Consider the following 115,343-nt stretch of genomic DNA (forward strand, 5'->3'; position numbering starts at 1 on the left):
CAGCCTCTTTTCGAAATCCAGGACGCGGAAAACATTGAAATTAACGGCTGTGACCGGGTCTACGTGCAATACGGGGATGGGCGACGCGAACCCGGCCCTGCTGTAGCTGACGACGATGCTGAGCTCGTTGAGGCGATTCGGTTCCTCGGCGAGTCTGCCAACCCGCCTCGGCCCTTTGATGACGCTCACCCCACTATGACGGTGGCGCTGGGATCCCAATATCGCCTCCACGCTATCGGGTTTGGATTGTCCTACCGGCCGTCAGTCGTCATTCGCCACCACACTCTGACGAGGGTGACGATTGACGACCTCGTCAGTACTGGAATGATGCCCCACCAGGTTGGGGTCCTGCTGCGCGCGGCTGTGCTGGCGCGCAGATCTATCGTTATCGCCGGAGATCAGGGGGCAGGCAAGACGACCTTGCTGCGATCTTTGGTCGACGCCATCCCTGCTACCGAGCGTTTTGGAACTCTTGAAACTGATTACGAACTGCTCACCCACCTCAATCCTGATCGCGACAATATGGTCGCTCTGCAAGCCACCGTGGGGCTGGGCGAGAAGGTGGACGGTCACTCTCTGGGCGAGTTCACAGTCGCCGACCTGATCCCGGAGGCGCTGCGCCAGAACCTCTCGCGCTTGGTGGTCGGTGAGGTTCGCGGCGTCGAAGCAGCTGCCATGTTCGAGGCTATGCAGGCTGGTGCTGGAACAATGAGCACGACGCACTCCCATTCGGCCACCTCGACCATGGACCGGTTGGCTGGCCGGGTCGCCATGGGCGGGGTTATGACGATCGAGGAGGCCTATCGGCAAATTGCGCACAACATAACGTTCCTCGTGCACGTCACCCTGGTCGACGACACGTGGCGCGGAGGCACTCGAACCCGTCACATCACTGAGATCCGTCAACTTACCGGGGCGCTAGAAAATGGACGGCCAGTCACACACCTCACATATGCCGCGCCGTCGCCCACTAGTCCAGGTGTCTTCCACCCGGATCCCGCCCTTGTCGCCGAGCTGTCTCGTTACGATCCGGAGGTGACGAGGTGGGTATGAACACGGCAATCGTCGCGCTGCTTGGCAGCCTCCTCGTCGGGGGAGTGATCATGGTGGGCGTGGGCGTCGCCCCGATTCACCAGTTATCCACAACGCCATCCACAAGCATGTGGACAACAGTGGACAAGTGGTTCTCCCGGCTACCCCGCCGCAGCCGCGTTCATGGTCTCACTGGTCTGGGAATCGGCGTCGCCGGCTATCTGGTCACGGGGTGGGCCGTATTGCTGGTGATCGTGCCGGTACTGGCCCTCGTCGTCCCCGCGTTGCTGGCTGATCCACCCCGTCGCGACCTTGACGCTATGCGTGCCATGGAGCGGTGGGTCCGTGTGGTTAGCGGGTCGGCATCGACGGGTAAATCCGTTATTGACGCTATCCGGGCGACCCGCCGTCAAGCCCCCGAAATTCTTGTGGAACCACTGACTCGGGTGGTAGCTCGGCTCGATGCTCGGTGGGATACCCGATCTGCGTTACAAGGCCTTGCCGACGATCTCAACAGTGCCGACGCTGACCAGGTCATTGCTGCGATCATGATGGCTGCTGAGCGGGGAGGGACGGGGGCCACCAGCACCCTTGACGCTCTCGCGTCGTCCCTCCAGGAACGCATCCGGGCAGCCCGAGAGATACGAGTCGAGCGTGCTAAACCGCGGGTCGTTGTGCGTCAGGTCAGCATCATTATTGGTGTCGTGTTGGCCGGTGCCCTCATTCTTGGCCGAGAGTACTTGGCTCCCTATCGCACCGGTGTCGGCCAGATGCTGTTGTGCTGCTATGCCGGGCTGTACCTCATCGGTTTGATTGCCCTATACCGGCGTAGCAAGCCACGACGCCGCGCCCGAATCCTTCTTCGACGTGAAGAGGAGGCCGATTATGGCTGAGTCCACCGTCGTCCTCGCCGTCATCTGTGGGGCTTTGCTGGCATGCGCACCGGTCTTGGTCATATCTGGGCGACGCAATGCTCCGTTGAGGCTATCCGACGCTTTGGCGAGACTGTCAGATCATGGCCGTCACGACAACATCGTCGATGACACACCGGAGGGCGGGCGGCTCGAGCGGTGGGGAACGCGCGCCGCAATTCGGTGGCCGCAGGTGGTGAGTAAGCGGTCTCGTCGCACCTTGGTTTTGCAGGGGAGAACGCCTGGAGATCTGGTAGCCGAGAAAGCCATCATGGCTCTGGGGGGAATGCTCGTCCCAGTCGTGGCACGGGCTGTGGCTGCAATCTGTGGGGACACCCTTCCGGTGACTCCGATCGGCCTGGCGATTGTGCTAGCCGTTGTCGGATGGTTCATTCCCGACACTCGGATTAGATCACGGTCCAAAGCAGTGCGCCAGGACGCCGCCGAAGTTGTCTTGGTCTATATCGACCTCGTCACGCTCGCCCGGCTGGCGAATCAGTCAGCTCCGCGGGCCCTCGTCGAGGCCGCGCAGATGAGCGATCATCCTGTCTTGGCGCGTATCCGTACTGCGCTGGAGCGCTCCAGGCTGGAGCAGCAATCCCCATGGGCCGGTCTGGACAGGTTGTCAGAGGATTTGGATCTGCCCGAACTTGCTGAACTTGTTGAAGTATTACGACTCGATGACCAAGGAGCATCCCTTGCTGGAGCGCTGCGTGCTCGGGTCAATGAAATGAGGGATGCTCACCTGAACCAGGAGAAAACCGAGGCCCAGACAATTTCAGAATCACTCACTATCTGGATGGTAATTCCTGTTCTGGTATTGGGCCTTGTGCTAATTACTCCGCCGCTGTTGATCATGGCTGGGGTTGCCTCATGACCACGTCACGCATCATCAACATCAGAAACAGGGCACATGACGTCGCCGGAAAAGCCGGTGCACATGACCAAGGAGGTTGCCATGAAATACGTCAATGCTGTTGCGTCGGTTGTTCTGCCGATAATGGCAGGGATCTCGCCACTCATCGACGACAAACACGACGAACGAGGTCTCAGCCAGTCAACCGAAAACGCCATCTTATTAGTGGGCGCGGTTTCGATTGCAACGGTGGTTGTCACCGTGATCAAAGGATATGTGTCCTCAAACCTGCCAAAGTGACTCCAAGCCAAAGGGGGGATAGGAAACACCGAGAACGCGGAATCTCCGAATCTCTCCAGTGGTCGCTGGTGTGGCCCGTTGTCTTGCTAGTTGTTGTCGCGGTCGTCGAGACCGCGATCATCCTTCAAGCGCGGGCTACTGTCACTGAAGCGGCTCGGGCTGCGGTTCGAGTGCAAGCCCTTCGGGGATCGCACAGTGGTGAGGCCGAAGCTGCTGCGCGTGATGTCGCCCGAGCGTCGAAGGTGACTGACGTCGCCGTCACCGTGAAGACGACAGATTCCCTTGTCAGAGTCGATGTTGAAGGACGCGTCGCGACTCTCTTCGGCACCGCTGTCGCGGTGAAGGGGCATGCCGTCGCCATTGAGGAGGGGACGTGAAAGGTCCTTTTTATACGAAAGCGCTTTATCCTCGCCACTGTCTTAAGCCAGTGTGGTACCGCGAGCTGCGTCAAAGCCGACGCCATGGGCGTCACCGAGGATCAGTTGCGGTTGAAGCCGCGCTCATCTTGCCGGCTCTTCTCATGATTGCTGCCGTGGCTACGGGCGGTTGGCGGATGTCTGAAGTCAAGGCTGACGCTCAGTCGTCTGCTCAGGTCGCCGCTCGAGCCGCTTCAGTGGCCTCTTCAGTTGGAGAGGGCATTGCGGTTGGGCAGCGTGTCGGGTTGGCTGAGCTGTCTGGCACCCGATGCAGCAAACCCGCGATCACGGTAGACGCCTCAGATCTTGCCCGCCCTGTTGGGTCGTCTGGCATGACGTCAGCGCAAGTGAGGTGCACCGTCAGATTGTCTGACCTTCTCATTCCGGGGATGCCGGGAGTCGTCCACGTCGAGTCAATGGCTCATTCCACACTCGACAGTCATCGGGAGCGATACTCATGAAGATCTCGACTATCCGCGCCCGCATACGCGGTGTCTTGGCCATGGTGGCCCTCGCTGCTTTGGTGTTGGGCTCCCCAGCAGCCCTTGTGGCATGGGGACACTTTGATGCCACCACTGTATTGCGCCCAGCAGCATGGCTGACCCCTGACGACGGTTCGATCTTTCTTACTGCCGTGACCGTGATCGGGTGGGTGGCCTGGACGGTCTTTTGCGTCTGTGTGGTCGCTGAAGTCGTCGGAATGATCACTAGTCAGCGTCACCATGTGAAGCTTCCTGGTTTGGGAGCGATCCAGGGAATTGCGGCGGGACTGCTGGTGGCGAGTCTGACGGTTCTGTCACCGTTGACGCGATCGGCTGTCCCGCCCGCTCCGGTGCCGGTTGTGGCCGCAGCGGTCGCCGCCCCGCAGCCTGTCCCTGAGGTTGAGGAAGGTAGCGAGAACGATACGGAGCGTGATCGGGGCGTCGCGACGGTCACAGTCGAGCCCAATGACGATCTATGGACTCTTGCCGAAACCTGGTATGGGGATGGCACCTCCTGGCGACGCATCGCGGCCGCCAACCCTGATGTCGATGTTGATCATCTCGTCGCGGGCCAGAAGCTTGCACTTCCGGGAGTCGTCATGACCGTGCCTTCCGGGCACACGGGTGCCGGTCGACCGATCAGCGCCGAAGAACTCAACGGCATCGGTGCCCAACCGGAAAAGGCCAGAACTCGGACCGTCACCGTCAAACCAGGAGACACCCTCAGCGGGATTGCCCAGAGCCAGTTAGGGGATGCGTCATGCTGGCCCGTCATCTGGCATCTCAACGAGCAGACCATCTCTGACCCTGATCACATCGAGCCAGGCTGGAAACTAGTATTGCCGGATACCTCAGTCGCGGAGACTGCGGTACCGATCCCGGCCACTAACGAGCGAGCCGAGACCCCTGCGGTGACGTTGCCCCCTGAGAACGCCGAGCTGCTGCCTAAGGCGGGTGACGAACCTACGGTCACCGCTACGGACACGGCAGCGGAACCGCAATCACGTGCGGACGAGGTGGTAACCCGGGCTGACGTTGGGCAAGACCCAGCCGAGATACTTCGGACGGCGCTAGCTGGCCTGAGCTTGTTCTTAGCCGGAGGGGTCGCCGGTACCGTCACAGCTCGACGCCAACAGCAACTCTTTACCCGACCACTCGGACGACGCATACCAGAAGTGTCGGGAGATCCACGACGGGCCAGGCGCGTCCTTGACGCCGCCGCAGATCAGATCGACGCGGCCGGCTCCCCGGACGTCGCCGCCTATGACGAAGTCATGACGCCGACTACCGTCGTTTTGGGGACACGTGGCCTCCAGACGCCGGTCCTGGTTGACCTGGCCGACGTCGACGGGGTGCTCACGGTCAATGGCGCACCAGATCTCGCTACGGCGATGGTCGCTTCAATCAGCTTGTCCCTCGTTGCGGCACCGTGGAGCGGAGGTATCGACATTGTTGCTGTGGGGGAAGAGCTCGCGTGGCTGGCGCGCACCGGCAGTGACGACGTGCAGCTCGCTGATGAGGACGAGGTCGTTGAAGGATTGATCGGTCTTCCGGACAGCGCCACCCGGTCACCAATTACCAGGGTTGTTCTTTCGTGCCGACCACTCGATCTTCCCAGCCCAGTATCCCTTGCCGCAGCGGGCATCGTCGTCGTCATGGCAGGGTCAGGAGGCCGTGAGATCACCATCGCTGACTGCGATGATGCGCAGTTCGACGGTCAGCCGTTTACCCCGCAGATCGTCACCGCGCCTATGCGTCGTGCTGTGGTGGATTTACTTGAGACCACTGCTCGGTGTGATACGGAAGCTGCCCCCTGGTGGCAGCCGCGGCGAGGCGGCGTAGAGGGATCTGATCCTCCGCCAGCGATGACCTGCGCTGCGCTGCCACCCAGTGATGCCCATGTGACCGTCGAGGAGGAAACCGTGCTGACGTCATCTATGACCAGTGATGTTGCCCAGCTACCCGTCGCTGGCGGACACGTGCCGTCACCTGTCTTGCGGCTTCTCGGCCCGGTTGATCTGCTGGGGGCTCGGGGAAATCCGCCGACAAAGGCACGACGTCAATGCCTGGAGTATTGCGCTTGGCTGCTATGCCATCCCGGAGCTCGCTCGGTACAGATGGCCGACGCGCTCATGGTTGCTGAGCCGACCCGGCGCTCAAATGTCTCCCGTCTGCGCCGTTGGTTAGGCACTGACGATGCCGGTCATGCCTACCTGCCAGAGGGTTACGACGGCTCACTGCGCTTGGCAGATGCGGTGACGAGCGACTGGGAACGGCTCGAGTTGTTGGTTTCTGGAGGAATATCGGCGGCTCCACTTGCTAACTTAGTGAGCGCCCTCGACCTCGTTCGTGGAGCTCCGTTAGCTGACGCCGCTCCCGGTCAATGGCATTGGGCTGAGGAATGGCGGATCGACATGATCCAGATGGTTCGTGATATCGGGGTGGAGGTGGCCCGACGTGCCATGGAGACCAGAGATATTGAGTTAGCATCCCGGGCCCTGGCTAGGGCTACTGTCGCATGCCCTGAGGATGAGGTGCTGCTGGTGGCTCGCATCAAACTGGCTGATAAGCTCGGCGACCGCGGTGAGGTGGAGAGATTGGTTTACGTGCTGTCTCGTCAGGCGCGACGCCTTGGCGTCGACTTGTCGGAAGAAACTATCACTGTTTTGCAAGAAGTGATGGAAGGTCACGCGCGGGCCCGAGTGGTCTGAGAGCCTCGACGATTAGGTCGGTGACCTCACCGCGTGAGGTATCACTCCTCGCGGGTGCCAGCGGGCAATCCACCGAGGGCGCTGCCCTTGTCGAAGACATCGTCACCGTGGGCACGAGTTGTTAACGCGAAAACCAGGGCCACCACGAGGTACGCCATGGCCAGACCAACGATGTGCGGGCCAGACAAGCCCTGGATCGGCAACACCAACGCTGCCAGTGCTGAACCCGCTACGAACATCGCGTTGTACACCATGTCGTAAGCGATAAACACCCGGCCCTTGTAACCGTCAGAGATGTGAGCCTGGCAAATAGTGTCGACACCGGCCTTCAGAGACTGGGCGAAAAGCCCAATAAGGAAGCCAGCTGCGAGCAAACCCCACCGGTTCGGAATGGCTCCCGGGAAGGCCTGGATGATCGCGGTTGCAAGAAGGAGGGCTATCAGAGCACGGCGCATTCCTAGCCGATGCACCAGCATGGGCATGAATCCCGCTGAGAGCACGAACCCAGCCCCCATAGCTACTGCCCAGACCGTCATGTCTGCCATGGCCCCGTTGATGTCGGATTGCACGTGGAATCGGTTACGGTAACCCAGGATCATCGCCACCGAATACACCCCGAACAGCACTCGTTGAGCGCCGATCAGTGTGAGGGAATGACCCACCAACGGCACCTTACCCAGGTAGTGGAAACCATCCACGACATCTGCGGCTACCGCCCTCATCGTCTGAGAGCGATCCACTAATGGTGGGCCAAGCTCGCGGCGTGAAAACTGTAATCCCAATCCGACTGACACCGCGAACAGGGCAGCAGATATGCAGAAGATGATCGTATCGGCGTGATGTACCGGCATGTGGTGGCCTGCGATCATACGTACCGCTGCAGCAACGACCGCACCGATCATGAGCCCTAGTGGGCCGATCGTTGGCATGATCGACGAGGCCGTCAGGTAGTCGCGTTTGTCGATGGTGTATTCCAGCCCAGCCACCAAGGCGGTCAGAAGGAATCGGTTGAGACTCATTGCAATGAGCAAGCCGGTAAGCAAAGCTAGGTGAGAAGGTTTATCCCGCGCACCATTCCAGACCAAGATCCCTAGTCCGATCGCAATTAGGCAACGCAAACCGTCGGTGTAAACAAGAATGCGCTGACGCGACCAGCGGTCGAGAACGACGGAGACAAAGGGGCCGATGATGCTAAAAGGCAGCAAGGTGATCGCCAACACCATGGCTATCGACCACGCGTCAGGTTGCTGCTCGGGGGACAGAAGAACGTACGAAGCCATCCCGACCTGCAGGGTGCCGTCAGCTGCTTGGGTGGCTACACGAACCCCAAGAATCTTGCGAAAGTCGCGGCGTCGCCACAGGTGGCGCAGGTTCTGCCAGAACACGTGGTCTCCTTCGGGCCGGCCTGTAACGATCCTATGGGGTGAACGGGAAAGATCCACCTCACCAGCGAGTACGGTCACATCCGCCGTTGCGCCAGTACACGGTCGACGACGCCCGGAGACAGCGTCCAGAATCTGGTATTAAGTGCAGCCTTCAGTGGCCGCTAATCGCTCTTATCGTCAGATTGACGATAAGAGCGAGGCCTGCACCGTGTTGCAATAGGTATACGGTTGACTAAGTGTTCATGATGACGGCGCTTCCCCCGATCTCGTGGTGTAGTAACCTATTGCCATGGTCCAATTGGGTTGAATGCTTATTTTTCAAGGTCGTGACTGCACCAGATTTATACTAAAACTATATGCCCAATCTTGGGTGGCCCTTGTAGGCGTGTAACCGATTTTTGATCTGGCTATTCAGTTAACAATGGGTCACATATGCGCAGGTGCCGGCAAGTGGCGTAGTCATTTCCGTCGTTAACTGCTAAAATGGCCGTTTTTCTAATGGTTACACTGATAGGGGCGAGGGCGTAAATACGCGAGCCTCAAATACGCCTCGAAGTAGTAGCACCTAATGGTGGTCAGTGCCATATTACTCAGTTTCGTTCAGAACAGGACTTGATGAATTTGATTGTTTTCCTCTTTTCTTTATAAAAGCGCTCGCAATAAAAAGAATTACAGTCGCTAGGGTAATACCGAAAATGATCATCCATCTTCCGCCGATATGACCGAGATACCCGAGGTAAAGGCCAATGATTCCGTAATCTGAATCCGCAAACGTAGCATTCTGTGTTCCTATATCTCCAAGCACGCCCAAGAGCAGTAAGGGGAATACGGTAATGAGAATACCATTTGCGAATGCTCCTAATACCGCACCTCTGCGCCCGCCTTGCGCGTTTCCGATAACTCCGGCTGCCCCTCCAGTCATAAAGTGCGCAACTATACCAGGAATTATAATTACCACCCCAGATACGCCCATGATTATCATCCCGATAATACCTGCTACGAGAGAGGAAATGAATCCGATCATTACAGCATTGGGTGCGAAGGTAAATGTGATCGGAACATCTAAAGCTGGCTTCGCATCGGGGACGAGACGTTCGGAAATTCCTTGGAAGGCCGGTACAATTTCTGCGAGGATGATTCTTACACCGGCGAGTATTATTACGACTCCTGCGGAAAACTGACCCGCAGACATTAGTGCCCAGATGATATAGTTTTGACCATTTGATATCGTTGACGATACGTAGTGCGGTCCTGCAATTAGGGCGACGATTAGGTAGATAATTCCCATTGAGAGCATCACTACGACGGTCGAATCACGAACAAATGATAACGACTTAGGGACTTTTAGGTTCTCTGTAGAGTTCTTTGGGTCACCATGAACCTTACTTGCTACAAAACCTGATAGTGCTATACCGAATCCTCCTGTGTGGCCAATCGCAACACTATCGGACCCCGTAACACTCCTCATATATGGTTGAACAACTGCTGGGGATATTGTAGTGATGAGTGCTTCGGCTAGCGATCCCCATATAACCGCTTCCCAACTAGAGAGGCCAGCGACGATGAGAATTACCGCAATCATGGCGGACTCGTAAAGCGCGACATGGCCAGATAAATAAATGTACTTGAATTGGGTAATTCGTGCGAATATAACATTCAGGATCATGCCGAAGAAGAAAATGAGAGCCGAGACGGTTCCATATTTCATGAGCACAGGCCCAACGATGGCCTCGTTGTTTGGTATTACTCCTTGTACGTGGAAGACGCCAGCAAACATGCTGCCAAACGGATCTAGCGACGCGACAATAACAGCGGCGCCTGCAGATAGAACTAGAAATCCAACGAACGTCTTGATTGTTCCGCGCATGATCTCGGATGCACTTTTCTTCTGAAGGGAAAGGCCGAGCAATGCGATGAGGGCGACCAGAATTGATGGCTGCCTGAAGACCTGAACTAAAACGTCGAGAAATTGGGTCATGACTGTGTATCCTGCCTGGATTGGTCCCCGTACTGAGTCAGGAGGTATGTGGTACTCCGAGTTGATCGCAGGCGTCTTTCACGCGCTCCGTTAGCTCATCTTGATCGATAATAGAATTAAGAATTTGAACGTTTTGAAAATTGCTCACTGAGTTTTTGAGATCCCTACCCACGAAAAACATGTCAGCGTCTGCGGGAGACGCGGAACCGAGATCAGTGTGGTCGACATCAATGCCCTCAACGCCAATGCTTCGAAGCGCCTTTTCTATGTTCATCTGGACCATGAATGAGGATCCCAACCCCGAACTGCACATCGCCATGAATTTCATTAGTAATCCTTACCTTGATAGAAGTTATGATATGATAGAACGTATATTATTAAGGGATTCAAAATCTCGCGAGTAATTCAGAAATCTCGGATATCGATTTCGCCTGAATGAGATTCTCCCGCGCAGTCTGGTCTCCTAGAAATAGTGAGAGGTTACGCATGAGGCTTAAATGACTGGTAGAGTCTGATGCGGCAAGTATGAAGACCAACCTCATCGGATGGTCGGCGTTATCGTTCAAGAATACAGTGGAGGAAAGAGAGGCAAGTGACAAGGCGGTCTGCAATGCGCCGTTCTCCGGCCGAGCGTGTGCCAAAGTAATCCCATACCCGAGGTCCATGTATGTTCCGCCAGGATTACTGATAGCAGTCTTTATGGCATCGATATATTCTAATTTGATGAGCTGCTTGGTTAAGAGGGGTTGAGCCGCAGCTTCGATCGCGTCTTGCCATCTACTTGCATTTGAAAAAACAATGTTTTCATTTGGAAGATATTCTGCGAGCATCATTGGCTCTCCTTATATTCCTATACTACTCGGATGACGCCGAGAAACCTATGCGAGCTGACCTGCTTGCAAATATAGTTTCGCTATACATTCTAGGTGTGTGGAGTGTGTCGTATGAGGTTGAGATTGTGAAAAGTCGGAGGTCGTCATCATTAATGCATAGAATCTTTCGGTCATGCACGCGCGGGCGAATGAGTGAAACTTGAACGCTGTCTTCCACCAGCTGAAACTCCGACATGGAATTTAGATATGAGTAGAGAGATGTTTCACTGAAATCATGTCGTAGAAAGCTGCTTGGATCGTTGATCCGTAGCCATGCGCGATTGATATGGTCGATAGTGCCGTCGATACTGCGGAGCCTGTCAAGACGGGTGACTTTGGTTCCAGGGGCGAGAGCCAAGGCAACAGCTACGGCTGTAGGGGATGCGACCACTGATCGAACGAGGATTTTTGAACTGACGTGGTGTCCCTCAGATGTTCGCTGGGCATAGAAGCCTGAAAGATCGAATCTATCGACGGCTCTTGGTGATGATTTCGGGCCGGTTACGAAGGTGCCACGGCCTTGCTCTCGTCGAAGGACGCCCTGTCGTGCGAGTTCGTCTAAAGCTCGACGGATGGTGATGCGTGACACGTTGTACCGGACGCATAACTGAGGCTCAGGGGGAAGTGCAGTCTCGGGCTCTGCTGACGCATAGTCGCGTTCGAGTGCGTCGCGGACAGCCACCCACTTCGGGCGCGTGGGCGGCAGCTCTGTCGATGATGAAGTGAGCACCGTTGGATCACTCCTTAAACGTTATAACCAAAGTCCTATACATTATATTGTTTCTATGTGAAGCACTGTCAAGAGCATGTAAGTGAACTCCGCTTGAGTGATGTGCTGTTGCTCGTCCTACGGCGCTTGGCCAAGCCCATGGTCGCCGCGAGTTCTCAAAAAGTTATGTCAGGCGAGCTTGGGGTAACGCATCTGTGCGAGGCGAGACTTACGATGGGCCGAAAGTATGCAAAGGCGCAGCCAACGCGCCATGATTGGAACTATGACAATGAAGTCTGATCTTGAAATCGCCCGGGAAGCTCACCTTGACCCCATCGAGAAGGTCGCAAACCGGGCCGGCATCAGTGCGAAGTACCTGGAGCCGTATGGGCGTGACGTTGCGAAGGTGGACCTTGACGTCATCAACGACAACAAGGATCATCCTCGCGGCAAATACGTCGTCGTCACGGCCATCACCCCGACGCCCCTTGGCGAGGGCAAGACGACCACCGCTGTTGGTCTCGCCCAAGGCCTGGAGAAGATCGGCAAGCGCAGTGTTCTTGCTCTACGGCAGCCGTCAATGGGTCCGACCTTCGGAATCAAAGGTGGTGCTGCCGGCGCCGGGTACTCCCAAGTACTGCCGATGGAGAGACTGAACCTGCATCTGACGGGCGATTTCCACGCCATTGGGGCGGCCCACAACCTGCTTGCTGCCATGATCGACAACCATCTGCATCACGGCAACGAGCTCGATATCGAGCCCCATTCAATTTCGTGGCGTCGTGTCGTCGATATTAACGACCGTGCTCTGCGCAATATCATCGTCGGTCTTGGGTCGAGGGTCGACGGTGTGCCCCGCGAGACCGGATTCGATATAACAGCGGCCAGCGAGGTCGGCGTCATCCTCGCCTTAGCTACCTCCTTGGCTGACCTGCGTGCTCGCTTAGGACGCATCGTCATCGGCTATAACCGTTCCAAGCAGCCAGTTACCGCAGAAGACCTGCACGCTGCTGGATCAATGGCCGTCATTTTGAAGGACGCCATCAAACCGAACTTGTTGCAAACTACTGAGAATAGCCCGGTTCTCGTCCATGCCGGCCCCTTCGGTAATATCGCCACCGGTAATTCCTCGGTTATTGCAGACCAGGTCGGTATCAATTGCGGCGACTACCTTCTTACAGAGGCCGGATTTGGTGCCGATATGGGAGCCGAGCGATTCTTTAATATCAAGTGCCGCGTCAGCGGAATGCGGCCCGACGCCGCCGTCCTCGTCGTCACTGTACGCGCCCTCAAGACCCACGCAGGTCGTTACAAGGTCGTGCCGGGAAAGCCACTGCCTCCGGCAATGCTAGAGGACAATCCTGACGACGTGCTTGCGGGTGCTGCCAACTTGCGTAAGCACATCGAAATTGTGCGCGAATTCGGGGTATCGCCGGTCGTGGCTCTCAACGTCTTTCCGACAGATCATCCAGACGAAATTGACGCGGTCCGCAAGGTTGCTGAAGTTGCCGGAGCCCATTTTGCATCTTCGACCCACGTCGTCGATGGCGGCACCGGCGCAGTCGACTTGGCTCGCGCGGTCGTCGCGGCGTGCGACCAGAAGACCGATTTCCGCTATACCTACGACCTCGAGGATTCCCTGGTCGACAAACTCACTAAGGTTGCTACCACCGTGTACGGGGCTGACGGAGTCGACATCGCCCCGGCAGCGGCGAAAGAGCTAGCCCACTTCGAGGACCTCGGCTATGGCTCATTCCCGGTTGTCATCGCGAAAACGCACCTGTCGCTGTCCCATGATCCATCTCTCAAGGGTGCCCCGACCGGATGGCGGTTACCGGTGCGCGAGGTGAGAGCCGCCGTCGGTGCTGGGTACATCTACGCGATTTGCGGAGATATGCGCACCATGCCGGGGCTGGGCCGTCATCCAGCCGCTGAAAAGATAGACATCGACGATAGCGGCGAGACTATCGGGCTGTTCTGATCGATTGCGATGATCGGGGCCGCGAATACTACTTCGCGGCCCCGATGCTGTGCTGACTATATTGCCCGTCGTGGGACAGCCGCCAGCGCATGACGCTCGCGCTCGAACAGGGCGAGAGGACTCAGCGTCCCTCGGCGGGTGGTGGAGTGGGGTGTTTCAGCACGCAACCGACGGGGCGTCCGGTCACAAGGCGGCCGTCACGGACGAATCCCTCTTCGCGACCGGTAAGTTCTGCTATGAGGAGACGGCGCCCCTCGTGGAGCTCATCCGCACGGGTGGAATCGCCCGACAGATCGTGGAGCTGGTGGGGATCCGCTGCGAGGTCAAAGAGCTGCTCGTCGCCTGATCCAGACATCCAGATGTACTGGTAATCGCCCCACCAGATCCACTGCAGTGACTGGTCGTGCAAGTAATGCTCGCCATGAAGGTGGGTGCGCCATGGCGGGGTCTCATCGCGCAATAGTGGCAGGATTGATCGGCCCTCAACACTGTCTGGGATGCCTACCCCGGCGCAGTCCAGCAGGGTGGGCATGACGTCGCGCAACTCGACGAGCTCATCGACCCGGCTCCCTGGGGCGATACCTGGGCCGGCAAGCAGGAACGGGATATGGGTCGATCCCTGGTAGGGGTAACCCTTTCGCCACAGGTGGTGGTCTCCCATCATGTCGCCGTGGTCGGACGTGAAGGCGATATAGGTATTGTCGGCTACCCCGAACTCACCAAGGACCTGACGCAATCGGCTGATTTGGGTGTCGATGTGGGTCATGTTGCCGTAGTAACCGGCCATCGCCCGAGCGATGTCGCGGCGACGATATTGGGCGACGAGACTCGTCGGATCGGCGTCGTTGCGCCAGTCGCTGAATGCTTCTGACCAATCTCCGACCGATGGCGCGCGCAGGTGAGCACCGTTATAGCGGTCGAAGGCCCACTGCGGCGGATCATAAGGGGAGTGGGGGCGGTGGAAGGACAGGTAGAGGAAGAACGGGACGGTTGGGTCGCGGCGGTAAAGCCACCGGGTTGCCTGGTTGACGACCCAGTTCGTCGGGTGCAGGCGCTCAGCCTTGTCCCAGGGCCGCGCGACCATGGAATTGCACTCGATTCCGTCATCAATGTAATCCTCGTCGCTGGCCGTTCCGGTCTGGTCGCGCAACCACACAAGGTAGTCGTCGTAGCACGCCGGATCGCGATGGCGCTGTCGCGAGTAGTGCAAGTACCCATCGTGAAGTTCAACCTCGTCGAATCCAATGCGATTGCGCTCCGGCCAGTAGTGCATCTTTCCGATGGCACGGGTCTGGTAGCCGGCTTGCGACAAGGCTGACGGCAGGGTGTCCTCGACATCGAAGGCGACTCCGTCCTGGTAGCCGACCCGACGGTGGGTGCCGGCTGAAAGTCCCGTCATGAGGGACATCCGTGCCGGGACACATGTCGGTGTGGCCGAGTAGGCCCGCTCCACCACAGCTCCCTGATTCGCTAATTGATCCAGGTATGGCGTCTCGACGTCAGGGTGGCCTAGCCCAGAGAGGCAGTCACCTCTCCACTGGTCAGTACAAATGAGGACAATGTTGGGGCGGTTAGTTATTGGTTGTCTGTGTTGGTCGTTCATGATGTGCTGTGCATATTCTCACTTGATTCCAGTCATGGTGATGCCCGTCACGATATAGCGCTGGGTCGCCACGAAGAGGGCGCACACTGGGACGAACAGCATGAGGGACCCCATGGCTGTCAGATTCCACAGCGTGAAGCTCTCGCGGTTGAAGGACGACAATCCAATGGTGATGGTTCGCATAGCCTCGGACTGGGTGGCGATGAGGGGCCAGAGGAACTCATTCATCTGGAAGACGAATGTGAACAGTCCCAATACCGTCAGGGCCGGCTTGTTTTGAGGCAGGACGATCGAGCGGTAGATGCGCAGTTCTCTTGCGCCGTCGACACGCGCGGCCTCAATGAGGGAGTCGGGGATTCCTGCCATCGACTGACGCATCAGGAATATCGAGAATGCGCTCATCAAGAATGGAGTGACGAGTCCTTGGTAGGTATCTAGCCATCCAATCTGACTGAACTTGACGTATAGCGGAATCATTCGAACAAAGAACGGGATCATCATCGTCGAGAGGATAAGGACGAAGACGGCGTTCTTGCCAGGGAACTCAAACTTCGCGAAGGCATACCCAACCACCGGCGCAAAGATCAAGTGCGACAGCGTGATAAGGCCTGCGACGAGGACAGAGTTGAGGAAGAACCTACCGAAAGGAGCAGCCTCAAAGAGGCGGGTGATGTTGACCCATTGCCACGACGATGGGATGAGAACTGCTTTTCCCCCCGTTGCTTCTGCGTCTGACTGGAAAGCCAAACTCACCATGTACACGAGTGGGGCTATCGCAATGAGCGCTGCAATCCATACGAGTACGAGTGAGACAACCCTTGCTCCGGGAAAGAGCTGTTCGGATCGATGCTTGGCTTGAGTAGATGTGGTGCTCACAGGATCGCCTCCTTCTTTCGTCCCACCCGCAGCTGAATCATCGAGAGAGCGACGATCACAACGAGCAGCAGAAAGGACATCGCAGACGCGTATCCCAGGTTTCCGCTGGTGAAGGTCTCACGGTAGACCTGATATACGTAAAGGGATGTCTCATTTCCGGGGCCACCGTTAGTGACGATATATGGCAGTCCGAATTGTTGAAGTGAACCAATCATTCCGACGAGAACAACGAACAGTGTCGTCGGTGCGAGCATGGGGAGTGTGATTTTCCAGAACTGTTTAGAAACCGAGGCCCCATCAATTCTGGCAGCCTCATATAGCTGAGGATCAATAGACTGAAGGCCTGCCAGGAAAAGTAGCATCACGTAGCCGGATTCTTGCCACACGGTGATGCCGACGAGAGTGGCCAGCGGCGCGGTCGTCAGCCAGTTTTGTTGCGGTAGCCCGAGACCGCTGAGGATGGCATTGAGGATGCCAGTGTTTGAGTCGAGGATGTTCCTCCACATTAAGCCAATGATGGCGACTGATGTCATGTACGGCGTCAGAATTGCTGTCCTTGCGATAGTGCGACCCTTGAAATTCTGGTTGAGCACAAGAGCCAGGAGGAGGCCAATTGCCGAGGATAAGATAAGGCAGGAGAACGCGTAGATGACAGTTATCCCAAATGAGTGCCACACTTCAGAATCGTGAATGATATTAACGTAGTTCTTTCCTCCTACCGGAGTTAGTTTGGTGAAACCCGTCGTGAAAGAAAGCCTGAATTCATCAATGATGGGCAGGAAGAAGAACAATGCGAAATATATGAGAGCAGGCGCTATGAACAGGTACGCCGTCCGATAACGGCGCCAAGAGAGCTTGCGCCCATGTGGCTCCGACGATGTCCTTGTCATTACATTCACCTGCTGAGGAGCTCTCCCACCGTCTTGTTGTAGGTGGCAACTTCCGAACGGGGATCTTTGTTCGACAGGACGACGTTTTCGTACATAACCTTTCCAGCATCGGCGATCTTGGCCATGTTCTGGTTCGGCCAGTAAGCCCGGTCGGGAGCAATAGCGAGGTCTCGGGCGGTTGCGACGACACGCATGTTCGGATCGTTCTGGACAACGTCGGACTTGGCCCACGACTTGCGGGAACACGGCATTCCGACTTCCTTGGTCACCTGCGCCTGAACGTCGGCGTCGGTGAGAAGCTTGATGAGTTCCCAGCACAGATCGGCGTTCTGACTCTTAGTGGGGATCATGAGGCCGGAGCCGGCGATGGTGGTTTTCTGCTCCTTATGCTTGAGGGGAGCCCCGATGGTGAGCGGGAAATTCTTGTCCTCAGTGCGAACAGCCGAGATGTCCCAAGGACCCGTGATAATGAGGCCGCACCTCTTGGATGTGAGGAGCTTTCGAGGGCCGGAGTACTCGCTGGATGCGACCGGGGCCGGGGAGACCTTGTGCTTGTAGATGAGATCGCGCTGGAAAGCAAGGGCTTCGACGGCGGCGTTCACTGGCTGCATCGGTGCCGACGTATCGGTTGTGTACTTGACCGCGTTCTGCACGAGCCACGGCGTGCCGTAAGAATTGTCATTGTTGAGGGCACATCCGTGCTCGACACCGGATGCCTGGATGCGCTTGGCGGCCTCGAGGAACTCTTCCCAGGTCGTAGGCATGGACACTTTGGCCTTAGCCAGTATTTCCGAGTTGGCGAAGACGAGCCCGCCCATGGTCAGATGCATCGGGATGGCGTAGGTCTTTCCGTCGGCCTGGCGTACATCGAGGCCAGCCGGGACGAAGTCATCCAGGAATCCCTTGTCCTTCTTGATGTAGTCGTCGAGGGCCATGATGTTGCCGTCGTTACCGAATCGAGTAGCCCAGAATCCGCCAGGCTCCTCCGTGATGTCCGGAGTGGTGCCGGAGAGGAAATCAGCAGTGAGTTTTTGCTGCAGATCAGGCCACTGGAAGGTCTGGATGGTGACCTTGACCTTGTGATCCTTCTCGAACTTGGAAATGACTCGCTTGTACGGGGCGAAGTCATGACCCGCAGACAGGTAGAACAAGATTTCCTTACCGGTCCGCTCACCCGTGTGCGAGGAGGACTCGTCAGATGAGCCGACTCCCGACGAAGGCGAACAGCCGGTCAAGCCGCCGATGACGGCGGTCGATCCGAGCGCAACTGCTCCGGTGAGGAGGGATCGGCGGGATAGGGGAGTGTGCATCATTGCAATCTCTCTTTCTTAGGGGTGGTGGTTTCCTAGCTCGAAGTGCTCCCTCGAGAAAACAGCTTCCAGGGAACAGGAATCTGGCCGGCGTCAGCCGTCGCGTCGATGCGGTGCCAGAAATGACGCATGATGTCGTCGATTTGGGAGATGTCGAGACCGAGCGAACTCAAGGAGGGATCCATCTCCAACGACTCGGCCGAGTTTCCGGTGCCGATAACGGCGATGTCGTTGGGGACGTCGATACTGAGGGATCGAGCCGCCAGCATGAGGCCGATGGCGGTGCGATCTGAGGCGCAGTAGACGGCGTCGGGAAGAGGATTCGTGGTCTGAAGTGCCTGAACTGCTGCCCGGAAGGCGTCCCCAATGAAGGGGCTGGCCGTGAAGAGGAGCTGTGGCGTGAGCGAATGACGTGTCTGGCAGTCTCGGTAGATCTGCCAGCGGGGATCGAGCCAGCACCCTTCGCGCGTCGGGAGTTGTCCGGCGAAGGCTACGGAGGTCCGGCCAGCCTGGGCGAGGGTGGCCATGGCATGTGACACCCCTTCGCGTTCGTCAATGACAACGTGGTCGTAGCCCGTGCCGCCGGGTTCACCGCCGACGAGGAGGGTTGGGACCAATGCCTCAGGTTGGGTCGTGATGACCTGGGCGACGCCGGGGCGTGAGATAGCAATAATTGCGGCATCACATGCGCCCGCCCGGATGAATTTATTGATGGGGCTGATGTCGCCGTCGACGATAGCGATGCTGACGAGCTGATAATCGTGTTCGGACAGCCTGCGTGAGGCGCGGAGTTGGAAACGCTCAACGAACCGATCCAGCGGGGCGTCGTGGAATAGTGCCACGGTGCGGGTTTTCCCCAGTCGCAATGACCTCGCAGCGCGGTTTCGCACATATCCAAGGTCACGGGCGGCGTTACGTACCCGTTCTTGGGTTTCTGGGGTGAATCTTTCAGAGCGGTGATTGTCAGACAGTACGTATGAGGCCGTCGACACCGAGACTCCTGCTCGGGCAGCTACGTCAACGAGTCCGACGTGCCGTGTCATGTGCGTTCTCCTGCTCAGGCGCAACTTTGTGTCTGAGGTTCAGCGTAGAGACGCCGTAACACGATAGTCAATCGTTTGAATCAAACGTTTGAATAAAAGTGAGAAAATAGACAATGGGAGAGGTGTGCGGGTCTCCCAGCGTGCAACGTTCGCATCGACGATCTACCCCATGGGTGATGGCCATGCCGTACCCTCGACCCGTGACCAATAAACGCGCCGAGGATGCTCGACTCCGCATCGAGCTTGAGGAAGGGGCCCGGCGGAGAGAGGCCGCCCAGGCTCAGCGGCTCATTGACGACTTCCTTGTCGCCGCCCGGGCCAAGGGCATGACGCCCGGGCCGTTGCGCGCCCAGCTTATGGACGGCCATGAGGCGCGCACAGACAGACGGGGCTGGTATCTCAACGCCAAACATTCCCTCGCCATCGGGGAGAACGGCGAATATTACCAGCTCATCGTTCCGGGTGGATTTATGGAACGCATGCGTGGGGTCACGTTGCAGCCCTCCCCGCCTCCGATGCACATCGGTCGTGGCGGGCGTGACGGAGAGACCGGCGATCTCAAAGAATTCTTGGACTGGTTATTGGCCGATTGAGCTGTCGTGGTGGACGAGAGGCTGCCTTCCCTGCGACGGCCTCTCACGTGTGGTCATCCCTCGACAACCGATGGGGTCCGTCGGTGTGAGACCGCCCGTCGACGTCGTCGAGAGGTGAGGTAATCTCGCCCGAACCATGCCGCCATCACGACAGCGCTGGCGAGGAATCCCCAGGGAATCACATGCATGCCCAGGATGGTGTGGTCACGCACCGTAACGATGGTGCCATGTGGCTGATTCGGTGCGGCCTGGATAACCAGATCGACCTTCTGGCCCACGTGATACTTCTTCGCGTCCCGGTAGGGGTTCGATGTGGTTTTTGCTGACACTCCGTTATAGCTGTACGAAATGAGTGCAACGTTGCCGCCCTCGGCGTGCGTAAGGTATCTGGTAGCACCGGTGCTCACCGGGTGGTGGTAATAGACAGCCTCAACAGTTCCTTGGATGACGTGGCCGTCTCGGATGAATGTGTCGCTGCGGTCAGCCAGCGCGAGGTACAGGCACCCCACGGTTGCCAGATAGATCACCCCGAGCAGAGCCATGACACGCTTGAACTTCGCCACAGCGAACAGCATACGTCGCACGCAGTACAGGCCCAGTCACGACGCGGCGAGTAACTCGTCGCGACGCTGCCGCATTGCCCGACTCGCCCGAGAGCATCGAGCTCGCACCGCAGTAGGACTAGTGTGATGGCGCTGCGCGGCGGTGGCGCAATCCAATGCGTCTACCCAGACACTGCGTAATACGGGGGCGCTTGCCGCGGTAATGATTCCGAGCCCTTCTGCGGCACTAACGAGGTCCGATGCTAGCCGTCCCGGTTCGTGAGCTTCCGGCGCGCTGATGTCGATAGATTCCGTGAGTATCTCCGGGCTGCTGCGTTGGCGTCGAGACGAGATGGCATGCAGACAGTCCAGGGCCACATTCGTGCATACCTTCGTGGTACGGGTCAACGGAAAGGTGACGATGACCAGCCACGCCTCGCCAATGTAGTCGTCCAAACAGGCCTGATTGTCACGGCAGCAGATCATCACCAGGCTGGGAAAAATTGCCTGAAGTAGCGCCATTCCGGCGAATTCAGACGTCGGACCACCGCGAGCCGCGATGAGTGCCTGAAGTGCTGCGGCATCGTCGCGTCGCAGCCGTGCCGGAAGGTCCTCTGGGAGGCATCCGTGGCAGATCGCCTCGGCGTGCCATGCGGCACGTGGATGGGCGCACAACTCTTGCCATAAGAGCTGGAGATGGTGAGGTGTGGTGGAGGTCATTGGCAGCATCTTTCGGGTAAGCGATGCTCTAAGCCCATCGAAGCAATGTTGCCTGCGGTGTTGCCCACGGTGGTCTACGTGTTGCCGTATGCGGCGTCGGTGTTGTCCTTGCCATGTGTGGTGTTGTCTGGCCTGACTAAAAACCGGTCGTGTCCTGTAGGACACGACCGGTTTACAGCTAGCTGCATTCTCTCACTCGTCTGCGAGTGCCTCCGTCGGAACTGCCTTAGCAGCCCGCCTGCCCGGCAACACCGAGGCCAAGCATGCGGCCACCAGGCAGATCGCGATGAGACCGAGGGTCCACGGCCAATCAATCGAGAAGTGTACGGGGACGGTTTCTGAGGCGACCCGGAACACCGACCGGATGCCCAGCCAGGCGAAGTAGAACCCAGCAACCATCCCGACGATGACACCGACCATTCCGACTTGAATCGACTCGTACAGCAGCATTAACCTCAGCCCGCGTCGCTGCATGCCCATCGCTCGCAGTAGCGCAGACTCTCGACGCCGCTCCAACACTGACAGACTCAACGTATTGGCCACCCCGATGAGGGCGATAAGCACCGCCACACCCAGCAGCGCCGTCATGACCACCAGCAGGGCCTTGAGAATCAACTCGACGATGCCGCCGATGAGAGCGCCTCCACCGATGGACAAATGTTGCGAATCGAGGTTTGGAATAGACATCATGACCGTCAGAGCCGGGGCGAGATTGCTGCGGTCATCCAGGTGGACCCAGATAGATTGGTCACTCACGGAAGGGACGATCCTGCTCAGGTCCTCCTGACTGACCACGACGTCGATTCCATCGAGCCCGTGAGCCTCCTTGACAGTGAGAGTCACTTTGCCCTTGGAAGAGGTGAAGGTCATGGTCTTCGGCATGGGGTTTAAGGAGGAGGGCACAAGGGCAACCCCTGGCTTCATTTCCTTGGCGATCGAGGGTGCTACTTTGGCGATTTCATCAGGATTTCCGGAGAGCACATGGGCTGAAGAGAACTCATCACTGCTCACGAAGCCACCCTTGAGGACGACGGAGTCCTTGACGTTCGACAGATCACGCACAGTCTTGATAGCTGACGGGTCGAGCGTGCTCGCGGCCACATCGCCGGTATTCGGGTCGATAATGGCGGCGTTCGTGAAGGTGAGGTCAATGGGGAAGTGCTCGTTGATCTGATCCATGACCGTCGTACGCGTCGTCGAGATGCCTACCTGCAAGGTCACGGACAAGCCGATAGCCAACATGAGGGCAACCGCAGTGAGAGAAGTACGAGTCGGGTTGCGGTTGGCATTCGAGGTTGACAACCGAGCGGTCGGTCCAAGAGGCCGCAACAGGAAACCTATGCCACGGATCACCCATGGCACGTAGAGCGGGGTTGCGATGAGCAGCGTCAACGACAGACAGATTGCTGACAGAACCGCCATCACGATGATCGACGTGCCGGTCCCGGTAATGGCCTGCACAGATAGCGCGATTCCGGCGACCGCAAGCAGGGAACACACGACGATCCTGGCGGTACCGATGCGGCGCTTCTGTTCTACTGTCGGTACCGGGCGCAGTGCTTCCAAGGGGGCCACTCGAGTTGCCCGCAGTGCTGGCAGGAAGGACGCCAGCACAGTGATGATGACGCCGATGAGGAACTCGACGATGATGTCACGCCATGGCCATGCCAACCCGAAGGCTAAGGCTCCGGTGTATGCCGCTCCTGCGACGGTGAGCAGGATGCCGAGGATAACCCCCAGCGTCGATCCGATGACGCCGAGCACGATCGCTTCAGCGAGAACGCGTCGTCGTACCTGGCCGCTCGATGCTCCGATGGCCCTCATGAGGCCGATTTGACGGCGTCGTTGCGCCAACAAGATGAGGAACGTCGTTGTGATGATGATCGCTCCCACCAGCAGGGCGACGGCACCAAAGATCATGAGCATGTACTTGGTGACGTCGAAGTCCGTGGTGAGACGATTGATGGTGTTCTTCTGGAACGAGCTAGCCGTCGAGATTGTGGCGTCGCCGTTGCCCTTATTGAACTGCGGCGCGTCCTTGACCTGGGGCATCGACTTTTCGAGGTTGGTAACGAGCTGTTCCGGTTTGGTGCCCGCCGTGGCCTTCACGACCCAGGTGGTGGGGGTTTGGGTGGGAAGCTGGCCAACGTAAGCCGGAGCGGTTTGCAAAGCTGTGGGGTCGTCGGTGATGCCTACGACCTTGAGGTTCTTGCCGCTGAATTCGACGGTATCGCCGATGGTGGCGTGGAGTCGCTCAGCTGCGTCCTGAGACAACGCAACCTCGTCGGCCTTCGACGGCCAGGCTCCGTCCTTGACTGTCGACCAGCGGAAAGGCTCTGCCGGAACCTGGTGGAGGTCGATCATCGCTGAATTGTGATCGTGGGAAACCGGCATGGAGGTCGACAGCACAGGATCAACGGCCTCGACCCCATCAGTTTTCTTGATCGTCTGGGTGACGTCATCGGGATCGACGCTGGCTGATCCGGTATCCACAACAACGTCGGCCTTCGAGGTGGCAATGGCCTGCTCTTTGCCGAGCGCCACACCTTGTGTACGTACGAACATCGAGATGCCGACAAGGAATCCGACCGACACTGCAATCGCAATAAGGGTTGCCACCATCCTGCCTGGATGGTGGCGCAACTCTCTGAGAGCCTCAGTGAACATCAGTCCTCCAACCTGGCCATCGCCTCATTCACCGATTCTGCGGTGGGGGAGTCGATGTCGTCGACAATGCGACCATCCAGCAGCATGAGGGCGCGGTCGGCATAGGAGGCGGCTTTCGCGTCGTGAGTGACCATGATGATCGTCTGTCCCAGATCGTCGACGCAGTGGCGCAAATAACCCAGCAGATTTGCGCCTGACTTTGAGTCCAGTGCGCCGGTCGGCTCGTCAGCAAAGACGACGTGAGGCTTAGTGATCATGGCCCGAGCGCAAGCGACACGCTGCTGCTGGCCACCCGACAGCTCAGAGGGGTGGTGCTTGAGGCGGTCCCCGATACCCAAGCCGGTAATCAACTGATTCCACAGCTCCTTGTCAGGCTTGCGTCCGGCCAAATCCAGAGGCAAAAGGATGTTCTCCTCGGCAGTGAGCATCGGCAGCAGATTGAACGACTGGAAAATGAATCCGACGTTGTCGCGGCGCAGGGTAGTCAGCTGGGCGTCAGGAAGATTCGAAACCTCCCTGCCGGCCAGGAATACCCGCCCCGAGGTTATGCGGTCCAGACCAGCCAGGCAGTGCATGAGGGTCGACTTACCAGACCCCGACGGACCCATAATCGCGGTGAAGGTGCCGCGAGTAAATCGAACGTCGATGGAGTCCAAGGCCGTGACGCGGGTTTCCCCTTCCCCAAAGATTTTGGTGAGCTGCATGCCGGCTGCGGCGTCGGTCTCTACGGGAGTGCTGAGGAGACCGGGAGCGAGGCCGCCAGGTCGAGTCGAGGCGGCGGCTCCGGCACTCGCGGACTGGTCGGGTTGCCCTTGGACAGGTGTGACTCCGGTCGGTTGGGCCGGGCCAGTACTATGGGAGGGCTGTGGGCTTGGGGCCTGGGGCCGTCCCCATGGCTGACCTAATTGCTGATCATCGGCGGGCGACGAGTCACGCATCCAGCTCGATGAAGTGCCACGTCGCGGCGGCTCAAAAGGCTCCTGCTCACTCGGCGCCGCGTGGCTCGGAACATGCTGAGGTTTGTCGTAGGGTCGGTCGTGGTCGCTCATGATGCCTTTCATGGTTCCCGAAGGGGTTTCGACGAAGAGCCGATACCCTCACGCCTTAGGTGACGCGAAAAATCACGATAGATAATGATAATGCCCAATATTGAGCACGATCTAAGTATCTCAAATCAAGCCAACCTCATGGGCAAATAGTACGAGGCCAACTCGGTCTCGGCACTCTAATTTCGATAGTAGTCGACCGATGTGCGTTTTTACAGTGCCCTCGGCCATGTAGAGGGTCTGCGCTATTTCTGCGTTCGTCGCACCTTTAGCAATCTCGACCAGAACTTCCCTTTCCCGATCCGTTAAGACCGACAGCCTCTTGTCTGCTGCCTTGGGGTCGTTGGGCAGAGTGGGAACGACGTGGTCGAGTAAGCGGCGAGTCGCTGACGGGGCGACGACCGCGTCACCGTCAGCCACGCTGCGGATGGCACTCAACAGTTCAGCTGGGCGAGCATCTTTGAGGAGAAATCCTGAGGCACCGGCCTTGAGGGCGGCGTACACATACTCGTCGAGGTCAAAGGTGGTAAGAATCAACACCTTAGTGTCGAGCGGGGACGCTGTGATACGTCGAGTAGCCTCGACGCCGTCCATCTGCGGCATCCGGATGTCCATCAAGGCGACGTCGACAGGCATTCGACGCAGCACGTCAAGGGCCTCGACGCCGTTTGACGCTTCCGCGACGACCTCCATGTCATCCTCGGACTCGATGAGCATACGAAACCCCGAACGGACTAGGGACTGGTCGTCAACAAGGATGACGCGAATCGGGTCGGGCATGGCACCTCCAGTTGCTGATCAGTTGGAGTGTACCGACCTCGTGCCGTGCAGGAATGAGTCAATCTCTGGATTCGCTGGGTCGTAATCGTCGCCACACCAGGTTTCAGCGAATCGCTCCAGACGTTGATCGGTTGGGCGAAGAAGGAACAACAGCGTCACGCCGTGGGCAATCATGCCGAGGAAAGCGGATGCCCGTGGCAGAGGTAGCACGAATGCGAGAACGTACAGGATGAGCGCAGGCCAGGTCATCGCACTGAACGCTACGAACGTCCTGCTGGTGACGGCAGACTTCATCTCGCGGGCGTCAACCTTGCCGGTTCGTTTGTTGGGAAACGGACGCAAAATCAGGCCAAGAATCACTGCCACAAGCCACGATGCAACAGGGATACCTAATGACTTAGCCAGTGGCACCGAGGAGTCCTTGAGGATCACCCACGCGCACACTCCAATCAATCCGAGCGCCACAGCATCGGTCAGGACTATGAGATCTATTGACCTCAAGCTGCTACGAGTTAACACGCTGCAGATGGTATTTCATGAACAGGTCACATGAGGCCGTCATTCTTGCTGTCGTGCAGCGACGCTCGGCGTCAGCAACGATCGATGGTCAACTGCTGGCGTGGTTGGGCTGTGGATGCAACTTAGCTCTTGACCGCTCCCTCCGAGATACCGGCGATGAGTTGCTTGGCGCCAATGGCAAACACCAGCAGCAGCGGGACGACGGCAATGAGCGAGGAAGCCATAAGCATTCCGTAGTCGGTGCCGTGTGCCGTCTTGAGCTGGCTCAATGCCACTTGCAGAGTCAGTTTGCTGGGATCATTGAGGACGATAAGGGGCCACATGAAATCGTTCCATGAGCCGATAAAGGTGAATATCCCAAGGAATGCCAAGGCAGGACGGATGATGGGCACGCATACGTGCGCGTACTGCCGCCAGAATCCGCAGCCGTCGAGGGTAGCTGCCTCCATGAGTTCCTTCGGGATGGCATTGGTGGCGTACTGGCGCAGCCAAAACACCCCGAATGAACTGGCTAGTGAGGGAACGATGACGGCCTTGAGATCGCCCACCCATCCAATCTTGCTCATGAGAACGAACTGGGGGATCGTCGCTAACTGGGTGGGTAGCAGGAAGGTCGCCAAGACGACAGCGAAGAGCACTTTCCTGCCAGGAAACTCGAACTTGGCGAAGGCGAAGGCTGCCAGCGAGGAGATCAATAGCACGAGCACCGAGACCGTTATCGCCACTAGGGCCGTATTAGCCATGGCCGCCCAGATATTGACCTTATCGGTGATGGTGTGGACGTTTTGGCCCAGACGGTCGCCAGGTGTGAGTACTGGCGGATACTTGTAGATTACGGAGGAAGGTCGGCTGGCCAGTACGAACATCCAGTAGAACGGGAACAGGGAGACGAGCCCGCCCAAGACGAGGAAGACGTGCCGGAAGAACGTTCCAACATGCAGACGCCGTCTCATCGTGTCCCCTTGCGATCGCGGGTAACGAGCCAGTTAATGATCGAAAAGAACAGCACGACGACGAACACTCCCCAGGCGATTGTCGCGCCATAGCCGTATCGGTTCTCTTGGAAGGCCACCGAGTAGAAATAGAGCACCATCGTTAGACCGGAGTTGTTCACCCCGCCCGCAGAGGCTGCCCCGGTGGATTCTGAGCTGGTGAGTACCTGGGCCTCGGTGAAGCTCTGCAGTGAACCGATCGTCGACATGAGGGTGATGAACAAGACGATGGCTCGAAGCTGGGGCAGAGTGACGTGAAAGAACGTGCGCCACCCGTTTGCCCCGTCGATGGCGGCTGCTTCGTACTGAGTCTTGTCGATAGCTTGCAGCCCGGCGAGGATGAGCAGAGCGTTATACCCGACGAATGACCATACCGTCAGCGATGAGATCGCGATCTTGATACCCCACTCGCTTTGTAACCAGGCGATGTTCGACTGGCCAAGCAGGTTGCGGATAGCGTTCGCAAGCCCAAACTGGCTAGAGAAGATTGAACTGAACAGAATGCCCATAGCCACCATCGACGTAATGTTTGGAACGAGGTAGATGACCCGGTATGTCGTGGAGAACCGCATCGTCTTATTCAGCATGAGGGCGACGATCGTGGCGATGATGAGCGTCGGTATCGTGCCCATGGCCCACAGAATGAGCGTGTTGCCCAGCGATTTGTAAAACAGGTGGTCGCTGATCAAATACCTGAAATTCTCCAGACCGACGACGTGAGCCTCGCCCAACCCCGACCAGTCGGTGAACGCGAGTAGCAAGGTGAAGATCATCGGTACAGCCGCAAAGATGAGAAAAAAGAAAAAATACGGACTCAAAGCGGCATATATCGGCAGGGCTTTGCGCATTCGCCGGCCCACAGAAGAGCGACGCAACTCATCCGTGGGCGCGGCGTCAATGATGGTGTTCGCAGAATTCATCTCGGCACAGAATTCATTCGGAAAGCTGTATCACTTGACGGTGAGATGCAATTGTCTGGCGATCCTTTTGGCCTCAGCGACGGCGTCCTTCCAAGCGGCCTCCGGGTTCTTGCCTGAGGACTCGACCTGCTCCAACTGGGCCGTGAACGGGGCGGACACAGCATCGGAGCGTGAATCTTCGTAGATCGGACGCACCGACTCAGCAGCTTTTCCGAAGACCTTCGCGGCATGCTGGCCGCCGAGAAACTCCACTGGCCCGGATACTTTCGGATCATCGTAGGCTTTAGGAGAGACGGGAAAGTTGCCGTTGTGGACGTACTCACGCACTTGAGACTCCACGCTGAGCAGTTCGCGGATCGCCGCGAAAGAAGCTTTCGGATCGGGTGCGCCCGCAGGGATAGATAGGAAGGATCCGCCCTGGTTGATGGCTGGCCCAGGGTGGGCACAGACGCGCCACGTGCCTTTCGTTTGAGGAGCGTCAACCATGAGGTCGGCTAAGTGCCAGGAGGCACCGAAATCAGCGGGAAGGCGTCCCTCATTGACGGCGGCGGCCGCATCGGAGGTGTTGGATTTGATCGCGGCGACGATGCCGGCCTTGAACGCCTTGACAGCGGTATCCCAGGCTTTGCGAATGTGGTCTTGGTCGCCGATGAAGGTTTTCTTCTCGTCAATGAATCCGTGGCCCGATTGTGGCCAGACTGTGCCAAACAGGCCTGCCGAGTTACGCACTAGATAGGTCTTATCTTTGGCGGCTAGGAGTTTGGTGCCAAATTCGATGAAGGCGTCCCAGGTGGTGATCTGGGCGGCGACCTTGTCAGGTTCGGCGGGCAGTTTGGCCTGCTCAAAGATGTCGGCTCGGTAGAACAGGGCCGTCGGGCCAATGTCGGAGGGAATGCCGAGCTGTTTGCCGTCGTTAGTCGAGGCTTGGGCCCACTTCCAGTCCAGGAAGCTGGACTTGATGTCTTTGGCGCCCAGAGTGTTGAGGTCGACAAAGTATTGGGCGTGGTCACGGAAGAAGGCGATGTCCTCACCCTTGACGCCGGTCAGGTCAGGCAGTCCGGAACCGGCGGTGAAGGTTGTCGTGAGCTTTTGTTTGAAGTCGCCGCCGATGATGTCTTGACGCACACTGTAAGACGAGTGCGCTTTGGAGACGGCAGCCAGCGTCTGCTTGTCGAATCCTTCCGGCCAGATCCATAGGACGAGCTTCTTAGCGTCACCGGCACCCTTGTCGGATGTGGGCTCGGTGGAGGTGGAGCATCCGGTTAATGCCGACATTCCTAACATGCCCAGTCCAGTAAGGCTGCCAGTGAGCAGATGACGACGCGACAGATTCATGAGGTCTCTCCTTGGGTTGAACGGGAATCGCCACTGACAAAATCGCTCAGTAATGTTCATTTTGGAGGTGGGCTTCGAACCGTCCCTCGATGGTATGAGCGCCTTCTAAGGGGAGTTTGGGGCTCGTTGACCCGCCAGAGGTTCAGGGTGTCACGACTGTGTGCAACTGAGGTTAACTATCGGTGATCTCCAGGAAACAACCTTGCCAATGCTTGATTCGAATATGGCTGAGCTGACTGGGAGGAGTCGGCTCGTGAGATCACTGTAGCGTCCGGCGAGTGAGAAAATGATGCAAAGTGATTGAAATGACGAAAATCTGTCGTCCTGTCACCCGGGATCGCTACCATGGTCATATGCTCAAGGCCGCTCGTCACGACGCGATCGTCGAACTGCTGCGGGATCGACCTGCCATGCGAACCGTCGACATCGCTCAGAGTCTGAATGTGAGCTTGGCCACGGCCCGGCGTGACTGCATCGCTTTGGAAAACAAAGGCGTCATCGAGCGTTCTTGGGGAGGTATCCAGCTCGTCACGAGCGTGGACGATCATTTCAGTGACGTGATGAATCACCAGACTCGCGCCAAGGCGGCGATCGCCCGCAAGGCCGCCGAGCTTGTCCACGACGGCGACACCATCATCATGGACATCGGCACCACCGTCCACCACTTATCCGGGCTGCTCACTGAGCGTTCCATCACCGTCCTCACTGCGTCCCTGCCCGTCTTTGAAGCTTTCAAGAGCGCCCCGGACGTCACCGTCGTTGTGCTGGGAGGAGTGTGGTCGCAGCGATACCAATGCTTTGACGGTCAGTTCGTCGCCGATGCGCTGACTCACCATCAAGCCGACCTCGCTTTCCTAGGCTGCTCCGGGGTGAGCGCCAACGGACGGGTGCGTGACACGAGCCGCTCCCAGGCTCAGATCAAGCAGGCGATTATCGCTGCAGCGAGTCGAAGCTACCTGCTTGTCGACTCGGAGAAATTCCCAGGTGTCGGGGCACATTCCCCGTTCACTATCGAGGACGTCAGCGGGGTCATTACCACTGGGCCACTGCCGCCGGACTTCGACGCACACTGCGAATCAACAGGCATGGAGGTCATCACGGTATGAAACTCACCATCCTTGGTGGCGGGGGATTCCGCGTTCCACTGGTATTCAAGGCCCTCGCTCGCGACGCCTCACCCCAACGAGTGACTGAGCTGCGGCTTTACGACACTGACTCACTGCGATTAGGCGTCATCGAAACAGTGCTATCCCAGCTGGCCCCCAACCTGCCTCACGCGCCGTCGGTGGTGGCGACCACTGATCTGCCTACTGCCCTGAGAGGAACCGACTTCATCTTTTCAGCCATCCGCGTCGCCGGAACGCGGGGACGAGCCCTAGACGAGTCGATGTGTCTGGCGCGTGGCGTCATTGGCCAGGAGACTGTCGGGGCTGGCGGTATTTCATATGCCCTGCGTGGCATACCGGTGGTGCTCGACCTCGCTGAGAAAATCACGCAATACGCCCCCAATGCCAACGTCATTAATTTTACTAATCCAGCCGGGGTGATGACCGAGGTCATGCAGCACCGTCTCGGAGACCAGGTGGTTGGCATCTGTGACTCCCCCGTCGGCTTGGCTCGTCGCATCCTCACTACGTTGCAGAATGCCGGGTTGGCACCGGCCGATGTAGGGTCACTGTTCGATGCCAACGGACGCGTCCATATCGGCTACAGCGGGCTCAATCACCTGGGCTGGCTTACCAGTTTGAACGTCGACGGCACCGACGTCTTACCGCGTCTGATGGAGCGCCCCGACCTTATAGCGAGTTTTGAGGAAGGTCGGCTCTTTGGCCCTGATTTGGTACAAGCCTTAGGCGCTGTACCTAACGAGTACTTGCACTATTACTACTACTGTCGCGATGACCTCGCCGTCGATCGGAATGCCGAGGCCCCGCGCGGGGCATTTCTGGAGGCCCAGCAGCGGCGCTTCTACACGAAGGCCCAACACACCGACGACGTCGCCGGACTATGGGAGGCCACTCGCCTGGAGCGCGAAGAGACCTACATGGCCACCAATCGCGAGGTCTCCGGGGAGTTCAAGCGCGACGAGGCCGATCTGGAAACCGGCGGATACGACAAGGTCGCCCTCGCGATCATGCACGCCATCGCCAATGACATGCCCGCCGAGCTCATCCTCAATGTGGCGAACCACGGTGCCCTGCCCGACTTACCTGACGATGCTGTCGTGGAAATTCCCTGTCGAGTGGACGGTGCCGGGATCCATCGGCTTCCTGCACCGGCGCTACCGGATCATGCTCGCGGGCTCGTCGTCAACGCCAAATACGTCGAGCAGCGCACCATCGATGCCGCCGTCAACCACAGCCGCACCGCAGCATTGCTGGCCCTTAGTCACCACCCGCTAGTTGACTCCGTCTACGTTGCCGAGCAGCTCCTCAATGACTTTGCCAATGCCTTCGACGGCCTGGACTATCTTGTGGACGACCATGCATGATCACACCGAGCTCACCCAGGATCGCATCGGTCACCTTAAAGAGCGTCTCGAGCGAGAAATCACCACAACGATCTGCTCATTGGACGTGACGGCCTGGCAGGCTCCCGGCGAACCCGTGAGCTTCGAGGAAGCCGTCGCCGCTAGCTACCATCCGTTTCCGCCCGGAACCTGGTGGGGTGCTCCGTGGAGCACCTGGTGGCTCCACGTCACTGGCACCCTCCCCGCTGCCCACGCTGGTGACGAGGTCGACCTCTCGATGGACCTCGGATTCGTCGGTGACTGGGCCGGAAACCAGTCCGAAGCGATGGTCTACACCCGCTCAGGGCGCCCCCTCAAAGCTCTCAACCCACGCAACCACCAGGTCGCACTCAACCACGGGGCGCTGGCTCAACGATTCGCTGAAGAGGGTGAGCCGCTCGTTGGGGCTGGTGGGCGCGTCGACCTGTGGGTGGAAGCCGCAGGTAACCCCGACATGACCCTGCATCTGGCAGGCCCCACTGAGCTGGGGGATCGTCGCACTGCGGGCGATGAACCGCTGTGGCAATTTAGGGGAGCGGAACTCTCGGTGCGTCGCAACGAAGTATGGAACCTATGGCTCGACATTGACGTCCTCGACGGCCTCATGCGCCAGCTTCCGGCTGACTCCACCCACCGTGCCCGGTTACTCCACGGTTTGGAACAGGCTGCTGATGAGGTCGATCGCCACGGCATCCTCGCCGGCGCAGAGCACGCCCGGCAGATCCTTGCTGGGTACCTTAGCTCGGGGGCGAACTCATCGGCTCAACAGATGACGGCCATCGGACACGCACACATCGACTCGGCATGGCTATGGCCGTTGCGTGAGACCCGTCGCAAGGTAGTGCGTACCTTCTCCAACGTCGTGTCACTGGCTGACGAGTATCCCGACTTTCACTTCGCGTGCAGCAGCGCTCAGCATTACGCCTGGCTTCAGGAGTCCGCGCCAGAAATCTTCGAGCGTGTTAAGGGCGCTATTGAGCGTGGCCAGTGGCACCCGGTGGGTGGCATGTGGGTGGAGTCTGACACCAATCTGCCCTCGGGGGAATCACTGGTGCGTCAATTCACGAGCGGTCTGCGCTGGATGCGTGAACAGCTCGGGGTGCGCCCGGATTGCCTGTGGCTACCGGATTCCTTTGGCTATACCGGTGCGCTGCCTCAGATCGCCCGGTTGGCGGGTATGAATTGGTTCTTCACCCAAAAACTCAGCTGGAACAAGGCCAACACCTTGCCCCACCACACATTCTGGTGGGAAGGCATCGACGGGACTCGACTGTGGACGCACTTCCCGCCGGTGGATTGTTACGACTCCATCGTCAGTGCCCCTGAGGTCAAGAAGGCTGAGGCGAACTTCAAAGAGAAAGGCATAGCGCGACGTTCGATCTTGCCATTCGGGTATGGCGATGGTGGTGGAGGACCCACCGCTGAGCAGGTGGAACGCGTCCACCGATTCGCCAACGTCGAGGATGCGCCTCAGGTTCAGTTGGGCTCACCTGACGACTACTTCGCTCAGGCTCGCGATGACTACCCTCAAGCACCGGTATGGCGCGGCGAGATGTATTTGGAGTTCCACCGTGGCGTCTACACATCTGTCCACGCTCTGAAAGACGGCAACCGGCGCGCTGAGGAGGCTCTCAGCGCCGCCGAATGGCTAGCCGTTGAGGCAGCTCGTGTCGGTTATCCCTACCCCCACGAGCAGTTGGAACAGCTTTGGCGACGCACGCTGTTGCTGCAGTTCCACGACATCTTGCCCGGTTCCTCGATCGCGTGGGTGAATCAGGAAGCCATCGCCGAGTTCACCGCTATTCGCGCTGAGGTGGACCAGCTGATGGATGAAGCTTGGCAGGCACTGTTACACGCGGGCGGAGACCGGGTCGCCGGGGTAAGCCTGATGAATCCATCCTGCGGTGACCGTCGCGAAGTTATCACCGTCAAGGGTCGGCCCACACTTGTACAGGTGCCAGCTATGGCGTCGCAGCCGCTCATTGATGCCGTGGTTGATCCCGAACATCCGGTGCGGGTAGACCGGGAGCCCGATTCGATTCGAATGACCAACGGATTAGTTGAGGTGCGCATCGACAGGCATGACGGGCTGGTGACCTCGGTCATTGACCTGGTGGCTGGCCGCGAGCTCTTGTTGCCCGGGCAACGCGCCAACCGACTCGTCCTGCACCCTGACTATCCCGACTGTTTTGACGCGTGGGAATTGCAGCACCAGTACCGGCACAGTGCCGTTGCGGTGGATGACCTCACCGGGTTAGACGTCGTCGAGGACCCGCTACGGAGCACGGTGCGTGTTGAACGTAGAGAGGCCGGTGTCATTCAGGCCATCACTCTTGACGCCGACAGCCGGGCGGTTGAGTTCAGCCTTGACGTCGATTGGGCTGAGCAGGCCCGAGTGCTCAAAGTCGACTTTCCCCTCGACGTGGCCGCTGACACCAACGTCGATGAGATCCAGTTCGGTCATATTAAGCGACCCATCGGTGCCAACACGTCATGGGATGACGCCCACTTTGAAAGCTGTGGACAGCAGTGGATGTTGCTGGGCGAACCCGGGTACGCCGTCGCGTTAGTCAACCAGTCCAGTTATGGCCATGACGTGAGTCCAGCGGGAGGAGATGAGCACACACCTACCGCAGGCGTGATGGCTCGGCTTACCCTGCTGCGTTCTCCACAGAGCCCAGATTCGCACTCTGACCGAGGCACTCACCACCTTGTCTATAGCCTGCTCACTGATGCCGGGGTTGCGTCGGCGCATGTCGAGGCGGCACGGCTTAACCAGCCCCTCCGCATGCGCGAGGGCGTGCTGAGCCTAGCTAGTCTCGTCCGGATCGAACCGGTGCGGGGCTTCGCTGTCATTGACTCCGTCAAACAAGCCTTCGATGAGTCTGGTGATCTGGTGATACGGATGCACGAGGCGGATGGTGCCCGCAGCCGAGTGCGCCTGCTACTAGACCGGGGCGGTTACCTCAGCGAGGTGGACTTGCTCGAGGAACGAGTGGGTGATCCGACCCAACAGCTTCCGACGGTCGCCGTGAGCAGGGTGGATCTCGCTCTGCGTCCTTTCCAAATCTTGACGTTGAGAGTGAGCCAACAATGAAACTGCTCTTGGTGTGCATCGACGGGATGCGCCTTGATGTGGCATTACCCGAGGCCCTGCGTGACAACCCTGGATTCGCCTACCCCGATCACCCTGCCGACCCGCGATTCGTGCGTGGGGTGGGTGAGGGCGAGCCGGTTCCCAAGCACCCCGCCCCAGCCCTGGACCACACCCTGCCCGTCGACCAGGCACCCAGCGGGCTGGCCCCCACCCTCGCTCGTCTGGTGAGAGGTGATGACCGCTCTCAGGGCACGATCATCCCTATGTGGATGACTCCACCCACCGATTCCGCCCCCGGCTGGACGACGATCCTCACCGGCGCCACCCATGAGCAATGCAATGTGTGGTGGAACGAGTTCGTCGGCCATGACCTGGCCCGTCACCCCGACATACTGTCCCAAGTTTTCTTCGCCAACCCGTTGGCGCGCACCATCGCAGCAGCCACCTGGGACGCCTTTGTCAGCCCTTACGGGCCCGGCCCGATCATTCACCAGCGGGTCGACCAGCAACGTACCGGCCAGCACCAGCTTTTCGGCCCCGACCTGTCGGGGGGCATCGACCGGGCCGACGAGCAGGTGTCGTCCTGGGCCGCCTGGCACCTGTTGCACGAGGGCCCGGACGCTGCCGTTGTCTACTTCGAGGGGGTGGACCACGCTGGGCACAGTTACGGAGCGAACTCTGAGCAGTATCGGAACGCTGTGCGTCACGTCGATGAGCTCACCCGCCACCTCGTCAAGGCCGTCGCAGAGCGTCACGAGCAGCTCGCAGAGCAATGGCTCGTCGCCGTCACCACCGATCACGGCCACAAACCTGAGGGAGGTCACGGCGAGGATGAGGTCGAGGTGCGTCGCAGTTTCCTAGCCGCTCACCACATCGGTGGGGCGTTGCCCGATCCATTGCTTCGTACCGATCCCATTCGCAGCCACGACGTGACGCCGCTACTGCTCAAGGCAATCGGAGTCCATCCTGGCTTTATGGACGCTAGCGACGTCGGCGTCCTGCGCGATGTGAAGCCGGTTGGCCCGAGTAGAGAAATGGATTTTGAATGGTGACGACGCACTTACCCGAGAAGGTGGACGGTGTCCTCTTTGACATGGACGGCACCCTGCTCGACACCCTGTCTGGGTGGCGTGCAGCGTCTGAGCAGCTGTGGGGCGGCAGCCTGACTGATGCTGTCGCTGCCGACGTTGACGGGGGCACCGTTGATGATGTCGTTGAGCTATATCTGCGCGACCACCCCCAAGCAGATCCCCAGGTCACCACTGAGCGCCTCGTCGACCTGCTGGACGCCAACCTGGCTGACAATACGAAGCCGATGCCTGGGGCAGACCGTCTGGTAAGGAGGTTAGCCGCTCACGTCCCTATCGCAGTGGTGTCCAATTCCCTGACGCGCCTGGTGCGTGACGGGCTAGCCTCGCAAGGCTGGCTCGACCTCTTCGACACCGTTCTAGGGGTGGACGACGTCCCCGCCGGAAAACCAGCCCCCGACCCCTACCTCGCAGCAGCAAGGCGCATGGGCGTTGACCCGGCCAGATGTGTCGTCATCGAAGACTCTGCTTTCGGGCTGCGTGCCGGATGGGCCGCCGGGGCGTGGGTTCTCGCACTCGGTGATCGGCTCAAGGGCCAGGGTGACATGTGGGTTCCTGACTTGGAAGACCAACGTGTCACCTCATGGGAGCCCTACCGATGACGGCGTGCGAATTGACGCCCGCCCTACAGCGGCGCCTCGACGAGGTTGGTGCTCGGATCGGTTGGGGCGTCAGCGAACATATTGATGAGGCTGTCGGTCGGCAGGCCGCGAGCCGATTTGTGGCCTGGATGACGGACACGTGGACTCGCACTATGACCCGCGACCGCCACGGCGTCTTCGTCGTCACTGGCGATATTCCAGCTATGTGGTTGCGCGATTCCTCAGCTCAGTTGTGGCCCTTCCTGGCACTGTGCGACCTCCCCGCTGTGTCCCGTCAGATCCGTGACGTCGTTGCCCGACAGTGGCACTGTATTGGCATCGACCCCTACGCCAATGCCTTTAACTGTGGCCCAACCGGAGCACATTTCGACCCTGACGATGTCGACCTGCTCGATGAGTTGTGGGAGCGTAAGTGCGAGGTCGATTCGCTGGCCTTTCCCGTCGATCTCGCATGGCGGTTGTGGCAGGTCACGGCACGACCAGACCACCTCAACAGTGCGGTGCACGAGGGGTGTCGGCGCATCGTCGACGTCTGGAGTGTGGAACAAGACCACGCCGCCCGCTCGACCTATCGTCATGTGCGCCCTAGCGAACCCGCCGACACCCTTGGCGTCGACGGCTCCGGAGAGCCAGTAGGGTACACCGGAATGACGTGGAGCGGATTCCGGCCCTCAGACGATGCGTGCCGCTACGGATACAACATCCCGGCACAGTTCATGGCCATGCGTGCGTTGCGCCAGATTGGCGAATTCTGTCGCGTTTGGGACGACGACAACCTTGCTGAACACGCCTCAAAGCTGGCCAATGACATCGACGTCGGGGTGAGGCACTTCGGCATTATTGCGGACCATCTTGCCTACGAAGTCGACGGGCTCGGATCAGTATTGGAGATGGACGACGCGAACATGCCATCGCTGCTGTCGCTGCCTCTTACGAGTGACCTTGCCCGTGACGATCCGCTCTACCAGGCCACCCGCAGCTGGGTACTTAGCGAGGCCAATCCGTACCTATTCGCTGGCCCGACGGCGCGAGGCATTGGCAGCCCGCACAGTCCCGACGGCTACATTTGGCACATCGGTGTGGCAGTACAGGGGCTCACCGGGGACGACGTTGAGGCGCGCGACTGTCTGCAGACGATCCTCACCACCGATGGCGGCACTGGCTGGACGCACGAGAGTTTTGATCCACATGACCCTACTCGGTTCACACGCGGGTGGTTCAGCTGGTCGAACTCGATGGCGTGCCTGCTCATGATGAAGGTGGCCGGTATCGACGTCATCACCTGTGCCAGTTGACGCCCATTGCGGTGAGCCGACGAGTCTGGGCCTCCAACTCTGATTGCGGCCGAGCTGGATTGCCGGTCCACAACTGTTCGGCGATGGATGTGCCGCGCGGGAAGGCGGCGTCTTCGACCTGGGCGGGGGTGCGCAGATATTCAGTCCACAGTTGGAATTGCCCACCTAACAGGTGGGGTGAATCTACTGCGGCAAGCACATCGTGCAGCCCGGCGACGTCGTCCATGGTCATGGGGGCGGCTATCGTCACTGGCGCCTGTGGCCCTGCTTCGATGCCGTAATCCAGGTATGTATGCCGGGCAGGTGCGGCGATGACGTCGTGGCCTGCGGCGACAGCGCGGGAAATGTCGTCGGCGTCTCGCCACACCATGACCGTCACTTCCTTAGGAGCACCGGCCTCTAGCACCTCGTCCCAGGCGATGACCTGATGGCCCGCTGCGACCACGTGATTGCAGATGTGCCGCTCGAACCACGCTTGGGCTTGGTGCGGCGTTGTGATCCCCAGGTCGGCAAGCCGGGCGCGGGTTTGCTCGTGACTGAACCACTCTTTGCCGGGGCATTCGTCGCCACCGATGTGGATTGGTGAGTCCGGGAAAATATCCATCACAGCGTCTAAAGCGTCGCGGCAGAAAGCCAACGAATCGTCGGTGAGGTTGATGTGATGCTCCGACACCCCAAAAGCAGTGCGTGGGTGATCTACTGGTATTCCGCAGCCCAGCGCGGGATAGGCGGCGACGACCGATTCAGTGTGGCCCGGTAGGTCAATTTCTGGCACGACCGTGATACCTAGTATACCTGCCCGTTTATTGATGGCGCTCAGCTGCTCGACTGTGTAAGCGCCTCCATGAGGTACATGATCGTGCTCGGCGACGTCGTCACAATCGTTGTCGTCGGGTGGTGGCTGGTGCCCTCGTACCGTTCCCGGGCGCCAGGCCCCTACGGTGGTTAGCCGTGGCCACCCCGGTACCGGCAGGCGCCAGCCTTGGTCGTCGGTGAGGTGCAAGTGCAGCCGGTTGAGTTTGTGCATGGCCAGCACATCTAGGAAGCGCGTCATGAACGAGGCAGGCATAAAATGCCGCGAGACGTCCAGATGGGCTCCTCGCCACCTGTAATGCGGCGCGTCAACGATGACGCCCTTCGGAAGGTGCAGATGTTCTCGAATCAGCGGGCCGGGCCCATGGACCCACGGGGTCAGTAGCTGCAACAAAGTCTGCACCGCCCATCGTGCGCCGTTTGAATCGCCGGCGGTGATGCGGATCTGCGCGTCGATTTCGATGCGGTACCCCTCTGGCTCTATCGCGGGATCCACTGTGACGATGAGAGAAGTGGTGTCGGCGTGTGACGGTACGCGCACGACGTCAAGTGCCGGAGCCAGTCGTTCGGTGAGCACAGTAACGGCATCGGTGGCCTCGTCGGGACCAGCCCAGGTGAGCACCGCTGGCAGGGGGAATCGTCCCTCACTGAACCGTACGTGGCGGGGCTGGGGACACAAGCCTCGGATCAGGGCATCGTTGGTGGGCATCTCTGCTCCTTGTGGCATCGCCTGCCAATGGGGTTTCCCATAGATTACCTAGCATCAGAGTTTATGCTGGGGACGACCAATTGCGCACAGGAGCTACGCCCATGCCCGTCAACCGTCATCCTCGGCTGCTCGCCGTTGGCATTACGTATCGTGACCTCGTCATTTCTGGAATCGAGGAATTACCTGCGTTAGGAGAGGAGCGCTACGGCACTGACGTTGTCGCCACGTGGGGTGGGATTGCCAACACGGCTCGGATTGCGGCGAGCCTGGGAGCACGGGTGCAGTTGCTGACAGGTCTCGGTGAGGACCCCAACTCGCAGGCGTGTCGTCGTGAATTGACTGACTGGGGTATTGATCTAGCCCCGACCCCAATCCACCCTGGCTGGGCGCTTCCCGTGACGATGAGCCAGGCCTGTGGCACCGAGCGGGCTATGACGACTGTGGAAACTCCGCTACCAACCCCGTTCCCCGCCCCGAACCTTGACGGCATCGACGCCATCGTCAGCCATATCTCGGTTCCCGCTGAGGCGTGGCTGCACGACGCCGCCCATGCCGGAATCCCGGTGATTGTGGACCATGGATTCGAGGAAGGATGCGAATCTGGGCTGCTTGACGCGGTGTCGGGGTGTACCTGCTACACGCCTAACGCTGCTGAGGCGATGCGACTTACAGGTAGCGACGATCCGGTGCGGGCAGCCCGAACCCTCGCCGAGCATGTGCCGGTCGTCATCGTCACATGTGGCGGCGACGGGATCATCGGTGTGGATTCCCGCACTAGTGAGGAGGTTCATGTCCCGGCGGTGGCGATAGAACCGGTCAACACCACAGGTGCCGGAGACGCCACGTTGGCCGGCCTGGCCTGGACCTGGCAGTGGCAGGTGCCGTTGGCTCGAAAGCTCGATATTGCAGCACTGGTGGGAGCCGTCGTCACCTCGCGAGCGCGCGGAACCGCAGATCCACTCACCCCCGAGGACCTGCTCGCCTGGGTACCGCGGGATCCAGAACGGCTCGGGTGCCTCACTGAAGTATTGAGCTGAGTGGTGACAACGCCGAGCTCACCTCTGGCGGGAATCAGCCTGCACCGGCAATTTCGCTATGACGCGGAACCCGCCCTCTTTGCGCGGCCCCGCAGACAGTCGTCCACCCATCGACGTCACACGCTCCCGCATCCCCTGTAGGCCGTGCCCGCGCCCGTCGCCTTGGACGGCATCCCCATAGCCGTCGTCGACAATCTCCACATGGATCGCGGTAGGTGAATAGGCCAAAGTGACGGTGGCGTGGGCACCGCGGCCAGCATGCTTGAGCACGTTGGTTAGGGCTTCTTGAACAACCCGGTACACAACAAGACCGAGGGCCTGGGAGACCACGGGCTCCTCTCCGACGACCCTCAGCTCAACCTTCACACCGGACTTTTCCACCAGGTCGGGAATCTCGGCCAAACCGGGGGAAGGAGAGAACTCGGCATCGGTGTCCTGGCGCAACACTCCGACGATTCGCCTCATCTCGAGGAGCGCCTCGCGTCCGGTCTCGGCAATAGTATCGAGCACCTCGGGTGCTTTCTCGGGCTTCTTTGTTGCCAGCGCTTTGCCGCCTTCAGCCTGCACGATCATGACCGATAGCGAGTGAGCGACGATGTCGTGGAGTTCTCGGGCGATCTCGTTGCGGGTACGCTCCTCGGCTACCCTGGCCTGCTGCTCACGTTCGGCGAGAATCGCCCGGTAGCGCTGTGCCTTGACGATGCGCTGCTGAGAGTCGATCAGGGCGGATTCTCGCAGCCGTCTACCTACCGCATATGGTGTGAGGACGAGGCCCGCGCACACTGTCATGGCCAGCACCAGTAGTACCCACGGCGTTCCCGACGAAGGATCGTAACCGGCGGCAATGGTGGGACTCCACCTCATCGGCCCGATGACCGACCCCACGGCTCCTACCCACAGCACCCAGCGGGACTGGTGACCGTCGACCCATCGCGCCACTGAATAGGAGGCGATTGGAACGACGAAAATACTCAATACAGGGAAGGGCACGAAGAAGAACTGGATGGCAGCACCGATGGCGACCAAACCCATCATGAGGAGCGGGTACTCGCGACGCATTGGCAACGAGGCCACCATGACCATCGACGAAAAGAGGGCAGCGACGTATTCCGGGCACGGCCACTCCACCAGGCTGACGAGATAGGGGACGATCGTCGCTACGCCCATGACGAGGGTCAGGGTGACGTCTCCCCACCATGCCCGTTCAGTATCGGTTGGGCGGCCATCGTCGAGCTTAGGGTCCAGCACCTCTTCCATGCCGGGGATGTTGATTTGAGGGATGTTATTGCGGTTCGGATTGAACCGATTAAGACGGGCGCGCACCCCAGCCCCGCGGGATCCGTTGGGACGGTTCTCCGTGGACGAGTTTTGCGATCCGGTGTCCTCCATGACCGCCAGTGTAGAAAGGGAAACCAACCGTGGAGTATCGGTTGCATCTGACAGAACCTGCCATGTCGGCTGGCAACGCGCACCGTTGGTGACCAATTCACCACACAGAGCCCCGGCCCGCCGTCAATGGCGGCGGGCCGCACCTAAACTTGACTGCGACGAGTTCGACGCTACGGAAGGTTCCTATGAAGATTCTCATCACCGGCGGGGCCGGTTACATCGGATCGACGGTTGGCTCAGCATGCGAGGAGGCCGGCCACGAGGTCGTTGTGCTCGACGACCTATCTGCGGGACGCCGTGAATTTGTTCGTGACCGCGCGTTCTATCAGGGCGACGTTGCTGATCAGGACCTTCTCGACCGCGTCTTCACCGAGAACCAGATCGACGCTGTCGTCCATTGCGCAGCCAAGATCATCGTTCCCGAATCGGTTGATGAGCCGCTGGCCTATTACGACAATAACGTCGGCAAGACTGTCGCCCTACTCAAGGGGATGGAGCGCAACGGTGTGCACCGCATCTTGTTTTCTTCCTCGGCGTCGATCTACGCCACCGATGAGGAGTTCAAGGTCACTGAGGAATCTGCCCTGGACCCCGGTTCCCCCTATGCCACGACGAAGTTCATGGTGGAACTCATCCTGCGTGACGCTGCCCACGCCAGCGACCTTAAGGCGATCAGCCTGCGCTACTTCAACCCGATCGGCTCGGATCCGAAACTGCGTACCGGGCAGCAGATTGAGCACCCCACCCACGTGCTCGGAAAGATGATCGACGCCTGGATGGACGATTCCACCTTCACCGTCACTGGCGTGGACTGGCCGACTCGCGATGGTTCAGGTATTCGCGACTACATCCACGTCTGGGATCTGGCTCGCGCTCACGTCGCCGCTCTGGAACGTCTCGACGAGGTTACGGCCGACGACCCATATCAGGTATTCAATATCGGTACTGGAAACGGAGTTACCGTCAAGGAGCTCGTTGAGGCTTTCGAAGAGGGCACTGGGAAATCCCTCAATGTCGTGTACGGTCCGCCGCGCCCTGGCGATGTTGCAGGCGCCTACACAGTGTCGCATCGAGCTAAGGAGTTGCTTGGCTGGAGTGCAGAGTTGACCCAGGCAGATGGGATTCGCGACGCCATCGCATGGTTGCCTGAGCGCAAGGAGATTCTGGGTTACTGATCTGCCGAACCCTCGACCTGTCACCGGCCTCGCTCTCGTGCGGGGCCGGTCGTGTTATTCCCGGCCAGCGCCCTGGGAACATGTGACGGCGCGGGGCGGATGAAGGCCAGCACCATCGTTGTCAGCTGGTCGGTCATGCGGTCGATGTCGGCTTTCCGTCCCGACGCCATGGCCGCCAGTACCCGGGAGTCGAAGACTGCACGGGTGACCTCGGTGAGGTCGGTGACGCTGATTGTCGTCGTGACGTCGTGGTCACGCAGGGCCTGTTCGACCATCGTGTGCAAGGCCGGGGCAATGGCCGCCTCAACGTGCTGGTAGGCCTCCCGTAGCCGTGGATTTCGTGTTGCCTCAAGGGTGATCTCCAAAATTGCCACAACCGTCGTCGGATCGGAGCCGACTGTTGACGAGAACAGGGCGATGATGTCGTGGATGCGATCGCGAAGCGCCTCCTGGCCGTTATTAGGGAAATCCAGTGAGGAGCTAAGGGCGGTGAGGTTCTTTTCGGCGTAGCGGCTCAGCACTGCCAGACATAGCTCGTCCCTGGAGTTGAAGTTGGAGTAGAAGGCTCCGCGGGTAAAACCAGCTTCCTCGCAGATCTCCTCGACGGTGGACCCCGGTACTCCCTTGCGGGCGAAGACGGCGATGGCGGCGTCGGCCAGTCGCGCCTGGGTGGCTGCTCTGCGCGCGGAGACTGTGGGCATAACGCTCCTGGGGGCCTCGACCATTCATTGCGACGATGTATCGAATACGATGATGCATCGAATACAATACTGCATTGAATACATACTTGTATCGAGTGGTCTGCGGACACGTTCATTGCGAGGTGATGATGTCCTCCTTCCTTCACGATCTTGGGGCCTGGTGCTTCCGCCGTGCAAAAACCGTCGTCGCCGCGTGGTTGGGCCTGCTGGTTTTGCTCGGGCTGGCCATGGTCGTCCTGCACAGCGACTATGACGATTCCTTCACCATTCCGGGTGCTCCCTCTCAGGTGGCTTACGACAAACTCCAGGTGACCTTCCCGCAAGCCTCCGCGCTGAGCGCCAACGTCGTCGTCACAGTGCCTGATGGCACCGACATTTCCTCGAAACCGCTGCGCTCCCGGATCGAGAAGGGGGTTGAGGAGCTTAAGGGTCTCAAAGACGTGACCGGGGCGACGTCACCATGGAGCAGATATGTCACCGGGATGGTCAACAAAGACCGCACCGCAGCCGTCATCCAGGTGGAATTGGGCCAGGTGAGCGCGGTGACGTTTCCCGATTCCGGGCGTGACGACCTACAACGGGTAGGTCACGACATTCAGGCCGACTTGCCGCCGGGATCGCACGTCTATGTCGGTGGCCAGGCCTTCGAGGCCATGCTGCCGTCCCTATCAGTCACCGAGGTGATCGGCGTCGGGGTGGCCCTCGTCGTCCTCGCGATCACGCTGGGATCTCTGGTGGCAGCCGGGATGCCGATCATGACGGCTGTCCTCGGAGTGGGGATCACCTACTCGATCATGGCGATCCTCACCCGGTTCACGACGGTCAACTCCGTCACCCCGATGCTCGCCGTCATGTTGGGACTGGCCGTCGGGATCGACTACGCCCTGTTCATCCTCTCCCGACACCGCGATCAGTTGCGTGACGGCTTCGACGTGCAGGAATCGGCTGCCCGAGCCGTCGCGACTTCGGGTTCGGCGGTGATCTTCGCAGGGACGACGGTCCTCGTCGCCCTCATCGGTCTAGCCATCGCCAATATCCCTTTCCTCACCGTCATGGGCATATTCGCCGCCATTGGTGTAGCCCTAGCCGTCGTCATCGCCCTGACGATGCTGCCGGCGTTCATGGGGCTCATGGGGGAGAGATTGCGTCCGTGGAAATCTCGTCGAGAAGGGGGGTCGATGCCAGCTGTGGTGGCAGCAGGCCCGGCTAGCAACGAGAATGCCACAGCTGGTCCGGACGCGTCGTCGACCAGCGCCACGGCGGCTGGCAAGGAGGGACGAGGTGGGATCTTCGGGTGGTGGGTGCGCACTATCACTCGCCTTCCACTGGTGGCCATTCTCGTCGTCGTGGTGGGGTTGGGGGCCTTGGCTGTTCCGATGAAGGACCTCCACCTCGGCCTGCCCACCGCCGCAGAACTGCCTGCCGACAACACCGCCCGCCAGACCTACGACGTGCTGGAGAAGAAGTTTGGACCAGGATTCAACGGTCCGGTCATCGTCACCGCTGACATCGTCACGTCCACCGACCCGATGAAGATCGTCAATGGGCTCAAGGCGGATATTGAGAAGCTCCCCGGCGTCGACAAGGTCGCCCTGGCTGTTCCGAATCAGAACGCCGACACAGCCATGGTGCAGGTATTGCCCGCTACCGGTCCCACCGACGAGGCGACCAATGACCTAGTCCGCGAATTGCGCGACCACAAAGCTGAATGGCACAACAAATACGGGGTCGACACTGCCGTTACCGGGTTAACGGCTATCAAACTCGACGTCTCCGACCGCCTGGGAGGTGCCCTGATGCCCTTCGGGATTTTCACCGTCGGACTGTGCCTGCTGCTGTTGACAGTGGTGTTTAGGTCGATCGCGGTGCCTATCACGGCGACGATCGGCTACCTGCTGTCGGTTCTGGCCGCGTTCGGCGCTGCGCAGCTCGTCTTCAACCGGGGAATTGGCCTATTCGTGGTCAACCTTGACCGTCCGGTTCCCATCATCTCCTTCATGCCGATCGTCGTCATGGGCATCCTTTTCGGCCTAGCGATGGACTACGAGGTTTTCCTGGTGTCACGAATGCGTGAAGAATACGTTCACAGCGGTGATGCCAAGGGCTCGGTCATCAGGGGATTCATCGGTTCGGGCAAGGTTGTCACGGCAGCCGCCGTCATCATGTTCTCGGTGTTCGCCTTCTTCATCCCGGAAGGTATGAACGCCATCAAGGAAATTGCCCTGGCCCTGGCCATCGGCATCGTCGCTGACGCCTTCCTGGTAAGAATGACCCTCGTCCCGGCCGCCATGGCTCTGCTCGGCGACAACGCCTGGTGGCTGCCGACGTGGCTGGACCGCCACCTACCTCGCTTCGACATTGAGGGGGAAAGGATTGCTCACGAGGAGAAATTCGCCGAGTGGCCCACCCCTGATCACACCGAGGCCCTGCACGCTGAGGGGATCGGTGTCGATGGTCTCTTCGCTGACCTTGACCTGCACGCCGAACCCCATGAGGTGCAGGCCATCGTGGGGTCACGGCGTCGCGTCACAGCCGTCCTGCTGGCGGTTGGAGGACGACTCGCCCTCGACCACGGTTTGATGAGGTCGGGCGGACAACTCCTTCCTGAGCGTGCCTCAGCCGTGCGTCGGGTGGCGTGGTTCATCGACGCCGCCGACGCGAACCTGGCCGAGGAATTGCAGGCCGCCACCGCAGCGCTCAGCCATCCGCCCCGACGCCGTCCCCGTCTGTTCCTCATCGACCATGCCGACCAAATCGTTGAGCAATCTCACCGCGACCAGTTGGAATCCCTCATTCGCGACATGAACCGTGCCGGTGAATCTGCCGTGATCCTGGGAGCCCAGCGAGCCGGTCGTATTGACTGGCTGAGGCCACAGGCCGTCCATCACCTCGATGAGCATGACCTCAAACACAAACCCGAGCCGTCCCTCGGAGGTACCCGATGATGACCGAACGTTCCCACTCCACGATTAAGCTGCGGTGGACGGCGGTGGTCGCCTTGATCCTCATGCCGCTGTTGGTGGTGGCGGGCCTGGTCGGCACCACCTGGCGGACCACCGACCGGCTGGGGCAGGTGAAGGCCGCCGTCGTCAACGAGGACAAGGCCGTCAAAGTTCGTGGACAACTCGTTCCCATGGGGCGTCAGCTCACGGCGGAACTGGTCAATTCCGGGTCCCACATGACCGACGGCCACACCGTCGACTGGACTCTGACCGATGCCGATGGGGCCGCCGAGGGGCTGCGCGACGGCACATACTCGGTGGTTGTCACCATCCCGACGTCCTTCTCGGCCGACGCCACCTCCTACTCCGCCAATGATGCCGCTAAGGCCAGCCCTGCCGTCATCGACGTCACCACCTCTCAGACCTCTCCAGTCTCCGACACGGCCGTTGCCGCCCTCACCGCCCAAGTGGCGCGGCGCTCCCTCAACACCACCCTGACCTCGGGGTATCTCGAGAACGTCTACATCGGCTTCAACCAATTCGCCCAGCAGATGAAAAAGATGGCCGACGCAGCCGCCAAGCTCGATGACGGGGCGACGAAACTTGCCGACGGCACGAAGACGTCAGCCGCCGGAGCGGCAACCCTGGCCGCCGGTATGACGAGGCTGGATGACGGAGCCCGCCAGCTGCAGGCCAACGGCGGCAAGCTCACCGACGGCGTCTCTCAGCTTTCGGGCGGCCTTCACACGCTGTCCGACAAAGGACAACAGCTCAGCGACGGTGCGAACGGTCTGGCTAGCGGGGTGGCGACCTACACCGATGGCACCGGCAAGGTCGTCGACGGTATCGGTCAGCTATCTGCTGGGCTGACAACGATGGACCAGAAGGTCAGCGCGGCCACCGCCAAGATCGACGCCTCCCAGCTCAACCAGCTCACTGACGGGGCGAGCCAGCTAGCGGACGGCATCGACCAGTTCACCGGTGGCCTGGTCGGGTATCGCGCCGAGATCCGTCAGTACGCCTCCGGAGAGAAGACTGCCAGCCTCAACAAGGAGGCGTTGTCCAAGGGCGAAGCGGACTTCCTGGCGCGCTGCCAGCGCAGGCACACGGCACAGGATTGCCAGACCCTGCTGCCCCTCGTCCGCGACGCCATGACCGACGGATACGCCCTCGGTGTGAGGGCTGGATCGGCGGTGGCCGTCAAGGCGATGGCCATCAAGGATCCCAACTCGGGTATGAGTATCGACGACGGCATCGACCAGCTGTCTGACGGCTCCTCGCAACTGTCCCAAGGGGTTGACAAGTTCACCGACCAGATGCGTACCGGACTGCCCACGATGGTCGGCCAGATTGCCCAGTTGCGCGATGGCATCCACCAGAGCGCTGTCGGTGCTCAGACCCTGGCCACCAAGTCCCAGCAACTCAAGGACGGCGGGGCCAAACTCTCGGCGGGGGCTGCGACGTTTGCCAACGGTGTCGACGCCTACACCGGCGGGGTCTCCAAGGCCGCCGCCTCGACCCCGATGCTTGAGCAGGGGGTCAGTCAGTACGTCGGCGGCGTGAACCAACTCGCTGACGGGGTGGCGAAGGCTTCTGCGGGGGCCGGCACTTTTGCGTCCGGGATGGCGAAACTCAACGACGGGGCCCAGAAACTCGCCGACGGCACTGGCACGTTCTCACACGAGCTTTCGGCGGGGGCCACAAAGGTGCCGACCTACTCCCAGGATGATCGCACCAAGCTGGCCGACGTCGTCGCCACTCCCGTCAACGGGGATGGCCCTGCCATTGCGACCTCGGTGGCCGCCGTGGCGGTCTTGCTCATCCTTGGTGCCTGGATCGCTGCACTAGCGACCTGGCTGGTGGTTCGCACGGTGCCCTCGCGGGTGCTGAGGTCTGCGCGCTCGACCCTAGGGTTGGTGGTCCAGACGATGTCAGTTGGCGCGATTGTGACCATCGCGGTGAGCATTGGCCTGGCTGTCGTCGGCTCAGTGGCGTTGGGACTCTCGCTGCCCCGATCAATCGCGCTGGGAGGATTGCTGCTCCTCGTCGGGGCGATGTTTGGCCTGGTCAACCATACCCTGGCCGCGTGGCTGCATGGTGCCGGACGCCTCATCAGCGTCGTCATGGCGACGGCGAGTGTTGCTGCCGGGTTGGCGAGTACCGTCCCCGCCCCGGTGCACTGGGTCGACGCGATCTCTCCGCTGCGGCCTTCCTTGCAGGCGGTGCAGGCTGTGGTGGCTGGGAACACTCCCAGTTTCGGATCATTGCTGGCGGTCGTGATATGGGCGGTGGCGGCCCTCATCGCCAGTCTGCTCGCAGTGGGGCGACGGCGTCAGATCAGTGCCAAGGAACTCCTGGCCACCAGTGCAGCTTAGGCGTGCTGCAGCGGCCTAGAGTGGCACCATGAATAAACCCCTCCTTGCGAGTCTTACCGTCCTGGCCAGCGTCATTGCGGTGACCAGTCTGATCCGCTCGGTTCGCAGGGATTGGATCGACGAAGTATGGCGATTCGGCATGGAGGGGATCGACGAGGGTCCCGACGACGAGCAGTCCGGTGGCGACCAGGCCCGTCACCATCGCGAACCTCATCGGTGAGATGACAGTGATCCGTCGCACTTTGTCTTGGGCGGACTCCTCGTCACGCGTCGTACTGGAGGTCGAAGTGCAGGGTCCTTCGGCAGTGGGAGGGCGTTCCCCTCCCCGTGAACATCGAACCCCCGCAACGCGTCGATACCCCGTCGTAGGGTTGATTCATGACGACCAACGACCGTTCGCTGCCTTCCGATCTTCCAACCCAATTACTCATTGACGGGGAATGGGTGGACGCCGAGGCGTCCCGCACTTTCGACGTCATTGATCCCTCCACCGAGAAACCCCTCATCGCTATCGCTGACGCCTCTGTTGACCAAGGCACCGATGCTCTCGACGCAGCCGTCCGTGCCCAACAGTCATGGGCTGACACCGCCCCACGGGAGCGTGCCGAGATTCTGCGCACGACGTTTGATCTTGTCACCGAGCGCAAGGACGACTTCGCTCGCCTTATGACCCTCGAGATGGGTAAACCGCTTGTCGAGTCCTACGGCGAGGTCACTTACGGTGCTGAATTCCTACGCTGGTTCTCCGAGGAGGCGGTGCGCATCCGTGGTGACTACGGTCTGCTGCCGGAAGGCAAGATTCGTCAGCTCATCACGAAGCGCCCCGTCGGTCCGTGCCTATTCATCACGCCATGGAATTTTCCGCTCGCAATGGCTACTCGCAAGATCGCACCGGCCTTGGCTGCTGGATGCACCGTCGTGATCCGTCCAGCCTCGGCCACCCCGTTAACCACGTTGCTGCTCGCCAAGGTGTTCCTCGATTCTGGTTTGCCAGCTGGGGTTGTCAACGTCATCACAGGTCGCGACCATGCCGTCACTGATGCTGTTCTGGAAGATCCGCGGCTGCGCAAACTGTCCTTCACTGGATCCACCACGGTTGGTGCGAACCTGCTGGCTAAAGCTGCCAGACATGTGTTGCGCACGTCGATGGAGCTCGGCGGCAACGCTCCTTTTATCGTTTTCGACGATGCCGACCTGGATCAAGCCGTTGCCGGAGCCAGGGGTGCCAAGATGCGCAATATGGGCGAAGCTTGCATCGCTGCGAACCGCTTTATTGTCCACGAGTCGGTAGCTGAGGAGTTCATCGACAAAATGGTGACGATGATGTCAAGTCTGGTTGTCGGGGACGGCTTGGATGACAAGTCCGAGGTCGGGCCCATGATCACCGACCACGATCGCGACAAGGTTGACGGTCTGGTGCGTTCGGCGATTGAGGCCGGGGCAACTGTGCGCTGTGGTGGTGAGATTCCCGAGGGCAAGGGCTGGTTCTATCCACCGACGGTGCTCGCTGATGTCCCCGCCGACGCTGAGATCATGCAGACTGAGATTTTTGGACCGGTTGCCCCGATCACAACCTTCCGCACCGAAGAAGAAGCGCTGGCCCTCGCCAACTCGGTTCCGGTCGGACTGGCTGGATACGTGTTTACTCGGGACACAGCACGCATTCTGCGGATGGGACAAAAGTTAGAAACCGGCATGATCGGCGCGAATCTTGGAGTGTTCTCTAACGCGGCTGCCCCATTCGGGGGAGTCAAGGAATCCGGGTTGGGTCGTGAGGGCTCTTACCAGGGTATCGAGGAGTTCCTAGAGACGATATACGTCGCTCTCCCAGCTTGACAGCGCCACAATCAGCCCGGCGTGCCACATACGCGCAGTCTTACTGAGCTTTATGTGTCCCCATGAGCGGGCACGCTCAGCGGTCGAGCCGGAATCGAGGGCCGGTGGCGGTAGCGTCAGGCACGTGGTCTCTTCCCGCCTTCGATGTATCGCCGCCGTCGTGTTGACGGGGGTAGCGTCGGGCCTCATCGGTGGTGTCACGAGCCTGCTGTCCCACCTTATTGAGACCTGTGCCTTCGGTACGCCTTTCTCCTCATCGACGACGGGTGTCGGGAAGGTCGTCATGTGGCGACGCTTCGCCGCGCCGATCGTGGGCGCCGTCATTGCGGGTTTAACGTGGTGGCGGCTACGGCCACGCCCATCCGGGTCGATTACGTCGGTGCGAGAAGCTGTCGATTCTGGGACGCGGCTACGCCCAGCGCAGACCATCGTTGACGCCCTTGCCCAGCTCGTCGTCGTCGGGTCGGGAAGTTCACTAGGCCGAGAAGCGGCACCCCGTCAGATGGCCGCGCTGGCCGCTCAAGGGCTGTCCGACAGTTTTCGAATTGACACTGCCACCCGGCGGGCTTTGCTGGCCAGTGCTGCCGGCGCCGGTTTGGCTTCGGTTTATAACGTGCCTATCGCTGGAGCGTTGTACGCCCTAGAGCTGACTGTGCGCCCTAACCTTCGCACCAAACGTGGCTGGGGACAGGTGGGAGTTGCTGTCGTCATCTCGGTGCTGTCAACAGTGACGGCCTGGCTGTTTAACCACAACCGGCCCATATACCGCTCACCGGTCGCCACAGTGACGGCGACCGGCCTGTGCTGGGTGCTTGTTGTCGTCGCGGCGTCGACTCTGGTGGGAGCCGGGATGGGAGTGCTGTTTGGCGAAATGAAGCGGCGAGTTCCAGTCACCTCCCGGCTGTGGTGGACAGTCCCGGTGGGATCGCTCGGGGTGACCGTCGTCGCTTTAGCCGTACCTGAGGTGGTCGGAAATGGCCAAGTCATCGTCAACCTGGTGCTTGCACACCCTGTGGCCCCGTCCTGTTTGGCGATCTTGCTCGTTGGCAAGATCGGTGCCACGACGATCGCTCTACGATCCGGTGCCGCCGGCGGTTTGCTCACCCCTTCCCTGTCCGCAGGCGCTCTCGTCGGTGCGTTGATAGCGGCGGCGGCGGGGATCGACGCACCCTCGCAGGTCGCAATGATGGTGATCGTCGGAGCCGGCTGTGTGCTGTCTGTGACGCAGCGTGCTCCGCTATTTGCGGCCGTCTTCGCGCTAGAACTGACTCAGGCTGGAGTCGTGGGAGTCCCCGTCGTTCTTGCAGCAGTTGTGCTCGGCTGGGCAGGTTTCGTTATGGTTAGTCGACGCGGACGTGGCACCCATGGGCGGATTGGTCGAGCTCCCGGGAATGCGTCTGATTCGCGGTAGTCTGAGCGCGATGTACCAGTGTGGCACCCCCTATAGTCAAGGAAGGCACATGACTCAGGACCTGGCTTCAGCAATCGCATTCCAGGTGCGATCGACCTCGGGACGTTCCGTCACTGCGTCGACCCCTATGGAGGTGTGGCAGGGATTGTCGGCCGCCGTTGTGGGCCACGTCGCAGATGACTGGCAAGCCACTGACGCTGCTTACAAGGCTGGTCGTCAGGAGCACTACTTCTCTGCTGAGTTTTTGATGGGACGAGCTCTGCTCAATAACTTGTCAAACCTCGGTCTCATTGACCAGACCCGCGAAGCGCTCGCGACCTTCGGCATAGATCTATCCCAGGTGCTTGAGCAGGAGCCCGACGCCGCGTTGGGTAACGGCGGCCTCGGCCGTCTGGCCGCATGTTTCCTTGACTCCTGCGCAACTCTGGAGCTACCTGTCACCGGCTACGGAATCCTTTACCGTTACGGCTTATTTAAGCAGCTCTTCGATAACGGCTTTCAGACTGAACATCCCGATCCGTGGATGGAAGAGGGCTATCCCTTCGTCATTCGCCGCGAGGAACAGCAGCGCATTGTTCGCTACGCCGATATGTGGGTACGTGCTATTCCCCACGACATGCCAATCACTGGTTATGGGACCCGCAATGTCGGAACCTTGCGGCTGTGGAAAGCCGAGCCGATGGAACAATTTGATTATCAGGCTTTCAACTCCCAGCATTTCACCGACGCCATTGTTGAGCGCGAGCGGACCTCCGATATCTCGCGCGTCCTCTACCCCAACGACACCACCTTCGAAGGCAAGGTATTGCGGGTGCGTCAGCAGTATTTCTTCTGCTCGGCCTCCCTGCAGGAAATCGTCGATAACTACATTGCGCACCGCGGCGAGGACCTCACTGACTTCGCCACATATAACTCGATTCAGCTCAACGACACCCACCCCGTACTGTCCATCCCCGAACTCATGCGCATTCTCCTTGACGAGCACGGTATGGGTTGGGATGCGGCATGGGATGTTGTCACCCACACGTTCGCATACACCAATCACACCGTGTTGGCCGAGGCTCTCGAAAAGTGGGAGATGCAGATTTTCGATCGCCTGTTCCCACGTATTTCCGAGATCGTCCGTGAAATTGATCGCCGTTTCCGCGAAGACATGAATAATCGCGGCCTGGATGGCCAGACCATCGAGTACATGGCCCCGGTCAGTGGCAACCAGGTTCGGATGGCGTGGATCGCTTGCTACGCCTCATACTCCATTAACGGCGTCGCCGCCTTGCATACCGAGATTATTAAGCGCGAGACCCTCAAAGAATGGCACGCAATCTGGCCGGAGCGGTTCAACAACAAGACCAACGGTGTCACTCCACGCCGCTGGCTTAACCAGTGCAATCCGCGTCTGGCTGCCCTGCTGACTGAGGTCACTGGGTCGGACGCGTGGGTTAAAGATCTCTCGGTGCTCGCTGACTACACGGATGCTGTCGATGACTCGGTTTACGACCGCATCAATGAGATTAAGCACGCCAACAAAGTTGACTTCGCGTCCTGGGTAGCAGAACGTGAGGGTGTCGAAATTGACCCGGACGCCATCTTTGACGTCCAAATTAAGCGACTACACGAGTACAAGCGTCAATTGCTTAACGCCTTCTACGTCCTTGATCTCTACTTCCGTATCAAAGACGAACCGACCCTCGACGTTCCCAAACGAGTTTTTGTCTTCGGCGCTAAAGCTGCCCCCGGCTACATTCGCGCTAAGGCGATCATTAAGTTCATCAACGAGGTGGCGCGTCTCGTCAATAGTGACGAGGATGTCAATAGTCGGATCAAGGTCGTTTTTGTTCACAATTACAACGTCTCTCCGGCTGAACACATCATCCCGGCTGCTGATGTTTCCGAGCAGATTTCGATGGCGGGTAAAGAGGCCTCGGGTACCTCGAATATGAAGTTCATGATGAACGGTGCGCTCACGTTGGGCACCTTGGATGGGGCCAATGTTGAAATACTTGACGCCGTCGGAGACGAGAACGCCTACATCTTTGGTGCCACTGAAGAACAGCTGCCCTCGCTCAAACGGGACTACGACCCGCGTTGGCATTACGAGAACGTGCCAGGTCTCAAACGGGTTATTGATGCGCTAACCGACGGCACTCTCGACGACAACGGTTCTGGCTGGTTCCACGATCTGCGTCAGAGCCTCATGGAACCGGGCTGGGAGGGCCCCGACGTCTACTACGTGCTGGGCGACTTCGAGTCCTACCGAGACGTCAAAGACAAGATGGCCGCCGATCACGCCGACTCCCGCGGCTGGGCGCGCAAGGCCTGGGTGAACATCACCAAGTCTGGACGGTTCTCCTCGGATCGCACCATCCGTGACTACGCCGAGCAGGTGTGGAAGCTGGATCCGGTCAAGGTTAAGTAGGGGTCGGGGCTAAGCGAGCGTGCTGCACGTGCGACTGGCTACGGATCATTGCGCATGCCCTCGATTAGCCCCACAGAGCTTTGGCTGCCACCGCGAGGAGTACCGACCACAGTGCTGACGCCATCGTTGTGATGATGAACTGTTCTATGGCTGCGCTCGATTCCTGGTGGGCCTTCGTCGCATCCGATCCCGGAGTGGGTTGCGATTTCAGTTCGGCATAGCGGGCAAGGGTCTTGACACCAAGGATGACGGCGACCCCTGACGGGTAGCAGGCCAGGATGGCTGATTCCCAGCCGCTCCAGATATCCGATCCGTACCACCGCGCAGCAGGCCAGTGTCTCCGCCGGTGCGGACTCCGGCGGCGTGGAAGACCAGGCAGACAACATATTTGCCGCCCCACACTGCGGCGAGAACCAAGAGAGCGACAGCGATTCTCATTGCGCGTCTTGGGCGAGGTCGACGGCGAGCTGCCGGGTTTCAACGAGGTACTCCCAGCGAGCGCGGGTGAGTCGTTGGCTCACAGCAGAGGTGCTGATTCCGAGGGAGCGCGCTGTCTCATCGCTGCTCATAGACAGATCGTAGGACATGGCAACGTCTCGGGCTGCGGGGCGCATGCCTCGGGCTAAGTCGACGACAACCTGGGATACCTGGCTGAAACGTCGCATCTTATTGGTGTTGTTGGGACAAACGTGGATCGCTGCACGGCGTCGTCGGCACTCCTCGATTGCTTCTCGGGCCAGTATGTAGGCGGGCCCTCGTGCTGCGCGCGTTGAATCGGGTAACGGAGTATTGACGTTGCCGCGAGAGACGCCGATACGCCATTGTCCAGAGCCGACCGTCCACATGGCGTGGATGAGGCTGGCGGGATCGGTGGTGAGGGCCTGAATTTCGTCGCCGGAGGTTCGTTCTGGAGGAAGAGCCCATTCAGGAGTGCCGACACTGTGACCCGTGGGGCTCACGAGTAGTGCGGGAGAGGTCAGGGCATGAAGGAGATGGGGCACCTCGTCGTCATGACGACGACTGTCGATTTGGTCGGCAAGAATGACCCAGACGAGCATGGAGCCGCTCCTTTCCCGTGCTGTTTTCGTCTGCCGCCGTTGATTTAGGGAATAACCTAAATAATGCGTCTGTAAAGGGTAGAGCCTTATGTGGCTGCCTTGGGGCGGGGGTGTGGTAATTCGGTGAGAAGGCCAGCCCGTTGCCATCTCAAGAGGTTCGTGCAGCGTTTTCTCGCACGATTGCCACGGCTGGGCTGCCTGACGTTGTGACGTGCTGGGCCGCGATGATGGTTGGCGCAATCTCGATGGCCGCCGCCTGCCTAGCGGTGGCTACCTCACTCAACCCTGGGCCAGCCCCGCCACCGTGGCAAACGTGTTCGATATGCCGGCAGCTGCTTGCCACTATGGCACCTGGCTCGAAGGTGCGCACGATTGCCACGGCGGCCCGCAGTGATCTCGGCGCGATTCATGGAAGGATGGGTACCACCCGACATAGATTCAGGAGTCGTCATGTCTAAGAAAAAGAAGGTCGGCATTCTCACCGCAGGCGGTGACTGCCCTGGCCTCAACGCCGCGATCCGTGGGTTTGGCAAGGCCGCAATCCGTCAACACGGTATGGAGCTCGTCGGCATTCAAGACGGCTTCCTCGGATTAGCGGAAAACCGCACCATCACGTTGGGTCCGCGGGCTCTCTCGGGCATCTTGACCGTCGGCGGGACCATCCTGGGAACCAGCCGTGACAAGGTCAATCACATGATGATCGACGGCGAGGAACGGGATATGGTCCCCACCATCGTCGAGAATTACGAGAAACTGGGACTCGACGCTCTGGTGACTTTAGGCGGCGGTGGCACGTCCAAGAACGCATACAAGCTCGCCAAAGCCGGACTCAACGTCTTGCATCTGCCCAAGACGATTGACAATGACATCGTCGGAACCGACGACTCCTTCGGGTTCTCGACGGCGCTAGAGATCGCCACACAGGCCATTGACCGGCTGCACTCTACCGCCCACTCTCACCACCGCATCATCCTCGCCGAGATTATGGGTCACCGTGCTGGATGGCTAGCTCTCGGGTCGGGTATCGCTGGCGGCGCCGACGTCATCTTGCTACCCGAGGTGCCCTACAAACTGGACTCCATCGTCCAAGCGGTGGAAAACCGGCAAAAGCAGGGGTTGAATTTCTCCGTCATTGCGGTGGCTGAGGGGGCTCGCGACGAGGCTGATTCAGCCGCGATGGCAGGTGCTCAGGCCCTTGTTGATGCTTCCAAGACCCCTGAGACGAAGGCGGCCGCCAAGAAAGCCAAGAAGGACCTTGAGCATTCCATGCGTGATAACACCCTCAAACTAGCGACTCAGCTTGAGGAGGCTACCGGGTTAGAGTCGCGGGTGTCGATCCTCGGCTATGTGCAGCGCGGCGGTATCCCGTGTGCCCACGACCGTCTGCTCGCCACCCGGTTGGGAACTATGGGGGCCAGGCTTGTTGACGACGGTGAGTTCGATATCATGGTCGCTGCAAAGGGCGGGGACGCCACGACGGTGCCGTTGAAAGAGGTCGCTGGCAAGGTTAAATACGTGCCTGCTGATCACCCATGGGTGAAGGCGGCACGTCAGGTCGGGACTGGCCTAGGCGACTGAGGGTTCCCGTCAAGGCGATACGTGTACCACGCACCGGACTCCGGGTTTGGCGTCAATCGTCGCGGCCTGCCCCGTCACACCCTCGATGACCCCGCGGTGCAAGGAGCACACCACCTGGGGCTGATCGCGAGCGAGGTCGAGGAAGGGGCAGTGGTGCAGCATGATGCCATCCTCCTGTCGGACCGGGGAAAAGCCCATGTCATCGAGTACTGCGACAAGGTCGCCGGGCTGATGCTGGCCCCAGCGCTGTCCAATGCGCATCGCCGTGGCCGTCGGGTGGTCGCTGGCGGTCAGCGCCTCAACGAGCATCGCAGATAGTAACCGATAGGCTCGTGGCCCTTCGTCGCTGACAAGGGTAAAGATCGTGCGCGGGCGGCCTCGGGTGGCCCGGTGCTGACGTGTCATCTCCACGCGTCCCTGCTCGACCAGGCGATCGAGATGGAATCGCGCTGTGGAGGGGTGGATCCCCAGATCGGCGGCTATCTCGGTGCTCGTCGCGGAACCGCCACGTCGGCGCAGGGCATTGGCGACCTCGTCGATACGCTTTTGCGACCCCGGATCGACCAGATTCGCGGTGTCATCGTGTCGTGTGTTCATGCCGTCACCTCAATGAATCCCTTAGCACCGCGCTCCATCTCCACGAAGGAGTGGTTAACAAAGGTGTAGCGTCCCGGCTCCTCAAAGACCATTTCGACGAAACCTCCCTGGGCGCTGGCTAAATCGAGGGCTTGGGAACCGCCGCCTTCTGGATTGCCACGCTTGAGGATATAGGTGCCCTCCTTAAAAACAGTGTCGAATTGGGTTCCGACGACGTGGAAGGAGCACCCCCGACTCGGGCCAGCTGCGAGCACCCAGATGCGCACCCGTTCGCCGACCTTGGCCTTGAGAGGCTCGAAGACGTACTGGTTAGCATGGCCATTAAACATCGTCAGATCAGGGGTTTCGTTAGCAATTTTGGCGGTATCGACTTCTGCGCCGTTGTACTCGCTGAGGTAGGTCTCCGACTGCACTAGGTAGAACTGTCGGTCAGCGCTGGGCAGATCATGCGGGGGCACGATGACGGCCCCAAACATTCCCGCCGCAATATGGGCCGACATCGGAGCGGTGGAGCAGTGGTAGAGCCAGATTCCGGCGCGATGCAGGGTGAAGTTGTAGTCCAGTTCTTGCCCTGGTGCGATGGTGCGCATCACCTCGTCAGGGGAGACTGTGCCAGCGTGGAAGTCCAGGGAATGAGCCATCGTTGACTTGTTAACGAGGTGCACGCGCATCTGGTCGCCAATCCGGGCGTGGATGACTGGGGCCATGTAGCGGCCGTTGTAGGTCATGGCGTTGATAGTGGTCTGCGGGGCGACCTCCTGCACAGCGTCCTCGGCGGTCAGCGTCATCGTGTGGGCCCGCCCGGCCAGAAGTGGGGGAAGCACGGCGTCGCGCGGTGTGAATTCCCCACCGGGGGCTTTGGTGAGGTCTATCTTGCGACGAGGACTCGCGGTCTCGGTGTGGCGATCCGGGTCGCTGGTGGCCGGCAAGCCATTGACCCTGACGTCAAGCACCATTCCCATCGATTTGTGCCCGACGATGGTGCACCATCCCTCAGTTGGACGGGTAACGACCCCGACATTGACGGTGGCGTGGGCTCCGGGGGCAAGGCGCGGCGAGTGAGCCCCGTTGGCGAATTGGAGGTCGTGTACCTGGTTTGGGTCTTTGTTGGTGATCCCGACGACGAGCCGGTCACCGGCCGGGACGGTAATCGTGTTGGGGTGGTATTTCATTCCCTCAGCCGTAATGGCGACCCTCGTGGTGTGACCAGTAGGCGCGACATTTCCGGCGGTTGGTGAACCATCGGTTGGAGCGGACGCGTCGAGTCGATGGCCGACCGCAGCTGCGGTGAGTGCCGTGGCTAAACCAGCGAAGGCCCCGACGAAGGAGCGGCGATCTGGTGGTGTGGTGGCGGCAGGTTCGACGGCATTCTCGGTGGTCCCGGCCACAGCGGACCGATCCGGAGGTTGCGTGGTTTTCTCGCCGGAATCGGGGGCTTCTGCCTTCATGGGAGGAGCTTGCCGAATTGCCATGCCCTTTTCCTTCAGCATGGGAATGCCGGTGCGCACCATCGCGGCGGTAGCTGGCAGGAAAGTTGCCAATCCGACGATGGCCATCGCCATGCCGATTCGGCGGGTCCACATGCCTACCGCGAGCACCCACAACAGCAGGCCGGCGTTGGTGATCGTGGCGCGCAGTGCCCCGTAGGCGTGCATCTTGGCGTTGGTGGCTCGGACGATCTTCGGCCCACCGCCCATCACCATCGGCATGAGGTAACTCATCGCTCCGATGAGGAGTTGGAGCAAGAACCCGACGATGACAGGCACAGACAGGGTGAAGATGTCGTCGGCGAGCAGACGGGTGCCGGTGGTAGCCAGCTTCCAGACCAGCCAGACGAGCCACACCAGCATCCAGCACATCGCCGCCGCCATTGTGAATCCGGGGAAGTCGCGTGGCGGCTTACGGGCAGCGCAGGCCACAAGGTCGCCCAGCACGATGCAGACGCCGGCGATGTGGGTTGTCACGCCCAGGGCAGCCAGCCACCACAGTCCGCACAACGCACCGATGCTCGTCACCACCACCGCAATGAGCATGACGCCCAGAGCCACCCTGCCGTGGCGATCCTGGGAGGGCTGCATCTTGGTGCGAAGCACGGTCGGCCACAACGTGATGAGGGTGCCGACAACGGTCAGACCGACGAAGCCGAGCAGGTTGAGGGCTTGGTGGGTTACCAGGAGGCGGGTCCGCCAAGGTTCGGTGGGGGAGAAGGTCATAATCGCCCCGAGAGTCGCTCCCAGTGGCAACAGACTGGCGGCCGCGCAATAAAACCACACCGTCGACGTGAACCGTCCCGGCAAGGCGTGGCGAACTTGGTGCGCGAGGGCAAAGGCGTACCATGTCAATGTCGATCCGACGACGGCGGCACCAACGACGCTCACCCACGGCCACGTCGCCACCATGCCGACACAGGCGACGACGATGCCGACTGTGAGTAGCCTGATGCGCAGCACCTGACGACGACGGTCGGCGTCAGTGAGGTTGTTGTGCAGGATTGCCTCGGTGAAATACTGGCCCCACACCATGATTGACGTCGTCGCGACGCCCAATGTGACCATATGTATTAGCAGCCATCGCGACTGTGGGATCCATGGGCTCACTATCGCCACAATGAGCAGGGCCGCTAACCATCCCGACACCGGACGCGACGCTTTACGGTGCCAACTACGCCTATTCGTGTCGGGCGTGTGACTGGCGCGCATGATTTCAGGCATGGCTGCCTCCTGGGCGGGAGTGTGGTGAGGGCGTGCCGGCCCCGACCATGAGCCAGGCCCGGCGCGACCTGGCGGAGGAAAAGGACACGGCGAATCCTTTTTGACTATTGGATCCTTAAAATACTATGCCTGCTGACGCCATCCCCGTACATCGCGGGTGGATCTCACACCACCTTGACCGGATGGTCGGGATGCTTATCCAACCAGCCCTTAACGAACGAGCACTCTGGGTGCACCGCTAGATCCTGGGATGCGATGTCGTCAAGAGCGAAGCGTGTCAATGCGCTGCCGACCCCTTTTCCAGCGAAAGCGTCGAACACTTCGGTATGAGGCATGACGATGACGCTGTCCTCACGTCGAAATTCAGTGAACCCGGCGAGTTCACCATCAATATGAGCCTCGTAGCGTGATTGGTCGCTGTTTTTCGTGACGGTCGTCATGACTCCATTGTTACCAATGATGGTGCGCGCCGTCGCCGTGGCGATCTGGTTTGGAATGGGAGCTGATGCCATCAACGGTGGTAGCTGGGGCACCGATCGACACATTCGCCACACGCGGATCGGGATACCGTAAGGCGATTCAGCTCAATCCCCTTGGGCATGACCCAACATGGCGGCAGGGTAGAGGTGTACCCGAAGAACGGAGTCGTCATGTCCATTGATCCCAGCAAACCGTCAACGAACGCTAATGGGTCACCAGCCCCCAGCGACGACTACTCACTGACCGTCGGCGCTGACGGCCCGGTGGTGCTCCACGACGCGCATCTCGTCGATACCTTGGCCCACTTCAACCGGGAGAACATCCCTGAGCGCAAGCCCCATGCCAAGGGGTCGGGGGCTTTTGGTCACCTCGAGATCACTGCCGATGTCTCGGAATACACCAAGGCGGCCTTCCTACAAGAGGGCCAAGAAACCCCGATGCTGGCCCGATTTTCCACAGTCGCTGGCGAGCTTGGCAGTCCCGACACCTGGCGTGACGTGCGTGGGTTCTCGCTGAAGTTCTACACCGACGAGGGCAACTTTGACATGGTCGGCAACAACACCCCGGTGTTCTTTATGCGCGACCCGATGAAGTTCCCGCACTTCATTCGTTCCCAGAAGCGGCTGCCAAGTTCTGGCCTGCGCAGTCCAAACATGATGTACGACTATTGGTCGCTGTCGCCCGAATCGGCTCACCAAGTCGCCTATCTCATGGGGCCGCGCGGCATTCCGCTCAGCTACCGCACGATGAACGGCTACTCGTCGCACACCTACTCGTGGATCAACGCCGACGGCCAGATCACGTGGGTGAAGTACCACTTCATCAGTGACCAGGGAGTCCACAACATGACCGCAGACCAGGCCAAGGACATCGTCGGTGATCACCCTGACATCCACCGCGAGGATCTCTTCAACCACATTGCCGACGGCGATTATCCGTCGTGGACTGTCAAGGTGCAGATCATGCCCTACGACGAGGCCAAGGATTACAGGTTCAACCCATTCGACATCACCAAGGTGTGGTCGCACAAGGACTACCCACTGCACACCATCGGCAAGTTCACCTTGGACCGCAATCCGGAAAACTTCTTCGCTCAGATCGAGCAAGCCGCCTTCTCGCCGTCCAACACCGTTGAGGGCACCGGGCTATCGCCAGACCGCATGTTGCTGGGCCGCGTTTTTGCCTACAATGACGCCGCCCGTCACCGCCTTGGAGCAAATTACGAACAGCTTCCCGTGAACCGTCCGGTGATGCCGACTAATCAGTACGCGTTTGACGGCCAGATGACGTTCGAGCACTCCGGATCGGCACCCACCTATGCCCCAAACTCGTACGGTCGCGCTTTCGCCACCGGCTATCGGGAGGGGACAGAGGCAACCTGGCAGGCCGACGGCGAGTTGATCCGCGCTGCCCAGACCCGGCACGCTGACGACGACGATTTCGGTCAGGCCCACACACTGGTGCATGACGTGTTCTCGCAACAGGAGCGTGACGAACTCGTTGACACCCTGGTGGACCTACTCACCAACTTCGACATGGAGGAGCCGGTCATCGGCAACACGCTGGCGTACTGGCGCAGCATTGATGCCGATGTGGCCGATGCTCTTGAGGCCAAGGCACGCTGATCCCATCCTGACGATGAACCCTGTGTTCCCGCAGTGTGATCCCCTGGAGAGCTGAGGTTGTCGGGGGGATCACACCGTCAGGGATCAGCTCAGTGCTGGTCCGACCACACCTGCCACAGTTTGGCGAAGGGGCCGTCTGCGTTACGCAGCTGCTCGGGAGTCCCGACCTCCACGATCCGGCCGTCTTCCATCATGGCAACCTCGTCAGCCATCGCCACCTGGGAGAGACGGTGAGCTACCACTAGCGCGGTGCGGCCTTTGACCACCTCGGTGGCGGCCTGGTCGAGTACCGCCGCTTTTGAACTGCCCGCCTCGGCGGTGGCCTCGTCCAAGATGATGATCGACGGATCAGCCAGCAGGGCCCGGGCCAGCGCCACCTGCTGGGCCTGGGCTGGGGATAGTTGAGTTCCCAATCGTCCCACCATGGTGTCAAGACGGTTGGGCAAGGTGTCGACCCACTCTGCCCCGACGTGGGCCAGCGCCTCCTGTACTGCTGCACGAACCTGATCCGCGGTGTCTGCAGATGCCGGCAGACCTAGGGCGACATCGTCAAGAAGGCTGCCCGAAAAGGTGTGGATTTCCTGGCTGATGAGCACGGTTCGGGCGCCGTTAGGTGACATGACGATCTCACCGGACCGAGGCTCCAGTAGCCCGGCGACTAGTGCTGCCAGGGTGGACTTGCCGGCGCCAGACTCCCCGACGAGAACCATCGTGTGTCCGGCCGGAATCTCTAGGCTCACCTCGTGAAGCACATCCGGGCCGTCCTGGTAACCGAAACGTAGCCCGTCGATGCGGACCGAGGCTGGACGGGTGTGCTCAGTGGCGGCGGGTTCCTCGTGGCGGTCCTGGATGACTCCAACGATTCGTTGCAGACACACCCAGGCGGCCTGCAAGGTGTTGAGGAACATCAGCAGGAACCGCACCGGAGAGAACAGTCTCAGCAGCACGAGGATGGCTGTTGCCGCTGCACCGACGCTCAGCCGGTCGGTGGTGACGAGGAAGTATCCAGTCCACGCCACGCCGATGGTGGCTACGGCCTCCCCAGCCAGCAACCTGACGATCAGGGTGTTACCGAGGAATCGTCCCCGTAAATTCCAGCGGATCGCCTGCCAAGATCCGCTCGCCACTGTTCGGGTGCGCAGGTTCTCCAGTCCGAAGGCGCGCACGACGTCGAGGCCGTGAATAGTGGAGAGGATGTGTTGGGACTGGGTCGTCGAGGCGCGTCTTTCAGCCTGGTAGACCGGCGGAGCGGTGCGCAGAAAATCCTTGATCGCTAGGCCGTAGAGCGCTGAGGCGATGAGCAACGGTACGGAGAAGAGCGGGTGCAGGCTGGCTATCGCGCCGATCGACACGATCACCATGATCATGGTGTTGACAAGGCGTGGAAGAGCTCCGTTGGCCGCGTCACGGACTGCCGTGACGTCGTCGGAGGCGCGCGAGACAAGGTCAGCCGTACCAGCTCGCTCTACCCGCTGTTGATCCAGCCCCAGACCGGATTCGATCATCGATTCTCGCAGTCGGGTGACGATGGTTGTGAAAAAGGACGGCGTCAGGGCCTGAGCGGCACCGTTGCAGATCCCCGACCCAATCACCGCGACCGCCATGACAATGGCCGGGGTGAGCAGCGACGCGGGTGGACGATGGGCCCGGGCGGCATCGACGATCCATCCAGTCGCCATCGGCACCGCCAGATCGAGCAAAGATGCCACAATGATGACGCTTACCGCCGCGACGAAGTATCCGCGCACGCCACGTGCCGCCCGGTGGACCTCCTGACGAACGTGGGCGGGCGTAGCCAGTGGCAGCCAGCGGGGAGTGCTCATGACAGCATCCCCCGGTAATCCTCCCGGGCCAGCAACTCACGATGGGGGGCGCGGGCAACCTCGTGACCGTTCTCGTCGATCATGACGACCTCGTCCATCCGATCCAGAAGGGCCGGAGAGGTGGTGGCTATGACGGTGGTGCGGCCAGCTCGTAACTCCTGCAACCGTTTCGCGATGGTGGCGCTGGTGACGGCGTCGATGCTGGTGGTGGGGTCAACGAGCACGAGGCCGTCGGGGGAATGCAGCAAGGCTCGGGCCAGGGCCAGACGCTGACGCTGGCCTCCAGAGACATGACGACCCCCCTCCCCGACCTCGGTCTCCAGGCCACGCGGGAGCACCTTGATGACGGTGTCTAGGGCGGCGGCGTTCACAACGGCGTTGAGTTTGGCCACCGTTGTTTGGCGATCCAGCACGATATTGGCCCGAGCGGTATCGTCAAAAAGCTCTGGGGAGCGGGGAGCCACCAGCACGAGACGACGCCGCTGGGCAGGATTGAGACGGCTCGCCGGCACACCGTTGAGCATGGTTTCAGGGCTGTGGTCGATGGCCTCTGCAAGGGAGTCACACACGGGCTGGGGGGCGACGATACCGAGATGGATTCCGGCGGGGATGTCGAGTTCGAGGCCTAGGTCCGCCATCGGGACGCGGAGTTCTACCGGGCCGTCGCCGGGAGTTGTGCGGGCTCCATCGTCGGGATGGACCGGCCAGGCGGACGGACAGTTCCTTAGCTCGCAGAACCTGTCCCCGGAGGCGGTGGCGCTGGCAAGTATCGTTGCGGTGTCGACGCCGAGGGCGCGAAGCGGTGGGCCTAGGGTTTGGGCCAGACCTACCACGGTGACAAGGTCTCCGACGCTGATGTGTCCGGCCAAGGTCAGCCACCCTGCCAGCACTGTCAGCGCCGTGATGAACACTCCGACCGAAGCGTTAATGGCCCCGGTATAGATTCCCCTAACCCTTCTAGTCCGCAGAGTAGCGGCCAGCCCCTCTCGGCTGGCGACACGGAATCGGGTGGTAGCTCGACGCTGTGCCGTCAACCCCTGTATGACTCGCAGACCGCTGGCGAGATCGGCGGCTGATCCGGCCACTTCAGCCTCCGTGCGGCGCTCCCGGCGAGTGCTGCGCTTGACCGGGCTGACCCCCTTGACCGACGCCAGGATGAGCAGCGGGACGATGCATACCGTCGTCAGCACCAACCAACCGTTGATGAGGGCCATCGCGATGAGAGAACCGAGCAGGGTCACGATATTGCCGGGGATCGAGGTCAGGGCGATGAAGGCTCGCGACACTGCTCGAACGTCGGTGACGACGACAGCGAGGAGGTCACCGGCAAGCCGAGGTTTTCCGCCGATTCCCTCCGGGGCGGTGACCCGGTCGAGGGCCTGAACCCGTAGGTCGTGCTCGGCCAGCCCTGCCCCCACATTGGTTTGCATTCGCACTGTCTGGGCTAGCGCGCGGACTATGTAGGCCAGCGCCACCAGGGCCAGCCAGCCTGCGAGGGCGGCGGCATGTGCGGCCACCACTCCATCGTCAATGGCACGACCGAGGGCCATCGGAACCCCAATGTTGACCAGGCTGACGAAGGCCGATGCGATCGACCCAGGTAGCAGCCACCTTTTACCATCGTGGGCCGTTCGACGCACCACGCTTCGCCCGTCATGGGCCTCGCTGACGTCGATGAGGGGCGCGTCAATAGGTGGCGGGGTCTGGTTGGGGATGCGTGGCAGCCAGCTCAGTCGAGGGTGCCAGTGACGGCGCGGAATGCCGGTCATGCTGACCCTGGACCTCCGATTGATTCGAGGGGGCGTCGCCTCATGCGGGAGGGATCCGAGGAATCACCGACGAAGGACATTGGTGCCTCGCCGCGCACCGTCGTTGCTGCAGCAATGAGTCCGCCGTAGTAGTTGTAGAAATCAGTGCAGCTGAGCATGTCGTACTCACGGGTGTCTTCATTCTTGACGGTGACGTCCATCCGCGACAGGGCAGCAGTGAACCTCTCCGTCTCGACCTCCCCGAACACTCCCTCCCCGTAGGCGTGGGATGATGCCGCGATATAGGCCTGGCCCAGGTCGGCCTTGTCTTGCCATGCCGAGGGCAGCGATGAGGGCTGAGATCTTTCGGGGCGACGTCTTCGGAATACTCACGCGATTCTTCCTACGGTCATGCCGCAGGACTCGCTGTAACACCTTATGGGCTCGGCAGACTCCTACGGCGAGAGTCATCAACTGCCACTCCGCAGGGAGTCGACCGGACTGAGCCGTGAGGCATCACCGTTGCGCGACAGTGTCGGATTTGCACCGACTTCGCTCACTGAGGAGTGCCCCGGATCGAGCCCGATTCGAGGCAAACGCAGATTAGCACCCCGATGTGGATGTCAAACGCGCAGGGGCGGTGCACGGGGTTGGCCAGGGCGGAGACGTCTGTGGCGTCACCGCCTGGCAGTAGTGCTCAGGTGCCGAGAGGATCTCGCCGCGAGCCGACCGACGACCTCCCACGGTCGTTCTGGGGCTACCAGACCGCGCAGCTCCTCGACGTCACCCTCGTCACAGGCGAGCACGAGGCAGGTTGACGGTCCACCAGAGTGATTCAGGTCGACTCCTGTGGTGTGGAAGGTGGCCTGTAAGCCTGCGGTGGAGGCTAACTGTCTGGCCTCCCATGCCACCCCGTGAGATCCGACCGGGATGCAGTCGTGTACTTTGCCCGAGGTCATCAGCGCCCGAACTTCTGCGACGTCGACAATTTCGCGTCGACCAGGGGTGACGTCGTCGTCGGGGGCCGAGATTGGCGCGCCGACACATACCATGGCGTCGCCGTCGAGGGCCGTCGGCAGGTTGTCGGGCATGACGCCGATGATCGTCACTCCGATGCCAGTTTGGGTGGTAGCGACGTTGTCTTCTGTGGAGCCTGTCACCGCATCTGGGCCGATCCCGGCGGCGACCGCACAGCGCCGGAACTCGTCGATCATGGGCTGGGCCGATGCGCTGTCTTGACACAGTGTGTCGACCAGGATGAGCGGAGGTGCGCCGGCGCACAGTAACTCCAGTAGCGGCACCCGCGCCCCCAAATGCGCGCACCACACCGGGTCGGCTGGGTAGGAGTCGTTGGGGCGCGGCCCAATACCGCCGATCGTGTCGCAGGCGATGACCAGACGGGAGGCTGGGATGTCGGCTAGTAGGAGGTCGCGCAGCCGGGTGACGGACACGTGCGCATGGCTTGGGGATTGGACATGGTTCGGGGCGGTCACGGTGTCATTCAACCGCGACCGCCCCGAAACCGCATCGTCAGGACGTCACGGCAGGATGTCTTCAAAGTAGGTGTTCTTCAACAGCTTCGACAACAGCCAACCGCCTGGCAAATGCCCGTCGTTGAGTGTCTTCGCCGAGGCTAGCAGCGCGCGAATGTCGTACTGTGCTGGCCAGATCGGTGGAATATCGCGGTCGAGGTCGAGCAGTCCGTAGACGGCCATCATTGCGGTACGCGCTGATCCCTCAGTGGTGAAGATGCAGTCGTCTGGGGTCTCGACGAACTGGCCTAGGCAGCCGAGGTTGACGCAACCGTCCGGTATTACCTCTGGGCGATCTCCCTTGCCGCGCGGCATGAAGAAAGCTGTCACCCATGGCATCGTCGCTATGCGCACCTTGGTGTGGGCCTTGATTTCCTCGAACTGGTCAAGCAGATCGAAGTGGTAGCAGTACTCCTTAAGCAGCTCCTCGCCGGTGCACTCCAGCATCGACTTCTTGATGAGGTCGCCCTTCTTGAGCGGGTACAAACCGTAGGCCCACGCGACTCCCCAGTCTTTCGGCTGGCCATGGAACTGCGGCTGACGGTTCATCGTCAAGGAGATGCACCACGACGAGTCCTCGACGGTGATAATGCCGCCGGTGACGGTGCGCCCGGACAGCGGATCGTTACCGGTCAGCTCCTTGATCTTCTTGAGGAACGGGTGATCCGCCCCGATGAAGTTGAAGCTAATCGACTGCCACACCGTCTTGTCGGCGTCGCTGCAGAAGACGTCAGGACGTCCGAAGACCGGGGACCGACGCACCAGGTTGCGCCACAACTCCCAACCGGCCTGCATGTCCTTGTGGTAGGGGGCCGGGGTGTCCATGTCGCCGTATCCGGTGCACTCGGTGAGCGAGCCGTTCGTGACGAGAACGATGTCCTTAGCGGTCATGTCGATGCGATGCTCGCTGCCCTCCTTGTCGCGCCACAGGATGCCGCGGGCGATCTTGCGATGAGCGGTGATTTCGAGGTCGACGTCGTAGACAAGGGTGTCGTACCGGAAATTGACCCCCTGCTCGGTGAGCCACTTGACCAGCGGGACGACGAACGAGTCGTATTGGTTGTAGCGGCTGAACCGTAGGCAGGATAGGTCGGAGAACCCTGGCAGCAGGTGCAAGAAGCGGTGCATGTACCGCTTGAACTCCGTCAAAGATTGCCACTGCTCGAAGGCGAACATTGTCTTCCACAGTGTGTAGAAGGTGGAATTCAGGAAATCATCGTCGAACCAGTCTTCGATGGACTTGTAGTAGGTGTCGGATTCCTTAGCCAGTAGCAGTTTGATGACGGCGAGCTGGCCCTTCTTGTTGATGCCCATCTTATAGGTTGAACGCTTCTGGCCGCGGTTGTTAATAATGCGGCAATGGTTGACGTTCGGATCGTTCTCATTGAGGATCCGGAACTCATCCATGACGCTGTAGGGCTCGGGCATCTCGAGAGCTGGGATGTCCTTCATAACGTCCCAGAAGCATTCGAAATGCTGCTCCATCTCACGGCCGCCACGGGCAATGAATCCCTTTTCGGTGTCGCCAGATCCGTCGAAAGCGCCGCCCGGCTCGGAAAGTTCCTCAAGGATCGTGACGTTTTCTGCGGGCATCTTGGCGTCACGGATGAGGAAGACAGCTGCGGTAAGGGCGCCAATACCGGAACCGACGAGATACGCCTTTCGCTCGGCAATGTCGTCCGGGGGAATGGGGTGATTCTCGGTATAGCGGCCAAGGTCGTTCTGGACGAATGGGTTACCGTCCGGGCTAACTGGGTAGCTGCGCTGATAGATGTGCTGGAAGTTCGTCATGACGTGCTCCTCATACGACTCCGCCAGAAGTTCTTCGGTGAACCTCGACCATGCCCACGATAGTGCTGCGGTAGTGCAACGGAGGCTTGTCAACGACTTTTTAGGATTCTTAGGGCGTCCTGTGAGTTCTCAACAACGGAGCACGAGTCCGTGTCGGCGTGAGGTGCCATACTGAGCCATGGACACGGGGTGCGCCTCGATAGCGCTGAGATCACACCCGTGGAACCTGATCTAGTTCGTACTGGCGAAGGGATGTCCGAGGTGACTACTGCTGAAGCGCTTGCCGGCCGGGGCTCGATTCCCCGCGTACTGTCGATTGCGGGAACGGACCCGTCTGGAGGTGCTGGTACCGCAGCCGACACGAAGTCGATTACGGCAGCAGGTGGATATGCGATGACCGTCGTGACCTCCCTGGTGGCCCAGAACACTCAGGGAGTCCGCGCCATTCATACCCCGCCGACCGACTTCCTCGCCCAGCAACTGACCGCTGTCAGCGATGATGTGACGATCGACGCCATCAAAACCGGGATGCTTGGCACCGTTGAGATTGTTGAAGCAGTCGCAGCCTTCCTTGATGAGCACCGGCCTCCGGTGGTTGTCGTTGACCCGGTGATGGTCGCCACGAGCGGGGACCGCCTTCTGACCCCCGATGCCGAAGCCGCCATGCGCGAGTTTTGTCGACGCGCGACCGTCATCACCCCGAATATTCCCGAACTCGCGGTGCTGTGCCAAAGCGATCCGGCAACGAGTCCAGAGCAGGCCGTGGAGCAAGCTCGCCGCTGGGCAGCTGACACGGGAGTGGCCGTCGTCGTCAAGACGGGGCACTTGGATTCGCGACGGGTTGACAATGTCTGGGTGGCCCCGGACTCGACGATGCATATTGCCCCGTCGGTTCGGGTGGAGACGACAAACACGCACGGTACTGGCTGCTCACTGTCTGCGGCCCTGGCGACCCGGTTAGGTGCTGGGGACGCCCCGGGGGATGCCCTGACGTGGGTCACCGACTGGTTGCACGAAGCGATTCAGTACGGATCGGCGTTGCAAGTCGGTACCGGGCACGGCCCGGTAGATCACTCCCATAGGGCGCGTCGGTTGGCTGAGAATGCTTCGGCGGCGGCGTGGTTCGCGCCGATCGCGGCGTTGCAGTCGCCTGAAGAGTTGACGGGGCCGTCCGAGCCTGCACCCGAGGCGGTGGTCGCGCCAGCTGGACTATGGACGAGTGCCCTGTGGCGTGCAAGTGGCGATATTACCCAGCGTATTGAGGACTCTAGTTTTGTTGCCGCCCTCATCGACGGCACCTTGCCAAAACCGGCCTTCGATTTTTACTTGGGCCAAGATGCCCAGTACCTCATGCACTACTCACGAGCCCTTGCCGCCTTAGCGGCTCGCGCCGTCGAACAGGACGAGTCGGTGTGGTGGGCGCAGTCCGCCCAGGCGTGTCTTGTGGAAGAGGCCGGATTGCATCGCTCCTGGCTCGGAGATCGCATCGACGTGACCGCAGGGCCCGTGACGTTGGCGTACACGGATTTTCTGTTGGCGAAGACACTGGGTGACGACTATGTCGTTGGTACGGCGGCGGTGCTGCCGTGTTTCTGGCTATACGCGCACCTGGGTGCAAAGGTCCCGCAGGTGCGCGAGGATCACCCGTACGCCTCATGGCTGCAGACCTATGGCGACCCGGAGTTCGTCGACGGGGCGTCGCACGCCATCGGGTTAGTGGAAAAGGCGTTCGAGGATGCCTCTGCGCCTACTCGCGCCCGCGCTGCCCATGCCTACTTGACGGCCTGCCGTCATGAGCTGGAGTTCTTCGACCAGGCCCTGCGGGTCTCAACCCGTTGAGGATTCACATGACCGCACCTGTGTCTGCTGCCCCCCGGGTCTATGCCGGAGCATCAATGCCACCGCAGGGGCGCGCCGCTCTGCGCGCCGGTGTGATCGGCAACTGGATCGACAATATCCACGTCTTCCTTCCCCTGACGGCGCTGGCACCGGCGATGGCGGTGGTCGCGGGGCCTTCAGCCGGTGCCAGTGTGGGGGCCCTCGTCGTCATCGCCATGTTGCTGGGACGTCCCCTCGGCGGGATGATTTTTGGGCGCATCTCGGATCGTCTGGGACGCACGCGCACCACGCGGTTGGCGATCGCCGGTACCGCGACCTGTGCTGGACTCATCGCCGTCATGCCCACTCATGAGCTCATCGGCGCCTGGACGATTGGGCTCATCCTAGTGTTGCGTTTTTTGGGTGGGATCTTCGTCGCCGGTGAATACTCGGCTGCCATTCCGCTAGCCATGGAGTGGTCCTCACCGAAGAAGCGGGGATTGGCGTCTGGAGTCATCTTGTCGATGGCGCCGTGGGCTCAGGCGTCGATTGCCTTCGCCGTTGCGGTCGCGCTAGCTGCCCTTGGGCCGGATCGCTACGCGGCATGGGGGTGGCGTGTTCTCTTCGTCATCGGCGCTGCAATGAGCGTCGGGATGATCGTTTATTACAGCCGCTGCGTCTATGATGCGCCGCTCTTCCACCGCGCCAACACCACTCGCGAGGCGTGGCGGACTCCGACGCCGGGGGTGCGTGAGGTCGTCGCCGGGAGGTGGGCGTCGGCCTTTTGGCAGGTCTTCACACTCATGACTGGGTTGTGGCTGCTCACCGACACGACGGTGTTAATCCTCACCGCGCGACTGCGCACCGACGCCGGTCTTACGGCCACTGCGACCTCCTGGGTGATGGGCGTCGCCTCGGTTGGGCAGGCAGTGTTCATGGCTTTGGCGGGTCACTGGTCAACCCGAGTGGGGCGGCGTCGTCTGTTGGTGTGCTGGGGGGTGAGTGCGACGGTACTCGGCCCGCTGTTGTGGTGGGGGGCGATGAGATCGACGTCGGCGGGGGTCGCTGCGCTATTCGCTCTCGCTCTACAGGTTGCGACGGTATCGGCATACGGCCCTGTGTCGGCATACTTGTCCGAAAGATTCCCGACAGAGGTGAGATCTACCGGGTATGGAATGGGGTACAGCTTGTCGCTCATCCTCCCCGCGTTGTATCCGTTCTACCTGCCGGGTCTCGAAACGGTATTCGGGCGTCTCGGCGCGGTACTAGTGCTCGTCATCCTTGGCGGGATGCTCGTCGTGTTAGGGGCGGCCCTCGGGCCACGGCTCTCGGCCAGTGACATTGATGCCGACATCGACGATGTGGCGAGGGTGGCATGACGGTACGCGAGGTCGTTGCCGCCGTGCGTGGCCGAGCGCCGATGGTCCATTGCCTCACTGCCACCGTCAGTATGTCGCTGGTAGCCGATGGTTTGTTGGCGGCCGGGCTGCGCCCCATGATGACCGAGACGCTGGAAGAGGCGCCGGTCGTAGTCACCGCTGCTGACGCGCTGTCGGTCAACCTGGGGACCCTGTCAACCGACGGAATGACTGGCATTCCAGCCACTATTGACGCGCGGCCGGATGGGATCCCGTGGGTGCTTGACCCGACGGCCATCGGACTAGCCCCGGTGCGTACCCGGATGGCCCGGGAGTTCCTCGATGCGAGTCCAAACGTCGTCAAGGGGAACGCCTCAGAGATCCTCGCCCTCGTCGGTGGGCACGGTGGACGCGGGGCTGATTCTGCTGACGGGCCGGAAGACGCTGTTGACGCGGCTATTGAGGTGGCGCGCCGAACTGGCGGAGTGGTTGTGGTGTCGGGCGCGACGGACGTCGTCGTGACCGCTGACGGGGTGGCAGAGAGGGTCGCGCGCGGACACCCGATGATGGCGCAGGTGACGGGGACCGGATGCCTGTTAGGTGCTTTGACCGCCGGGTGCCTGGTGGCCGTCGATGATCCGGTTGAAGCTGCGGTGGCAGCCGTGACGTGGTTTGACGTGTCCGGGGAGGTTGCGGCGGCGCGCGCCAGCGGACCTGGCAGCTTCCGCGTGCAGTTACTTGACGCCCTTGACGAGGTTGCGAGAACCGGAATAGAGAAGACGAGATGACATTGGACCTGCGGTGCTACTTGGTGACGTCGGGAACTGACCGCCACACGGTCGAGACCGCTGCGTTGGCCGCTGGGGCGGGTGCGGGAATAGTGCAGGTGCGGGCTAAGGAACTGTCCACCCGGGATCTGCTCAGCCTGGTACTACAGGTCGGCGAGGCCGTCCGGCGGGCAAATTCGGCCACCCGGGTGGTGGTGGATGATCGCGCCGATGTCGCGTGGGCAGCTATGCGGGCACGCGGGAACATTCACGGGGTCCATATTGGATCAACGGATTTGCCGGTGCGCGATGCTCGGGCGATGCTGGGCCCAGAGGCGATCATCGGTTACACGACTGGAACCTTGGATCTGGTGCAATCGACTGAGCCATTCGCCGATGCGCTCGACTATGTGGGCGCTGGGCCCTTCCGGCCTACCCCGACCAAGGATTCTGGTCGGGCGCCGCGCGGCGTTCAAGGGTATCCGGCTTTGGTAAAAGCCAGCAGCTTGCCGATTGTCGCGATCGGCGACGTTCAGGTGGCTGATGTGCCTTCTCTGGTCGCTACCGGGGTATCCGGTGTAGCGATGGTGCGGGCCATCATGGGTTCCGATGACCCTGCTCAGGTGGTGCGGCAGGTAGTGAGGGCCTTCGATGGGGTCCGGGTCAGTTGATGCTCTGAGGCGGTTTGGTGGGCTGAAGTTGTTACCGGGTGGTGCATGGGGTTGCGGTTCCGTCTCCCACTGCAGGGCTGTCGATAGACACGGCCGCCAGTCTCGCTAGGCCCCGTCTTCCACTGAGGGGCTGTGATTTTGTCCTGTGTTGACGCCTGTACTTTGTTCTCCTCACCTTCGTGTGGTGATCCGGGACGTAATCGTTGGGGATGCCACGTGGGGTTGCAGACTGTGGGTTCGTAACCCCGATTGCCACAGCCGGGCACAATCACCCGCCGTCTCGCTAGAGAGGTCAGCAAGCGTTACGCCAGTACGGCGCCATTCATGATCTGGCGCAGGATCTGGTTGGGGAGCGTGGATTTGGGGCGGTGGCGTTTGTGCAAGTGATTGATAATCCAGTTCAACACGAACTTCGGATCGCGCCGCAGCATCGTCGGGGTGGTGTGCAGGATTCTCCACCCGGCCTGGTCCAGATGTGCCGAACGCACCATCATCGCCTCATATCCTTCCGGGGTGCCGTGGACCGAACGGCCTTCCATCTCTACGCCCACCATCTCGGCCTGGAACGCTTGATCCAGGACATAGCGATAATTCCCCTCGCCAACCCATACTTCGTGATTCGGCTTGTGACCAGTGATCCCGGTTGCCCGTAGGATTCGCGCCAATTCCAGCTCCGGGATCGACCAAGGATTCAAGTCGATGTCGGCTAGCGCACGGTCGATCTCGACCTTCGAATATCGGCCAGTGAGGGCTTTACGGGCCGCCTGACACGAGGCCGGGGTCACTAAGCGTTGGCGCAGAGCCTGGCACACCCAGTCCCACTGGCCCTGGATTGCCAGGATGATTACCGATACCTCCGGGCTAGCGACTCGTATTCCCTCTTCTTCGATAGTGAAATGGTGAGGCACGTGCCAGCGATGCACCCAGATGCCGGACCGCCTCAGGCGTCGGGTCCGCGAGAACGCCTCGATGCCTTTGATGCCGGTGTAGTCCCAGCGTCGCTGAGTGACCGGATTCTTCAATCCGAGCAATACCAAGGCGGCCATGCCGACCAGCGTTGCGTCGCGGTGCCACAACTTCAGTGCCTGGACCATGGTAGTGACGTGGCGGGCGATGCTGGTGGCGGCCACCACTCCCGGCAAGATGCGTACCGTATCGCCTCGGGCGACGGAACGGTCAGCTTGGCCTCGCAATGGGCTGTCACGGACAATGCGCGCCACCCCGCCGTTGCTGCGTAGCTCCAGTTCAAGATTTTCCCTCATGTCCACAGTTATCGGCATAGTCCCGTAGATGCGCCGCGCTTTTTTGAACCTGTGGACAACTCGGCCCAGGTCAGCCGTACCGACTGTGGATAAGTCGTTTTCTTCCCGCACCCCAACCACGTGAGATGGCATCACGGGCAGTTATCACCCCAATCGCCACACTCGGGTTGGAGGAGGTGAGAGGGGACCATCGGAGGAGGTGAGAGGGGGCCACTGGCCCATGGCGGGACGTGATTAGCGCTACGAGGCCCATCTCGCCGGGGGTGTTAGAAAACGTCAGGATCCCGCACATCCGCATATGGGATCGCGACAATCGCCGGGATGCGCAGCGTCGATGGGGGGTGGCGCCACAACCGGCACCCCGGAAATCCCGGGTCGTCGTCAAAGTGCCATCTGGTTGCCCGGTGTCACCGCATTGTTCATCCTGCTCTGCTACCTCGAACCTTCGGGAAAATGGTGGAAGATGTGTGGCAGGGCAGGGCGATATTCGCTGCGATGGTCGTCCTGTTCACCGTCAACCTATTTGCCATGGCCGCTGCCGAAATCTCTGGCCACGGTACTGCCGCACGCCTCGCGGGCACCGTGATGGGTCGAGGAGCAGTGTTTCGGATTGGCTTCGTTGGTCGTCTTCGCCAACCCGAGGACGATCCGCAACAAGTACGAACTAGCCGACCGATGCATCCTCAACTGCGCCTCGTTTACCCGCATCACTATCACCGGCGGAAGTCACCCCAGAAACAAAACTGCCCCGCCATCAGGCGAGGCAAGTTTCGATTTCCGCTGGTGGAGCATAGGGGATTCGAACCCCTGACCTACTGCGTGCAAAGCAGTCGCGCTACCAACTGCGCCAATGCCCCCTGGACGTGCATAGTCTAGGGGACGAGTGGCAGTTTGGGCGAGTCCAGACGCCGTGTCGTGCGAAATGGCCCTCGGGATGGCTGACCACAACGTTGTACGGGATCGGCTCTCGGCTGAGTCGAGCGGTGCTATGACATTACGTCGGTGGGGTTGACGACGACGGCCTCGAACCCACGCTCGGCCAGGGCTGGGGCCAACTCGTCAGCCCGACCACACACACCGATGCGCCAACCGTCGGGGTTCAACAGCTCCCGCCAGGCTCGGTTCACCGACCATTCCCCGTCGTGTGCGCTGGTCAATGCCATCGCGGCGAGGTGATCGTCAACCCAGTTTGGTGCCAGTCCGGCCTCGACCAGAGCGGCCACCTGATGGGCTACCGCCCCGGCGGTGTCGTACTGCAATGGGGCGATGCCAACCGAATGGTCGCGGGCGTCGTTTACTTCGTCGGCTTGCAGGTCGTCGGTGGAGGTGAGGATGCGTAGTGCCTCAGCCACAGCGTCGGCTCCGACCTCAGTGCGGAAGGCCCCTGCGACGGTCACCAGACCGCCATCGTAGAGTGGTCGGGCCGTCATTCCGACCCCGTAAGACCATCCTTTTTCTTCCCGCAATACCTGGTTGAGGCGCGACCCGAATGTCCCGCCGAGAGCGCCGCATGCCACATTGAGGGCTGGCCAGCCTGGGTGGCGGCGTCCAACAGTGGTTTGCTGAATACGGACATCAGCCTGCACAGCGTCGGGACGGTCGACGAGAATTATTCGTGGCCCGTCGAGGCGCGACTGGGGTGCAGACATGTGCGAGCGGGAACCGCTGGTATTCCACCCCTCGAAGACTGATAGGTCGAGGTCCTCGACTCCCTCCCCGGCCACCACCAGTACGGCGCCGCAGATCGTCCAGCGTGCGGCCCAAAACTCACGGGCCGCTGCGGCACTCAGATTATCCACCGACGAGAGGGTGCCGATCGTAGGCAGGGACAATCGTGATCCCACCGGCCACAACGCCTGTGCTGCCGCCATCCCAGCTAGGGCTGATCCGTGCTGGCTGCTCTGGGCCAGAGAGGCTCGCGCCGCGTCGATCTGACGAGCGATGTCGTCTTCGGCCAGGCTCGTGGTGTTCAACAATTCGACGAAGAGCGTGGCTGCCGCATCGAACCTTGTCACGGGCACATCGACGCCGACATGGCTCCCAGTTAACCCAGCCGAGCCGTCGTAGCTGGCCCCGATCGACTCCATGGCTTCGGCAAAAGCTGCCCCAGGATGCTGGTTGGTGGATTCGTCGGCAGTGCGGACAACGAGGCCAGCAAGGCCCTCAAAACCAGCAGGCTCGGCACCCAGAGGCGCATCTAACCCGATTTCCATAGTGACAATCTGCTGGCCCGGCATCGGTACACGCACCACCGTGAGGCCAGTCGACAACGTCTCGACAATGCACCGCGGAAACGACCACGGCGAGCCCGGATGCACGGCGGGGCGATCGGTAAGAGGACGATCATTGCGCGTATTCATCACGCCTCCTTGTGGACGACTGTCGACGCCTGGTTAGGGGACAGCCACCGTTTTGCAGCTTCAGCGATGTCGTCTGCGGTGACGGCCTGTACTCGGCTGAGGTAGGTATTGACAAGGTTGGCGTCCCCTAAGAGGGACTCGTACATATTGAGTACGTCAGCCCGTTCGTCAACGATGGCAAATGATTCCAACCAGCCTCGCTCCACCTGGGCGCGAGCCCGTTCCAACTCGGCCCGGCTTGGCCCGTGAGCAGCGAGTTCAGTAATGATCTCGTCGACGGCTCCGGTTAGTTCCTCCTCGGACACTCCCGGTTTGAGGTGAGCTGACACCAGAGTCGTCGAGGCCCCCCGCGCTAGCCCTAAATCGTTCATTCCCACCCCATCAACGAGATGACGTTCCCTTTCCAAGATGCGGATGAGCCGCGAGCTCATCCCGGATCCGAGGACGTCAACAGCCATGGCAACAGCCAGATTGTCGGGGTCGGTGATGGGTGGGGTGGCCCACGACCGGGTGACCGCAGTTCGCGGGACGTGGCGTGTCACGATGACCCGAGGATTGTCGTGGCGAACTCGTCGCTGAATGCGTTGTGGGATGTCCCCGCTGGCAGCAGGTACCGCTCCGAGGTATGTGTCGGCCAGGGCCAACCCCTCGCTTGCCTCGACACATCCGCAGATGACGAGAACAGCATTGTCGGGCCGATACCAGGCGGAATGGAAAGCAGTGACGTCGTCGAGGCGGGCGGCGTCGAGGTCGGTTACCGAGCCAATGGTCGGGTGTCCGTATGGGTGCTCGTCGCCGAACCTGCCGTCCAGGAGCAGATCGAGTAGGTCCCCATAAGGAGTGTTGTCGTAGCGTTGCCGTTTCTCCTCCTTGACGACCTCACGCTGGGTCGTGAGATTGTCTTCGGTGACCGCCAAGTGTGCGAGTCGTTCTGCCTCCAGCCACAGCGCGAGTTCCAACCCTCCAGCCGGCACTGTTTCAAAGTAGTTAGTGCGGTCGAAGCTTGTTGACGCATTTGCTGACCCTCCCACCGCTTCGATCGTCGCTAGATGTTCGCTTGACGCGATCCCGCTTGTGGTGCCTGAGAACATGAGGTGCTCGAAGAGGTGGGCGAACCCAAAGTGGCCAACTTCTTCGTCGGCTGACCCCACTCGGTACCACATATTGACGGCGACTCCCGGGGAGGTGGCGTCAGGGTTGACGACGACACGCATCCCGTTGTCTAGGGTTGCGCGGTGCAATTGGAGGGGTTCGGGCATAGGTCCGAGCATAGGGGCCGGGCTGATGGGTGCGGAAAGTCGCTCGTCACCGTGACCTGTTTGCATTGCCAAGCTGGCCATGACACTCGCCGGACAAGTCGTTAGGAATTTCCTGAGAATTGACCACGGTATGACTCCTAGTGAAGGCACTATCTCGTCGCAGTGAGTAGGCGTGTGTTCACATAGTGGCACCATTCGGTGCCCTGGGATGTGTCGCAGCGTAAGTTGAACCTGTAAACTCCCACGAGCGATGAGGTGCTGGCGGCTGCGTACGCGAGTCGAAGACTCCTCACGAATAACCTCCATCCATATGAAGGAGCAGGTATGAGGTCATTCAAGCCCCTGTGTGCCGCACTCACTGCGTCGATTCTGACGTTCGGTAGCCTGGCTGCTCCAGCGCTGGCCGATGAGACCGGCGCCAAGCCAGATCCTAGTCCGGCGACTGTGGCTGCCACAGACAGCGTGGATGCCAATCACGCGGTTTCTCTTACGATTAAAAAACTCATCGGTGACCCGACGAACGACACCAGTAACCTCAAGGGACTCGCGGATGTCGAGTTCAAGGTCGAGAAGATTAACGTTGACCTGACGACGACCAGTGGCTGGGAAACATTATCTGGCATGAATGCCAGCAACGCCCCGATCGACGGTTCGGTGAGCTTCGGCAATATCAAGACCGGTGCCGACGGTGTTGCCAGGATCAGCACTGACACCGATGCAAACTTCAAGGTTGGCGCCTATCGCATTACTGAGCTTCAGAAGGGCAGCTACACTGTCGCCCCGCCCTTCATTGTGACTCTGCCATTCAGTGACAACGGCACGTGGAATTACGATCAGACAGTTCAGCCGAAGAACCAGGACGTTAAGCCCAACAAGCAGGTGGACGATACCGGTGCCACCGTCGGCAAGCCCTTGGCCTACACCATCAATGCTCCGGTCCCAGCCGGTGACCTTAGTCGAATGGTCATCACCGATCCGCTCGTCAATGAGTTGACCCTCGATCCCGCCAGCGTCAAGGTGACGGCATCGGGCACCAACGGTGACGTTGCGTTGGCGACGACGGATTACACCGTTACCGCTGAGGATCACAAGCTCGTCGTCACCTTCACCGATGCCGGCCTGACGAAGTTGCAGGATCAGCGTAAGAACGATCCGAGCTTGCAGGTCCATGTCGCCTTTAAGGCCACCGTCACGTCCATCCCGGCTAGCGGCGGCAAGGTGACGAACACCGCCACGGTCGACCTCCCTAACGGTGGAACGATCACTACTGATACCAACGACCAGCCGACTTCGACGACCTTCGCTACCCTCACCGTCACCAAGACAGCTCAGGGCACCGATGCTGCTAGCCTCTCCGGCGCCCAGTTCAAGCTGTACTTGTGCAAGAAGGACGACAGCACGGGCAAGTACCAGCTACTCGGCAATCCGATACAGGTTGCAAGCTCGAATGATCAGGGAGCTACGCTCACTGACACCTTGACAACGGATAACACCGCTACTGTGAAGGGATTCGGCATACCGGCGACGTCTTTCTCTGGTGGTGATACCGGTGAGCAAGCTAACCAGTACTGCGTGCTTGAGACCAAGGCTCCGGACGGATTCTTTGTTAACCCGGAGGCTCAACCTGTCGCATATGATCGGGCGGCCAATTCGCTGACAGCCTCGGTTGAGGATAAGAAGGACACCGTCTTGGGTCAGTTGCCGGCAACCGGCGCGTGGGGCCTGCTTATCGTTCTCGTCGTGGGCGGTGGGCTCGTTGCTCGCGGTGTGTATGTGAGCCGTCGCGATAAGGACCAAGCTTCTGCCTGATCGTTCGGGAGGAGACACCGCTGTGGCGCGTGGTAAAAGACGCTGGCGTTCCGTCGTCTATTTGCTACTCGGCATGGCGGTGCTCCTGGCCCCGGTGGTCGTGACTCAGATCAAGAACACCGAACAGGCCAGAATTGCCGAAAACTATTCCAAGCACGTCGCACAACTGGACGGTTCTACACGGGCCACTCAGATACGGCGGGCTCACGAGTACAACCAAAAATTACAGAATGGGACGATTCGCGATCCTTGGGGTGAGCCTCCGGATACTGAATCGGCCCGGTATCGCGACTACTTGTCGCAGCTCAACCTCGATCAGGCCATGGCCAGAGTGCGGGTGCCGTCGGTAGGCATCGACTTGCCAGTGTATCACGGCACTTCGCAGCGAGTCTTGGCAGCCGGTGTCGGCCACTTGTACGGCACCGCGCTCCCGGTCGGGGGTGCGGGGACTCATAGTGTGCTCACCGGGCATACCGGCCTAGCGACGTTGACGATGTTTGACAACCTCACTCACGTACGGGTGGGGGACATCTTCTACGTCGATGTCATGGGCGAAACCTTGGCGTACAAGGTTGACCAGATCCGCGTTGTGGAACCAACGGACTTGGCTGCTGTCAGGCCGGTAAGTGGCCGCGATTACGCAACTTTGGTGACGTGTACCCCCTATGGCATCAATTCACACCGGCTGCTGGTGCGCGGAGTCAGAACGACTCCTGTACCGCCAGAGCCGGCACAGCGTTACCACAGCCCGTGGCAGCCGTGGATGATTGCCGTGATGATCGTCGTCCTCCTCATCCTCATCTACCTCATTTACTGGTTGGTGTCGGGGCGGCGTCGCAGCAAGGATGACCAGACCAATGCTCTCCCGCGCAGGAGCGCAGGGGATATCGGTGCAGCAGAACTGTCGGAAACGACTGGTAAAGGTTGTGACGACGTGAGGAAGGCATGAGCTATGGGCACAGGGCATCGCGAGAGCCGTTGGCCTAGAATGAGCCTGCGCCGCTACACGAGGCACAGCGCCAGTTCGTGGTGGCTCGTGCGCTGCTCCCGCTGGGCTTATTCCCCTATACGCCGATGCAGCGCCGCGTTGGTCATAACGCTTCTCGCTGTGGCCGGGATTGGCGCGGGATCGATTGCTCACGCCGCGCCTTATGAGAGCGCTGAAGGCAACACGCTGGTGCTGGTGAAGCACGAAGGCGAGGGCGACACTGCCGGCCAGGCTTTGGAAGGTATTTCGTTTCAGATCAATCGAGTTCTCGACGTCTCGGCTACGTCGGCTGACGAGTTAGGCAAGTTGGTTGATGAGCACCCCGACGTCGTGACTCCGATGTCAAAGCATCGGCTAGGACCGGGCCATAAGGCGATCACTGATTCTGCCGGGCATGCCCGGGTTAGTGGACTTCCTGACGGGGTGTATCTGGTGCGAGAGCTACCGTCACGGGTCGGCGATGTGTCGTACTCGGTGGCGAGTCCATTCCTCGTGGCACTGCCCAACCCCCAGGATCGTTCCGATACCGTCCGTGTGGCTTTGAAGAACCAACCCGTCTCAGTGCAGATCACAGCGTCGCCGTCCCACGTGGCACCGTGCAACAATGTGCATATCCGAGTCGCTGGCAGTGCGCCGGAACCGGATGTTCGCGGCAAGCTGTACCGCTACGTCATGGTCCTGTCGATGGACCCAGCCTTGGTGGATCGACAGGCGCGGCGCGTGTGGATTAGCACGGGTCATACTCGCGTCGACCTGATCCGCAGTAAGGACTGGACGTCCCACGCTGATACGGCGACGGGATCGGTCGTTATCGAACTCACCGAGTCTGGGCTGGCCAAACTCGCTAATGCCCGCGTCGGAAACCCGCAGGTACGCGTCGAAGCTGACGCCGTCGCCACAGTCGGCTGTCGTACGGCCGGTGACAAGCAGTTGACGATGTCGGTGGGCTTATTCCCCGATGGTTGGCAGGTGCCGACCGATGTGGGTAGGTCGATTGATGCTGCTGCGTCGTCGGCGTCAACACACGTAATGGTGGCTGACGGCAGTGCCCAAGTTTTACCCGCTCCGGGCAAGTCCGGCGGGGCAAGGCCAGGTTTGAAGCTGCCGGTAACGGGTGCTATGGGGGCAGCAGGGGGGATCGGTGCTGTCCTTGTGACGGTGATTGTCGTGCTCTTCGTGGCCCGACCCGATCGGCGTGATAAGGAGAAGAACCAGTGACCGGACGAATCTTTTCGCGACTCAGGAATGTGTCGGCCGTCTTCCTGGCATTGCTTCTGGTCGCCACGATGGGACAACTCGGCCAGGCCGTCATCCCGGACGCTGCCACCTCTGCCGCAGCGGCGCCCGGATTCAAGGCTCCGGCAGCTAGTGGTTTGGCATCTAGCCAGGACAATTCGGCACAGAAGTGGGATTGGAATGGTTGCCAATTCCGCAGCCCGGAGGGCAGGAATGTTTTTGGCAATCCTGTGACAGGCAATCCTGCACCCCATATTTACGCGAACTCTTTATGCTGGATTGACTGGACGGGTGTCGATTTCAGCAAGGCCACGTCTACCACCCCACTTCACGTCCAACGGGTCTTTGGGAAGTATCGGTTGGACTTCGACCTGACGCGTCCCAAGATCAAGGAGAAAGTGTCCGGGGCATGGGTTGACAGGGAACAAGTGGTAGAGGTTTCTGCCCATAATACGAATACCGGAAACTTCAGCGGCGATATCGGGACGTGGACCGGTTCAGCATTCGGCTGGAACATGTTTGGCGCATATCCTGGCGACACCAGTCGACCGGTGATTTTCTCCAATATGGACAAGCACCCAGGCGGGGGCGATCAGCAGCTAGTGCGGCTACGGCTCGCCAACATCAAACTCACAGACACCACTGATAATTCCGCCGTCAATAATTACACCCTGACGATGGCGGATACCGAGTCCACAACTTCTGGCGAGGGGCAGTCCGTCGACAACCTTGATGATGTGTACGGAAACAATGTCAAATATGCGATGTTGCCTTCCGGCGCTAAATGTACAGAAGGAAACTCTACTGTTGAGGATGGGTTACGTAGCCAAGGGTCTGGTCCCAGCTGGGAGTGGGGAAGATCGATCCTGAGTGATCCGGGAGCCAACCGAAAGAAGCGCGACTTTGTCTGTGTCAATGTCGGTTCCGGAAAAATGTTTGTGGCGACGACCAAAGCTCCCCAGCAACTTGAATTGTCGTCATGGACAAGTGCCCAGGAAGGAATCGGTCTGGCGATCAACTTCAGTCGGGTTTCGGGCAAAGTGAGCCAGCCCGATACTTCGTACGAGGAGGCTGTCACTGGTCAGAAAACGACGTTCAGTGTGGCTGCCAGGACGTCGGAGGGAAACTCCATTGATTTACCTCAGGACGGATCAGGTACTGCAGTAGCTCGGGAAACGTCTAACGATACTTTCTTGGCTCCACAAGGCGGCCTCATTTTCACATCGACGGCCACCGGCACCCAAGCTGATAAAGCGCTCTTACGGTATCGGCCGAAGTGGAGGTGCACGATTGGTGATGGAGTCTGGGATATTGATGACCAGACTCAGCCTTCAGGTTTCACACTGGGCACTAACGGAGCGTCGAGCGAGCTCACCGTCACCAATAGCGTCAATCATGACAACGAGCCAGTCGATTGCCAAGTGACGTGGGCCAGTAGGTACAATCGCGCGCAGCTCAATGTTGGGAAGACCGTGCAGGGAGGTGCTGGCCAGTTTGCTTCTGTGCAGGGTCGTACCTACACGATCCACTACGACTGTGGCGACGGCACCGATCCCAGCCTCCCATTCCGCAAGGCAGACTTCGAAAGTGCGTACCCGGAGTCTGACCGTCAGGGCGGCTCCGATGGTGGGCAAGGTGTTTCGCTAACTGGAGATGTGAGTCTGTCTGCTGGTGACACGAAAACTCGTGATTTCATGCCGGCTGGGGCGTCGTGTGTCTTGTCGGAGACCTTTACTGATCCGAAGGCTCCCCCAGCTCCCCCCGGTCTTGGCCTCGACCAGACCTGGACAGGCCAGGGCGGTAGTGACAAGGTATCCGCCTCGGACACCAGTGTCACCGACGGTAACGGTACTTCGGTTACCCGTACTCGTGTTGTCACTTTGCAAAAGGTTGTCGCCGGGCAAAACTCCGGTTCGACGACCGCAGTGAACACCTATACCCAGCGCACGGGAACCTTGCATATTGACAAGGAACTCGTCAGCCCTAAAGGTGATGATGCTATTGATGCATTGTTCAACGGCGCTGCATCTCGCACCTATGATTTCGATCTCATCTGTCCGGCGGCGAACTTCGATACGAAGTTCAGCCTCACCATCTCGAAGCGGGGGAGTAGCTATTCCAGCACTAAGACCGATGTGCAGGTTCCGGTAGCCGTTGACTGCTACCTCCATCCCCTTTCGGGCTTGAGCGCAAGTGAGAGCGCAAAGTTCGAATTTGAGGGGCGTGACGTTACGGTTAACGGTGGCCAGCCTATCCAGCCAGAGCCTGATAGCAGTGCATACAAGAGCGCGTATAAGCTGAGTCTGCCTGACTATGCGCCTGGTACCACTGCCTCTAGCGCGAATGTTCATTTGCGTACGAGTTATGGCTATTTACGCCGGGATATCACCGTCGTGGAGCAACTTACTGGCCCCGGTCGTACCGTGGCCGAGTCGGGTATCGACTCTTTCTCGGCGGCATACACGTGCAGCTACGGTTCCGATGGTGCGAGCACCGTTAATGGTGTGTTGACCATTCCCAAGACGCAGTCCGATGGTGCTGTGACATTTTCGGCTGTCATTCAGGACGTTCCGGTCGGCGCCAGTTGCACGATTTATCAGAGCGACGTCACGGCTGCCAGTGGATCTCTATCCGATGTGACATTGAAAGACACCCAGCTCAGCTTCACTGACATGAAGGACGTGAGCACAGTGTTGTCTAATGACGAGGCTAAGACTAAGCCCATCATGACGGTGCAAGACTCTACTGACAAGACTCAGAACCGCGTCATCATCACCAATACCTACACCCCTGTGCTCGGCACGGTCCGGCTTACGACAGCCCTTGTTAATCCGGATAATCGCACTGATCTTCCCGGGGACCTCACAGTGAACTTCGACTGTGGTACCCGCACTGTCGCGGATTCCGGCGGGCAGAATTCCAGGTCGATTGCACTCACGGGAACTGTGACGTTGGCTCCTGACGGAAGCGCTGTTCTTAAAGCCGGCACCGGCAATAAGGATGACGACGCTCTGGTTAACGATCAGAACGGTGCCATGGGTGTGCCCTATGGCCAGACCTGCCACTTCTCCCAGACTCGTCCCGACGGGCTCTCCGGGGATATCAAATGGACAAGTGATGCAAACCAGCAGAGCTTCACCATGGACAACACAACTGCTGGCGGGGACCGGCAGGCTGACGTCACGGTGACTGATACCTTTGCCAGCGTCTCGAAGGGACTGACGATTAACCAGACCGTGACGAGTACTGATGCCAGACTCGCCCAAGACGTCAGTTACACCCTCACATGCACGACGAGTGCCGGCGATCCCGTCGATCTCGGATCGGATGCATCCTTTACCTTAGGCGCCGGAGAAGCGGGTTCGACGACCCCCACCGCGAAGGATTTCAGTGGGCAGCAGTTGCCTGCCGGCAGTAAATGTCGGCTGACTGAAAACCGATCCGGTACGTCTGGCGAGACCTACCAGCGCACTTCGGGGTTGGACGGGGGAGGCACTTTCCCGATTACCCGTAAGAGTTCAGCGCAGTTGTCCGGTGGTTCAGGATTTGACCAGGTAACGTACAGCAGCGAGGCCCCAGTAGTCGCTGACTTCACGGTTGGTGTGCAGTCCTTGCTGACTATCGACAACGAATACGACTTCGTCAATACCCGACTCACCTTAGATAAAGACGTTGCCGTTGCTGCCGCAACCGATGCCCGTGGTGAACCCATTAAGAACGCTGATGGCACCGACGAGACATTTATTTCCCCGCAGCGTCTTGCCATTAAACGTAATCAGGCGTTCCCGATGACAGTGGCCTGCACTACGCCGTATGGCCAGGTTCTCGATGGCTTCAGTCAATCGGTGAGTGACTACGCGGGCACTGAAGACAATCCATCGACCGTCGAGAACGCTCCCACTGTGGTGCGCGAGGCAATTCCGGTGGGCTCACGCTGCACTGCGCTTGAGGGCGAGACCTCGACTACTGAGGGTATTTCACTCACGACGTCGGTGGCTGTGGACAAGGACAAGCACGATTCCTCGGTTGGAGCACAGCGTACGTTCTGGGTGCGCCCAGACAGCCCGGCGGACGGGGTGCCGGTCAGCGTCACGAACACCTACCGACGCAATCTAGTTCCGGTCAAGTTGTCCAAGTTTGCGAACTTGCCTGGCAGCATCGAGAAGGCCTATGCCGACGCCAATGCGGCGCGTCCAGATCTCGATCAGAAGATCCCCTATTACACCCACACCTTCACCATGACCTGCCGTGATCCCAAGACCACCGGCGCTGATGGTAAGGAAGCTGTGTTGGGTACCTTCTCCGGCACGATCACCGGGCCTGGCACCTATACCTTCCCTGACGTACCCGCCGCCGCGAACTGCTCTATTGTCGGCGATCACTTCGGGGAATTGGGGCTGGCGTTGCATGTTCCCAAGGCTGATAATCCGCAGGATACGGACCTTCTTAAAGCCTATGTGAAACCTAAGCAAATCAGGTGGGTTGTCGGCGATAATGACAGCACCGCAAAGGTGGAAAGCGAGGACGCCATCTCCAATGCAGGCGGCGTTGCCACATCGGACTCGTTCCATACGATTTCCGGTGATAACACCGTCGACATTTACAATAGTTACCGGTACGTCACTAGCCAGGTGCAGCTCACTAAGAAAGTGGTGGCGACTCAATACGGGTTTGACCAGTTAGATGCATCGAATCCGAGTTTCGGATTTCACGCGTCGTGCCGTGCGGTGGGTGTTGAGACTCCTACCGGCGGTGGCGACATGCTCGCAGGTGGCCCCACGCTGCCACAGACGCTGGGATGGGACGTATTCAAAAACGCCCAGTCCCGTGCTGAGGGCACCGATCCTGACACCGGTGAGGCCATCTTTAGTCGTAGCTACAGCTCGGACAAGGTGAACGTGCCAGCTGGCGCGAAGTGCACCATTGCCGAGGACAATGTCACAAACACGCCGCAAGCCTTGCAGGTCAACCCGGATCAAGCGGGCCCGCTCGTCATTACCGGGCAGGCACCTAGCCCAGATCTTTCTGGTACTGAGGGCGCATCGCCTGACCTTAATGATGTTGACCCGTCAGCGCCAGTGCGCACCTCGTGGGACTTCGTCAACACCTACGCCCGACGAATGGTTCCGGTACGCGTCGCGATGATGCAGGCAGGCTCCTGGCGGACCGCAAATGCCAATGGGTACACAGTGGATATCACCTGTCACGACACCGCAGGTACGCACCGAGTCGAGAGTTTTCTTCGTGACGACACGGATCTGTCTTCGGTGGTTAGACAAGCGGTGCCGACCGGGGGTAGGACTGTCAATCTTCCGGTCGATGCCTCGTGTGATGTGTCCCTAGCTGGGAGTCCTGCTCTGGCGGCCCGGCCCGACCTCGAGGTCACCCAAGGCAGCCGAACTCCATTCGTGGTGTTTGGCCAATGGAATGGTGACGGAGTGGCAGCCGAGAATAACCCTACCGAGGACCCTGCTAACACTCCTGCAGATAAGGTCACGGCTGATCAGAAGGCGTACACGTACTCCATTAACCTGCCCGAAGACGCCACTGTGCCGGCTGGTAAAGATGTAGCTATGACGGTGGGGGCTGAAGCCGTCCACCTACTCGCTACAGCGACGCCAAGCCTTGTTAAGACGGTGTCCGGAGATGTGGCTAAGGATGCACAACTGACGTTCACTAGCCCTTGCTTCCCCGATGATATGAGTACGCAAACCATCAATCCCGGCGAGAGACTCCAATTCAAACCGGTCCCGGTGGGCACGTCGTGCGAGGTCACTGAGACGAAAGGTGGCGTCAGCGGCGTCGACCCGACCCTATCGGTGCAGGCTAAGGGGGAGTTCATTGCAGACAACCCAACGGTGACTAACGTCAGTGCCGGTCGCGGAAGCAACGGGCAGGTCATAACCCCGGGAGCTCATTCCGTGAGCTTCACCGTCAATCCCGTCAAGGATGCCACCGACCTGTCGACGTCTGGTGACGGGTGGATGATCAGCGTGCTGGACACCTACCCATCCATGAAGGTGGTCAAGAGCATTGTGGGTCCTGCGATGGCATCGGATCCTACTGGGCCGGCGGATACAGCCATGCTGGATTCAGATGCGACGACTATGGACGTCACTTACAGCATCAGCAACGATGGCGGATTTGACCTCACGACGTTCAGTCTCAGCGATCCTTCGCTGGCGGGTAAGCAGATCCAGGTGGGAGCTGGTGGTGCAGGCCAGACGCTGACCATCGGTGCTGACGGCACGATTCCGGCGCAGGCGTGCCGCCTTGATCAATCGACGGTGACGGTCGGTGGTCAGACGTCGTGCACCATTACCGTGGAGCTCGGCGATCCGCAACCTCCTGCCTGGCTAAAGATCCCGGCCGGGGCTGTGACGGTGACCGCTGCCGTTACTAATTCCGCTCCGTCAGTTGGCGCCGTCACCGCTACGTCTAATACGTACGGCGCGATCCGTCCGGTCACCAATATGTTGCCTCACACTGGTATGCAGACCCTATTGCTGGTGTTGCTGCTAGGCCTCCTGGTGTTGGGGATCGGCTTGTGGCAGCATCGGCGCGATCGGTGACAGCGGCACGCTCCTATCGGTTGTGGTTCCCGCTTCATGCAGGGGCGGGAACCACGCCGCGGGGGCATCACATATTCGGTGCTGGCGCCGCAATGGCGCCGGGCGCTGTCTGAATAGGATGCCATGATGACCAGAAGACGTGACTGCCAGGGTTCTGGCTCTGCGCGCCGACGTCGGTCCCTGCTGTGGATCGTCGTCGGGATCATGATCTTGCTGCTGCCGGTACCGCTGACCTTGTGGAATGACTACCGCGTTCATCAGATAGCCGAGCAGTACTCCCAACAGGCTGGCAACGGGGTCAACTCCGAGCAAAATGCCAAGCTGCTGCGTGAGGCCCACGCCTACAACGAAAAGCTAGCCCACACCGGGCATCATGCCCTGCCCCCTGAGCCTTCCACTCCCGGCTTCAATGACTACATGAAGACCCTTGTCATGCCGGGATCTGATGGGGCAATTGGTCGCGTCACCGTTCCCTCTGCGGGCATCGACCTGCCTGTTTACCACACGACGACGTCCGACGTACTCTACCGTGGGGCTGGACACATGTTCGGCTCCGACCTTCCTGTCGGTGGTGCCGGGACGACCTCGGTGATTTCAGCGCATACAGGTATGGTCAACGCATCCATGTTTGACCGGCTACCAACTCTTGGCAGAGGTGACGACGTTTACGTTACCGTGGCTGGCCAAACCTTGCGCTATAAGGTCCGCGACAGGCGCATTGTCGGTCCGTACGACTACAAGGCGATTACCTATGAGCGCGGTGTGGATAAGCTCGTCCTCATTACCTGCACCCCTTACGGCATCAACACGGATCGTCTACTCGTTGAGGCTGTACGAGTGCCTGGGACGGTTGCCTCACCACCGGACGGCTGGCATCTATCGCTCAGCTGGTGGATGATCCTCGACTTGCTGCTCATCGCTGCCATTGTGTGTTACTTGCTGATGTCGCGTCGTCGGCGCAAAAAGAAGGAACAAGAACCGCCGGTGGTCAGCGCGGTGCGGTGAACCTCCGCGAGCTCGGCGTAGGGAGTCGTCCGTGATCACGTCACGGGTCGGTGTGGTAAACGTGCTAGAAACGGGGTTCGATGCCAGCAGGGGTGGTAACTCCCCCCTCTCCCAACCCGATTTCCACACGGACTCGAAGCAGCCGCGGCGGAGGTTTCGGCCGTCGAACACGTGTCCTGGGGACGCGTCACAAGCACGCCGTACTCTAGAAGGTATGCAGACGCAGCGAAACGTGGTTTCCCACGCCCTGCAACGTCGTCACACTCTGGAGGCGTTGCGCAGCCCCCGGGTCGACCTCAACGCCCCGACGGCGTGTGACGCCGACCCTATGTTGGTGCGCGCCGCCATGCACCACGGCGAGCCTCTCGACCACGACTGCCCGGTCTGCGAGTCCCCTCGCCTCGTCCTGCTTCGGCACGCTTTTGGCCATCAGCTGGGCCAGTACTCGGGGCGCATCCACACCCTCGACGAATTGGAGGAGATGGAGCACCAGTTCGGTGAGTTCCACGTGTACGAGGTTGAGGTTTGCCCTGACTGTCTGTGGAACCACATCCTCGTCGACTATGTCCTAGGCGACGGTCGACGCCGTCGCCCACCTCGCCATCAGCCAACTGTGGAGGACATCTATGGCTGACCGCAAACCCGCTAGAAGATCGCTGAGGCGTCATGCGCCCGCGGCCAGTGCAAGAAGGACCCGCCGCGCTGCCACGTCGGAGCGCAGCCGGCACCCCAGGCTCAAGAAACTTCTCTTGAGCCTGCTCATTGCTATCCTGTCCTTGGCGATTATTGCCGTGATCGGGGTTTTTGTTGCCTATGAGCGCACCGAGCTCCCTGACCCCAACCGCGACTTCCAGACGAACACCTCGTTCATCTACTACCGTGACGGAACTCGCCTCGGATCTTTCTCGGTGCAGAACCGTCAGTCGATCCCCTACAAGTCGATGCCGAAGACGCTGCGTGACGCCGTTGTCTCGGCGGAGAATCGCACGTTTTGGTCCGATCCGGGTATTTCAGTGAAGGGCATGACGCGCGCCGCCTGGGCGATCGCGCGTGGCGGTGAAATGCAGGGTGGTTCGACAATCACCCAGCAGTACATCAAAGTGTTGTACCTGTCCCAGGAACGCACAATGAGCCGCAAGTTCAAAGAGCTTCTGCTGGCCATAAAAATGGGTAAGGAAGTCTCGAAGGAGGACATCCTCGCCGGGTACCTCAACACCATCTACTTTGGCCGGGGAGCATACGGCGCTCAGGCTGCCGCGAAGGCGTTCTTCTACACCGACGCATCGAAGCTCACCTTGTCTCAGTCGGCGGTGTTGGCCGCAGTACTCAACAGCCCGTCTAACTTGGATCCCAATGGTGATGTAGCCGCCCGTGAGAGGTTGCTGCAGCGGTACCGCTACGTCCTCGACGGCATGCGGGAGGCCGGCAATATCACCCAGGCTCAGCATGATGAGGCGTACCGGCAGTTGCCGGAATTCCCTAAGATCCCTGACTACAACCGATGGGCGGGAACCGACGGGTACCTCATGAAGATGGTTTACGACGAACTCATCGCCAAGGGGTTCTCAGACCAGCAGGTCAAGGGTGGTGGCCTCAAAGTCACGACCACGCTTGACCTTAAGGACCAGAAGGCCGCTGTGGCTGCGGGTCAGAAATACAAGAGGCTTGCGGGCCGTAACGCTGGTTCTCAGGCAGCCAAGAATCTGCATCCTGCGCTCGCCTCAGTAGACGTCAGTTCTGGTGGTGTCGTCGCTCTTTATGGAGGTGATGACTATCTCTCCAACACTCGAAATTGGGCGCGTACTGCGCGTCCGTCAGCGTCCACCTTCAAAACTTACGCGGTGGTTGCCGGGATGCGTCACGGATTTAGCTTGCGCTCTCAGCTAGAGGGAAACGCTTTCACCCCGGACGGTGACAGCACCGAGGTTCATAACGACAGCGACGCCAACTACGGCACCGTCAGCTTGCGTCAGGCCATTTCGAAGTCGATCAACACCGCTTTTGTTGACATGGTGTCGCGGACGAAAAATGGCCCGAAGGCTGTTGTGCAGGCTGCGACTGACGCTGGCTTGCCTCGAGGAACTGGGTGGGATTTGAACAACCGCATCGCCTTGGGGACTGCCGAGGTGAGTCCCCTCGCCCAGGCAGGCGGTTACGCGACGATTGCTCATGACGGCAAGCAGGTGATCCCCCACATTGTGGACAAGGTTGTCGATCAGTCAGGCAAAGTCGTCTACCGCGCTCCTCGACCGTCAAAGCAGGCTATCCAGGCCGATATCAGCCATGACGTCAGTTACGCTCTGCAGTCAGTGGTTGAGGAAGGTACAGGACGGATCGTCTCCGACTTCGACCATCATGTGGCGGGAAAGACGGGTACCTCGGGAGTCGGTGGGGAGGTGACAGCAGCATGGTTCGTTGCCTACACCAAGCAGATTTCGACGGCTGTCATGTTCGTGGCCGGGGACTCCGGCAATGACGACCTCGACCCCTACGCTCGTGAAGGAACGACCGGGTTCCATGGCGGTGATTATCCCGCTCGCACCTGGCTTGACTACATGCAGACGGCGATGGATGGCATGCCCGACAAGCCCTTTGCCGAGCCAGACTGGGTGAACCTCTCGGGCAAGCATTATGGCTCCACGCGCCGTCCGCAGGTGCCGGTCGCAGACGATTCCGGTGACGGCTCAGACCAGTCATCAAGCCAGGACGATCCACAGTCGCAGGATCAGCCGACGTCGACTCCGACTCGTACTTCTAGTTCGCGGCCGTCGTCGAAGCCTACGTCTGAGCCTTCCTCGACCAGACAGGCGCCAACGCCTACACAGGTGAGGCCCACGCACACGTCCAAGCCGACGCACACCTCGGTCCCGACGCAGACATCAAAGCCGATCCACAGCTCCACGTCTGGTCCGACGTCGGCAGAGACGACGCGCGGTGGGAGCCAACCGACTAGTCGGGCACACAATGGGTAGCCTGACGACGTGACCATCCCTGATCCGAAAGACGACGCCCTCGATGGCAGGCGCGGCGGCGCATACTTCAACGACGGATCCACGGGTTACGTGGCCCGCCGAGCCCTCGATGCTCCGCGACGATCCCGCGTGTCTCGGCTAGGACTGGACCGTCGTATTGGTGGACGCATGGGCCGTTATGCGTGGCCGCGTGGCATGTTCTTTGATCCTGGCCCCTGGGCCATCTTGAGCGCTATCGTCGTCTGGCTACTCACTATTTACCGTGTCACTCCGTGTGTACAGCACGATGCAGCGAAGGCCGTCGATTTCTATCAGCGGCAGTGCTATTCGGACATTCCGACGATATATCGGGTGTCAGGGATGGGTCATGGCGGGTCGCTGTTCGCGAACCCGGGTATTGCCCAAACCCCCCTCGTCACTGTTCTTATGGCATTTTGTCGCCGAGTGGTGTGGGCTTTCGGGGCAGAGGTTTCGCCGACGGCCACGGATCAGCAGGTTTTGGACGCCGCTAATGCTTACTGGGGAGTAGCTCAGATTGTGCTCTTCGTGGCGTTCCTAGCCGTCGCGATCTCCGTTATGTTGCTGGGGCGCGAATCAGACACGAACCTTCCGGTCGACGATATGGGCCGACCGACCCAGGCGCGACGCCGATCGTGGGACGTCTTCTGGGTGGTGTTGTGCCCGGCGGTGTATCTTGCTGGCCTCATCGACTTCTCCATGGTTCCTGTTGCCCTAGCGACGACGTCTATGCTCGCCTGGGCTCGTCGTCGCCCGTGGTTAGCCGGAGTCTTGATGGGGTTAGCGTGCGCAGGAAGCCTCCAAGCGGCCGTGGTCGCTTTCGCCGTCATGGTGTGCTGCTTGCGTGCCACACGGTTACCGGAACTGGGCCGGTATCTTTTGTCGGGATTCGTTGTGCTGGCGGTCTGCCACGTCATTGCGGCCCGTTTGAGCTTGACTACCTGGTGGGCCTACCTGCGCTCAACGTTTTGGTCGGGGACCGGTTTGGGGACGATCTGGTACGTCATCCAGGATTCTTCCGGCGCCACGATTCCTGGGATTGGCTGGATTACCGGCACCTTGACGGTCGGTGGTCTGCTCGGACTGGCATGGTTGTCGATGACGGTGCCGAGGCGCCCGCGCATCGCCCAAGTCGCGTGCCTGGCCCTGCTGATCCTATTCATCACCAATAAGGTGTATTCGCCGCAGTGGGTGCTCCTCCTTGTCCCGCTTGCAGCCCTAGCTCGCCCGGATCTGCGGGATTGGGGTGTGCTCATGGTGGGGGAGTGTTTTTACTCCTTGGCTGTGTGGGCCCATTTGGGTGGGCTTTCGCTGCCTGGCGGTTCTGACGCTGACATCGTCTATTGGGCGTCAATTGTGCTGCGCCTGGCCTGCGAAATGTGGTTCGCCTGGGGGGCTTTGGACGACATCCGACGCCCGTGGAATGACGTCGTCAGGGTGGGGTATGCCGACGACCCGACCGGTGGCATCCTTGATCACGCCCCGGATCCAACACCTGAGCCTGCCCAGGAGCCCAGCGCGGAGGCTGCTCAATGACGCGGCGCTCTACCACGAGGCGATCTGCTCGTGACACTGGTGGGCTGCTGGTGGCGCAGACGTGGTTGGGTAGCCGTGCGATCCTGCTGATTGTCGCCGTCGTCGTCATGGCGGGGTATCACCGCACGTTTTCTCAGGTGACGGGCAATTGGGACGTGCAGCACTATATGTCGATTGCGCGCAACGGATATGCCGATCCTCTCGAAATGGCGTTCTTCCCCGGGCTCCCGGCTTTATTGAAAGGCGGCAGCCTCCTCGGTATTCCTATGGAGGTCACCGGGGTAATCCTTGGTCTCATAGGTTCGGGTCTGGCTGCATGGGCTCTGTTCCGGATTGGCGGAGTGGTCCCCGCCTGCCTGTGGCTCATCGCTCCGACAACGGTGTTTACCGTTGTCGGGTACACAGAGGCACTGTTTTGTGCTGCTGCTTTTTGGGCTTGGGAGCGTGCTCGTGCCAAACGGTGGTGGTCGGCAGCCCTCCTCGCGGCAGTGGCATGCACGTTGCGAGTTTCTGGCCTCTTTCTGGTAGGGGCGTTGGCAGTATTGGCTGTCGTTGGTGATGGTGACGAGGGCCATCCAACGAGCCAGGCTGCTCGACGCCGCCGCACCACGGAAATCGTCAATCGATTGTCGACGCTGCTGGTGCCTACCGTTGTGTTAGCGGCGTTTGCGGGGTGGCTGCATCGACTGACCGGGTCGTGGACGGCATGGTCCCAGGCCCAAACGAAAGGGTGGGGGCGCGGCTTTACGACTCCGGTCGAGACGCTGCGCCATACCTTGCCTGCCACCCACGCCGAGACCTGGCAATCCACCTATGGTGCCGGAGCTACCGGGGTGGCGATCATGTTTCGCCTCGAACTCGTTTCGGTGGCGCTGGGCATCGTGGTGTTCCTGTATTGCCTTATTCGACGCCGGTGGGCCTCGGCATCGTGGGTGGGCATTCAAGTTGTGGCCTTCTCGATCGGGTACTGGTATATGAGCGTCAACCGGGCCACCTTGTTGTGGTTCCCGCTTTTCGTTGCCCTTGGCGAGGCTAGCCGAGGCCCATCTAAGCCCCCCGGCTTGGTGCTGTTGTGGCGGGGAATTATGGGCATCATCGTCGCTGTTGATCTTGCCGTCATGGTGTGGTGGGGCTGGCGATTCTTTACTGGGGGGTGGGCCAGTTGAGACTGGCATACGCGCGCGAATTCCGGGCCCTGCCGGTCGCCGAAAAAGTCACCGTGATAGGGGTCATCCTCGCGCTGTTTGTGATGCAATTTGTCGACACCCGGCACGGTCTATGGACTCCATGGACGGTATCAATTCAACTCGTGGTGTGCGCGGTCGCGACGGTATGCCTGGGCCCCGCTGCCTGGCGACGGCGGCATACCATGAGCCGTACAGGCTGGATTTTTGTCGCGGAGATCGCGGTCATCATCATGTGGTCCCTCGTATCCTCGATGCTTGCCCCGCAGGCCATCGTGTGGCGTACCACGGTGCCGCGAATCCACCAGGTGATGCCTCCAATCACGGCGTTGGTGACGATGACCGCCGCCCTTGAAACAGTTCTCGTCTTATCTGGGGAAGGTCGCCGACTAGCAGTCCTCGGCGGAGCTTCTGGAGTGCTCCTAGGAGCAGTAATGGACTGGCCGGTTCAAGCTGCGATCCACCGCAGTCCACGGCTTGCGAGCGCCATGGGCGGGTCAGCGGTTCTTCACGTCGCTGTGATACTCGCCGCCGGGGTGTTTCTTGACGGCTCCCGGACAGCATGCTCGAAAGGCCGACGCCTCTTCTTTGCCACTGTGGGTTGTGGTGCCCTCGTCATGGCTATCGCCACCGGTTCTCGCGCGGCTCTCATTGTTGTCGCGATTTTCGGCGCGTGGACGCTGGTAGCGTGGGGTCGCCAGCATCCCCGTTTCGTCGGGGGCCTGGCGGCAGCTATGGCGATAGCGCTGATTTCCCTTATTGCGTCAGTACCGGCTCTCAGACGCCTGGCAACCTGGACGTCTCCAGCTCGCCTTCATGCGGCTGAAGTCGGCTGGGGCGCAGTCTCAAGCTCGTGGACCTATCTACTCCTCGGGGTGGGGTCAGGTCGGATCTTCCCGTGGTACGCCATTGAGGATAAGTTTATTGCGGCTCCGGGGGCCGGAATCATTGGCACCCCATTTGGAACGGCCCTTAACTCCGCCCATTCGGTTTTCGTATTGGTGGCCTCCGAGCTTGGGGTGTTGATGTTTCTCGTGCTGTGTGCCGCGATCGTTGTGCTGTGGGGTAACGCATGGCGTGGTGTGCGGTCTCGCTCTGCGTGGGCTGTGACCTCGATGGCGCTTGCTGCCACGACGGTTGCATGGGGGTTCGACACCTACCTGTTGAAGAACTTCGCGGTCTCGACGTGGTGGTGGCTCGTGGCTGGCTCCGTGCTGGCATCTGGGGGCGAGTATCTCGGGCGGTACCGTCAGCGACTCGGCCTGATTCCAGTAAGTGACGGCTACCTGGCAGGGTAGCCGTCACGCGTGCGTCATCGACGAGCTAACACCACGCCGTCAAGGTGGGCGCGGGACATCGACAACAGCTCTAGATGGTCGCTGAGTGCACGTTTGGGAGTCACTGCCTGGCCCACGACGACAACCGCTGAGGTGGTCTTAGACGCGACCGTCAGGGAATCAGAGGCCTCGAACCCCGCTGCGGCATTCACAATCACGGTGTCGTAATGGGATCCGAGCTCCTGCAATAGAGAGGCAAATTTCTCGTCGCTGAGCAGCTCTCCGCTGTTATCGGTAGCGGTACCGGCAGGAATGACGTCGGCCTCGTCTTGTGTGCCTGTAATGAGGACGTCGGCGGTGGTGGCGCGACCGGCGAGTAGGTCAGACAATCCTGTGGTAGAGCGATCGAGGCCTCGCGCCTGTGTTGCACTGGCGTGGGCGAGGTCGGCGTCAATAAGGACGGTGTTGGTGCCGGTTCGGGTGAGGCTTCCGGCGACCGCGCTAGAGATTGCTCCGGCGTTGGTGCGTTCTGACGTCGGGCACAAGGCCACGGATCGGATGCCATCTCGGGCTGGCATGAAGGAGATGTTGTGGGCGAGCGGTGTGATCTCACTAGCGCTAGGAGATGTCGAAACTCGTCCTAGGATCGACGAGTCCACTACCTCAGCGATGTCCTCGGGGTCATGGATCGTGGTGGTGAGAATGGCCCGAACGAACAGGTAGATGAGTCCGACGAGGAGGCCGATAAGGATCCCGACCACGATGCTCTTGGTAATGGAGCGATCGGTTCCCTGCACTGGCGCGGTGGTGACGCTCGCGTGAACGATGGACAGCAGCGGCTTGTCACCCTTGGCGTGGGGTGCCTGCGATACGACTTTCTCAAGCTCCTTGACCAGGTTACTGACGACCCTCTTGGTGCTGGCTTCGTCATCGCTGGAATAGACGATTTGCATAAACATTGGTGACGGGGTCACCTTCACCGACTGCTCCAGGGATTTTGACGACACCGCTGGGTGCAAGCTGGCCCCGAGCGGCTCGAGGACGGCGGCAGAGGTGAGGTAATCCGAATACGAGGTGATGAGATGGGTGGTGTACTCCGATGCCGCAGACGGGTTATCGAAGGTTTGGAAAGCCTCTGACGTGAACATGACGTCGGCCTCGGCTTCGTAACTGGTGTGAGATATGGCGAAATGGCCGACTCCGGCAACGACCGCGACAATAACGGCGACAATCGCCGATGAGGCCAGAAAGTGGCGTGCGTTCCGGAACATTGTACGTAGCTGCATCCAACGACCGATCTGTCAAGGGTGGAGATGTGTATAGGCTGGAACAACCATAGCCCGTAGGACAACCAAGGAGCATCAGCCATGCGACGATCAGGCGCACTGTCTGGCGTGTCGGCACGCGCGCGAAAGTGGGTTACGCAGCGGCGTCGCCGTGACGGATCCCGCACGGGTGGCGGTGTTGACGGTCACGATCGGCCATTCGTTGTTTTGGTGACCTCACGGTTTCCCTACGGGTCGGCGGAGCAGTTCGCTGCCGCAGAATTACCGCATTGGGCTGCGCAGAATGTCGATTTTGTCATCCTTCCGGAGAAGAACGACACACCGAGTATTCACCCACGTGACCTTCCTGACGGTGTCACCCTCGACACTCGTCTGCTCGAAAAGTGGGGAAGTCTCGGGGGGCAAGTGCTGTCAGTTCTCGACGCCCTGACCTCCGGCGTCTTCTGGAGAGAGGTTCGCGATCTCGCCAGCTTGGGTCGTCTGGATCGCTCTCGGGTCGTCTTTGCCCTGAGGTCCTGCGCCCAGATCACCATGGTCCGACGCACCCTGGTCGAACTGTCGAGGGAGCACGACGGGATCGATCTCGTTTACACCTACTGGCTGTCCGTCTCGACCGTGGGCGCCGCTCTGGCGAAAAAGCAGGGGGTCGTGAGTCGCGTGGCGTCGCGAGCTCACAACGCCGACATTTACGAGGATCGTCACCCCCTGCGCCATCATCCTGCGGTGCGTCAGGTTGTTGACGAGGTCGACCTGCTGGCCCCGATTGCCGCCGACGGAGCCGAATTTTGCATCGATCGCTATGGGTTCGACGAACATCACGTGGTCGTCAGCCGGTTGGGTGTCGATATCCCTTCGCGTGATGCGTGGTCGCGTCCCAGCCCGGATGGCGTCTTCACCGTCTTTTCGGTGAGCACGATGACCCCATTTAAGCGGCTCGACCTGCTCATTGACTCACTCGCGGAGCTATCCGAACGTTGCGGCTCGACGACGTTGCGGTGGATTCATGCCGGGCAGGGGCGCCTCCATGACGAGCTTGAGGCTAGAGTCGCGCACAAGCTAGAGCCGGCTGGCGTCGAGGTGGAATGGCTGGGGCAGCTGGGGCATGAGGAACTCTTCGAGTGGTATCGCGGCCACGACGTTGATGTTCTCGTCAATACCAGCTCGTCGGAGGGCATCCCGGTATCCATGATGGAAGCGATGGCGCGAGGCGTCCCGGTCATCGGTACCGACGTCGGCGGGGTGCGTGAGATACTTCCGGATGGCTGGTTGATGCCATCTGATCCGTCAGCGTCAGAGGTAGCTGAATTCATTGCGGAGCGGATGACCGACGTCAAGTCGGACCAGATTCGTCAGGAGGTGGCCCGTTTGGTGGCGGAAAAGTACGATGCCAACCGCAACTTTGACGCCTTTGTCGACCGCATGGTGACGGTGGCGAAGGCATGACGACGCTGGCGCAGCGAGCGGCCCTACCGAGCTCCCAGCCTTCCCCGGTGGCGGTGTGGTTCGTCAAGTGTTTCCTGATATTGCTGCCGTTCGCGTCGGCGTGGGCGTCCACCATCACGATTGCCGGCCTGCCCCCGGTGCGCCTGCTGGTGGTGGCCCTGGTGGTGGCGGCCCTGGCTGCCCGCCCGAAGATCGAGGTAGTGTCGCAGGTTCTTATTGCCGTCGGCATGTTCTGGGTGGCGATGGGGCTCTTCCTCATGAAAAGCCCGGAGGGCCTCAAGGAAATTCTCGGCGTCGTCGTTGGCTTGTTGACGATGATCTCAGTGACTCTCGTCGGCCATGGCCTGTCCTGGATCATCCTGATGTGTCGGGCTTGGCTTGGTGGCGTCATCATCGCCATCATTCCCGGTTTCTACGAGATCGCCACCGGCAAGCACATGCCTAACTATCGTCTCGGCGCAGCAGAGTGGGTACGCAAGAGCGCCACGGACATCGCTTCATTTATGGTGAATCCGAACCTTTTTGCGTATTTCATCACCGCTGGGATGGTTGCCCTTATCGTGGGATGGCAACTTGAGAAGGGCTGGCTGAAGTGGACTTACGTCGTGGTGGCCTTGATGGTCCCCCCTGTGACGTGGTTTACCGGATCACGGTTGTGTGTGGCCGCGTGTGTGGTGTTGCTGGCGTGGATGTGCGTGCGGTCGCGAGTTCTGATGACGCTTGCGGCCGTAGGGGCGTGCGCCGGGGCTGCCGTCGTCGTCACCACCGGGATGGTCCCGGCACTTATCGCCGCTTACAACACGTTCGTCGAAAATCTGTCCTCAAACTCAGGCCAGACCCGGCTGCACCTGTACCAGAACGCCGGCTGGATGTTCGTTGATACCAAAGGGGTCGGTATCGGTCCAGGTCGTTACGCTCGAGACGTCGCCGACGCACCGTGGCGAACATATGGCGCTGTGGATCCTCATAACGGCTTCACTGAGGTTTTTGTGGGATATGGCCTCATGGTCGGCGTCGTCCTGGTGGCGCTGGCGCTAGCTACCCTTATTGCGACTCTCCGGCGCGCCGGTGGGCACCCGGGCCACATTGAGACGGTCCTGCTACAGGCGGTCGGCGTCAGCTTAGTCATATGCCCAATCTTGGCTTTGGCTAACAGCTCGTACCTCAAGGCTCCCGTGGTGTGGTGCCAGATGGCCACTATCGCATTGTGGTGCCAATATCTGCTCGCACCGGGGCTCGTCCCAAGACGGTCGGCGCGGTATGCCATTGACGGTACACAGCGGCTCCCCCGGCGGCGCCGAGTTCTAGCGCGGGCACTGTCAACCAGTCAGGTGTGAGGACGGTTGCGGGAGTGTTTCGGCTTGTCGGAGTGGCCCCGTCGGCGTCGTGTTCTTCACCCGAGTAGTCTGGCCCTGATGTAACCGGCATGAAAGGCGTCCCACATGGGTGAACCACGGATCATCGACACCGCCGATTTGGACGACGGTGTGACTATCGGCGACGGTTCGTCGATCTGGCATCTTTCCCAAGTTCGCAGCGAGGCCGTTCTCGGGCAGAACGTCGTTGTGGGCCGTGGTGCCTACATCGGCGAGGGTGTCCACGTCGGCGATAACTGCAAGATCCAGAATTACGCGCTGGTCTACGAGCCCGCGGAGCTGGAAGACGGTGTCTTTATTGGCCCGGCGGTGGTGCTTACTAACGATCACTTCCCGCGTGCCATCAACCCCGACGGCTCCCTCAAGTCTGCTGATGATTGGGAGCAGGTCGGTGTGACCTGCAAGCGTGGTTGCTCGATTGGTGCCCGCTCGGTATGCATCGCGCCCGTCACTATTGGTGAGTGGGCCACGGTGGCCGCCGGTTCTGTTGTCACCAAGGATGTCCCGGCATATGCCCTTGTGGCCGGGGTTCCAGCCCGTCGCATCAAGTGGGTGGGCCGTTCCGGTTTCCCGCTGGATCCCGACGGTGAGAATACGTGGGTCGACTCACGCACCGGAGACCGGTTCGTTGAGGATCCTGCCAGCGATACGCTGACACTGGTCAGCGAGGGCGGGCAGGCCTGAGCCCGTCGTCCCCCCAAACACCCTGTGGGTGCCGAGGCACCCACAAACCGGGCTTCCCGTCCGAATAGTTAGGAGCTTTTACGTGACCGCCCAGTTCATTCCTCCCGCCAAGCCGATCCTCGGTGACGACGAGCGCAAAGCCGTCGACGAGGTTATTGCCTCCGGCATGGTTGCTCAGGGTCCCCAGGTTCACGCCTTCGAGGATGAGTTCTCCTCCCAGGTCGTCGATGGGGTCCATTGCGTCGCCGTCAACTCGGGGACCTCAGCCCTCCACATCGGCCTACTCGCCTCAGGTATCGGTGAGGGCGACGAGGTGATCGTCCCCTCCTTCACCTTCGCCGCTACCGGCAACTCGGTCGCCCTGTCCGGCGCTAAGCCGGTGTTCGCCGACGTCGATCCGATCACGTTCACCCTCGACCCGGCGTCCATTGAGGCTTCTATCACCGACAAGACCGCTGCGATTCTGCCGGTGCACCTGTACGGTCTGCCGGCCAATATGTCGCAAATTCGCGCGATCGCAGATAAGCACGGCCTCAAGATTTTTGAGGATTGTGCTCAGGCGCACGCTGCCAGCATCGACGGCAAGCACGTCGGTACCTTCGGCACCTTCGGAGCGTTCTCGTTCTACCCGACCAAGAACATGACCTCTGGCGAGGGCGGCATGATCACCACCTCTGACGCGGAGGTCGCCCGTAAGGCTGCCATGCTCCGCAACCAGGGCATGGAGAAGCGTTACGCCAACGAGTACGTTGGTCTCAACAACCGCATGACCGATATCCATGCCTCTATTGGTCGGGTGCAGTTGACCAAGTTGGCCGGGTGGACGAAGACCCGTCAACAGAATGCGGCATTCCTGTCCCAGAACATCACCGAGGCCGTCACCCCCACCGTGCCGGAGGGGTACGTGCACGTTTACCACCAGTACACGATCCGTCTCGACGGAGCCACCGGCGATGAGCGTGACCGTTTCGTTACCGCCCTCAAGGAAGAGCACCAGGTCGGTTCGGGCGTCTACTACCCGATTCCGAACCATCGCTTGCCCTCACTGGCTCCTTACGCTCCCGGTCTGGAGCTGCCGAACACCGAGAAGGTCGCCGCTGAGTGCGTCTCGCTACCGGTCCATCCCTCCTTGTCCCAAGCTGATCTCGAGCGCATCGTCGCTGGTGTCAACGCCTGTGCGAAGGCAGGTGCCTGATGACGAATCTGCGCGCCGGCATGATCGGCATCGGATCAATGGGCAAGAACCACGTCCGCAATCTGCGCGCAATTGACGGCGTCGATCTCGTCGCGATTGCGGATGCCTCTGGCAAAGATCCATTTGGGGTTGCCGGTGACCTGCCCGTTCTTCCTGACGTCGACGCCGTCATCGAAGCGGGTGTCGACTACTGCGTCGTTGCCGCCCCGACGAAATACCACGAGGAGATCGGCCTCAAGCTAGCCGAGGCAGGGGTCCACGCCCTGATCGAAAAGCCACTGGCTTACGATACGGCGGCTGCGACTCGTCTCGCTGAGGCCTTTGAGAGCAGGGGCCTGATCGGCGCGGTTGGCCACATTGAGCGGTACAACCCGGCGTTGCAGTCGCTACGCAAGCGTTTGGAGAACGGCGACCTCGGTGATCTCTACCAGGTGGCCACCCGCCGTCAGGGGCCGTTCCCGGCCCGCATCGCTGACGTCGGCGTCGTCAAGGACCTCGCCAGCCACGACATCGACCTCACAGCCTGGGTCACCCAGCGTGAGTTCGAGCTCATCGCTGCCCGCACGATATTCAAGGCTGGCCGCGACTACGAGGACATGCTTTCGGCGACGTGCCAGCTCTCGGGTGGACTCATGAGCAACCACCTCGTCAACTGGCTGACCCCGACCAAGGAGCGTCGCACCTTCGTGACCGGCGAAAAGGGCATGTTCGTTGCCGACACCCTGACAGCTGACCTCACGTTCTACTCCAACGCCAAGGTTGCGACGGTGTGGGATGACATCGCCAACTTCCGCGGTGTTGCCGAGGGTGACGTCACCCGGTTCGCGATCCCGAAGCCCGAGCCACTGCGCACCGAGCACGAGAACTTCCGTGACGCCGTGCTGGGCAAGGATTCCGACATCGTGACGATGGCCCAGGGCGCCAAGGTCGTCCAGGTATGTGAGGCGATGATCACCTCTGCCGCTACGGGAGAATTCGTCAAGGTCTCCTGATATCACGACCCCCGGGGTTCATAGTCGTCAGGGTCATCGTCGGGCCGGGCTGCAAAGGCCCGGCCCGTGCCATGCCTCGTTCCGTGGCATTGTGCAACAGTCGGCTGCCCCACACATAGAATGACTTCCATCTTTCGTCTTCATGGTTCCCACGACGCCTCGTCGATTGTGACGTCACTGCGCTCGGTTGCCCCCACCCAATGGTTCAGCGGTGCAGCCGAGGTGGTCGTCGCATGCCTTTTTGTCACCTGCACCTTTGTAACGGTGACCCGGCCCATTTTTGACAATGGTGCATGCCAATTGATGCTCCCGCTATTCGCGGTCGCTGCCCTGGTGCTTGAGGCGCTGTGCATCGTGCGGGATGTTCGGGGAATACCCGCGCCGTGTGAGTGGTCCCGTTCTCTGACCCTCATCACATGCAGTTTCTTTGCCATGCTGGCTTGGGCTGCGGTCTCGATCCCCTTCCACGACCACGTCATCTACGACTATTCCATGGGAATTACTCGGGGTCTTCCGTTATATGCCCTCGTGATGCCCCTGGCCGAGGCGACGGTGACTCTCCTCGTCGCTGTTTTTGCCTGCCGGTTGATCGCAGTGAGCAATGTGGAAGGCGCGCTGTGGCGGCTGTCGATGCTAATGGCCATCGTCAATCCGATTGATCTCGTTCGCGAGTATGCCGAAGGCAATACCACCGGGTGGCGGGTCTCCACCAAGCTCGGTGGCGCTGCGATCGGTCACGTCGTTGTGCTCCTGGCGCTGGCTGTGGCCGTGGATGCCGCGATGCGGAACCGTCACCGCATTGCCTCCAGCATGGCTGCCGTCAGTCATCTCGCGTGTATAGCAGTATCAGGGTCTCGTGCCGGAATCATTAGTGTGGCGTTGTTCGTCGTTGGGGTGGTGCTTTTCCGGCGCTCCCGCCGGACGCGTAAACAATGGGCCATTACTGCAGCGTCGACGATTGTGGCGTCCGGGGTGGCGATTTGGATAGTTTCGAGGGCCCGGACTGGGTCTCTTGTGGATCCAGCGCGTGCGCGAACGTGGGCATTGGCCGGACGCGTCATGATGGATTCGCCGAACCATTTCTTGCTGGGGACCGGCTACGGAATGATCTGGCCATGGTTCGCCGTCGAGTCTACTTTCATGCCCGAGTCATCCCACGGGCTGCGCTTGACACATTACGGGTATACACTTCCGCACGCACATAATCTCATCATCCAGGTCGCCGGTGAGCTTGGCGTCGTAGGGCTCGTTTTTCTCTTCGTGTGTTTGGGAACTGTCATCGCGGTATGTGTCAAAGGAATCCGCGGAGGATATACCGTCGTGTCTTTGGGGGTGTTGGCAACGATGGTGGCCTTTCTCATGGATACCTACCTCATCAAGAACTTCCCGGTGGCGTTGTTTTGGTGGTTTTTCACCTTGGCGCTGTGTCGGCTTGTGACGGCCGGTGATGTGACCGTCGCGGCGAATTCAGGCCATCGCGAGGATCAGCCCACCGAATAATATGCGGGTCCCATTCGCTCGTCGACACTACTGAGTACTAGCCTGTCTGCGTTATTAATTCACACTTGTGGCAGCGTTGTCGCGATGCGATAAATACAGGTGTCACCGCCTGGGCACAGGTTGGTCATCCCGCGTGGGGAGTTCCGAACCCATTGTCTTGGGCCTCATGGCGCCTAAACCATCGGAAAGGAAGGGAATATGTCCCTTGAACCGCTCGGCGCCGACCCAGAAGGTGTCGCCGCCACCACCAAAGCACGAGGCTTTCGGCCTAAGCATCTGGTGACAGGACCATCGCGCGACGACAAGTCATTCCTGGGCCATCCTGGGGGCCTGCCATGGATGCTTCAGGTCGAGATGTGGGAGCGGTTCTCGTGGTATGGCATGCGGGCCATCCTCGTCTACTTCATCACCGACACCATGGCCCACGGTGGCCTGGGCCTACCAATTAATGCGGGGCAGGTCGTCATGGCCTCGTACGGTGCTGCAGTGCTGCTGATGACGATTCCTGGCGGCATCTTTGCTGACCGGATTCTTGGACCATGGATGTCCACCCTGTGGGGCGGGCTCATCATTATGACCGGTCACGTGATCCTGGCGATTCCCGAAGCGTTGACGTCGTGGATCGGACTCATCTTCATTGCCATCGGCACCGGTTTCATCAAACCAAACCTGTCCACGGTGGTAGGTGGCCTCTACGATGACGGCGATCCCCGCCGCGACCAGGGTTTCCTGTACTTCTATATGTCGATCAATATCGGGTCCCTCTTCGCGCCGATCATCACTGGATTGCTCAAGGATCACTACGGCTACCATGTAGGCTTCATCGCCGCAGCTATCGGCATGGCGCTGGGCCTGATCGCCTTTTTCCACGGTCGCTCCAAGCTGCGTGATTTTGCGTTCGACATTCCCAGCCCGTTGGCTCCTGGTGAGGGTCGGCGCATGATCCTGCGTACCGTGGGGATCGTCGCCGTAGGTGCCATTCTCGTAACTGGTTTCAAGGCCCTGCTTGGGGAATGGACGTCGGCCATCGCCTATTCGCTGTTCGCGTTCGCGTCGGTGACCGCGCTGGGCTATTTCCTGACGATGTTCCGGTCGAGCAAAGTCACCGCCAGGGAGCGCGGGCACTTGCGGGCCTTTATCCCATTGTGGGTGGGCCAAGTGCTCTTCACCATGATCTTCGAACAGGCTGCTGGAAAGATGGCAACCTTCGCCAAGGACAACACCAACGGTCACATCGTCGGGTCGTGGTCGGTGGAGCCGGAGCAGTACCAGACGATTAACCCTGCCGCAGTATTGATTCTTGCCGGCCTTCTGGGCATGTGGTTCCGGCGCCGGGAAGGGAAGTTTCCTAACACTCCACAAAAGTTCGCCATCTCGGTGTTCATTATCGGTGCGACCGCTCTCATGATGGCATTCGGTTTCCAGAGCTGGCCGGGTGGTGACATGCTCGCCCCGTGGTGGTTCCTGGCGGTGGTTTTTGTCATCCAGACCGTTGCCGAGCTGTTCATGAACCCGATCGGTCTGTCAACGGCGACCAAATTGGCTCCGAAGAAGTTCGCCTCCCAGAACATGACCTTGTGGTTGTTGGCTTCAGCATGTGGTCAGGGTCTCGCCTCGGTGATGATCGAGCGCACCAAAAATCTTGGTGACGTCGTGTTCTACGTAGGCCTCGGTGTCGTGACGATCCTGGTAGCAGTGGTGCTTTTCGTGATTGCCCCGTGGACTCAAGCGAAGATGAAGGATGTCGACTCGACTGTTGAGGAGGCTGACGCCTGAGCCGCTATTCACTGCGGGGCCCGTCCTGTCTGGGGCGGGCCCCGCCGCCTTGTCAGGGGGTTCTCGCCGCGGTGTGGTAATCGGGTTAGTGGCGGTGGTTGCTGCCATTCGGCGTGGCACGGCGGGCCGTTTCGCGCCGATATGCCACAGCGTGGCCGGTTGCTCGACCAAGGCCTGCTTTGTTCAACCGATCACCGCGTCGGGACCGGGTCGATGGCGGCTTTCTGAGGTGCGGCGGGGCCGCAGCTGTGATGAAACGGTCCTATTGCGGCATATGTTGGGGGAATCAGGCATCGAGGTCGGAGGCGACCAAATCGGCGATAGTGTTGACGTCGTCTTCATTGTCGCCCGAGACCGTTACCAGATCACCTGCGCCGGCGCCAAGCGTCATGATGAGCAGGACGGATTTGGCGTCGATGGGCTCGCCACCCTCGGTAGCGAGGGTGATGGTTGAGTCCAGCTTGGCAGCCTCCTGAGAGATGACAGCGGCGGGACGGGCGTGAAGTCCGACGGAGGATCCGACGTTGACAGTTCTGCTGGCCATGATGGTGTTCCTTTCGGGGTTATGGCGTGGACTTTTTAGGCTGAAGCCGCGGCTTTGCGACGGGCTGAGGCTTTGAGAGTAGTTACGAGCAAGGCTGCCACGAGGGCGCCGATGAGGATCGCGAGAATGAAAGCCCAGACTCGGTCAATGGCAAAGAAGACGAAGATTCCGCCATGGGGAGCTTTCGAAGCGGCTCCTAGAGCCATCGATACGGCACCCGTGATCGCACCTCCGACCATCATCGATGGGATGACTCGTAGCGGGTCTGCAGCCGCAAATGGGATGGCTCCCTCAGAAATAAAGGAGGCACCCAGCAACCACGCGGCGGTACCGTTCTCACGCTCGGCAGGCCGGTAAAGCTTGGGCCGTAGGGTTGTTGACAGCGCCATAGCTAGCGGGGGAACCATCCCGGCGGCCATGACGGCGGCCATCACTTTGAGTGATCCGACGTTGGTGACCGCGAGGTTCGTCGTCGCGAATAGGTACGCTGCCTTGTTGATAGGGCCGCCCAGATCGGAGCACATCATGAGCCCGAGAATTGCCCCGAGGATGATCGCTGACGCGCTATTCATGCCTCCGAGCCAGCTATTGAGGCCGTTCGTCAATGCCGCCAGCGGACGGCCCAACACGACGTACATTAACCCACCGGCGATCAGGGATCCGACCAGCGGAATGATGACGACCGGCATGAGGCCACGCAGCCAGCGCGGTGGGTTGAGGCGAGTGAATCCATAAGCCACAAGGCCGCCGAGCAGACCACCGATGATGGCGCCGATGAATCCCGCTCCGGTCACCCCGGCGACGGCACCCGCTACGAAACCGGGGGCGATACCGGGGCGGTCGGCCAGACCGAAGCCGATGTATCCAGCGAGGGCAGGTAGCAGGAAGCTGAACGCACCTTGGCCAACGGCGAATAACACTGCGCCGATGTAAGTCATGATGGCCGATCCGCCGAGGGCATGGGCAGTTGGGGTCGGTAGATTGCTAAAGGTGTTGTGTAGGGCGATATCCATGCCATTCTTGGCGATCTCATAGCCGCCAAAAAGGAATCCCAGGGCGATGAGTAGACCACCTGCGGCGACGAAGGGGATCATGTAGGACACGCCGGTCATGAGAGCCTGCTGGATGCGTTTACCCCAGCCAAGGTGAGATTCGGCCTGTCCGGATTCTTGCTGCCCGCTGTAACTGGCGGTGACCCGATGGGCGTGGGGGTCTTTCGATGCGGCGACAGCCTCAGAGAGCATTTTCTCAGGCTCGTTGACGGCCCGCTTGACGCCGGACTCTATGACCGGCTTGCCGGTGAAACGATCCCGGCCTTTGACGCCAACGTCGGTTGCGAAAATGACGGCGTCAGCAGTCTCGATGTCGGCGGCGCTGAGAGGCTCCGTCGCGGTGGATCCTTGGGGCTCGACTTTCACGTCAACCCCCATTTTCTTTCCGGCCGCTGTCAGATAGTCGGCTGCCATGTAGGTGTGGGCAATGCCGGTGGGACAAGCGGTAATGGCAACGATGTGGATCGTATCGTCGGCTCTGTTGATCGTGTCGGGCGGAGTGGGGCGAGCTGTTGTGGATGCAGTCTGCTCCTTCGGCTCGACGACGTTACCGATGAGGTTGACGACGGTTCGCGCGTCGGGGGCCTGCCGCAGTTGCTCAACGAACTCAGGTTTGACGAGGGCGCGGGCCAGCTTGGTCAGGAGTTTCATATGGTCCGCGCCACCACCTTCGCGGGCCGCGAGCATGAAGACCAGATCAGCCGGACCATCTGGCCCGTTGAAGTCGACGGCAGTCGGCAGTCGAGCGAACCCTAACGAGGGCTGAGACACTGCGGTTGAGCGGCAATGAGGGATGGCAAACCCGCCGGGCATACCAGTTGGGCTGGTGGACTCGCGGTCTAGCGCGTCGTGGGCGAGGCCGTCAGCGTCGGCACGACCGGCGGCAGCGATGATTCTGGCGACCGCTGTGATGACCTCAGTCTTGGTTGAGCCGAGGTCGGCGTCAAGGGACACCAGTTCTGGTGTGATGAGAGGGGTGTTCATCGGTTCTCCTCACAGGTGGGCGAGGCTGACGTGGATGGCGTCTGCTTGGGAAGGGGTTGGCGTGGTGGACCCTGGCAGTGCGGCGGCGGCTGTGCCCCAGGCCACTGCGGCGCGCAGACACTCTTCGGGTTGGTGGCCGCGGGTACGGGCAAGTAAGAATCCCGCGAGAGACGAGTCTCCGGCACCGACAGTCGATTTCACTTCGATCGGTTCTGGCCAAGCATGCCAGGCGCCGTGATCGGTAACGAGTAATGCGCCGGCTCCGCCCAAGGTCACGATGACTTCACCGATACCGTGCAAGCCCCGGGCGGCGTCAATAATGTCGTCGAAACGGCCCTGTTCGGCGGCAGACTCAAGGGAGTCGCCGTCAATCCCGCAGAGTTGGCCGAGTTCGACGGAGTTCGGCTTGATGAGGTCGGGGGCAAGGCCGGGGAGGCGAGCCGCCAGTTCTTGGAGGGGCTGGTCGGAGGTGTCGACGGCGACTCTGACTCCGGCGCCATGAAGGCGTCCGGTCATTGTGGCATACCAGTGTGTAGGCACCCCTGGGGGCACAGACCCTGACAGGACGACCCATTGCGCGCCGGATGCCCTTTCGATGACGGCATCCTCGATGGCGACGAGCTCCTGTGGATTGAGGTAGGCCCCGGGCTGGTTGATCTTGGTTGTGGTGCCGTCGGGCTCGGTAATGGTGAGGTTAACCCGCACTTCCGCCGCAATAGGTACGGCGAGGTAAGGGACGCCGTCGTGGCTCAGACCGACGGTGAGGCGGTCCTGGGTTTGTGCTGGCACCACGGCGCAGGTGTCGATTCCAGCCCCATGAAGGACCCGGGAGATGTTGACCCCTTTGCCGGCGGCGACCTCGGTTGAGCTGCCGAGTCGGTTCACGTGGCCGCGCTGCAGCGGCCCGGATATGGGTGCTGTGCGGTCAATGCTCGGGTTGAGCGTGACGGTGACGATCACGTGGACTCCTTTGTCGCGTTACCCAACGGTTCCCGCAGGACCCGGAGAGCCATCAATGTTGGGATATGTGACACAATAGACCATAAAACCAGATAAACCAACATGAACCCACCGATGTGGGCATGTGAGGTGCTGTCACCTCTGGATCCGGTGCAGGTTCCTTCAAAAGCTGGTGTGGTAATCGGGGTTAAAACGGCGGTCACTGCCACGAGCGGTGGTTACTGACACGGTTGTCGCCCGAATTTCCACACCGTGCTATGGAGCTTATCGAAACGGTGCTCACAGCGTCCGATGTGCCCTCGGCGGCAAATAAGCCACCTACCAGCGAGCACTCAGGCGATGACGATCTCGACGCCGGTCTTCTGCAACATCTCGACTTGGTGAGGGGTCACTCCGGAGTCAGTAACGATGACATCGACGTCACTGAGCTCTGCGAACCGCATCGTCGATTCCGCACCCATCTTCCGAGAGTCAGCCAGCACCACGACGTGATGGGCGCTCGCGATCATCGCCGCTTTTGTTGCGACCTCGTCAGAGTCGGGGGTGGACAGGCCGTGTGTTGGCGAAATGCCATTGGTGCCCATAAACGCGACGTCGACGCGCAGCCGAGAAATAGTATCGACGTTTCCGACGGTGGCTTGAGTCGTGGGGCGCAGCCGCCCTCCCAGCAGGTGGACGTCGCAGTTGCTGTGGGTGGCCACCGTACTGGCAATGGGCGATGAGTTCGTAAAGACGGTGAATCGCCGTGTGACGGGGATAATCGACGCTAACCGACCGGTCGTCGACCCAGCATCGAGGATGATTGACCCCTTGTCGCTGGGTAGATGAGCTAGAGCCGCCCGGGCAATTTGCTCCTTCTGGGCGACTGCCGAGGAATCCCGGGTGTCCAGGGGCTGATCGCCCAGCAGATCGAACTCGATCGGGATGGCACCGCCATGCACCCGCCGCAGCATCTTCTGATTGCACAACTGGTCGAGGTCACGGCGAATAGTCTCGGGGACGACTCCCAGGGCAGCAGAGGCCTCGGCGACCGACACCCGGCCAGTCTCGCGTGCAGTGTCGATGAGCCACTTGTGTCTTTCGGCGGGATACATCGGCCCTCCTCGGGAAATACCACTCGACGCCACCGTGGGCTATAAAGGGCCTTGTCAGGGGCCTGGTGTGGCATCTTTGCGACGGCGAGAGCATAACACGGGCTCGTTTAAGTGCCGCGCCCGGATAGACTGACGGCGTATCCACGAATCCCAAGGAGTTCAGGAATGAAAATTGCCGTCGTCGCCATGGGCAAGATCGGGCTTCCCCTGGCCGTGCAGTTCGCTGAGAAGGGTCACGACGTCATCGGCGTCGACGTACAGCAGCGCGTTGTGGACGAGATTAACAAGGGCAACGAGCCCTTTCCTGGTGAGGCGTTTCTCGACGAGAAATTGAAGAAGCTCGTCCCGGCCGGCAAGCTCACTGCCACCACCGACTACTCCACAGCTATCCCCGGTGCCGACGCGATCGTCCTCGTCGTCCCACTTTTCGTCAATGACGAGACCTGGGAGCCGGACTTCGGCTGGATGGAGAACGCCACGAAGTCGCTGGCTGAGCATCTGACTCCCGGCACCCTCATCTCGTACGAGACCACTTTGCCGGTCGGCACTACCCGCAATCGCTGGAAGCCCATGATTGAGGAGATTTCCGGCTTGACTGAGGGTAAGGATTTCCACCTGGTCTTCTCCCCGGAGCGTGTTCTTACCGGTCGCGTCTTCGCTGACCTGCGCCGTTACCCGAAGCTCGTCGGTGGTTTGAGTGACGAGGGCACTGCTAAGGGCATCGAGTTTTACCAGCAGGTTCTCGACTTTGATGACCGTGACGACCTTCCTCGCGCCAACGGGGTCTGGGACATGGGCACCGCCGAGGCCGCCGAGATGGCCAAGCTCGCCGAGACGACGTACCGTGACGTCAACATCGGCCTGGCAAACCAGTTCGGCAAGTACGCTGCCGCCAACGGCATCGATGTTTACAAGGTCATTGACGCCTGCAACTCGCAGCCTTATTCCCACATCCACCGCCCCGGCATTGCGGTCGGAGGTCACTGCATTCCCGTCTACCCGCGTCTCTACCTGTGGACCGATCCGGATGCCACCATCGTTCGCACCGCCCGCGAGGCCAATATGACGATGCCGCAGTACTGCGTCGACCAGGCTGTCTCGGTGCTCGGTGACCTGTCCGGCAAGAAGATTGTCGTTCTCGGTGCGTCCTACCGTGGCAAGGTCAAGGAGACCGCGTTCTCTGGTGTCTTCCCGACCGTCGACATTCTTGCTAAGGCTGGCGCTGACGTCAGCGTCCACGATCCGATGTTCACTGACGAGGAGCTCGGCAAATTCGGCTTTAAGGCCTACCACATTGGAGAGCCTGTCGACGGTGCCCTGCTGCAGGCAGATCACCCCGAGTACGCTGAACTCACCCCGGCTGACCTGCCCGGTATCAAGGTGCTCGTCGACGGTCGTCACGTCGTTGATCCGGCCGGGTGGGGAGGCGTCAAGGTCATCGTCGTTGGCGATGGGGAGGCCTGAGCATGTCCCTTGCACGCGTCTGTCACGTCTCTACTGTTCATAACCCGCGGGATGGTCGCATCTTCCGAAAGGAGTGCGCCAGCCTTGCCAGGCGCGGCGCCGATGTGTGGTTCATTGGCGCGCAAGATGGCGACGAGACCGTCGACGGCGTACACGTCGTAGGGATCGGCAGAGCTACCAACCGCATCGACCGCTTGACCCATCGCCAGGCGAAGGTGTGGAAGGCTCTTGATCGGGTTAATCCTGACCTCGTCCACGTTCACGATCCAGAGCTGATACCGCTGGTATTGGCGTGGAAGAAGCTGCGTGGCCGGGCTGCCGTTTTCGATGCCCACGAGGACCTCGTCGGTCAGATCGACGGTAAGGAATACTTGTCGCCACGGGTTAAGCCGGTGGCACGTGCAGTTGCCAAGGCCCTCGTGACCGCGGCTGATAAGGGGTTTGATGGCATCGTCACAGTAACTGACGGTGTCGCCGAGGATTTCAAGAATCGCAACCAGGAGCTGGTCCACAACTACCCGCTGTTATCGAGTTTTGAGACAACGGTGGAGGGGGAGAAGGTTCCAGGTCAGATCGTCTACGTCGGAATGCTGTCTAAGGGGCGTCAGACCGACAAGATGTTCGACATGATGGATCTGCTCGACGGCGACGCACGCCTCGTCATCGCCGGTAAGCAGGACCCTGAGGTCGGTTACCTGTTCAATGAGCTCGACAAGCACCCGCGTGTCGATTATCGGGGGTCGATCTCAGTCGATGAGGTTCCCGGTCTGCTCGGATCCTCGGTTGTCGGACTGGTCTTCTTGGAGCCGCTGCCGAATTACGTCAATTCGCTTCCTACCAAGCTCTTTGAGTACATGGCGGCCGGTATCCCATTCATCTCGACTGACTTGCCGTTCCTGGTGAACATGCTTGACAAGTGGGACTGCGGTGTCTTCGTCGACACATCGACGGACGCGACGGCTGCGGCTGATGCGGCTAGGCAGTTGTTGGCTGATGCCGACCGTTGCAAACGGCTTGGTGAGAACGGTCGACGAGCTATCGCAGAGGAGTTCAACTTCGAGGCCGACGTTGACGCCCTCATCTCGGTTGAGGAG

At 60.3% G+C, this 115,343-nt stretch carries 86 protein-coding genes, 1 tRNA gene, 4 pseudogenes and 1 riboswitch (2 of these 92 cut by a window edge); of the genes and pseudogenes, 49 read left to right on the plus strand and 42 right to left on the minus strand.

Annotated elements, in window-relative coordinates:
• The 7 genes from FYJ43_RS01230 to FYJ43_RS01260 form a co-directional block, all read left to right on the plus strand.
• Positions 1-1,053 carry the 3' portion of a CpaF family protein gene (locus FYJ43_RS01230; RefSeq protein WP_195839880.1) on the plus strand. Its footprint begins 144 nt before the window's first position, so only the last 1,053 of its 1,197 coding nucleotides appear in the window; its start codon lies beyond the left edge, outside the window; it ends in the stop codon at positions 1,051-1,053.
• Positions 1,044-1,925 carry a type II secretion system F family protein gene (locus tag FYJ43_RS01235; RefSeq protein WP_326833216.1) on the plus strand — a complete coding sequence of 294 codons (882 nt, stop codon included), beginning with the start codon at positions 1,044-1,046 and terminating at the stop codon, positions 1,923-1,925. Before FYJ43_RS01230 ends, FYJ43_RS01235 begins: the two co-directional genes overlap by 10 nt.
• Positions 1,918-2,820: a hypothetical protein gene (locus FYJ43_RS01240; protein WP_154561261.1), complete on the plus strand. Its 903-nt coding sequence runs from the start codon at positions 1,918-1,920 to the stop codon at positions 2,818-2,820. The genes FYJ43_RS01235 and FYJ43_RS01240 overlap by 8 nt, the downstream gene beginning before the upstream one ends.
• A gap of 63 nt (positions 2,821-2,883) precedes the next feature.
• The gene (locus tag FYJ43_RS01245; protein WP_154562078.1) at positions 2,884-3,099 is read left to right on the plus strand and encodes a hypothetical protein; all 216 of its coding nucleotides are present in this window, start codon (positions 2,884-2,886) and stop codon (positions 3,097-3,099) included.
• 68 nt (positions 3,100-3,167) lie between these two features.
• On the plus strand, positions 3,168-3,476 hold the full coding sequence (locus tag FYJ43_RS01250; protein WP_326833217.1) for a TadE/TadG family type IV pilus assembly protein: 309 nt from the start codon (positions 3,168-3,170) through the stop codon (positions 3,474-3,476).
• Entirely contained in the window at positions 3,473-3,976 is a 504-nt protein-coding gene (locus tag FYJ43_RS01255; protein WP_326833218.1) for a TadE/TadG family type IV pilus assembly protein, read from the plus strand. Before FYJ43_RS01250 ends, FYJ43_RS01255 begins: the two co-directional genes overlap by 4 nt.
• Positions 3,973-6,708: a LysM peptidoglycan-binding domain-containing protein gene (locus FYJ43_RS01260; protein WP_154561263.1), complete on the plus strand. Its 2,736-nt coding sequence runs from the start codon at positions 3,973-3,975 to the stop codon at positions 6,706-6,708. The genes FYJ43_RS01255 and FYJ43_RS01260 overlap by 4 nt, the downstream gene beginning before the upstream one ends.
• 41 nt (positions 6,709-6,749) lie before the next feature.
• On the opposite strand, the gene FYJ43_RS01265 is transcribed toward FYJ43_RS01260, so the two are convergent.
• The 5 genes from FYJ43_RS01265 to FYJ43_RS12530 all read right to left on the minus strand — a co-directional run bounded on the left by FYJ43_RS01265 (position 6,750) and on the right by FYJ43_RS12530 (position 11,673).
• Positions 6,750-8,093, minus strand: coding sequence for an MFS transporter (locus FYJ43_RS01265; protein WP_326833219.1), 1,344 nt, complete (start codon positions 8,091-8,093; stop codon positions 6,750-6,752).
• A gap of 586 nt (positions 8,094-8,679) precedes the next feature.
• Positions 8,680-10,071 carry a PTS ascorbate transporter subunit IIC gene (locus FYJ43_RS01270; RefSeq protein ID WP_154561265.1) on the minus strand — a complete coding sequence of 464 codons (1,392 nt, stop codon included), beginning with the start codon at positions 10,069-10,071 and terminating at the stop codon, positions 8,680-8,682.
• Between the two features lie 37 nt (positions 10,072-10,108).
• A complete protein-coding gene (locus FYJ43_RS12525; protein WP_154561267.1) occupies positions 10,109-10,399 on the minus strand; it encodes a PTS sugar transporter subunit IIB in 291 nt (96 codons plus the stop codon).
• Between the two features lie 58 nt (positions 10,400-10,457).
• A complete protein-coding gene (locus FYJ43_RS01280) occupies positions 10,458-10,904 on the minus strand; it encodes a PTS sugar transporter subunit IIA (RefSeq protein WP_154561269.1) in 447 nt (148 codons plus the stop codon).
• A gap of 22 nt (positions 10,905-10,926) precedes the next feature.
• The gene (locus tag FYJ43_RS12530; protein ID WP_154561271.1) at positions 10,927-11,673 is read right to left on the minus strand and encodes a GntR family transcriptional regulator; all 747 of its coding nucleotides are present in this window, start codon (positions 11,671-11,673) and stop codon (positions 10,927-10,929) included.
• A 250-nt stretch (positions 11,674-11,923) separates the two neighbouring features.
• Between FYJ43_RS12530 and FYJ43_RS01290 the strand changes: the two genes are divergently transcribed.
• Positions 11,924-13,633 (plus strand): formate--tetrahydrofolate ligase, encoded by a 1,710-nt coding sequence (locus FYJ43_RS01290; RefSeq protein ID WP_229771546.1) that lies wholly within the window; start codon positions 11,924-11,926, stop codon positions 13,631-13,633.
• 121 nt (positions 13,634-13,754) lie between these two features.
• Here FYJ43_RS01290 and FYJ43_RS01295 read toward each other — a convergent pair whose 3' ends face one another.
• From FYJ43_RS01295 to FYJ43_RS01315, 5 genes are read right to left on the minus strand one after another with little or no spacing between them, the layout of a single operon-like run.
• Entirely contained in the window at positions 13,755-15,236 is a 1,482-nt protein-coding gene (locus FYJ43_RS01295; RefSeq protein WP_154561275.1) for an arylsulfatase, read from the minus strand.
• Positions 15,237-15,254: 18 nt separating this feature from the next.
• Positions 15,255-16,112 (minus strand): carbohydrate ABC transporter permease, encoded by an 858-nt coding sequence (locus FYJ43_RS01300; protein ID WP_326833220.1) that lies wholly within the window; start codon positions 16,110-16,112, stop codon positions 15,255-15,257.
• Positions 16,109-17,002 (minus strand): carbohydrate ABC transporter permease, encoded by an 894-nt coding sequence (locus FYJ43_RS01305; RefSeq protein ID WP_154561277.1) that lies wholly within the window; start codon positions 17,000-17,002, stop codon positions 16,109-16,111. Before FYJ43_RS01305 ends, FYJ43_RS01300 begins: the two co-directional genes overlap by 4 nt.
• A gap of 5 nt (positions 17,003-17,007) precedes the next feature.
• On the minus strand, positions 17,008-18,315 hold the full coding sequence (locus tag FYJ43_RS01310; RefSeq protein ID WP_229771548.1) for an ABC transporter substrate-binding protein: 1,308 nt from the start codon (positions 18,313-18,315) through the stop codon (positions 17,008-17,010).
• A 32-nt stretch (positions 18,316-18,347) separates the two neighbouring features.
• Positions 18,348-19,355, minus strand: a complete 1,008-nt coding sequence (locus tag FYJ43_RS01315; protein WP_154561279.1) for a LacI family DNA-binding transcriptional regulator — start codon at positions 19,353-19,355, stop codon at positions 18,348-18,350.
• Between the two features lie 182 nt (positions 19,356-19,537).
• Between FYJ43_RS01315 and FYJ43_RS01320 the strand changes: the two genes are divergently transcribed.
• Positions 19,538-19,948, plus strand: coding sequence for a hypothetical protein (locus tag FYJ43_RS01320; protein WP_154561281.1), 411 nt, complete (start codon positions 19,538-19,540; stop codon positions 19,946-19,948).
• 53 nt (positions 19,949-20,001) lie between these two features.
• Here the strand turns inward: FYJ43_RS01320 and FYJ43_RS01325 are convergent, their stop codons facing one another.
• The 9 genes from FYJ43_RS01325 to FYJ43_RS01370 all read right to left on the minus strand — a co-directional run bounded on the left by FYJ43_RS01325 (position 20,002) and on the right by FYJ43_RS01370 (position 29,469).
• Positions 20,002-20,523 (minus strand): hypothetical protein, encoded by a 522-nt coding sequence (locus FYJ43_RS01325; RefSeq protein WP_154562086.1) that lies wholly within the window; start codon positions 20,521-20,523, stop codon positions 20,002-20,004.
• A 24-nt stretch (positions 20,524-20,547) separates the two neighbouring features.
• Positions 20,548-21,216, minus strand: a complete 669-nt coding sequence (locus FYJ43_RS01330) for an RNA polymerase sigma factor (protein WP_154562088.1) — start codon at positions 21,214-21,216, stop codon at positions 20,548-20,550.
• Between the two features lie 186 nt (positions 21,217-21,402).
• The gene (locus FYJ43_RS01335) at positions 21,403-23,877 is read right to left on the minus strand and encodes an ABC transporter permease (RefSeq protein ID WP_154561283.1); all 2,475 of its coding nucleotides are present in this window, start codon (positions 23,875-23,877) and stop codon (positions 21,403-21,405) included.
• Positions 23,877-24,815 (minus strand): ABC transporter ATP-binding protein, encoded by a 939-nt coding sequence (locus tag FYJ43_RS01340; protein ID WP_407643719.1) that lies wholly within the window; start codon positions 24,813-24,815, stop codon positions 23,877-23,879. Before FYJ43_RS01340 ends, FYJ43_RS01335 begins: the two co-directional genes overlap by 1 nt.
• 231 nt (positions 24,816-25,046) lie before the next feature.
• On the minus strand, positions 25,047-25,703 hold the full coding sequence (locus FYJ43_RS01350; protein WP_154561285.1) for a response regulator: 657 nt from the start codon (positions 25,701-25,703) through the stop codon (positions 25,047-25,049).
• An 18-nt stretch (positions 25,704-25,721) separates the two neighbouring features.
• Positions 25,722-26,231: a hypothetical protein gene (locus tag FYJ43_RS01355; RefSeq protein WP_326833301.1), complete on the minus strand. Its 510-nt coding sequence runs from the start codon at positions 26,229-26,231 to the stop codon at positions 25,722-25,724.
• Between the two features lie 113 nt (positions 26,232-26,344).
• Positions 26,345-27,175, minus strand: a complete 831-nt coding sequence (locus FYJ43_RS01360) for a carbohydrate ABC transporter permease (RefSeq protein ID WP_154561289.1) — start codon at positions 27,173-27,175, stop codon at positions 26,345-26,347.
• Positions 27,172-28,062 (minus strand): carbohydrate ABC transporter permease, encoded by an 891-nt coding sequence (locus FYJ43_RS01365; protein ID WP_154562092.1) that lies wholly within the window; start codon positions 28,060-28,062, stop codon positions 27,172-27,174. Before FYJ43_RS01365 ends, FYJ43_RS01360 begins: the two co-directional genes overlap by 4 nt.
• 102 nt (positions 28,063-28,164) lie before the next feature.
• Positions 28,165-29,469: an ABC transporter substrate-binding protein gene (locus FYJ43_RS01370; RefSeq protein ID WP_154561291.1), complete on the minus strand. Its 1,305-nt coding sequence runs from the start codon at positions 29,467-29,469 to the stop codon at positions 28,165-28,167.
• Between the two features lie 353 nt (positions 29,470-29,822).
• Between FYJ43_RS01370 and FYJ43_RS01375 the strand changes: the two genes are divergently transcribed.
• Genes FYJ43_RS01375 through FYJ43_RS01400 form a run of 6 tightly spaced genes read left to right on the plus strand, consistent with a single transcriptional unit; the run spans position 29,823 to position 38,060 of the window.
• Positions 29,823-30,575 (plus strand): DeoR/GlpR family DNA-binding transcription regulator, encoded by a 753-nt coding sequence (locus tag FYJ43_RS01375; RefSeq protein WP_229771550.1) that lies wholly within the window; start codon positions 29,823-29,825, stop codon positions 30,573-30,575.
• Positions 30,572-31,960, plus strand: a complete 1,389-nt coding sequence (locus tag FYJ43_RS01380; protein ID WP_154561295.1) for a 6-phospho-beta-glucosidase — start codon at positions 30,572-30,574, stop codon at positions 31,958-31,960. The genes FYJ43_RS01375 and FYJ43_RS01380 overlap by 4 nt, the downstream gene beginning before the upstream one ends.
• Positions 31,953-35,075: an alpha-mannosidase gene (locus FYJ43_RS01385; RefSeq protein WP_154561297.1), complete on the plus strand. Its 3,123-nt coding sequence runs from the start codon at positions 31,953-31,955 to the stop codon at positions 35,073-35,075. The genes FYJ43_RS01380 and FYJ43_RS01385 overlap by 8 nt, the downstream gene beginning before the upstream one ends.
• A complete protein-coding gene (locus FYJ43_RS01390) occupies positions 35,072-36,127 on the plus strand; it encodes an alkaline phosphatase family protein (RefSeq protein WP_154561299.1) in 1,056 nt (351 codons plus the stop codon). Before FYJ43_RS01385 ends, FYJ43_RS01390 begins: the two co-directional genes overlap by 4 nt.
• Complete coding sequence (locus tag FYJ43_RS01395) at positions 36,121-36,765, plus strand: HAD family hydrolase (protein ID WP_154561301.1); 645 nt, start codon at positions 36,121-36,123, stop codon at positions 36,763-36,765. Before FYJ43_RS01390 ends, FYJ43_RS01395 begins: the two co-directional genes overlap by 7 nt.
• Complete coding sequence (locus FYJ43_RS01400; protein ID WP_154562094.1) at positions 36,762-38,060, plus strand: glycoside hydrolase family 125 protein; 1,299 nt, start codon at positions 36,762-36,764, stop codon at positions 38,058-38,060. The genes FYJ43_RS01395 and FYJ43_RS01400 overlap by 4 nt, the downstream gene beginning before the upstream one ends.
• Here FYJ43_RS01400 and FYJ43_RS01405 read toward each other — a convergent pair.
• Positions 38,044-39,582 (minus strand): beta-N-acetylhexosaminidase, encoded by a 1,539-nt coding sequence (locus FYJ43_RS01405; protein WP_154561303.1) that lies wholly within the window; start codon positions 39,580-39,582, stop codon positions 38,044-38,046. The genes FYJ43_RS01400 and FYJ43_RS01405 overlap by 17 nt on opposite strands.
• Before the next feature lie 101 nt (positions 39,583-39,683).
• On the opposite strand from FYJ43_RS01405, the gene FYJ43_RS01410 reads away from it, so the two are divergent.
• Positions 39,684-40,619: a carbohydrate kinase family protein gene (locus tag FYJ43_RS01410; RefSeq protein WP_154561305.1), complete on the plus strand. Its 936-nt coding sequence runs from the start codon at positions 39,684-39,686 to the stop codon at positions 40,617-40,619.
• Positions 40,620-40,637: 18 nt separating this feature from the next.
• Here the strand turns inward: FYJ43_RS01410 and FYJ43_RS01415 are convergent, their stop codons facing one another.
• A complete protein-coding gene (locus FYJ43_RS01415) occupies positions 40,638-42,008 on the minus strand; it encodes a sensor histidine kinase (protein ID WP_154561307.1) in 1,371 nt (456 codons plus the stop codon).
• Positions 42,009-42,193: 185 nt separating this feature from the next.
• On the opposite strand from FYJ43_RS01415, the gene galE reads away from it, so the two are divergent.
• Positions 42,194-43,183 (plus strand): UDP-glucose 4-epimerase GalE, encoded by a 990-nt coding sequence (gene galE, locus FYJ43_RS01420; RefSeq protein ID WP_154561309.1) that lies wholly within the window; start codon positions 42,194-42,196, stop codon positions 43,181-43,183.
• 92 nt (positions 43,184-43,275) lie between these two features.
• Here the strand turns inward: galE and FYJ43_RS01425 are convergent.
• Positions 43,276-43,884: pseudogene (locus FYJ43_RS01425) on the minus strand (TetR/AcrR family transcriptional regulator); the annotation flags it as partial.
• A gap of 125 nt (positions 43,885-44,009) precedes the next feature.
• On the opposite strand from FYJ43_RS01425, the gene FYJ43_RS01430 reads away from it, so the two are divergent.
• The 6 genes from FYJ43_RS01430 to FYJ43_RS01455 all read left to right on the plus strand — a co-directional run bounded on the left by FYJ43_RS01430 (position 44,010) and on the right by FYJ43_RS01455 (position 54,864).
• Complete coding sequence (locus FYJ43_RS01430) at positions 44,010-46,829, plus strand: MMPL family transporter (protein WP_154562096.1); 2,820 nt, start codon at positions 44,010-44,012, stop codon at positions 46,827-46,829.
• Positions 46,826-49,201: a YhgE/Pip domain-containing protein gene (locus FYJ43_RS01435; RefSeq protein WP_154561311.1), complete on the plus strand. Its 2,376-nt coding sequence runs from the start codon at positions 46,826-46,828 to the stop codon at positions 49,199-49,201. The genes FYJ43_RS01430 and FYJ43_RS01435 overlap by 4 nt, the downstream gene beginning before the upstream one ends.
• Positions 49,202-49,229: 28 nt before the next feature.
• Positions 49,230-49,421, plus strand: coding sequence for a hypothetical protein (locus FYJ43_RS01440; protein ID WP_154561313.1), 192 nt, complete (start codon positions 49,230-49,232; stop codon positions 49,419-49,421).
• Between the two features lie 158 nt (positions 49,422-49,579).
• Entirely contained in the window at positions 49,580-51,037 is a 1,458-nt protein-coding gene (locus FYJ43_RS01445; RefSeq protein ID WP_154561315.1) for an NAD-dependent succinate-semialdehyde dehydrogenase, read from the plus strand.
• A 124-nt stretch (positions 51,038-51,161) separates the two neighbouring features.
• A complete protein-coding gene (locus FYJ43_RS01450) occupies positions 51,162-52,448 on the plus strand; it encodes a chloride channel protein (protein ID WP_326833221.1) in 1,287 nt (428 codons plus the stop codon).
• A 49-nt stretch (positions 52,449-52,497) separates the two neighbouring features.
• Positions 52,498-54,864, plus strand: coding sequence for a glycogen/starch/alpha-glucan phosphorylase (locus FYJ43_RS01455; RefSeq protein WP_154561317.1), 2,367 nt, complete (start codon positions 52,498-52,500; stop codon positions 54,862-54,864).
• 64 nt (positions 54,865-54,928) lie between these two features.
• Here FYJ43_RS01455 and FYJ43_RS01460 read toward each other — a convergent pair.
• The 3 genes and pseudogenes from FYJ43_RS01460 to FYJ43_RS01470 form a co-directional block, all read right to left on the minus strand.
• Positions 54,929-55,302 (minus strand): annotated as a pseudogene (locus tag FYJ43_RS01460) (hypothetical protein).
• On the minus strand, positions 55,299-55,922 hold the full coding sequence (locus FYJ43_RS01465; protein WP_154561319.1) for a sigma factor-like helix-turn-helix DNA-binding protein: 624 nt from the start codon (positions 55,920-55,922) through the stop codon (positions 55,299-55,301). The pseudogene FYJ43_RS01460 and the gene FYJ43_RS01465 overlap by 4 nt, the downstream one beginning before the upstream one ends.
• A 148-nt stretch (positions 55,923-56,070) precedes the next feature.
• The gene (locus FYJ43_RS01470) at positions 56,071-56,265 is read right to left on the minus strand and encodes a hypothetical protein (protein ID WP_154561320.1); all 195 of its coding nucleotides are present in this window, start codon (positions 56,263-56,265) and stop codon (positions 56,071-56,073) included.
• 107 nt (positions 56,266-56,372) lie between these two features.
• Between FYJ43_RS01470 and FYJ43_RS01475 the strand changes: the two genes are divergently transcribed.
• Positions 56,373-57,500 (plus strand): 6-phosphofructokinase, encoded by a 1,128-nt coding sequence (locus FYJ43_RS01475; RefSeq protein ID WP_154561322.1) that lies wholly within the window; start codon positions 56,373-56,375, stop codon positions 57,498-57,500.
• A gap of 9 nt (positions 57,501-57,509) precedes the next feature.
• Here the strand turns inward: FYJ43_RS01475 and FYJ43_RS01480 are convergent, their stop codons facing one another.
• The 3 genes from FYJ43_RS01480 to FYJ43_RS01490 form a co-directional block, all read right to left on the minus strand.
• A complete protein-coding gene (locus tag FYJ43_RS01480; RefSeq protein ID WP_154561324.1) occupies positions 57,510-58,097 on the minus strand; it encodes a helix-turn-helix transcriptional regulator in 588 nt (195 codons plus the stop codon).
• On the minus strand, positions 58,094-60,808 hold the full coding sequence (locus FYJ43_RS01485) for a multicopper oxidase domain-containing protein (protein ID WP_154561326.1): 2,715 nt from the start codon (positions 60,806-60,808) through the stop codon (positions 58,094-58,096). Before FYJ43_RS01485 ends, FYJ43_RS01480 begins: the two co-directional genes overlap by 4 nt.
• Before the next feature lie 164 nt (positions 60,809-60,972).
• Positions 60,973-61,248, minus strand: a complete 276-nt coding sequence (locus FYJ43_RS01490; protein WP_154562100.1) for a GNAT family N-acetyltransferase — start codon at positions 61,246-61,248, stop codon at positions 60,973-60,975.
• A gap of 210 nt (positions 61,249-61,458) precedes the next feature.
• Here FYJ43_RS01490 and FYJ43_RS01495 point away from each other — a divergent pair, with 210 nt between their 5' ends.
• A complete protein-coding gene (locus FYJ43_RS01495; protein WP_154561328.1) occupies positions 61,459-62,913 on the plus strand; it encodes a catalase in 1,455 nt (484 codons plus the stop codon).
• Positions 62,914-63,002: 89 nt separating this feature from the next.
• Here FYJ43_RS01495 and FYJ43_RS01500 read toward each other — a convergent pair whose 3' ends face one another.
• The 5 genes and pseudogenes from FYJ43_RS01500 to FYJ43_RS01520 form a co-directional block, all read right to left on the minus strand.
• Positions 63,003-64,736, minus strand: a complete 1,734-nt coding sequence (locus tag FYJ43_RS01500; protein WP_154561330.1) for an ABC transporter ATP-binding protein — start codon at positions 64,734-64,736, stop codon at positions 63,003-63,005.
• Positions 64,733-66,505, minus strand: coding sequence for an ABC transporter transmembrane domain-containing protein (locus tag FYJ43_RS01505; protein WP_154561332.1), 1,773 nt, complete (start codon positions 66,503-66,505; stop codon positions 64,733-64,735). The genes FYJ43_RS01500 and FYJ43_RS01505 overlap by 4 nt, the downstream gene beginning before the upstream one ends.
• A 32-nt stretch (positions 66,506-66,537) precedes the next feature.
• A pseudogene (locus FYJ43_RS01510) lies at positions 66,538-66,822 on the minus strand (cobaltochelatase subunit CobN); the annotation flags it as partial.
• Between the two features lie 339 nt (positions 66,823-67,161).
• Positions 67,162-67,977, minus strand: coding sequence for a transcriptional regulator (locus FYJ43_RS01515; protein WP_326833222.1), 816 nt, complete (start codon positions 67,975-67,977; stop codon positions 67,162-67,164).
• 45 nt (positions 67,978-68,022) lie between these two features.
• Positions 68,023-69,807, minus strand: coding sequence for an oleate hydratase (locus FYJ43_RS01520; protein ID WP_154561336.1), 1,785 nt, complete (start codon positions 69,805-69,807; stop codon positions 68,023-68,025).
• A 175-nt stretch (positions 69,808-69,982) separates the two neighbouring features.
• Positions 69,983-70,077, plus strand: a riboswitch (TPP riboswitch).
• Between FYJ43_RS01520 and FYJ43_RS01525 the strand changes: the two genes are divergently transcribed.
• The 4 genes from FYJ43_RS01525 to FYJ43_RS01540 all read left to right on the plus strand — a co-directional run bounded on the left by FYJ43_RS01525 (position 70,060) and on the right by FYJ43_RS01540 (position 74,421).
• Entirely contained in the window at positions 70,060-71,646 is a 1,587-nt protein-coding gene (locus tag FYJ43_RS01525) for a bifunctional hydroxymethylpyrimidine kinase/phosphomethylpyrimidine kinase (protein ID WP_154561338.1), read from the plus strand. It overlaps the preceding riboswitch by 18 nt.
• 8 nt (positions 71,647-71,654) lie before the next feature.
• Entirely contained in the window at positions 71,655-73,004 is a 1,350-nt protein-coding gene (locus FYJ43_RS01530; RefSeq protein WP_229771551.1) for an MFS transporter, read from the plus strand.
• Complete coding sequence (gene thiM, locus FYJ43_RS01535) at positions 73,001-73,771, plus strand: hydroxyethylthiazole kinase (protein ID WP_154561340.1); 771 nt, start codon at positions 73,001-73,003, stop codon at positions 73,769-73,771. Before FYJ43_RS01530 ends, thiM begins: the two co-directional genes overlap by 4 nt.
• Positions 73,768-74,421 carry a thiamine phosphate synthase gene (locus FYJ43_RS01540; protein ID WP_154561342.1) on the plus strand — a complete coding sequence of 218 codons (654 nt, stop codon included), beginning with the start codon at positions 73,768-73,770 and terminating at the stop codon, positions 74,419-74,421. The genes thiM and FYJ43_RS01540 overlap by 4 nt, the downstream gene beginning before the upstream one ends.
• A gap of 302 nt (positions 74,422-74,723) precedes the next feature.
• Here FYJ43_RS01540 and FYJ43_RS01545 read toward each other — a convergent pair whose 3' ends face one another.
• Positions 74,724-75,683 carry a hypothetical protein gene (locus FYJ43_RS01545; RefSeq protein ID WP_154561344.1) on the minus strand — a complete coding sequence of 320 codons (960 nt, stop codon included), beginning with the start codon at positions 75,681-75,683 and terminating at the stop codon, positions 74,724-74,726.
• A 423-nt stretch (positions 75,684-76,106) separates the two neighbouring features.
• Here FYJ43_RS01545 and FYJ43_RS12145 point away from each other — a divergent pair.
• Positions 76,107-76,332: pseudogene (locus FYJ43_RS12145) on the plus strand (potassium-transporting ATPase subunit KdpA); the annotation flags it as partial.
• 132 nt (positions 76,333-76,464) lie between these two features.
• Here FYJ43_RS12145 and FYJ43_RS01555 read toward each other — a convergent pair.
• The 3 genes from FYJ43_RS01555 to FYJ43_RS01565 form a co-directional block, all read right to left on the minus strand.
• A tRNA-Ala gene (locus FYJ43_RS01555) sits at positions 76,465-76,540 on the minus strand.
• A gap of 129 nt (positions 76,541-76,669) precedes the next feature.
• Positions 76,670-77,920: a M16 family metallopeptidase gene (locus tag FYJ43_RS01560; protein ID WP_195839882.1), complete on the minus strand. Its 1,251-nt coding sequence runs from the start codon at positions 77,918-77,920 to the stop codon at positions 76,670-76,672.
• Positions 77,921-78,042: 122 nt separating this feature from the next.
• A complete protein-coding gene (locus FYJ43_RS01565) occupies positions 78,043-79,314 on the minus strand; it encodes a M16 family metallopeptidase (RefSeq protein ID WP_154561348.1) in 1,272 nt (423 codons plus the stop codon).
• A gap of 312 nt (positions 79,315-79,626) precedes the next feature.
• Here FYJ43_RS01565 and FYJ43_RS01570 point away from each other — a divergent pair, with 312 nt between their 5' ends.
• The 10 genes from FYJ43_RS01570 to FYJ43_RS01615 all read left to right on the plus strand — a co-directional run bounded on the left by FYJ43_RS01570 (position 79,627) and on the right by FYJ43_RS01615 (position 97,920).
• The gene (locus FYJ43_RS01570; protein ID WP_154561350.1) at positions 79,627-81,111 is read left to right on the plus strand and encodes a SpaH/EbpB family LPXTG-anchored major pilin; all 1,485 of its coding nucleotides are present in this window, start codon (positions 79,627-79,629) and stop codon (positions 81,109-81,111) included.
• A gap of 22 nt (positions 81,112-81,133) precedes the next feature.
• On the plus strand, positions 81,134-82,060 hold the full coding sequence (locus FYJ43_RS01575) for a class C sortase (RefSeq protein ID WP_326833223.1): 927 nt from the start codon (positions 81,134-81,136) through the stop codon (positions 82,058-82,060).
• Positions 82,061-82,219: 159 nt separating this feature from the next.
• On the plus strand, positions 82,220-83,317 hold the full coding sequence (locus FYJ43_RS01580) for an isopeptide-forming domain-containing protein (RefSeq protein WP_154561352.1): 1,098 nt from the start codon (positions 82,220-82,222) through the stop codon (positions 83,315-83,317).
• The gene (locus FYJ43_RS01585) at positions 83,314-89,907 is read left to right on the plus strand and encodes a DUF5979 domain-containing protein (RefSeq protein WP_154561354.1); all 6,594 of its coding nucleotides are present in this window, start codon (positions 83,314-83,316) and stop codon (positions 89,905-89,907) included. The genes FYJ43_RS01580 and FYJ43_RS01585 overlap by 4 nt, the downstream gene beginning before the upstream one ends.
• A gap of 126 nt (positions 89,908-90,033) precedes the next feature.
• Positions 90,034-90,912, plus strand: coding sequence for a class C sortase (locus FYJ43_RS01590; protein WP_229771553.1), 879 nt, complete (start codon positions 90,034-90,036; stop codon positions 90,910-90,912).
• Between the two features lie 214 nt (positions 90,913-91,126).
• A complete protein-coding gene (locus FYJ43_RS01595) occupies positions 91,127-91,546 on the plus strand; it encodes a DUF5318 family protein (protein WP_154561358.1) in 420 nt (139 codons plus the stop codon).
• Positions 91,539-93,884, plus strand: coding sequence for a transglycosylase domain-containing protein (locus FYJ43_RS01600; protein ID WP_154561360.1), 2,346 nt, complete (start codon positions 91,539-91,541; stop codon positions 93,882-93,884). Before FYJ43_RS01595 ends, FYJ43_RS01600 begins: the two co-directional genes overlap by 8 nt.
• A gap of 168 nt (positions 93,885-94,052) precedes the next feature.
• A complete protein-coding gene (locus FYJ43_RS01605) occupies positions 94,053-95,438 on the plus strand; it encodes a hypothetical protein (protein ID WP_154562106.1) in 1,386 nt (461 codons plus the stop codon).
• Positions 95,435-96,604, plus strand: coding sequence for a glycosyltransferase family protein (locus tag FYJ43_RS01610; protein ID WP_154561362.1), 1,170 nt, complete (start codon positions 95,435-95,437; stop codon positions 96,602-96,604). The genes FYJ43_RS01605 and FYJ43_RS01610 overlap by 4 nt, the downstream gene beginning before the upstream one ends.
• On the plus strand, positions 96,592-97,920 hold the full coding sequence (locus tag FYJ43_RS01615; RefSeq protein WP_326833302.1) for an O-antigen ligase family protein: 1,329 nt from the start codon (positions 96,592-96,594) through the stop codon (positions 97,918-97,920). The genes FYJ43_RS01610 and FYJ43_RS01615 overlap by 13 nt, the downstream gene beginning before the upstream one ends.
• 14 nt (positions 97,921-97,934) lie before the next feature.
• On the opposite strand, the gene FYJ43_RS01620 is transcribed toward FYJ43_RS01615, so the two are convergent.
• A complete protein-coding gene (locus FYJ43_RS01620; protein ID WP_229771557.1) occupies positions 97,935-99,170 on the minus strand; it encodes a polysaccharide biosynthesis tyrosine autokinase in 1,236 nt (411 codons plus the stop codon).
• Between the two features lie 96 nt (positions 99,171-99,266).
• On the opposite strand from FYJ43_RS01620, the gene FYJ43_RS01625 reads away from it, so the two are divergent.
• The 7 genes from FYJ43_RS01625 (at position 99,267) to FYJ43_RS01655 (ending at position 108,151) form a co-directional block, all read left to right on the plus strand.
• A complete protein-coding gene (locus FYJ43_RS01625) occupies positions 99,267-100,628 on the plus strand; it encodes a glycosyltransferase (RefSeq protein ID WP_154561366.1) in 1,362 nt (453 codons plus the stop codon).
• Positions 100,625-101,965: an O-antigen ligase family protein gene (locus FYJ43_RS01630; RefSeq protein WP_154561368.1), complete on the plus strand. Its 1,341-nt coding sequence runs from the start codon at positions 100,625-100,627 to the stop codon at positions 101,963-101,965. Before FYJ43_RS01625 ends, FYJ43_RS01630 begins: the two co-directional genes overlap by 4 nt.
• A gap of 105 nt (positions 101,966-102,070) precedes the next feature.
• Positions 102,071-102,688 carry an acyltransferase gene (locus FYJ43_RS01635; RefSeq protein ID WP_154561370.1) on the plus strand — a complete coding sequence of 206 codons (618 nt, stop codon included), beginning with the start codon at positions 102,071-102,073 and terminating at the stop codon, positions 102,686-102,688.
• Positions 102,689-102,770: 82 nt separating this feature from the next.
• Positions 102,771-103,883, plus strand: coding sequence for a DegT/DnrJ/EryC1/StrS family aminotransferase (locus tag FYJ43_RS01640; RefSeq protein WP_326833224.1), 1,113 nt, complete (start codon positions 102,771-102,773; stop codon positions 103,881-103,883).
• Complete coding sequence (locus FYJ43_RS01645) at positions 103,883-104,875, plus strand: Gfo/Idh/MocA family protein (protein WP_154561374.1); 993 nt, start codon at positions 103,883-103,885, stop codon at positions 104,873-104,875. The genes FYJ43_RS01640 and FYJ43_RS01645 overlap by 1 nt, the downstream gene beginning before the upstream one ends.
• Positions 104,876-104,995: 120 nt before the next feature.
• Positions 104,996-106,375 carry an O-antigen ligase family protein gene (locus tag FYJ43_RS01650; protein ID WP_154561376.1) on the plus strand — a complete coding sequence of 460 codons (1,380 nt, stop codon included), beginning with the start codon at positions 104,996-104,998 and terminating at the stop codon, positions 106,373-106,375.
• A 198-nt stretch (positions 106,376-106,573) separates the two neighbouring features.
• Positions 106,574-108,151, plus strand: a complete 1,578-nt coding sequence (locus FYJ43_RS01655; RefSeq protein ID WP_154561378.1) for a peptide MFS transporter — start codon at positions 106,574-106,576, stop codon at positions 108,149-108,151.
• Positions 108,152-108,437: 286 nt separating this feature from the next.
• On the opposite strand, the gene FYJ43_RS01660 is transcribed toward FYJ43_RS01655, so the two are convergent.
• From FYJ43_RS01660 to FYJ43_RS01675, 4 genes are all read right to left on the minus strand, one after another.
• Positions 108,438-108,695, minus strand: coding sequence for an HPr family phosphocarrier protein (locus FYJ43_RS01660; protein WP_154561380.1), 258 nt, complete (start codon positions 108,693-108,695; stop codon positions 108,438-108,440).
• 35 nt (positions 108,696-108,730) lie between these two features.
• Positions 108,731-110,731: a PTS fructose transporter subunit IIABC gene (locus FYJ43_RS01665; protein WP_154561382.1), complete on the minus strand. Its 2,001-nt coding sequence runs from the start codon at positions 110,729-110,731 to the stop codon at positions 108,731-108,733.
• 9 nt (positions 110,732-110,740) lie between these two features.
• Positions 110,741-111,691 (minus strand): 1-phosphofructokinase family hexose kinase, encoded by a 951-nt coding sequence (locus FYJ43_RS01670; protein ID WP_326833225.1) that lies wholly within the window; start codon positions 111,689-111,691, stop codon positions 110,741-110,743.
• A 332-nt stretch (positions 111,692-112,023) separates the two neighbouring features.
• Positions 112,024-112,785 carry a DeoR/GlpR family DNA-binding transcription regulator gene (locus tag FYJ43_RS01675; protein WP_154561384.1) on the minus strand — a complete coding sequence of 254 codons (762 nt, stop codon included), beginning with the start codon at positions 112,783-112,785 and terminating at the stop codon, positions 112,024-112,026.
• 165 nt (positions 112,786-112,950) lie between these two features.
• Between FYJ43_RS01675 and FYJ43_RS01680 the strand changes: the two genes are divergently transcribed.
• Positions 112,951-114,249: a nucleotide sugar dehydrogenase gene (locus FYJ43_RS01680; RefSeq protein WP_154561386.1), complete on the plus strand. Its 1,299-nt coding sequence runs from the start codon at positions 112,951-112,953 to the stop codon at positions 114,247-114,249.
• A 2-nt stretch (positions 114,250-114,251) separates the two neighbouring features.
• Positions 114,252-115,343, plus strand: the 5' portion of a protein-coding gene (locus tag FYJ43_RS01685; protein ID WP_154561388.1) for a glycosyltransferase. Its footprint extends 45 nt past the window's final position; 1,092 of the gene's 1,137 nt are visible here — the first part of the coding sequence; the start codon lies at positions 114,252-114,254; its stop codon lies off the right edge, out of view.

The sequence above is a fragment of the Cutibacterium porci genome, from assembly GCF_009696315.1.
Taxonomy (GTDB): Bacteria; Actinomycetota; Actinomycetes; order Propionibacteriales; family Propionibacteriaceae; genus Cutibacterium; species Cutibacterium porci.

Bases quoted from the DNA above. Each gene is read 5' to 3' on its own strand.
- FYJ43_RS01240 (WP_154561261.1), top strand. From the start codon at position 1,918: ATGGCTGAGTCCACCGTCGTCCTCGCCGTCATCTGTGGGGCTTTGCTG.
- FYJ43_RS01245 (WP_154562078.1), top strand. From the start codon at position 2,884: ATGACCAAGGAGGTTGCCATGAAATACGTCAATGCTGTTGCGTCGGTT.
- FYJ43_RS01260 (WP_154561263.1), top strand. From the start codon at position 3,973: ATGAAGATCTCGACTATCCGCGCCCGCATACGCGGTGTCTTGGCCATG.
- FYJ43_RS01270 (WP_154561265.1), bottom strand. From the start codon at position 10,071: ATGACCCAATTTCTCGACGTTTTAGTTCAGGTCTTCAGGCAGCCATCA.
- FYJ43_RS12525 (WP_154561267.1), bottom strand. From the start codon at position 10,399: ATGAAATTCATGGCGATGTGCAGTTCGGGGTTGGGATCCTCATTCATG.
- FYJ43_RS01280 (WP_154561269.1), bottom strand. From the start codon at position 10,904: ATGATGCTCGCAGAATATCTTCCAAATGAAAACATTGTTTTTTCAAAT.
- FYJ43_RS01290 (WP_229771546.1), top strand. From the start codon at position 11,924: ATGATTGGAACTATGACAATGAAGTCTGATCTTGAAATCGCCCGGGAA.
- FYJ43_RS01295 (WP_154561275.1), bottom strand. From the start codon at position 15,236: ATGAACGACCAACACAGACAACCAATAACTAACCGCCCCAACATTGTC.
- FYJ43_RS01305 (WP_154561277.1), bottom strand. From the start codon at position 17,002: ATGACAAGGACATCGTCGGAGCCACATGGGCGCAAGCTCTCTTGGCGC.
- FYJ43_RS01310 (WP_229771548.1), bottom strand. From the start codon at position 18,315: ATGATGCACACTCCCCTATCCCGCCGATCCCTCCTCACCGGAGCAGTT.
- FYJ43_RS01315 (WP_154561279.1), bottom strand. From the start codon at position 19,355: ATGACACGGCACGTCGGACTCGTTGACGTAGCTGCCCGAGCAGGAGTC.
- FYJ43_RS01320 (WP_154561281.1), top strand. From the start codon at position 19,538: ATGCCGTACCCTCGACCCGTGACCAATAAACGCGCCGAGGATGCTCGA.
- FYJ43_RS01325 (WP_154562086.1), bottom strand. From the start codon at position 20,523: ATGCTGTTCGCTGTGGCGAAGTTCAAGCGTGTCATGGCTCTGCTCGGG.
- FYJ43_RS01335 (WP_154561283.1), bottom strand. From the start codon at position 23,877: ATGTTCACTGAGGCTCTCAGAGAGTTGCGCCACCATCCAGGCAGGATG.
- FYJ43_RS01340 (WP_407643719.1), bottom strand. From the start codon at position 24,815: ATGCGTGACTCGTCGCCCGCCGATGATCAGCAATTAGGTCAGCCATGG.
- FYJ43_RS01350 (WP_154561285.1), bottom strand. From the start codon at position 25,703: ATGCCCGACCCGATTCGCGTCATCCTTGTTGACGACCAGTCCCTAGTC.
- FYJ43_RS01360 (WP_154561289.1), bottom strand. From the start codon at position 27,175: ATGAGACGGCGTCTGCATGTTGGAACGTTCTTCCGGCACGTCTTCCTC.
- FYJ43_RS01365 (WP_154562092.1), bottom strand. From the start codon at position 28,062: ATGCGCAAAGCCCTGCCGATATATGCCGCTTTGAGTCCGTATTTTTTC.
- FYJ43_RS01370 (WP_154561291.1), bottom strand. From the start codon at position 29,469: ATGAATCTGTCGCGTCGTCATCTGCTCACTGGCAGCCTTACTGGACTG.
- FYJ43_RS01375 (WP_229771550.1), top strand. From the start codon at position 29,823: ATGCTCAAGGCCGCTCGTCACGACGCGATCGTCGAACTGCTGCGGGAT.
- FYJ43_RS01380 (WP_154561295.1), top strand. From the start codon at position 30,572: ATGAAACTCACCATCCTTGGTGGCGGGGGATTCCGCGTTCCACTGGTA.
- FYJ43_RS01385 (WP_154561297.1), top strand. From the start codon at position 31,953: ATGCATGATCACACCGAGCTCACCCAGGATCGCATCGGTCACCTTAAA.
- FYJ43_RS01390 (WP_154561299.1), top strand. From the start codon at position 35,072: ATGAAACTGCTCTTGGTGTGCATCGACGGGATGCGCCTTGATGTGGCA.
- FYJ43_RS01395 (WP_154561301.1), top strand. From the start codon at position 36,121: ATGGTGACGACGCACTTACCCGAGAAGGTGGACGGTGTCCTCTTTGAC.
- FYJ43_RS01400 (WP_154562094.1), top strand. From the start codon at position 36,762: ATGACGGCGTGCGAATTGACGCCCGCCCTACAGCGGCGCCTCGACGAG.
- FYJ43_RS01405 (WP_154561303.1), bottom strand. From the start codon at position 39,582: ATGCCCACCAACGATGCCCTGATCCGAGGCTTGTGTCCCCAGCCCCGC.
- FYJ43_RS01410 (WP_154561305.1), top strand. From the start codon at position 39,684: ATGCCCGTCAACCGTCATCCTCGGCTGCTCGCCGTTGGCATTACGTAT.
- FYJ43_RS01415 (WP_154561307.1), bottom strand. From the start codon at position 42,008: ATGGAGGACACCGGATCGCAAAACTCGTCCACGGAGAACCGTCCCAAC.
- galE (WP_154561309.1), top strand. From the start codon at position 42,194: ATGAAGATTCTCATCACCGGCGGGGCCGGTTACATCGGATCGACGGTT.
- FYJ43_RS01430 (WP_154562096.1), top strand. From the start codon at position 44,010: ATGATGTCCTCCTTCCTTCACGATCTTGGGGCCTGGTGCTTCCGCCGT.
- FYJ43_RS01435 (WP_154561311.1), top strand. From the start codon at position 46,826: ATGATGACCGAACGTTCCCACTCCACGATTAAGCTGCGGTGGACGGCG.
- FYJ43_RS01440 (WP_154561313.1), top strand. From the start codon at position 49,230: ATGAATAAACCCCTCCTTGCGAGTCTTACCGTCCTGGCCAGCGTCATT.
- FYJ43_RS01445 (WP_154561315.1), top strand. From the start codon at position 49,580: ATGACGACCAACGACCGTTCGCTGCCTTCCGATCTTCCAACCCAATTA.
- FYJ43_RS01455 (WP_154561317.1), top strand. From the start codon at position 52,498: ATGACTCAGGACCTGGCTTCAGCAATCGCATTCCAGGTGCGATCGACC.
- FYJ43_RS01465 (WP_154561319.1), bottom strand. From the start codon at position 55,922: ATGCTCGTCTGGGTCATTCTTGCCGACCAAATCGACAGTCGTCGTCAT.
- FYJ43_RS01475 (WP_154561322.1), top strand. From the start codon at position 56,373: ATGTCTAAGAAAAAGAAGGTCGGCATTCTCACCGCAGGCGGTGACTGC.
- FYJ43_RS01480 (WP_154561324.1), bottom strand. From the start codon at position 58,097: ATGAACACACGACACGATGACACCGCGAATCTGGTCGATCCGGGGTCG.
- FYJ43_RS01485 (WP_154561326.1), bottom strand. From the start codon at position 60,808: ATGCCTGAAATCATGCGCGCCAGTCACACGCCCGACACGAATAGGCGT.
- FYJ43_RS01490 (WP_154562100.1), bottom strand. From the start codon at position 61,248: ATGACGACCGTCACGAAAAACAGCGACCAATCACGCTACGAGGCTCAT.
- FYJ43_RS01495 (WP_154561328.1), top strand. From the start codon at position 61,459: ATGTCCATTGATCCCAGCAAACCGTCAACGAACGCTAATGGGTCACCA.
- FYJ43_RS01500 (WP_154561330.1), bottom strand. From the start codon at position 64,736: ATGAGCACTCCCCGCTGGCTGCCACTGGCTACGCCCGCCCACGTTCGT.
- FYJ43_RS01505 (WP_154561332.1), bottom strand. From the start codon at position 66,505: ATGACCGGCATTCCGCGCCGTCACTGGCACCCTCGACTGAGCTGGCTG.
- FYJ43_RS01520 (WP_154561336.1), bottom strand. From the start codon at position 69,807: ATGACGAACTTCCAGCACATCTATCAGCGCAGCTACCCAGTTAGCCCG.
- FYJ43_RS01525 (WP_154561338.1), top strand. From the start codon at position 70,060: ATGTCCGAGGTGACTACTGCTGAAGCGCTTGCCGGCCGGGGCTCGATT.
- FYJ43_RS01530 (WP_229771551.1), top strand. From the start codon at position 71,655: ATGACCGCACCTGTGTCTGCTGCCCCCCGGGTCTATGCCGGAGCATCA.
- thiM (WP_154561340.1), top strand. From the start codon at position 73,001: ATGACGGTACGCGAGGTCGTTGCCGCCGTGCGTGGCCGAGCGCCGATG.
- FYJ43_RS01540 (WP_154561342.1), top strand. From the start codon at position 73,768: ATGACATTGGACCTGCGGTGCTACTTGGTGACGTCGGGAACTGACCGC.
- FYJ43_RS01545 (WP_154561344.1), bottom strand. From the start codon at position 75,683: ATGAGGGAAAATCTTGAACTGGAGCTACGCAGCAACGGCGGGGTGGCG.
- FYJ43_RS01560 (WP_195839882.1), bottom strand. From the start codon at position 77,920: ATGCCGGGCCAGCAGATTGTCACTATGGAAATCGGGTTAGATGCGCCT.
- FYJ43_RS01565 (WP_154561348.1), bottom strand. From the start codon at position 79,314: ATGCTCGGACCTATGCCCGAACCCCTCCAATTGCACCGCGCAACCCTA.
- FYJ43_RS01570 (WP_154561350.1), top strand. From the start codon at position 79,627: ATGAGGTCATTCAAGCCCCTGTGTGCCGCACTCACTGCGTCGATTCTG.
- FYJ43_RS01590 (WP_229771553.1), top strand. From the start codon at position 90,034: ATGACCAGAAGACGTGACTGCCAGGGTTCTGGCTCTGCGCGCCGACGT.
- FYJ43_RS01595 (WP_154561358.1), top strand. From the start codon at position 91,127: ATGCAGACGCAGCGAAACGTGGTTTCCCACGCCCTGCAACGTCGTCAC.
- FYJ43_RS01600 (WP_154561360.1), top strand. From the start codon at position 91,539: ATGGCTGACCGCAAACCCGCTAGAAGATCGCTGAGGCGTCATGCGCCC.
- FYJ43_RS01605 (WP_154562106.1), top strand. From the start codon at position 94,053: ATGGGCCGTTATGCGTGGCCGCGTGGCATGTTCTTTGATCCTGGCCCC.
- FYJ43_RS01610 (WP_154561362.1), top strand. From the start codon at position 95,435: ATGACGCGGCGCTCTACCACGAGGCGATCTGCTCGTGACACTGGTGGG.
- FYJ43_RS01620 (WP_229771557.1), bottom strand. From the start codon at position 99,170: ATGTTCCGGAACGCACGCCACTTTCTGGCCTCATCGGCGATTGTCGCC.
- FYJ43_RS01625 (WP_154561366.1), top strand. From the start codon at position 99,267: ATGCGACGATCAGGCGCACTGTCTGGCGTGTCGGCACGCGCGCGAAAG.
- FYJ43_RS01630 (WP_154561368.1), top strand. From the start codon at position 100,625: ATGACGACGCTGGCGCAGCGAGCGGCCCTACCGAGCTCCCAGCCTTCC.
- FYJ43_RS01635 (WP_154561370.1), top strand. From the start codon at position 102,071: ATGGGTGAACCACGGATCATCGACACCGCCGATTTGGACGACGGTGTG.
- FYJ43_RS01645 (WP_154561374.1), top strand. From the start codon at position 103,883: ATGACGAATCTGCGCGCCGGCATGATCGGCATCGGATCAATGGGCAAG.
- FYJ43_RS01650 (WP_154561376.1), top strand. From the start codon at position 104,996: ATGACTTCCATCTTTCGTCTTCATGGTTCCCACGACGCCTCGTCGATT.
- FYJ43_RS01655 (WP_154561378.1), top strand. From the start codon at position 106,574: ATGTCCCTTGAACCGCTCGGCGCCGACCCAGAAGGTGTCGCCGCCACC.
- FYJ43_RS01660 (WP_154561380.1), bottom strand. From the start codon at position 108,695: ATGGCCAGCAGAACTGTCAACGTCGGATCCTCCGTCGGACTTCACGCC.
- FYJ43_RS01665 (WP_154561382.1), bottom strand. From the start codon at position 110,731: ATGAACACCCCTCTCATCACACCAGAACTGGTGTCCCTTGACGCCGAC.
- FYJ43_RS01675 (WP_154561384.1), bottom strand. From the start codon at position 112,785: ATGTATCCCGCCGAAAGACACAAGTGGCTCATCGACACTGCACGCGAG.
- FYJ43_RS01680 (WP_154561386.1), top strand. From the start codon at position 112,951: ATGAAAATTGCCGTCGTCGCCATGGGCAAGATCGGGCTTCCCCTGGCC.